The sequence below is a fragment of the Bradyrhizobium sp. ORS 285 genome, assembly GCF_900176205.1.
Lineage (GTDB): Bacteria > Pseudomonadota > Alphaproteobacteria > Rhizobiales > Xanthobacteraceae > Bradyrhizobium.
The window spans coordinates 4875436-4990092 of the sequence record NZ_LT859959.1; the positions used below are offsets into that span (position 1 = coordinate 4875436).

Consider the following 114657-nt stretch of genomic DNA (forward strand, 5'->3'; position numbering starts at 1 on the left):
ACGCAAGCTGCGCCCGCGCGCCTCGAGTTCCTTGTCGACCGTCGCATCGAAGCGGTCATGCTCGTGGCGCAGGCCGCAGAATGCACGCACCAGCGGCATGTTGGAGATCACGTCGACCATCTCGCCGTCGACCATTGCCGCCTTGTCAGCGAAATCGTCGTGCAACGGCTTGCCGGCGGCGGCGAGCCGGAACATCGCTGCCACCATCATGGCCGCAATCAGCAACAGCGCGATCGCCATCGGCCCGCTGACGGTGCCGATCAGGACAATCGCCGCGACCGTCGCGAGGCACGGTGGCAGCACGTTCCAGACGAACATGTTCTCGACCGTGAACACCGCATTCGACGTCGCAGTGATGCGGCTCGACAACATGCCGGGCAGACGGTCGCCGAAGTAGCTCGGCGAATGTCCGGTGAGATGACGGAAGATGTCACGGCGCAGATCACCGGTTACCCTCACAAAGGTGAAGCTCGCGATCCAGCTGGCGACGCGCCAGAGAACGTTGTCGGTCGCAATCAAGGCCATCAGCACAGCGAACGCAGCCCAGACGCTGCCATTCCCCCGCGGCCCTGCAGAAAGACTGTCGACGAGGAACTTCACGCCGTACTGAGTGCCCACCGAACAGGCAACTGCACCGACAACGGACAACAAGATGGTGAGATGGGCCGTAGGACGGTTGCGCAGATAGCGCATCACGAAGGGGAACGGCCGGTGCGCGTAGCCTGATAGCTGATCCATATTTGTCCCGTGCGACTGTTGGCGACACCCGGTGCGGCGAATGAACCGCAGAGAGTTTCTTCAGTTCCGCGCTGCAACAGCAATGACGCTCTGTTCATCCTGCATGGTCGCGACGCGAGCGATGGAAAGATGGGATGGCATCATTGAGACGAGAGGGAACACGTTCTGTCGAAGAAAGAGTGATCACCAGGCCGGAACTTCGCAGATGCGCACACGTTCCTGCTGCGGCAGTGCCGGTGCCATTGGGGGCTTCATCCATGATCACAAATAGGAGACGGTGAGATGCGCATTGCGCAGGTTGCTCCATTGACGGAGGCCGTGCCTCCGAAGCTCTACGGCGGCACTGAGCGGGTCGTTCATTGGTTGACCGAGGAGCTCGTTGCGCTCGGGCACGACGTCACGCTGTTCGCCAGCGGTGATTCGCGGACATCGGCAAAACTCTCGCCGACTTGGCCGAAGGCGCTGCGCCTCGACGGTTCGGTACGGGATCCGAACGCGCTTCACATGGTGATGCTGGAAGGCGTGCGGCAGAGATGCGATGAGGAGGAGTTCGACGTCCTCCACTTCCACCTCGACTACTATCCGTTCTCCCTGTTCCATCGCCAGCCCACGCCGTTTCTCACCACGCTACATGGCCGGCTCGATCTCCCCGAACACCAGCCGGTGTTCTCCGTCTTCAAGGATGTTCCGGTCGTCTCGATCTCCGATGCGCAGCGACGCCCGGTGCCGAACGCCAACTGGGTCCGCACCGTGCTGCACGGCCTGCCAGAGAAGCTGTTGATGCCGAAGCCGGTGACGCCGAGCTATCTGGCGGTGCTCGGACGCATCGCGCCGGAAAAGGGCGTGGACCGCGCGATCAAGATCGCGATGCGCTGTGGCATTCCGCTCAAGATCGCCGCCAAGGTCGACCGCGCCGACCAGGACTATTACGACCAGCTGATCTACCCGATGATCAACGGCAATGCGCTCGTCGAATATATCGGCGAGATCGGCGACCATGAGAAGCCGGAGTTCCTGTCCGGCGCGCTCGGCCTGCTGCTGCCGATCGACTGGCCCGAGCCGTTTGGGCTCGTGATGATCGAATCGATGGCCTGCGGCACGCCGGTCATCGCCTACAACCGGGGTTCGGTGCCCGAGGTGATCGAGGATGGCGTGACCGGCTTCATTGTCGAGGACGAGCTCAGCGCCGTGGCGGCCGTCAACCGCCTGCACGATCTGAGCCGCGCGCGTGTCCGCGAGCGTTTCGAGCAGCGCTTCACCGCGCGCCGGATGGCGCTCGATTATCTCGCCGCCTATCGCCGTCTGATAGACAAGGCCGAGCCGCGTATCCGGCTGGTCAGCAGCGCGGAGTAGACGACGTCGCGCCATCGCGAGGGCAGGACCGCTGCGGTGCGGCCCTCGCGTCCGGCCGCACCCGGCTGATGCCCGATAGCTACGCTGCGGACGCAGCCAAGAACAGCGTGTCCGTGCTCGCTCGCGCATGCCACGAACTCGGACGCTCCGCCTCTTCCCGTCCCTGCGCGTCCGCCAGCACGAAGCCGCCCCTGGCCGCCTTCGCCTGATACAGCGCCCGATCCGCGCGCGACAGCAGCACGTCGGCGCTGGACGTCTGGCCCTCTGACAACGCCGCGCCGACGCTGACGCCGATGACGACGTCATGGCCATCGATGTAATACGGCGCCGCGACGACGTCGACGATGCGCTGCGCCAAGGACCGCGCGGCGTCTCGAGAGAGCAGCGACGTGTCGACCAGGATGAATTCATCGCCTCCCATCCGGACGACCAGCCCGCCAGAACCGAGCAGCGACGTCAACCGTGAGGCGACCTGCTTCAGCAAGGCGTCGCCGACGGGATGACCGAACCGATCGTTGGCGGCCTTGAAGTGATCAAGATCGATGGCGTAGATCGCAACCATCGGACGGCTGCGGTCCGCGATCAGCGCAGGCAGATCCGATGCCAGCGCGGACCGGTTGTGGACCCCCGTCATCGGATCCATGCGGGACAGCCGCTCGTACTGTTCCTTGAGATGGATTTGTCCGATCGACGACCTGTAGCTCAGCCGCAGCAGCTCGAATCCGGTGACGATGAAGATGATCATCACGAGCGCGAGCCCGAGATGCGGCAGATCCTGTTGCATCAAGGCCACCGTGATCGCCGGAAGACCCAGCACGCACAAGGCAGCGACGGCCAGTTGGGGCAGCAGCGCCAGACGTGCAATGAGACTGGCGCCGAAACCGAAGCCGAAGCTGAAGGCCAAGGTCGAACAGGTGGGATCGCCGAGCTGAAGACTGCGCGCAGCCAGTAGGCCGAGCACGAGCGAGACGCTGAGGGTGGCGATCGCACACGGGCGCCGGAGCCGCAGGATCTCATCCTTGGTCAGAGGCTGCTCACCGGCCATCCGCCGCCGAAAGGACAGCACGCCTAGCATCCGCAGCATTGTCACGCTGACGCCGAGAACGCCCAACCCGCCGGTCACGGCATCACCCGTATGCCATGTGATGACCCCGCTTGCGATCGTGAGCGACACCCCCATCAGCACGAACGGCACCAGCGAGCTGTGCAGCGTCTTCACGAGCTCAACATGAACTGCGTCGGAAATTGACGCAGAGTCCGTCCCCATCCTCCATGACAACATGACGCGCTCCCCAAGAGATCACGCCCATGGTGCAACGCTTCCCGTAAAATTACCGCGCGACGGAACATTCAAACTTTAAGGAACTCGCCTCGCCCATGCAGAGACTCGGCCGCCCGTCTTGACGGATGATTAACTTCGTCGGGCCACTGCTTCGGTCGCCTAAAGCGCGATGAGATCAGGATAAGTCGTCATCGCGCTTTAGGTTGTTGTTTGCGCATGATCTTTTCGGAAAACCGCTGCGCACTTTTCCGGATCATGCTTTAGGACACACTGGCCCGCTTCGGCTCGACGATCTCGAACATCCGCGGAAACTCGTCCATCAGCGACATCAGCTCGGCCAGCCGCATCGGGTTGCCGACGAAGCTGATCTTTCCGCCCGCCACGGCTTCCGGGAACGTCGTCGCCTTGGCAATGATCTCGTCGAGCGTGGCGCGCGCCAAGGTGAAGCCGGCATCGGCCGTGGAGGCCTGCACGCCGACCGCATAGGTCAGCGCGCAATTCTGCAAGGTCAGCACGAAGCGCTCGCCGGTGTCGGTGAAGCTCCAATTCAGCACGATGTGCCTGCCTTCCGCCTTCGGCCCGTTCAGGCGGACGCCGAGCACGTCCCACAATTGCTCAGTGCGCAGCGCCGCCAGGGTCTCGCGCGGCATGCCTGGGCGCGGCGGCACCTCCGGCATGCCATGGCGCAGCTCCTGCGCGCCGAACAGATAGGCGTTGCGCCACGTCGCGCTCTCCGCGGCATAGCCGAGCTGCTCCAGCGTATCGGCCAGCAACGCGCGCGCCTCGGCATCGTCGGGCTCGGCAAACACGAGATGCCCGACGGCTTGCGCCACGAAGCGGAACTCGCCCTTGGCGAAATCCGCGCGCGCCCGCGCCAGCAGCGCATCGGCACCTCCCATGTATTCGACATATTTCCGGCCGGCCTCGACCGGCGGCAGCGGATCGAGATTGACCGGATTGGCGTCGTACCAGCCGAGATACTTCTGGTAGATCGCCTTCACATTATGCCGGATGTGGCCGTAATAGCCGCGCGCATGCCACGCGCTGTCGAGGCTCTTCGGCAGCGTGATCTGCTCGGCGATCTCGCTGGCGGTCAGGCCGTGGTTCATCAGCCGCAAGGTCTGGTCATGCGCGAATTTGTAGAGGTCGCGCTGCTCGCGGATCATCGCATCGACGCGGCTCGCGCCCCACACCGGCCAATGATGCTGGCCGCACATCACCTCGGCCTTGCCACCCCACAATTTGCAAGGCTTCGCCGAGATATTTCGACCAGGCGAGCGCGTCGCGCACGTCGGCGCCACGAAACGGCAGCAGATTGTGGAAATTGTGCGTGCAGTTCTCGGCGAGGTTCAACAGCCGGTAGCGCGGCAGGTAGAAGTGCATCTCCGCCGGCGCCTCGCTGTTCGGCGCCATCTGGAATTCGAAGCTCACGCCGTCGATCGTCCTGGTATCGCCGGTCGCCATGATCAGGTCGGTCGGTCGCAGCAGGGCAACGCCGCCGGCGGCCATGGTCTTGCCGAGACCGCAATCGACATGACCCTTCGGTCCCTTCGCGAGCAGCGGCCCGAACTGATATTGCGCCCGGCGCAGCATCGCTGGTCCCGCGATGATGTTCTCCGACACCGCGTGCTCGATGAACAGGTTCGGCGCGATCAGCGGCACGCGGCCGCCGGTCACGGCCTCCTCCTCCACCACGCCACGCGCGCCGCCCCAATGGTCGGTGTGGGTGTGCGTGAACATCACCGCTGTCACCGGCCTGGTGCCGCGGTGCTGATAGTAGAGGTCCAACGCGGCTCGCGCGCCCTCGATCGAGGTCAGCGTGTCCACGACGATGACGCCGGTGTCGCCCTCGATCAGGGTCATGTTGGCGATGTCGAGCCCACGCACCTGATAGACGCCGGGGACAACCTCGAACAGGCCATGATGCATGTTCAGCTTCGCCTGCCGCCACAGGCTGGGATTGACCGTCGGCGGCGCCTCCTCCGCATCGAGGAAGCCGTAGGGCGCGAGGCTCCAGACGGTGCGTCCTTGCGCATTCGTCACCTTGGCATCGCCGATGGTGCCGAGGAAGCCGCGCGCGGCATCGTCGAAATCGGCGGTGTCCCCGAACGGCAGCGTCTCCAGCATCGCCTGCTGAGCCGCAATCACCGCTGCGGTGGCGTCCTTGGGCTGCTTGTCGTCGCTGGCCGGCGCGTTCATGGCTCGAGTCCCCCCACAACGATGATTGTTCGGGCGATGCTAATGCGGGGAACCGTGAAGCGCAAATTGCGCTGAGCGGAACGGCGCTCAGAGCACGTCGTCGACGGCCTCATCGATCGCGGCATAGATGGTGTCGAGATCATCAGGCGTGACGCAGTAGGGCGGCATCACGTAGATCGTCTGACCGAGCGGCCGTAGCAGGACATTGCCGGAGCGGAAGGAAGCCTGCAGCTTCGGTCCGACCTCGGCCAGGTAGCCCGGCTCATCAGCGTGGAGATCGAGTGCCGTGATCGTGCCGCAGCGCCGCAGATCCGAGAAGCGCTCGTCGTAGCGGAAGCGCGCCAGGCAGCGCGCCTGCGCGTCCGCCACCCCGGCGATCCGCGCCCGCGTCTCCGGCTGTCGCCACAGTTCGAGATTTGCCGATGCTGCCGCGCAGGCGATCGGATTGGCCGTGTAGGAGCTGGAGTGGAAGAACGTGCGCGCGCGGTCGGTCGAACGATGCGCCTCGAAGATCGCATGATTGCACATCGTCACCGCGAGCGGCATCGCGCCTCCCGTCAGCCCCTTGGCATAGCAGGCTATGTCAGGCGTGATCTCCGCCTGCTCGCACGCGAACAAGGTGCCGGTGCGGCCCCAGCCCGTCATGACCTCGTCGGCGATGAACAGCACGCCGAACGCCTGGCAGATCCGGTGCATCTCGCGCAGCACCGTGGCCGGATACATCAGCATGCCGCCGGCGCCAAGCACCAACGGTTCGACGATGAAGGCCGCAGGATGATCCCGCCTGCAGATCTCCGCGAGTGCATCGAGGGTCGCTTGTTCCTGGCCCTCTGCCGGAAACGGCACGACGGCCACATCGAACAGCAACGGCTCGTAGGCCGCATTGAACACGCCGCGCGCGCCGACCGACATCGCACCGATCGTGTCGCCGTGGTAGGAGTGCTGCATCACCACGATGCGCGTGCGCGGCGCGCCGATGTTCTTGAAATATCCGAGCGCCATCTTCAGCGCGACCTCGACACTGGTGGCGCCGGAGTCGGAGAAGAACACATGCGCGAGGCCGGGCGGTGTGAGCTCGAGCAGCCCGGCGGCGACCTGCTCCGCCGGCTCATGCGTGTGGCCGGCGAAGATGACCTGGTCCAATCGTTCGGCCTGCGCCTGGATCGCCTGCACGATCGCCGGGTGGCAATGGCCATGCGTAACCACCCACCAGGAGGCGATGGCATCGATGATGCGGCGGCCATCCGGGGCGTAGAGATAGGCGCCTTCGCCGCGGACGATCGGGATCATCTCCGGCTGCAGCGCATGCTGCGTGAACGGGTGCCAGATCGGCGAGGTTGTTGTCTGCGTCATCGCTCGAAGTCCGACCGCCGAAACGCGGCTGCAAAAACCTGCTGCAACGACGACGCGGTCAGCGGCGCAAGCCACGGCAGGCGGCCGAAATGCTTCACCGCACCGAGACGGCAGATCGTCTGCTCATTGTCGGGATGAGCTTCGCCGATGAAGGCGATGCCGAGCACATCGATGCCGCGGCTGCGCAATGCCGACAGTGACAGCAGCGAGTGATTGATGGTGCCGAGACTGGTGCGCGCGCACAGCACGACCGGAAGACGCCAGCGCGCAAAGACGTCGAGATACAGCGTGTCGCCATCGAGCGGCACCATGAGGCCGCCGGCGCCTTCGATCACGATCGGCAGGTCGTCCGCGTCGGGCGGCTCCAGGCGGAGCGGATCGATGCTGACCCCTTCCAGCCGCGCGGCCAGATGCGGCGACGCCGGCTCGGCCAGACGATAGCGCTCGGGGATCACTCGGTCGTCGCCGAGCCCGGCGAGCTGCTGGACGCGGAGCGAGTCCGTTTCCTCGGCAAGGCCGGCCTGCACCGGCTTCCAATAGCGCGCGCCGAGCAGCCCCGCCAGGCCGGCGGAGAACACCGTCTTGCCGATGCCGGTATCCGTCCCCGTGACTACGATGCGCTGCGCCATCGCGGCTCTCCTTCGAGCTCGACCAGAGAATCGAGCAGCGCCGTGATCGCGGCCTCGTCGACGTTGGAGGTCAGCGACAGCCGCAGCCGCGCCGTGCCGGCCGGCACCGTCGGCGGCCGGATGCCGCGGACGTCGAAGCCGCGCTGCTGCAGGCTTTGCGCAAGCGCCATCGCGCGCGCATTGTCGCCGACAACATAGGGAATGATCTGCGACGACGACCAGGTCTCGCCGAAGCGCGCGACGATCTCGCGATGCGCGAAGGCCACGAGCTGCGCCAGCCGCTCCCGGCGCTCGGGCTCGTCGGTCAGGATCGCCAATGCCTCCGAGACGGCCACGGCCATCAGCGGCGACGGCGCCGTGGCAAAGATGAAGGGACGGCAGCGGTTGATCAGCGTGTCCCTCAGAACGCGATCAGCCGTGACCAGCGCGCCCGCCGCGCCGAGCGCCTTGCCGCAGGTGTGCACGACGACGACGTCGTCGCGGCCCTCGAACCGTGCGGCAAGCCCCCGCCCCTCCGGACCATGCACGCCGGTCGCATGCGCCTCGTCGATCAACATGAAGGCGTCGTGGCGTTCGGCCACCGCGATCAGATCGTCCAGCGGCGCCGTGTCGCCATCCATGCTGTAGAGGCTTTCGACAACGATCCATGGCCGACCGACACCGCCGTCCCTGCGCCACGCCAGAATCCTGTCCTCGGCGGCATCAGCATCGTTGTGCTTGAACTGACAGATCTCCGCGCGGCCGGCGCGCGCCCCCTCGTGCGTGCTGGCGTGCACGAACGCATCGAGCACGAGCAGATCGTCGCGCTGAGGCAGCGTGGTGAGCACAGCGAAGTTCGCGATATAGCCCGAGCCGAAGAACAGCGCGCTGTCGGCGCCGAAGAAGCGCGCGGCGTCCGCCTCCAGCCGTTCATGCTCCACGCAATTGCCGCGCAGCAGCCGCGAGCCGCCGGCGCCGACCGGCGTGCCCGCCTCCATCGCCGCGGCGATCGCGCGCTTGATGCGCGGGCACTGCGCGAGGCCGAGATAATCGTTGGAGGAGAAATCGAGACCGGATCGCGGACTGAGTTGTCGCAGCCTGTCGTCCGCTGTGAGAACCTGCAGCCCGTTTGCATAGATCGCCAATTTGTCGGAAGACATATTGTATCTCCATCGGTCAGCCGCACTCGCTCGGAGCCGGAGAACCATGCGGCCAAGGTCGGGGCCTCGCCCTTCGAGACGCCCGCCCGAAGGGCGGGCTCCTCAGGGTGAGGGGAAAGCGGTTCGGCGAAGCCGCCAAGCACCACGACAAATCAAGCGCCCGCCCCCGGTCCTCATGCACGCACTGCTCATCGTCCAGTTGCAGTTCCGATTGCGGAGCCCATCCCTCATGGTGAAGAGCGCCGCGCACGTGATCGAGCCGTCGGGACAGGTCGGAATGGCGGCGCGTCTCGAACCATGAGGCCCCAGCCCTACGACATCACGCAGTCACTGATTGATGCGCCGCTTCGCTTGCATCTTCTCTCTCACGCGCCGTCAACGACGACGTCATGCCGAGCCGCGCCAGCAGATCGGCGTCGCGCTCGGCTTGCGGATTGGCCGTGGTCAGCAGAACATCGCCGATGAAAATCGAATTGGCGCCTGCGAGCAGACACAGGCTCTGCAATTCGTCGCTCATGTACTGCCGTCCAGCGGACAGCCGCACCACGCTCCGAGGCATCATGATGCGCGCCACCGCGATCAGCCGCGCCAGCGCGATGCCGTCGGGCCGCTCCGCCGTGTCGTTGACCGGCACGCCCTTGACCTCGTTCCACATGTTGATCGGCACGCTGTCCGGATGCGCTTCGAGATTGGCCAGCAGCATCAGCATGCCGAGCCGATCGTCGACCTCCTCCCCCATGCCGATGATGCCGCCGCAACACGTCTTGATGCCGGCCTCGCGCACATGCGCCAGCGTGTCGATGCGATCCTGCAGGGTCCGCGTAGTGATGATGCGGTCGTAGAACTCGGGCGAAGTATCGACGTTGTGGTTGTAGTAGTCGAGCCCGGCGTCCTTGAGCCGCTTCGCCTGCGCCGGCGTCAGCATCCCCAGGGTGACGCAGGTCTCCATGCCCAGATCCTTCACGGCGCTGACCATGTCGCAGACCTGGTCGAGGTCGCGGTCCTTCGGACTACGCCAGGCCGCCGCCATGCAGAACCGCTCCGCGCCGGCCGCCTTGGCACGTTGCGCGGTCGCAATCACCAAATGGTGGTCCATGAGCTTGGTCGCCTTCAGGCCAGTGTCGTAATGCGCGCTCTGCGAGCAGTAGCCGCAATCCTCCGGACAGCCGCCGGTCTTGATGCTGAGCAGGCTCGCCGTCTCAAGCCGGGTCGGGTCGAAGTGCCGGCGATGCGTGGACTGGGCGAGAAACATCAGGTCCGGAAACGGCAGGCCATACAGCGCCTCGGCCTCGTCCCGCGTCCAGTCATGACGAACGGCGTCGCCCTGCTGGATTGGCTCCGACGACGAACTGCTGAGACCGGTCATGCTGACGCTCCACGATTATAGATTTTCATAGATATTATCTATGAAATTTCGTTCTTCTTGGACCGTAGGCCACCGCAGCTTCCCCCGCATCAGCTTTTTCGATAGATAATCTATCTCATGCAGGACGAGAACCTCACCACCGCGCATCGCATCGCCGACGCCATCACCGAACGCATCGTCAGCGGCGCCCTGCCCCCGGACGCGCCGCTGCGGCAGGACCACATCGCCCGCGAGTTCAACTCGAGCCACGTGCCGGTGCGCGAGGCGTTCCGGCAACTCGAGGCCATGCATCTGGTGGTCGCGATGCCCCGACGCGGTGTGCGGGTGGCGCCGCTCGATGCGAAATCGACCAAGGAGATCGTCGAGATGCGGGTGGCGCTCGAAGTGGTGGCCCTGCGGAACGCCGCGCCGCGCTACACGCAGGCGCATCTCGCCGCGATCGAGCTCGCGCTGATCGAGGGCGACAATGCCGAGACCATCCAGGAGTTCGAGACCGCCAACCGCGCCTTCCACCGCGCTTTGGTCATGCCTTGCGCGATGCCCCGCCTGCTCGCCAGCCTCGACGGACTACGCCTCGCCAATTCGCGCCTCGTCCTCACCATGGCCCGCACCGCCGGCTGGCGCCCGCGCAGCAACGGCGATCACAGGCTGATCCTGCAGGCGCTGCGCGAGCGGCAGATCGGGCATGCCTGCGAGCTGCTGACGCGGCACAACCAGACGATCGAGCGGCTGGCGCGGCCGGTCGGTGCGTAGCTCTGCACAGAGACTCTAACGGTCAGATGGACGGCGGGTGACGTCCGGCCTCATCTGCGACCGAGCGTGCTCATTTGCGCGGTCTAAGCGGCCGGCTACAGCCTCGATCTCGTTCGTCAGCAGCCCACCGGCATAGCCGGTTGGAAGGCCGGCGAGATCTTCAGCGGTGTCGAGCCCAGTTGAGAAGTCGCCACCGCGGTAAGGGCCGACGACAAAAACCACGCTTCCAACTGAAGCCATCCGTCCAAGGAAGCGATTGGGCCAGCCCCAGAGCCACGGCGCGACATTGATGGGCACAAAAACCGCCATGGACCCGCAGGCCTGCGGCGTCGCGCCGGTCCAGCCATATGCAATGTAGCGAAGAAGACATGCCTTCAGGGACCTTCGCGACGCCGTTTTGACTCCTGGAACCGCAGCATGCAGGGCAGCGATTGGTTTGTCGCCGCCATACGCCATCAGCAACGCCCTCCGCTCGGTTGTTAGGCCTCTTAGGACGGCCGCAAGCTTCTCTCCCTCTGCGGGATCGTCGCTCTTCACGTTGATGAGGAACGATTGTTTCGGAAACGTTCGAAGAACGTCATCAAGCGAGGGCATCGCCCCTATTCCGGTGCCCCGGAACGGAAATGTGGCTCCGCCGTCGGCGGTGTAGCCATAGCCGATATCGAGCGTCTTCAGATACGCCATCGATTGCTCGCGAGTCACGCCATGACCATTGGTGCGGCAGTCGAGCGTCCAGTCGTGGAAGACCGCAAATTGCGCGTCCGTCGTCGGATGTACATCGAACTCCACGACGTCCGCCCCTGCTTCGAAGCTCGCACGCATGGATGCGATCGTGTTCTCGAGATAGTGATGCTTCGGCGGCAGTATGCGGGATGCGGTGCAGGTCTGGTTCGTGAGGCCCTCGGTCTCAAACTGCTGCGCGATACCGCGATGCGCGAGAAGAACGGGCTTGCCGGGGAATGCCGGTGCAAGCAGGTTCGTGTTGTTGAAAAAGATGGTAGCGGCCAGCGCCACCACGACAAACAGTGTGTAACGCAAACCTCGCCGCACCCCTGTCGTCCTTTCGTGCACCAGCCGTATGAGCGACGGTCGGCTTTATCGTACATGCAATCGGTGAGAAGTTTGGAATGCAGCACTGGTCTTTGCTGGCGCGGGCGGACGCGAGTTGGATGAGTCCGGTTCGGGTCGAATGCGGACATGCCCAGAGCGGCTGCAAACGTCGGCTTTGGCTCATAGCCAGAGATACGCTAGGGACTGCACCACGATCACCCCCCGGGGCCGTCTTTCATGATGTACCCCATCAGGTCGTCGACGTTGTGCTCCAAATCCCGGATGATGTTCTTGACGACGTCGCCGATCGAGATCACGCCGACGACCTTGTCCGCGTTCAGCACCGGCAGATGGCGAAAGCCGCGCTGGGACATCATCGCCATGCAACTGTCCAGCCCGTGGTCCGGCCTGACCGTCACCGGGTTGGCCGTCATCACTTGGGCAACCGGCGTCTCCTTCGCGTCGAGCCCAGGCAGCAGCACCTTGATGGCGCAGTCGCCCTGGGTGATGATGCCGACCAGCGCACCGTCGTCGACGACCAGCACCGAGCGGACCCTGTTGTCGCGCATCTGGCGCAAGGCTTCGACGACCATGTCGCGGGAGCGAACATGGATCAAGGAGTTGCTCTTCTGGGCCAGAGCGTCTTTGACTGTGCTCATCGATCTCCTCGTGGGCTCCCTGTTTTGTCTGCCTTGTTGGTCGGCATGCAAGCCTAGCCCAAATAGGTTGCCGCGTCAGCACCGCCCAACGCCGCCGGCCCACCCTCACGCATAAGCCCATGCGCCCGCGACGGCTGGGGCTCTCGCCCGCGCCCGTGTACACGCTCGTCGCAGACGCGCGCACCAAAGGCCCCACAGGTCCCCATGTCCAACCGCCACCATGCCTCGAAGATTGTCGGCGACGACCCGGCCGATGGCCTGCCGGCCAGCCAGCGGCCCTGGGCGATCGCGGCGATCTTCACGGCGCTGTCGATGGCCTCGCTCGACGTCGCCATCGCCAACATCGCGCTGCCGTCGATCTCCAATGATCTGCACGTGTCCCCGGCCGAGGTGGTCTGGGTCGTCAACATCTATCAGATTGCGCTGGTCGCGACCTTGTTGCCGCTCGGCGCCCTCGGCGAGATCGTCGGCCACCAGCGCATCTATCTCGGCGGCCTCCTGCTGTTCACGCTGGCCTCGGTCGGCTGCGCGCTGGCGTGGTCGCTGCCGACATTGGTGATCGCCCGTGCGCTGCAGGGGCTCGGCGCGAGCGGCATCATGAGCGTCAACACGGCGCTGGTGCGCTACGTCTATCCCGGCAAGATGCTGGGGCGCGGCCTCGGCCACAACGCGCTGGTGGTCGGCATCTCCTTCACCTTCGGTCCCACGATCGCCTCGGCCATTCTCTCGCTCGGCTCCTGGCCGTGGCTGTTCGCAATCAACCTGCCGTTCGGCCTGATCGCGATCGCGATCGGCATGAAGATGCTGCCGAAGACGCCGCGCGCCGAGCACGCCTTCGACTTCCTCGGCGCCGGCCTCGCCGCTGTTTGCCTCGGCCTCTTCATCACCGGCATCGGCAGCGCCGCGCATGGCGCGACGCCTGCGATGGTGGTGGCGGAACTCGTTGGGGCGCTCGTGCTCGGCATCACCCTGACGCGACGCCAGGCCGATCATCCCGCGCCGATGCTGCCGATCGACCTATTCCGCCGCGGCGTGTTCGCGCTGTCGGCGGCCACGGCGGTGTGCTCCTTCTCGGTGCAGGGCCTCGGCTTCGTCTCGCTGCCGTTCTACTTCGAGGACGTTCTGCAGCGCTCGCAGGTCGAGACGGGCTTCTTCATGACCCCGTGGCCGCTCGCGGTGACGATCATGGCGCCGATTGCGGGCCGGCTGTCAGACCGCTTTCCCGCCGGCCTGCTCGGCGGCATCGGCCTCGTCATGCTCGGAACCGGCATGGCGCTGCTCGCGATGCTGCCGGAGAACCCGAGCATCCCGAACATCGTCTGGCGCATGCTGATCTGCGGCATCGGCTTCGGCTTCTTCCAGGCGCCGAACATGAAGGCCATCATGTCAAGCGCCCCGCCCCACCGCAGCGGCGGCGCCAGCGGCATCGTCGCCACGGCCCGTCTGACCGGCCAGACCACCGGTGCGGCGCTCGCCGCATTGTGCTTCAGCCTGGCCGGGCGCGACGGCGCAACGCTCGCCTTGGCGCTCGGCGCGGGCTTCGCGGCGCTCGGCAGCGTGATGAGTTTCCTGCGGCTGGCGGTGGCACCGCCCCGCGGCTGATGAGTTCAGGCGAACTACAACCCCGCCCCATCACAAATCTTCCGCGCCGCAAACGCATATTCTTGATTTGAAGGATGCAATCGTTCGCGCCACAGTGTCCCCCTCAGTTCAACGGGCGCGTTGAACGAAAGGGATCTGCGATGGCAAACCTCACGATTAACGGAAAATCCTATTCGCTCGATGTCGAGCCGGACACCCCGCTGCTGTGGGCGATCCGCGAGAATGCCGGACTGACCGGCACCAAATATGGCTGCGGCATTGCACAATGCGGCGCCTGCACGGTGCATCTCGACGGCACCGCCGTTCGCTCCTGCGGCGTCACCGTCTCGGAAGCCCAGGGCAAGCAGATCACCACCATCGAAGGCCTCGCGGCGGACAACGGCCTGCACAAGGTGCAGCAGGCCTGGCTCGAGAACGATGTTCCGCAATGCGGCTATTGCCAGAGCGGAATGATCATGGCCGTGGCCGCGCTGCTCAAGGACAATCCGAAGCCGAGCGACCAGGACATCAACGACGCCATCACCAACATCTGCCGCTGTGGAACCTTCGCGCAGGTGCGCGAGGCGATCCACGCCGCGGCGAACGCCTGAGGAGGCCGGCATGAACCAGCACGTGACGCCGCGCCTCAACCGCCGCTCCTTCGTCATCGGCACCGCCGCGATCGGCGGCGGCCTCGCGCTCGGCCTCGACCTTCCGTTCGGCGGCCCGCAGGTGGTGCGCGCCGCGGATGGCTCGCCGGAGGTCAATGCCTGGGTCGTGATCCGTCCCGACGACACTGTGGTGATCCGCATCGCGCGCTCCGAAATGGGTCAGGGCTCGCTGACCGGTCTCGCCCAGCTCGTCGCGGAAGAGCTCGCCTGCGACTGGAGCAAGGTGACGACCGAATATCCGACACCCGGCCAGAACGTCGCGCGCAAGCGGGTGTGGGGCGATTTCTCCACCGGCGGCAGCCGCGGCATCCGCTCGTCGCAGGACTATGTTCGCAAGGGCGGCGCGGCCGCGCGCATGATGCTGATCCAGGCCGCGGCCGATGAGTGGAAGGTGCCGGTCGCCGAATGCACGGCCGCCAACAGCGTCATCACCCACAAGGCGTCGGGCAAGACCACGACCTACGGCAAGGTCGCGGAAGCCGCGGCAAAGCTTTCACCGCCCGCCGACGTCAAGCTGAAGGATCCGAAGGACTGGACCCTGATCGGCAAGGGCGTGAAGCGCTTGGACACCGCCGACAAGGTCACCGGCGCGATGGTCTACGGCGCCGACCTCAAGCTGCCGAACATGCTCAACGCCGCGATCAAGGATTGCCCGGTCACCGGCGGCAAGCTCAAGAGCTATGACGAGGCCAAGATCGCCGCCATGAAGGGCGTCAAGAAGGTGGTCGCGGTCGACGGCACCGCGGTCGCCGTCGTGGCCGATACCTGGTGGCACGCGAAGACGGCGCTCGATGCGCTGCCGATCGTGTGGGACGAAGGCCCGAACGCGAAGGTCTCGTCGGAGTCGATCGGCAAATGGCTCGCCGAAGGCCTGGACTCCGGGCCGGCTTTCGTCGGCAACGAGAACGGTGACGCCAAGGCTGCGCTGGCGAGCGCGGTGAAGAAGGTCGAGGCTATCTACAACTATCCCTATCAGAACCACGCCACGATGGAGCCGATGAACGCCACCGCGCTCTATACGCCCGAGCGCTGCGAGGTGTGGTGCGGCACGCAGAACGGCGAGGCGGCGTTCGCCGCGGTGCTCGAAGCCTCAGGACTTCCCGCCGACAAATGCGAGGTGCACAAGCTGATCCTCGGCGGCGGTTTTGGCCGGCGCGGCCAGACGGACTACGTCCGCCAGGCCGTGCAGATCGCCAAGGCGATGCCGGGCACGCCGGTCAAGCTGCTGTGGTCGCGCGAGGAGGACATGACGCATGGCCGCTATCATCCGATCACGCAGTGCAAGCTGACCGGCGGCTTCGACGCCGACAACAATCTGACCGCGCTACATATGCGCATCTCCGGCCAGTCGATCCTGTTCAGCCTGCGTCCCGATGCGCTGGTCAACGGCAAGGATCCCGCGACCTTCCAGGGGCTCGCGCCCTCGGGCGAGGCGACGATCGGCTACTCCGTGCCGAACCTCTTGATCGAACATTCGATGCGCAACCCGCACATCAATCCGGGCTTCTGGCGCGGCGTCAACGTGAACCAGAACGCGATCTATCTCGAATGCTTCATGGACGAGCTCGCCAACGCCGTCGGCCAGGACCCGCTGGAGTTCCGCCGTAAGCTGATGGCCAAGAACCCGAAGCATCTCGCGGTGCTCAATGCGGTCGCCGAGAAGATCGGCTGGGGCACGCCGGCGCCGGAGGGCGTCTATCGCGGCCTTGCTCAGTTGCACGGCTATGGCAGCTATGTCGCCGGCGCGGCCGAGATCTCGGTGATCGACGGCACCAAAATCAAGGTCCATCGCATCGTCGCCTCGACCGATCCGGGCTATGTCGTCAACCCGGCGCAGGTCGAACGGCAGATCGCGGGCTCGTTCGTCTATGGCCTGTCGGCGCTGTTCTATGGCGGCTGCACCGTGAAGGACGGGCGCATCGAGCAGACTAATTTCGATACGTACAACTCGATGCGCATCGCCGAGATGCCGAAGGTGGAATCGATCATGATCCCGAGCGGCGGCTTCTGGGGCGGTGTCGGCGAGCCGACCATCGGTGTCGCCGCGCCAGCCGTGCTGAATGCGTTCTTTGCCGCCACCGGCAAACGCATCCGCTCGGTGCCGCTGCGCGACCAGAACATCACCTTCGCATGAGAGACACGGCGGCAGCCATTGGAACCAACGGCTGCCGCCGTGCTAGTCTGACGACATGACATTCACCCGGCCGCGCACGCGCAGAGAGGTCGGCGGCCTGATCGCGGCAAGTGCTGCCATGATCGCCGTGCCCGCCGTGCTGCGCGCGCAGACGGCCGCGCGCGTCGTCGTGATCGGCGGCGGTTTTGGTGGCGCCAGTTGCGCCCGCGCGCTGCGCAAGGCCGATGAGAGATTCGACGTCGTGCTGGTTGAAGCCAACAAGACCTTCACCTCCTGCCCTCAAAGCAGCGAGGTGATCGCCGGCTTGCGCGACATCGGCGCGCAGCAGTTCGGCTATGACAAGATCGCCGCCGAGGGCGTTCGCGTCGTGCTGCAGGCAGCCACTTTAATCGATGCGCCCGCGCACAAGGTGACGCTCGCCGACGGCACGACGCTGGACTATGACCGGCTCGTGCTCGCGCCGGGCATCGACATCGATTTCACCGCATTGCAGGGCTACGACGAGGCGGCCGCCACCGTCATGCCGCACGCCTACAAGGCCGGCGAGCAGACGGTGCTGTTGCGCCAGAAGATCGAGGCGATGCCCGACGGCGGCACGGTGGCGATCGCAGTCCCCGCCAATCCCTCGCGCTGCCCGCCCGCGCCGTACGAGCGCGCCAGCCTGATCGCGTATTATCTGAAGACGCGCAAGCCCAAGTCGAAGGTGCTGATCCTCGACGCCAAGGACAATTTCTCGCAGCAGAAGCTGTTCGAGAACGCGTGGCAGCAGCTCTATCCCGGCATGATCGAGCGCATTCCGCTGTCACAGGGCGGCCGCGTCACCGGCGTCGATGTCGCGACACATACGGTGATCACCGAGTTCGGCAACTACAATCCCGAGGTCGCCAACATCATCCCGCCGCAAAAAGCCGGCCGCATCGCACAGCTTGCCGGCGCGGTCGACCGCACCGGCTGGTGCCCGATCGACGCCGCGACGTTCGCCTCGAAGCTCGTGCCGGACGTCCATGTCATCGGCGACGCCTGCCTCGGCGGCGGCATTCCGAAATCGGCGGGCGCAGCGCAGGCGCAGGGCAAGGCCTGCGCGGCGGTGATCACGCGCGATCTCACCGGAGCAACATCCGAGCCGCCGCCGCTGACCGGCGTCTGCTACAGCCTCGTCGCGCCGGACTACGCGTTCTCGCTGTCGGGCGTCTATCAGCCGAAGGGCGATCTGTTCGCTGAAGTTGAAGGTGGCAAGACAAGCCCGGTGGATGCACCGCCGGCGACCCGCACGGCCGAGGCGGAGGCGGCGACGGCCTGGTTCAAGGCGCTGACCCATGATGCGTTCGGCTAGCTGCATCATCGCGGTGCTCATGACCACCCTGCCCGCGGCCGCCCTCGCGCAGGCGCTGACGCCCTACACGATCAGTGGCGACGGCATCGCGCAATCGCTCACCGGCCAGCCCGGCGATCCCGCGCGCGGCCGTGCGCTAGTGCTGGCGCGCAGCTCGACCTGCATCCTCTGCCACTCCGGCCCATTCCCGGAAGCGCGTTTCCAGGGCGACCTCGCCCCAAACCTCGCCGGCGCCGGCAGCCGCGCGACGATCCCGCAATTGCGGCTGCGGCTGGTCGATGCCTCCAGCATCAATCCGCAGACGATCATGCCGTCCTACTACCGCGTCGAGGGACTGACCCGCGTCGGTTCCGCCTGGCGCGACAAGCCGATCCTGTCGGCGGAACAGATCGAAGACATCGTCGCCTATCTCGCGACCCTGCGCGAGTAAGCCTATATGATCAGCATGTTCGACCCGCTTCACCTCTCGCGCCGCCACCTGCTGCAACTGGCAGGAACCGTCACTGCCACGAGCGCGCTCCCGCTGATCACCGTCCGCCCGGCGCAGGCGACGCCGGCGATGCTCGCCTCCGCCATACGCAATCTCGTCGGGGAAGCCTATGTGCAGGCCGGCAAGATCCGGCTCGACATTCCGCCATTGGTCGAGAACGGCAACACTGTGCCGATGACCGTGAGCGTCGATCACCCGATGACGCCCGACAACTACGTCAAGAGCATCCACGTCTTCAACGAGAAGAACCCGCAGCCCAACGTCGCGAACTTCCATCTCGCGCCGAGCGCCGGCCGCGCCCAGGTCACGACGCGCATCCGGCTCGCCGACACCCAGAAGGTCGTGGCGATCGCCAAGCTCTCCGACGGCACGTTCTGGTCGGCGAGCGTCGACGTCATCGTCACGCTCGCCGCCTGCACCGAGGAGATGCCGTGATGCCCGCCGCCCTCGTCAACGTCCCGCCCAAGGCCAAGAGCGGCGCTGTCATCGAGATCAAGACCTTGATGAGCCATGTCATGGAGCCGGGCTATCGCCACACCGCCGCCGGCGAGGTCGTGCCGCGCGACATCATCACGAGCTTCACCTGCAGGTTCAACGGCGCCGAGATTTTCCGCGTCGATCTGTATCCCACCATCGCCGCCAACCCGTTCCTGTCGTTCTTCACCACGGCCAGCGAGAGCGGCAAATTCCAGTTCGAATGGATCGGCGACAATGGTTTTGTCGCCACCGCGTCGGCAGCGATCACGGTCGAATGAGGCCGCGTGTTCTCCTCGCGGCGGCACTGCTCGGCATGGCGCTGCCCGTGCTGGCCGGCGAGATCACGCCTTCCGACCGCCGGTCCGGCTATGAGTTCATGTCGTCAGACAGCAAGGCGATGCAGGACGACGACACCGCCAATCCCGCGATGCTGTCGGTGCTCGACGGCGAGACGCTGTGGACGACGAAGACTGGCGCCGCCAACAAATCCTGCAGCGATTGCCATGGCGCCGTCGACGTCAGCAAGAAGGGCGTGGCCGCGCGTTATCCCGCCTTCAGCGCCGCCAGCGCCACACCGGTTGATCTCGGCCAACGTGTCAATCTCTGCCGCAGTCAGCACCAGGAGGCGGATGCCTTTGCGCCCGAGAGCCGCGAGCTGCTTGCGCTGACGGCGCTGCTCGCCAAGCAGTCGCGCGGCATGCCGATCACGGCCGGCGATGATCCGCGGCTGAAGCCCTTCGTCGCGCGAGGCCGCGAGTTGTTTGTCCAGCGCCAGGGCCAGCTCAATCTCGCCTGCGCCAATTGCCACGACGACAATTGGGACAAGCATCTCGCGGGCTCCGCGATCACGCAGGGACAGCCGACCGGCTACCCGATCTATCGCCTCGAGTGGCAAGCCATGGGCTCGCTGCAACGCCGCCTCCGCGGCTGCATGACCGGCGTCCGCGCGCAGGCGTTCGATTTCGACACGGCCGACATGATCGCGCTGGAGCTCTATCTGATGTCGCGCGCGCGGGGCATGCCGATGGACGCTCCGGCGGTGCGGCCGTGAGCGGTCAAACCTCACGCATGTGGATCACTCGTCATGCCCGGGCTTGACCCGGGCATCCACGTCTTTCTTTCCGGACAACGTGGATGGCCGGGTCAAGCCCGGCCATGACGGCCGAGAGACCTTCAGCCCCAAGACCTCACGCCTCCACTTTCCGTACCTTCCTCGCCAGCACCGCGATCGGATCGATCGCCGTCGCGGGGCCTTCCGAGGCCTGCTTCATCAGCGGATCGGCGGCGATGAAGTCGATGAAGGTGCGGACCTTGGCGGAGAGGTATTTGCGGCTCGGATAGACCGCCAGCAGCGGCGCCTTGATCGTCAGCAGTTCCGGCAGCACCGCCTCGAGCCGGCCGCTCGCGAGATCGTCGGCCATCAGCCAGCGCGGCAGCACCGCCATGCCGAGGCCTGCGACGGCGGCCTGGTGCAGCAGCGTCTCATTGCCGCTGATCAGCACGTCGCGGAAGCCGAGCGCGACCTCGCCGTCGGCGTCGGGGACCAGGATCGTGCTCACCGGATAATGCGCGTATTTCAGGAAGCCATGACCATCGAGATCGGCGAGCGTCGCCGGCCGCCCCGCGGCGGCCAGATAGGCCGGTGACGCCACGAGCTGCATCAGCACCGGAGGCAGCGGACGGGCGATCAGCCCGTCTCCCGGCGTCGCGGAAACGCGCAGCGCGAGATCAAAACCCTCCTCGACGAGATTGACGAGGCGGCCGCTGAGATCGAGATCGAGCACCACGTCCGGATGGCGCGCGTGATAGGCCGCGAGCATCCCGGCGAACAACGGATTAGCGAACCACACGGGCGCGCTGACCTTCAACGTGCCGCGCGGAATTACGGTGGCCTTGCTGACGACGGCCTCGGCCTCGTCGAGCTGATCGAGCATCGGTCGGACTTGGTCGAAATACACCTGCCCCGCCTCGGTCAGCCCGACGCGGCGGCTGGTACGGTTGAGCAGCCGCGTCGACAACCGCTGCTCCAGCTGCATGACGTGCTTGGACGCCATTGCCGGCGACAGGTTCAGGCGGTCGGCCGCCGCGGCGAAGCTCTTGAGCTCGGCGACTTGGCAGAATACCCGAATACTGGTCAGCGTATCCATCATCAACCTAGAGGAAATGATACTTCAACGATAAGCATAATGATCAAGTCGGACGAAATCATCAATGTCGGCTCAGGATTCAATCCCGGAGAGACCCCTGATGTCCGCGACGACGACCAACGATCTTCCGCTCCAGCCCTCTTTGGCCCTGCGCATCGGCCTGTGGACCGCCCAGGCCCTGCTCTTTGCCCTGTTCACTTTCGCCGGCGTGACAAAATTGTTCACGCCGATCCCGGAGCTGTCGCAGATGATGCCGTGGGCGGGCGAGTACTCGGTCGGCTTCGTCCGCAGCATCGGCCTGATCGATCTCGCCGGCGGCCTCGGCATCCTGCTGCCGTCGCTCACCCGCATCCTGCCGCGCCTCACCGTGCTGGCCGCGCTCGGCTGCACCACCTTGCAGGTGTTCGCCTTCGTCTTCCACATCTCGCGTGGTGAAGGCGCGGTGACGCCGCTGAACGTCCTGCTGCTGGCGCTGTCGGTGTTCGTGCTGTGGGGCCGCAACAGCAAGGCGCCGATCGCGCCGCGCGGCTGAGCCCCGTTTATTCGACGCTGGTTGATCCAGCGCCGGCGTCCCATCTCGCGCGTTCCAAGGAAGCAGCGATGAGCGACCCTGTCGCACCAGTCTCGCGCCGCGGCTTTCTGGCTGGCGCGACGGCCCTCGGCGCCCCAGCCCCCGCCGTGCCGGCCCTCGCCCAGCATCACGCCGGCATCGTCATCCTGATCGACCGCAACGATCCGCATGTGATGGGCCACGCCATCAGCTATTCGGGCAATCTCACGCGGCATTTCGCCAGCCTCGGACAGACACCCATCATCGAGGTCGTCGCCAACGGCACCGGCATCGATGTCTTCCGCGCCGACAAATCTCCGCTGCTGGAGCCGATCGCTGCGCTGCGCCAGATGTATCCGCATATCGGCTTCAGCATGTGCGCCTCGTCGAAGGCGATCGCCGAAAGCAAGGAGAACCTGACGATCCAGCTGATCGACGGCGCCAGGCTGGTGCCGTTCGGCATCGGCCGCGTCGTCGAGCTGCAGCGCAAGGGCTGGGCCTATATCCATGGCTAGCTCGGCGGCTTCAAGCGCGCTCACGCGCCGCGCAGCCCTCCTGGGAGCTGCGACCACCCTGCTCGGATCGTCACTGGCTCTCCGTGCCGCTGCCGATGATCCGAGCCCGCCGATGTTTCGCAGCGGCCGCAGCCAGTTCATCGTCGAGCGGCCGCGCAAACCACTGCCGCCGCTCAAGCTGCAGGAGCTGAACGGCAAGGACGTCACGCTCGCGCCCAAGCCGGGCCATGTCACGCTGGTCAATCTCTGGGCCACCTGGTGCGCGGCCTGCAAGACCGACCTGCCGACGCTCGCCGCGCTGGAGCGCACGTGGATGCCGGCGCTCGACGTCTGGACCATCTGTACCGATCGCCGCGACGTCAAGACGATCCGCCGCTATGCGGAGGCGATCGCGATGCCCCGCCTCTCCTTCGCCGACCCGCATGCGCAGGCGACCAACCCGGCCAATGCCGAGACCTCCATCTTCGCGACCCCGGCGATGCCCATCACCTATCTGATCGGGACCAGCGGCTTGATCGAAGGCTATGTCACGGGCGCTGCCGAATGGCTGTCAGAACCCTGCCAGGCTTTGCTGCGCTACTATCTCGATCTGCCGTAAGCATCAAAGCCGGCGGCAAGGCCGCCGGCTGCAGCTATCAGTCACGGGTTGAGCTACTCCGCCGGCGCCGCGTGCATGTCGGCGTGCGGCACGTAGCTCTCGGACATGCCGAGCCGGCCCAGTGCAAACAGGCCGGCCGCGACCACGACGTAGGCGGCGGCGACCGCGGGTGTGACGCCGACCCCGACCGCCTCACCATGCATGAAGCCGAAGAAGGTCATCACCGCCCCGGCCAGCGCGAACGCCGCCGCCTTGGTGAAGTCGCGCTCGATCACGAACACGCCGATGGCGCCGAGCACGAGGCCGGCGAGGATGGAGCCGCCGCCCATCACCTCAAGGCCGTGATACAGCACGCCCTGCTGCGGCAGCGCCGCGATCGCCGCCGTCTTCACCGCATCGACCTTGTCGGCCGCCAGCCCGCCGACGCTCTGCGCCGCGGTCACCGTGGACACCAGCATCGTGTCGATCTGCAGCTTGGCCCAGGCGGCGAGATGCGGGGTGAAGGCGAGCACGATCGCCGGCGCGTGCTTGACCGGCGTGGTCTGGAACGCCTGTGCGCCGATCAGCATGCCGATGTAGAGCTGGATCGGCGAGATCGCGACCACCGGCACCAGCGCCAGCAGCACCGAGATGATGCCGAGCCACGACAGCACGATCACCATCAGGCCGGTCGCCGCGGAATAGCCGATGCGGCCGCCCATCGCCTTCCAGCCGGGATGGCCGAAATAGACCGCATTGATGAACGGGTTGCCCATCATGCAGCCGATCAGGCTGACGACGCCGTCGGCGGTCAGCACCCGCGTAGTCGGATATTCGTCGCCAGCCGCTTCCGCACTCTCGACATTGTCCATGGCCTCGACGAGGTCGTAGATGCCGAACGGGATCGCGGTCACCAGGATGATGCCGAGATATTCGAAGCCGGAGAACACGGTGCCGAACGCCGGCAGCGGCACCGAGAAGCCGAAGCTTGCAAAGGCATCACCGACGCCCTTGACGCTGAGGCCGCCGAGCCCAAGGCCGAACAGGTTCGAGCCCCAGGCGATGATCATGCCGACGGCGATTGCGACGAGGCCGGCCGGCAAGCCCTTCGGATATTTCACGCCGCCGAACCAGCTCACGAGAATGATCGCGAAGCACACCAGCCCGATCTGCGGCGTCATGTACATCTCCAGCGCCGGCCGCATCGAGATGAAGGTGACGGAGACGCCGGCGAGCGTGCCGAGCAGCGCGGCGCGCGGCGTGATCTTGCGGATGTAGGGGGCGATGAAGCCGCCGATCATCAGGATGAAGCTCTGGAAGAACACCCAGACGAGGCCGGCCGACCAGCCCTTCAAAGGATCGCCAGTCTTCAAGGTGATCGGCAGCATGATCACGAAGGTGACGATGAACATGTGCGGCACGCTGACGCCCGACGGCAGCGCGCAGACGTCGGTCCGTCCGGTCTTCTGCGCCAGCCGATAGGCGAGGAACGCGTAGTAGAGAGTCGACAGGCACATCATCAGGCCGAGCGCCGGCAGGATGCGGCCGAACACCAGGCTGTCCGGCATCTTGAGCACGAAGCGCAACAGCCCGGTGAGGACGAGCATGTTGACGAGGATGTTGGTGCCGAAACCGAAGAACGCGTTCCAATCGCCGGGTGTCCAGAGCACCGGCTTGAAATCCGCCTTGACCGAGCTTGCCGTCCCGCTTCCGCTCATCGCCTTGCTCCCCTGTTTGCCGTCAGCGACTACATGATCGAACTCATCCGTCTCAGATCTCTCAGTCCGTCTTTCAGGCCATCTCTCAGGTCATGGCCTTCAGCACCGCGGCGGAGTCCGCGACCCAGCCGAAGATGCCGCCCTGCGCCTTGATCATTTTCAGGCCCATCTCGTGGAATTCCGGGAAGTAGGACGCGCAGCCGTCGGAGATGACGACACAGCGATAGCCGCGGTCATTGGCCTCACGCACGGTGGTGTTGACGCAGACCTCGGTGGTGACGCCGCACACCAACAGGTTCTCGATGCCGTGCTGCTTCAGCACGTCGCCCAGCTCGGTCGCGTAGAACGCGCCCTTCCCCGGCTTGTCGATCACGACCTCGCCGTCTGTAGGATAGAGCGCGGCAATGATGTCGTGCCCGGCCTCGCCGCGAATGAGGATGCGCCCCATCGGCCCGGGATCACCGATGCGGAGCGACGGCGCACCGCGCTCGACCTTGGCCGGCGGCGCGTCGGACAGATCCGGCTTGTGGCCTTCGCGGGTATGGATCACCAGCATGCCGGTCTTGCGCGCCGCCGCCAGCACATTGGCGATCGGCTGCACCGCGCGCGCAAGCTGCGAGACGTCATTGCCGAGCGTTTCGCCGAAGCCGCCAGGCTCCATGAAGTCGCGCTGCATGTCGATGATGACGAGCGCTGTCCTGGACAGGTCGAGCGCGATCGGCTCCGGTTCGGCGATGATCGTTGCGGTTGCCGATGCAGCTGGGTTCGCCATGTCGCCGCGTGCCTCCCCGCGAAAATGCGTCGCAGAAGACGAAGCAAGCGGTGTGCCATTGTGTACAATTGGGCTGAGGGCGACAGCGGTCGCGAAGCGCGAACTAATTCAACAGGTTGGTCAGATCACCGAAGTTGCCCGCTTGCTGAGCAGGCTCGTTCAACGGGAATCGCAGCCCATTTCATGAGCGTCCATTGCATGCAACGATCACCCCGCTGCAACTCGGTGCGGCAGCAAACCGACGGAGTTGGACCTCATCCCATGCCGGAGGTTGAACACCGATCGCGCCCCACAACAGGTGTCGTCCCGGGCTTGACCCGGGACCCATAACCACGGGCCGCAATTTGTCGCGCAGACGTCGACCAGATCGCTCTCACCACTCCCGCCGCGGCGTATGGGTCCCGGGTCAAGCCCGGGACGACAGCGGAGGACGAGGCGGGCATCTTTCGATAAAAATAATCGACTTGCTATTTTTCAGAATTAATGATTATCTCCCAACATCCCGCCTCAAGCAGAAGGGGCGTAGCGCGCGATCGTCACGACACGCGAGGCGGGGATGCGGTGGCCGCGAAAGATCGCAGCGTTCTCGGCAACGAGGGCGTGGACGAACGATCGCTCGCGGACGTGAAGTCGCAGCGTCCTGACACCCCGACGCTGGTGTCAAGCCGCGATGGCACTGACGTGCTGCGTGGTGATGGTGGCCAAGAAGCCCGGCGCACCAGGGAGACTGCGTATAAGCGTGAAGACCATCGCGCAGGGAATGCCGGCGTGTTCCGGCTTTGCCTGTGGTACCTGCCGCCTGCATTTTTTCCGCAGGCGGGCCATGGGTGAGGCCCTCACCCGGCATTCCCTGCGCCCTCTGCATCTTGCGAGGGACGAGTTGATCGCAAGCCTCGGGCGTGATGCGCCGCGAGATCGAGATGTCATGTCCGTGCTGTTTGAGACTGTGAAACCGGCCCCAAGCGACGCTGCCGTAGGGTGGGCAAAGGCGCGCCCCGGACCTGCGTTGCCGGCAAATCTCTATCCCGCGCCGTGCCCACCATGATGACCGAGCAAGCGGATGCACGGTGGGCACGGCGCGCGATGAACCGGAGCAAACAGCTCACAGCCCGGCGCGCCTTTGCCCACCCTACGGACTCTGACTGATAGTTCGCTCGCGATGCGGAGCGGTGAATGCGCCTCACCCCGAAATGTCGTCCCGGACAAGCCATGACGCGCGTCGGCGCGGCGGGGCGCCGATCCGGGACCCATACTCCGCAGCAGATGTGTTGGGCAAAAGGCCAACGATCAGCCTGCCTCAAACCTCTCCCTGGGGGTATGGGTCCCGGCTCAAGGCCGGGACGACGGCGGTGGTCGTGGTCACGGCTCAGCGTCCCGCGACGATCAAGACGCCTGCCTCGCCGGCTTGCGCTCCACCGGATGGATGTCGATGCCGCGCAATCTGCCTAGCCGCAGCACGTCCATCGCCACGGTGCGGCCGATGCGGTCGCGGTCGAGGACGCGGATCAGATCATCGACGCCGTTGATGTCGACGCCGTCGAGCTTGATCACGACATCGCCCGGCAGCAGCCCGGCGCGCGCCGCCGGGCCGTCCGGCTCGATCTGCATCAAGAGCGCGCCCATCTTGTTCTCGACGCCGGCGAGCAGCGCATGACGCCGCGGCACCGGCGCGGTCTGGCCGGAGACGCCGATATAGGCGCGGCGGACGTAGCCGTGGCGGATGATCTCCGACAGCACGAACTGCGCGGTGTTGCTGGCGACCGCAAAGCAGATGCCCTGCGCGCCCTGGATGATGGCGGTGTTGATGCCGATCACCTCGGCGGCCGACGACACCAGCGCGCCACCGGAATTGCCCGGGTTGAGCGCCGCATCGGTCTGGATGACGTCCTCGATCATCCGGCCCGAGACCGAGCGGATCGAGCGTCCCAGCGCCGAGACGACGCCGGCGGTGACGGTCGACTCGAAGCCGAGCGGGTTGCCGATCGCGACCACGAGCTGGCCGCGCCGCAGGCTCTTGGAATTGCCGAGCGCCGCGTAGCGCAGGTCGCGGGCGTGGTTGGCGCGCAGCAGCGCGAGATCGGTGTCGGGGTCGACGCCCAGCACCTGCGCGTCGGTGACGACGCCCTCGACATCACGCAGCCGGATGGCCTTGGAGCTGCCGACCACATGACTGTTGGTCAACACGAGCCCATCCGGCGAGATCACGATGCCGGAGCCGAGCCCGCCGCGCTCGGCGCGGGAGCCGGCTTTCGGTCCGGTCTCGACGCGCACGACGGCGGGGCCGACCCGCTCGGTGACGTCGATGACCGCATTGGAATAGGCGTCGAGCAGCGCCCGGTCATCGACCGGGACGGCAGACGGCGCTTGCGCCGGCGACAGAGCGTCGCCGGCGACATCGGAGGTGAAATCCAGCATGACGTAATTCCTTCGTAACGTCAGATGGGTAGCTGGCCCCTCCAACGCAAGACGGGGCGCCTGCCGCGAACCTGGCTGCCCTTGGCGAGACTCATGTTCAATGTGATAGGACTTCAATCGGGTATTTCATGATTGTGATTGCGAGAGAAAACATGCGGCTGCGAGACCGGCTGTTGTCATTATGTGCGGCGATGGTGATGGGGGCCGGAATGACTGGCGGTGCGCTGGCGGCGACCGCCACGGTGCGCAGCGGCGACACCATCCAGCTCGGCGACACCGTGTATCGGCTCGACGGCATCGATGCGCCGGAGGTGGACCAGCTCTGCATCGACGACCACGCCGATCCCTGGAGCTGCGGCGTCGAGGCACGCGAGCAGCTCACGAAGCTGATCGGCGGCCGCTCGGTGCGTTGTGAGGATCTCGGCCCGGACAAGCCGCTGAAGACCCGCAAGATCGGTCTCTGCGCCGTCGATGGCGACAAGCTCAGCCTGAACCAGCAGGTCGCGCGCGCCGGCTACGCCGTCGGCGTCGACCCAGCCATGAAGTATCGCGGCAAGGACGACATTGCCGCCGCCAAGGACGCCGCGCGCGGGCTGTGGAAGGGCTGCTTCATCGCTCCCGCCGAGTTCCGCGGTGACAAGAAGGATGGCACCCTGCTCGGCGCCGCCTGTCGCGCCGATCGTGATCGCGAGATCCGCGCGGTGCTGTTTCCGGAAACGCCGAGCGCGCCGCCAGGCTGCACCATCAAGGGCAAGTTCGCCGTGCGCGCCCGGGTCACCGGCAATATCGGCATCTATCACCTGCAGGGCTGCCCGAGCTATCCCGCGACCACCGAACCCGACCGCTGGTTCTGCTCCGAGGACGACGCAAGGGCGTCGGGTTTCCGCCGCGCGTTCAATTGCAGGGCGGGGAAGAAGTGAGCTGGCACTGAATCGTAGGGTGGGTAAAGCGGCGCCGCAGGCGTCGCGTGCCCACCATCTGTCCGAGCATGCCGGAGATGGTGGGCACGGCGCGGGTGAGTTCGGCGCAACACAACAGATGCTCTGGCGCGCCTTTGCCCACCCTACAGAACTAACGACAAGACTCCAAGTTGCCTCGTTCGGACGCTTCACTGCTGCATCTGCATCAGCTGATCCATCGGCATCATGTTGTGGTTCAGATTCGCCATGATCCACAGCGAGCCGCCGACGACGAGGAAGACGATGATCAGGCCGAAGGCCAGCGCCAGCACGTTGTTGGTGTTGTCGGGCCCGGTCGTGATGTGCAGGAAGAACACGAGATGCACGCCCATCTGCGCGATCGCCAGCACGATGATGGCGACGGGAATGGAGGGCTGCCAGACGAGATTCGTGCCCGCGATGAAGAACGACACCGCGGTGAGGAGGATCGCGAGACCGAGGCCGGCGAGATATAACAGAACGCGCGAGCGCAGGTCGCCGTGCTGCTGCTCACCGGGCGCGAGATCGCCGCGGTCGCCGAACTCCTGGCCGTGTACCTCCTGGGCATGATCGCTCATGTCGCACTCCCGAGCAGATAGACCACGGAGAACACCGCGACCCAGATGATGTCGAGCGCATGCCAGAACAGCGCGAAGCACAGGATCCGGCGCTCGATGTCGGCGCGGAATCCCTTCGCCACCACCTGGGCCATCATGGTCAGCAGCCAGAGAATGCCGGCCGCGACGTGCAGGCCGTGGCAGCCGACCAGGGTGAAGAACGCCGACAAGAAGGCGCTGCGGCTCGGCCCGTCGCCGCGGCCGACGAGATCGGCGAACTCACGGATCTCCATCAGCAGGAAGCCGGCGCCGAGCAGGCCGGTGATGGCCATCGCGATCTGGAACCATAGCGCGTTGTGGCGGTCGGCGGCGATGCTCGCCATGCCGCAGGTGAAGCTCGACAGCAGCAGGAGCGCGGTCTCGATCGCGACGTTGCGGATATCGAACAGCTCGGCCCCGCCGGGTCCGCCCGCCGTGCCGCCCGACAACACCGCGAAGCTCGCGAAGAAGCACGAGAACATCACGATGTCGGAGAGCAGGAAGATCCAGAACCCAAAGCCCGTCACGATCCGCTTCGGCGCCGGACCCGGATGCTCCGTGGCGCGCAGATGATGCGGATCGGCCAAGGCCGGCGATTGCTCGACCGTGGTCACCGACATCGGTCCACTCCGGCTGCAAACAGATCAATGGGCATGCGACGCTCCGCTCTCCTCGCGCGACTTGTTCTCGCTGACCTGCGGTCCCGGCGCGGGCGCGATGTGCTGCATGGCGATCTTGCCGAACAGCTCGGGATCACTGAGCCGGTACGTCTTCGGCGTCTTCTCGACGGACTGCGCGGCAAGCTCCTTGTAGCTCGCCTCGTCCAGCACCTGGTCGCTCTTGGCCGCGTTGGTCGCCCAATTGGAGAAGTCGGGCTGCGACACCACGTTGGTGTCGAACATCATGTCGGGAAAGCCGTCGCCGCTGAATTGCGAGGCAAGGCCCTTGTAGGTGCCGACATGATCGCCACGCAGGTTCAGTCGCGTCACCATGCCGTTCATGGTGTAGATCATGCCGCCGAGCTGCGGGATGAAGAACGCGGTCATCACGCTGCCGGACGTCAGCTCGAATTGCAGCGGCGCGCCGATCGGAACGGTGAGGCTGTTGACGGTGGCGATGCGCTGGTCGGGATAGATGAACAGCCATTTCCAGTCGAGCGACACCGCCTGGATGCGAATAGGAAGCCCCGTGCCTTCGACCGGCTTGGCGGGGTCGAGCTCATGCGAGCCGATCCAGGCGACGCCGCCGAGCAGTATCACGGTGAGCGCGGGGATCGACCACACGACGAGCTCGACCGCGCCGGAATAGGCGAAATCAGGCCGGTAGCGCGCGCGTGTGTTGGAGCTGCGGAACCAGTAGGCTGCGGCCAGCACCGCGATCGAGGTCGGAACGATGATCGCCAGCATGATGATCACGGAATCGATCAGGATCGTCTGCTGGGCGGCGGCGATCGGTCCCTTCGGATCGAAGATGTTCATGCGGTCTTCCGGCGTTCAACCCCGCACACAACCGAGATCGGATGCGGAGGTTCCTGCGCCGCAAAACACAGCTCAGCGGCTGACGCGCCAGATCGTGCCGTTGCCGTCCTCAGAGATCAAAAGGCTGCCGTCGCGCGCCACGGTGACGCCGACCGGCCGGCCCCAGACCTCGCGGTCGTTGACGACGAATCCGGTGACGAAGTCCTCGTATTCGCCGGTGGCCAAGCCGTCCTTCAACCTGACGCGGATGACCTTGTAGCCGGTCCGCTTGGAGCGGTTCCACGAGCCGTGCTCGGCGGCAAAGGCATCGCCGCGAACCTCCGGCGGGAACATGTTGGCGTCGTAGAACGTCAGGCCAAGCGAGGCCGAATGCGGCTGCAGCAGCACGTCGGGCACCGTGATCTTGCCTTTGAGATCGGCGCGCTCGCCGCGATGCCGCGGATCCTCGTTGTCGCCCATGTAGTACCAGGGCCAGCCGTAGAAGCCGCCCTCCTTCACCCGCGTGACGTAGTCCGGCACGAGATCGTCGCCGAGCCCGTCGCGCTCGTTGGTCGAGCACCACGGCGTGCCCGTCGCCGGTTGGATGGCGAGGCCGACGCAATTGCGGATGCCGCTCGCGAACAGCGCGCGGTTCTTGCCGTCGGGATCGAACGCCAGCACGCCGGCGCGATCGGTCTCGCCACCCCAGGCCGCACCGAGCGGATGCGCCTTGATCCAGGCGGTGAGGCCGCCCGCCGGCTCGCCCAAGGCTTCGCCGACATTGCCGGCCGAGCCGACGGACACCAGCATACGCTGGCCGTCCTTGGTGAACACGATGTCGCGAGTCGAGTGGCCATAGCCTCCGGGGAGATCGGGCACGACGACCTGCACCGGCCCGGAGGCCTTCAGGTCGCCGGCGCGATACGGAAAGCGCATGACGCGCTCGGTGCTCGCGACGTAGACCCATTGCGGATCGCTGCTTGGATAGAACGCGATGCCGAAGGGGTGGCCGAGCCGGTCGGCGAAGATCTCGCTCGTTGCGACGGTGCTGCCATCCTCGCTCGGCCGCAGCACGCGGACACGGCCCGCGCGGGTCTCGGCGACGAAGATGTCGCCATTCGGCGCGGTGCGGATGATGCGCGGCCCGCTCAGCCCTTCGGCGAACAGCGCGATCTTGAAGCCGTCGGGGACCTTGGGCACCGCCGACGCCGGCCGCTGCACCACGCGCGAGACATTGGCGGCGGACGCCGTCGCGCCGGGCTTCGGCAGGTCTTCGGGACGGATCAGTCTGATGGTGCCCGGCGTATCGCGCTGCCAGCTGCCGAATGCGTCCCTGCCCTTGAGCACGGCAGGCTCAGCCGCAGCAGCGGTAGCGGCCAGCGCACACAGGCCAGCTACGGCAGCAAATCTCGTTGGTCTCGTCATGCCATCCTCGCGCCAGCAGGCCTCAAGCGGCCGGCAGCCTACTCCGTTCCGGGCCCGGAGATCACGTGTCGCTTAGATGTGACGCCATCAAGACAGCGCGCCGAGCACGCCGCGCGTCGCCTGGTCGATTTCCTCGACATAGCGGCGGCGGGCGAAGGACTCGGTCAGGAAGCCGATCACCTTTCGGCTGTTCTCCGACTCCAGCACGGCAAGCTCCTCGGCCCCGGAATCGTCGAAGATCTTCATCGCCGTCTTGACGTTCATTTCGGGCAGCAGCGCGACCTCGAAATATTTGGCGAGCTCGACCACCTGGATCTCGTCGGCGATGGAGTCCAGCTCACCCGAGAACAGGTCGGGCAGCGAGACCAGTCCGCAATAATCGTCGCTGTTGTTGACCACCACCACGGCCTGCCGTGTGCCGAGCGCGAATTCGCGGCGGCAGGCGGCGATGCTGGTGGTGGTCGGCACCTTGGCGACGTCGGAGCGCATCAGCCGCTCGACGGTGAGGTTGCGCAGCCAGCCGACATCGTTGGCGCTGCGGATGGTCTCGCCGCGCAGATGCAGACGCCAGGTCGAAAACGAGTGCCCGAACAGCACGCGCACGCAGACCGAAGTCACGATGCAGGCGCCGAGCACGACGGCGGTGACGTCGACGCTGCGGGTCATCTCCAGCACCAGGAACGACATCGTCAGCGGCCCGCCGACGATGGCAACTCCCAGTGTCGCCATGCCCGTGAGCATCGCGACCAGCGGGTCGAGCGCCAGGCTCAGCCCGGCCATGGCGAGCAAGCCCGCGAACAGTTTGCCGAGCAGGCTGCCGATGAACAGCGAAGCGAAGAACAGACCGCCGCGGAAGCCGGAGGCGAGCGAGATCAGGCAGGCCGCGAGCTTCAGCACGATGATGGTGGCGATCATGCCGACCGCCATCTCGCGATGCAGGTCGAGCAGCATCGCACCGTGGCCGGCCGCCAGCACCTGCGGCGTCACGATCGCCATCGCGCCGACACAGACGCCACCGATCACCGGCCGCAGCCAGACCGGGATGCGGACGAACAGCCGCTCCACCGCCGGCGAGGCGCGCATCACCACGATGCCGATGAAGGCGACCAGCAGCGCCAGCACGAACAGCGCGATGTACTGCTCGAAGCCGACGGCACCGACTTTCTGGATCTCCAGCGAATACGGCGCGCCGGTGAGATATTGCGAGGTCAGCGCCCCCGCCAGCGAGGCAGCCAGGATCGGCGCCGCGCTGCCGACCGAGTAGACGCCTACGATCAGCTCGCAGGCATAGAATGCGCCCGTGATCGGCGCGCCGAAAGCGGCGGCGATAGCGGCGGCCGCGCCGCAGCCGACGATCAGCCGGAGGTCGTTGCGGCGGAGCGTGAGATATTGCCCGAGCAGCGAGGCGACGCCGGCGCCGATCTGGGTGTAGCCGGCCTCGAGGCCGACCGACGCGCCGGATCCGTTGGAGACCAGGGTCTGGCTGCTGACCACGATGCTGTCGCGCATCGACAGCCGCCCCCCGCGCAGCGCATTGGCTTCGACCGGGTCGACCGCCGCGGCAATCTTCCAGCGCCGGCGCAGCCATTCCATCAGGCCGAGGAAGAGGCCGCCACAGGCCGGAGCAATCAGCGCGACGACCGGGTTGACCCACGCGTTGGCACTGAGCCGGACGTCGATCGGGATGCCGTAGATGATCACATGCGCGAATTGCGCGATCAGGCTCATCACCGTCACGATCGCGCCGGTGCTGACACCGATCACAAGGGCCAGCGGTATCAGGTAGAATTCGTTGCTGCGCAGCAGCGCCCGCAGCCGCGTGACCACCCGGTTCGAAGCCTTGCGATCGATGATATGCGACAGCGTCGAGAGCACGAGAGCCATTTCTTCTACGAGGAGGCCTCTGCGTGGCAATAACCTGTCGCAATTTGCGGAACAAGCGCGAATTCCATTCCAGCCGAAACGTGGTTGACTGGTCCGGAAACTGGAACCGCAGCGGCCCGTTTCGACGCATCAACGGCGCAACGCGGCGAAAGTCGCAAGCCACCATCCGAAACGACGACGCCCGCTGCGGCAGGGCCGGAGCGGGCGTCGGTTCGGATCGAAGGATTTTGGGCCGCTCAGACCCGCTCGATGATGGTCGCCGGCGCCATGCCGCCGGCCGCGCACATCGTGACCAGGCCGCGCTTGAGGTCGCGCCGCTCGAGTTCATCGAGCAGCGTGCCAATCAGGATGGAACCGGTGGCGCCGATCGGATGTCCAAGCGCGATCGAGCCGCCGTTCACGTTGACCTTGGCGCGGTCGAGCTTGAGGTCGCGGATGTATTTCTCGGCGACGACCGCAAACGCCTCGTTGATCTCGAACAGGTCGATGTCGTCGATCGTGAGCCCGGCCTTGGCCAGCACCTTGCGGGTCGCCGGCACCGGCGCGTTCAGCATCAGGGTCGGGTCGTCACCCATATTCGCCATCGCTACCACGCGCGCGCGGGGCTTCAGGCCATGTGCCTTGGCGTAGGACGGCGAGGCCAGCAGGATCGCGGCCGCGCCGTCGACGACGCCGGAGGAATTGCCGGCGTGATGCATGAATTGGATATCAAGGCCCGGATAGCGCTGCAGGATCAGGTTGCGATAGGTCGTGCCCTTGTCGTCGAGCGCGTAGTCGGCGATCGCCGGGAATGCCGGCTTCAGACCGGCGAGGGCCTCCGCCGTGGTCTGCGGCCGCGGATATTCCTCGTGGTCCAGCGCGAGGCTGCCATCCTCGCGATGCACCGGCACCAGACTCTTCTTGAAGTGGCCGCCCGCGATCGCCGCCGCCGCGCGCTTCTGGCTCTCCAATCCCAACGCATCGACGTCGGCGCGGGTGATGCCTTCCATCGTGGCGATGGCATCGGCGCAGACGCCCTGGTGCGATTGCGGATGCAGCGCGCGCAGATGCAGGTTGCCGGCATCCATCATCAGCGGCCCCTCGCCGCGCCGACCGTCCATCGACATCATCTCACAGCCGCCGGCGACGACGAGATCCTCCTGCCCGGCCATGATCTGGGCGGCGGCAATGTTGACGCTGGTGATGCCGGAGCCGCAGAAGCGGTCGAGCGTGACGCCGGAGGCACGGATGTCGTAGCCGGCATCGAGCGCCGACATGCGGCCGAGATCGCCGCTCTGCGGTCCGCGCTGCGACGAGCAGCCCCAGATGATGTCATCGACATCAGCGGTGTTGATGCCGGTGCGCTCGGCCAAAGCGCGCAGCACGGTGGCGCCGAGGTGTTGCGGGTGCAGCCCCGCCAGCGCGCCCTTCCCGGCCTTGCCGATGCCGCGCGGGGTCCTGCAGGCGTCGATGATGAGCGCGTCGGCCATGATGTTTCCTCTCCTGATCAGCTGCAACCGGCGGTCCGGTCGTCCTTGTCCCGGTCGATAGCATTGCGCCGTCGCGCTCGACAACCGCGGCAACTGCGGATCAGGTTTGAATGCCGTGGGCTCAGGTGCTTGATGGCGAACGCTTTTTTTCGCGGCACGGAACCGGCCGCGCAAACCGCGGGGGTCTCGCTCCGACACGACTTCAACCCTGCTCGAGCAGCACCTGCGGCGAAGCAGGCAGCCCAGCTCCTCCCTCGCAAGCCACACGCCAGGACATCGCGATAAGCCGATGACCGCAGGAGACAATTTGCCTCTCGGTTCGGAGATGACGTCAAATGTGGGATGTCGGATGGCGGCCAGCGCGTTCCTTCTGCAACACGCCGTGAAATGATGGACAAATCACAAGCGCACTTTCCGCTGCATTTGACGCGATGACGCGAAGCTTCCATGAAGATGCGCCCCTCCCGCGCCTTCTGCCCCGACAGGACCTGACATGAGCAGTTCGACTTCGACCCTCGCCGCGCCCGCCGGCAGCGCCCGCCGCGCCTGGTGGAAAGAGCTGTGGGTTCAGGTCCTGATCGCGATGGCCGCGGGCATCCTGCTCGGCGCGGTCAAGCCGGATCTCGGCGCGCAGATGCAGCCAATGGGCGACGCCTTCATCAAGGCGATCCGGATGTTGATCGCGCCGATCATCTTCTGCACCGTCGTCAACGGCATCGCGCACATGGCCGACATGGCCAAGGTCGGGCGCGTCGCGATCAAGGCGCTGGTCTATTTCGAGGTGGTGACGACGCTGGCGCTGATCATCGGGCTCGCAGCCGTGAACCTGTTTCAGCCGGGCGTCGGCATGAACGTCGACCCGGCGACGATCAACTCCGCGACCATCGAGCCCTACGTCAAGCAGACCGCCGCGGTCGGCCTGGTGCCGTTCCTGCTCAACATCATCCCGCAGACCTTCGTCGGCGCCTTCGCCGAGGGCAACATACTCCAGGTTCTCTTCATCTCGGTCATGTGCGGCTTCGCCCTGATCTGGCTCGGCGACCGCGCCAAGGCGGTGACCGACGTGATCGAGGTCGCCGGCCAGATGATCTTCGGCGTCGTCCGGATCGTGATGTGGGCGGCGCCACTCGGCGCCTTCGGCGCGATCGCCTTCACCGTCGGCAAGTTCGGAATCGGCTCGCTCGCCAAGCTCGGCCTGCTGCTCGGCAGCTTCTATCTGACCTGCCTGATCTTCATCGCCGTCGTGCTCGGCCCAATCGCCGCCTTTGCCGGCTTCAGCCTGTGGAAGCTGATCCGCTACATCCGCGACGAGATCCTGGTCTGCATCGCCACCACCTCATCCGAGACCGTGCTGCCGCGCATGCTCGCCAAGCTGGAAGCGGCGGGCTGCGAGCGCAGCATCGTCGGCCTGGTCATTCCGACCGGCTACTCGTTCAATCTCGACGGCACCTGCCTCTACCTCGCCACCGCCGCGGTCTTCCTGGCGCAGGCCACCAACACCCATCTCGACATCGGCCATCAGATCGGTCTGCTGTTGATCCTGCTGGTGACCTCCAAAGGCGCGGCCGGCATCGCAGGCGCCGCCTTCGTCGTGCTCGCGGCGACGCTTGCTGCAACCGGCACCATTCCCGTCGCGAGCGTCGCGCTCGTGCTCGGCATCCATCGCCTGATGTCGCAGGGGCTGACGCCGACCAACCTGATCGGCAACGCGGTCGCGACCATCGTCATTGCACGCTGGGAAAATGGATTGGACGCGGCGCGCCTCAAGCAGGTGCTGGATGGCGACAAAGTGGCATCTGATGCAAATTGAAATCATCCGCATAGATACGAATTTGCTTTGGCTGCCATGACGCCGATCAAACGGCGCATGACCTAAAATTAATAGTTATCTCCTTCGTCCCGTCGCTTCGCTCAGCTAATGAAGCGGAACGGACGACTGATGGTCTGCGTGGTCGCGTCCGAAACGATCAGAAACGTTCACGGAGCGAGCGCCTGCGGACAACGGTCTCGCCACACCATCGGTGTGCATGACGATCACTCGGAGATGACGATGAACAAGCAGCTGCTGCTCAAACTCCACCGCTGGATCAGCCTGACCTTCGCGCTGCCTTTGCTCGTGATCATCGTCACCGGACTGATCCTGTCCTTCGAGCCGATGGCGCAGGTCGCAGCCGTGAAGCCCGGCAGCGTCGACCCGGCGCGCGTGGTCGCGCTCATCAAGCAATATGATCCGGACGGCAAGGCGCGCGGCATCTCGATTAATCCGACGGCGCAGCATCTGACCTTGCAGGGACGGCCCGGCACCGAGCTGGACATGACCACCGGCGCCGTCGCGGACAAGCCTGCGATGTCGGGCGTGTTTCAGTGGGCGCGCATGACGCATGAGCACCTGATCGGGATCGAGGGCCTCACGACGATCTCCACGATCGGGATGATCGTCATCATGATCATCGGCATCCTGATGGGGCTGCCGCGGCTGCGCAACACGCTGTCCGGCTGGCACAAGGGCGCCGCGTGGTTCACGCTGCCGCTGATCCTGCTGAGCCCGTTGACCGGCGTTCTGCTCGACCCCAGCAACAGCTTCTTCAGCGCGCCGGCGACGGCGGCCAAGCGCGTCTCCTTGACGGAGGCGGTCAGCATCGTCGCCAGGGATCATGATCTCGCGACCGTCAACATGATCGGTAGCCGCGGCGGGCGGATGATGGCACGGATCATCGAGGGCGACGAGTTGCGCGCCTATGCCGTGACGGCCGACGGCCTCTCCGCGCTGCCGCGCAACTGGGTGCGGCTGCTGCACGAGGGCAGCTGGTCGCTGATCGGCAGCGCCGCGAACGTGATGATCTCGGTGGTGCTGCTCGCCCTGCTCATCACCGGCGTGCTGATCTGGACGCAGCGCCGGCTGCGCCGGCCGAAGCGGATGCGCGAGATCAAGGTCGAACCGGCCGTCGCGACATCCTCTCCATCCTGACGTTCATCGCCGTCGCGAGGGCCGAGGTCGAAGGGCCGCCTTCAAAGCTGATTTTGAAGCGGCCTTCGATACAGGCTTGGAAGCCGCCCTTCGCCCTGCCTTCGGCCGCCCATAGGCCGCGATGAAAACCTTGATCCCGCCCTCGAGCTGAGCGCGGCATTCGGCCGGGCTCGGCGCCTGCATCGACAGCGCCCACGTCAAAGGCAGCCGCCCCTGGATCAGCGTGAGAAACTGCGTCGCGGCCAATCTGACATTGCCGATATCGAGCAATCCCTGCTTCTGCGCCGCGCGCAGGAACGCCGCGACCTCGGCATCGCAGCGGTCCGGTCCCGCCTTCATGAAGGCCTGCGCGACCGCCGGGTAGCGCGAGGCGCAGGCCATGATCAGCCGGTGCATCGCCAATCCGCGATCATCCAGAAACATCGATAGGAACCGGCGCGCAATGTCGCGCAGATCCCTTTCGAGCGTGATGATCTCACCAGTCTCGATCCACAGCGGCTCACGCCGCCGCCCACAATCGTCCTCGACCAGCGCCAGCAGCAGCGCATCCTTGTCGGCGAAATGCCCGTACAGCGTCGCCTTCGACACGCCGGCCAGCCGCGCGATCGCATCGACGCTGGTGTTGTCGAACCCGCCTTCGAGAAACAGCGTTCGCGCGCTGTCGAGAATTTGAGCATGCTTGAGCTCGCCGCGACCCGCGGGCGCGAGAGCCACTGAAGAGCCGGCTTGCGAAGAAGATGTGACCATGCCGCTTCCTAGCACCAACGTGACTTGACTCAAGCCTGACACGACAAGCATGGTCGCTCAACAAGAACGAAACGGTTTAGTTTTATGTCTGATCATGTCGGAATGTTTCCCGCCTCGCCGAGGCCGGTCCCGCGGCGCGGTGCGATCCCCGTTTCGCTTGGCGTCGTCAGTTGCAGCGTGCTGCTTGCGTCCTGCGCTGTCGGCCCCGATTTCATGTCGCCGGACGCGCCGGTCGCGACCGGATACGTCCGCGAGCAGCGGCTCGGTTCGACCGCGAGCGCCGTCACGCCGGGCGGCAACGCGCAGAGCTTCGCACCCGGGAGTGATCTGCCCGGCGTCTGGTGGGGGCTGTTTCACTCACGGCAGCTCAATGCTTTCGTCGAAGAGGCGATTCGCAATCATCCCGACATCGAGGCCGCACAGCTGGCGCTGCGCGCCGCGCGCGAGAACGCGCTGTCGCAGCAGGGCGCGCTGTTTCCGCAGGTGAGCGCCAGCGGCTCCGCCGAGCGCACGCAAGGCTCGAGCACGCAGCAGGGTCAATGGCCCGGCCAGACCTCGCTCTACACGCTCTATGGTGCCTCCGTCAGCGTCAGCTACGCGCTCGACCTGTGGGGCGGCACGCGGCGCCAGGTGGAGGCGCTGCAGGCGCAGGCGGACTATCAGGGCTTCAAGATGGAGGCGACCTATCTGGCGCTGACCGCCAATGTCGTGACCGCGGCGATCACCGACGCCTCGCTGCGCGACCAGATCGCGGCCACCGAGGAGATCATCAAGGCCGAGACTGATCAACTCAACCGCATCCAGCACCAGTTCGACGTCGGCGCGATCTCGAAATCCGATGTGCTGTCGCAGGAAGCCACGCTGGCGCAGGCCAAGGCGACCCTGGCCCCGCTGCAGAAGCAACTGGCGCAGCAGCGCAACCAGCTGATGGCCTATCTCGGCCGGCTGCCCAGTCAGGACCGCGGCGAGCATGTGACGCTGGCGGAGCTGAGGCTGCCGCGGAAGCTGCCCGTCTCCCTGCCCTCCTCGCTCGTCCGCCAGCGTCCCGACATCCGGCAGGCCGAGGCGACCTTGCACCAGGCGACAGCAACAGTCGGCGTCGGCATTGCCAATCTTCTCCCGCAGGTGACGCTGTCGGGCAGCTACGGCGCGAGCGGGCCGGAGCGATTGTTCTCGCCGACGACCCTGGTGTGGGAAGCGGCTTCCAGCGTCAGCCAGAAGCTGATCGACGGTGGCGCGCTGTATCACACCAAGGAGGCCGACGTTGCGACCTTCGAGCAGGATCTGTCGCTGTACAAGAGCACGGTCATCACCGCGTTCCAGAACGTCGCCGACTCGCTGCGCGCGATCCAATATGACGCCGAGGCACTGAAGGCGCAGGCGGCCGCTGAGAAAGCCACCGCCGACAGCCTCGCGATGGCGATCGAGCAGTTCAAGAGCGGCGCCGTGCCCTACGCCAACGTCATCACGGCGCAGCAATCCTATCTCAACGCGCGCGTCTCCCGCGTCAAATCGCAGGCCACCCGTTTCACCGACACCGCCGCGTTGTTCCAGGCGCTCGGCGGCGGCTGGTGGAATCGGCAGGACGAGACACCAGCGGCGCTGCCGCGCGCCAACCCCGGCTATTTCGCCGGCCCCAATCGGACCATCCAGGAAGCGATGTAATGAAGAAGCGCATGACGATCATGCTGGCCGCCATGGCCGTTCTGTTCGGCGGCCTCTACGGATTCCAGACGTTCAAGGGCATCATGATCGCCAAGGCGATCGGCGCCATGGCCAACCCGCCGCAGACGATCTCGACCACTGTCGCGGCGACCGCGCCGTGGCGCTCCAATCTCACCGCGGTCGGCTCGCTGCGCGCCGTCAACGGCGCGGACCTGGCGCTGCAGGCCTCCGGCATCGTGCAGAGCATCCAGTTCAATTCCGGCGATTCGGTCGAGGCCGGTCAGCCGCTGCTGCAGCTCGTCGCGACCGACGACGTCGCCAAGCTGCAGTCACTGCAGGCCACCGCCGAGAACGCCGCTATCGTCGTCAAGCGCGACGAGGAGCAGATCAAGTTCAACGCCGTGAGCCAGGCGACGCTCGACAGCGACCGCGCCAACCTGAAGAACGCGCAGGCGCTGGTTGCTCAACAGAAGGCCGTCGTCGAACAGAAGACCTTGAAGGCCCCGTTCGCCGGCCGGCTCGGCATCCGCGCCGTCGACCTCGGACAATATCTCAGCGCCGGCACCACCATCGTCACCCTGCAGAGCCTCGACCCGATCTTCGTCGACTTCTACCTGCCGCAGCAGTCGCTCGCCGATATCAGGATCGGCCAGGACGTCGGCATCTCAGTCGACGCCTTTCCGGGTGAGCGCTTCACCGGTCAGATCTCGGCCATCAATGCCAAGGTCGATTCCACCAGCCGCAACGTCCAGGTCCGCGCCACCCTGCACAATGAAAAAGCGCGCCTGCTGCCGGGCATGTTCGCCAAGGTCGAGATCGGAATTGGCCAGCCCGAGCAGCTCGTGACCCTGCCGCTGACGGCCGTCGTCAGCAATCCCTATGGCGACCTCGTCTATGTCGTCGACGATCTCAAGGACGGCCAGGGCAAGGCGCGGCAGATGTTCATCAAGAGCAAGCCGGCCAAGGGCGATCGCATCGCGATCACCGACGGTGTCAAGCCGGGCGAGACGGTGGTGATCGCCGGACAGATCAAGCTGCGCAATGGCAGCCCCGTGAAGATCGATAACTCGCACGTCCCGGTGGCCGAAGCCGCCCCGAACGTCGTCGATCAGTAACCGCGCAAGCCCACGCTCAGAGCCTCCCATGCGTTTTACAGACATCTTCATCCGCCGGCCGGTGCTGGCGCTCGTGGTCAGCGCGCTGATCCTCGTGCTCGGCCTGCGCTCGATGACGACGCTCGCGATCCTGCAATATCCGCGCACGCAGAACGCCATCGTGACGGTCAGCACGGCCTATGCCGGCGCCGATTCCGACATCATCGCGGGCTTCATCACGACGCCGCTGGAGAACGCGATCGCCCAGGCCAACGGCATCGACTACATGACCTCGACCAGCGTCACCGGCAGCAGCACCATCACCGTGAACCTGCGGCTCAACTATGACTCCGGCAAGGCGATGACCGAGATCAACGCCAAGGTGAATTCGGTGCTGAACCAGCTGCCGACCGGCACGCAGCAGCCGACCCTGACCTTGAAGGTCGGCCAGACCATCGACGCGATGTATATCGGCTTTGCCAGCGACGTTCTGGCGCCGAACCAGATCACGGACTATCTCACCCGCGTGGTGCAACCGAAGCTGCAGGCCGTCTCCGGCGTGCAGACCGCGGAATTGCTCGGCGCCAAGAAGTTCGCGCTGCGCGCCTGGCTCGATCCGGACAAGCTCGCCGCCTACGGCCTGACCGCGACGGACGTGTCGACCGCGCTGTCGGGCAACGACTACATCTCGGGTCTCGGCACCACCAAGGGCCGCCTGGTGCAGGTCGACCTCGCCGCCGCGACCAATCTGCATTCGCTGGAGCAGTACCGCAATCTCGTCGTCAAGCAGGTCAACGGCGCGATTATCCGCCTGCGCGACGTCGCCAACGTCACACTCGGCAACGATGATTACGACAGCGCGACCCGCTTCAACGGCAAGACGGCCGTCTATATCGGCATCCAGGCGGCGCCGACCGCCAACCTGCTCGACGTCATCAACGGCGTGAAGGCGGTGTTGCCGGACCTGCAGCGGCAACTGCCGAACGGGATCACCAGCGAGGTGCTCTACGACTCCACCGACTTCGTGAATTCCTCGATCGACGAGGTGGTCCATACGCTGGTCGAAGCCATCGCCATCGTCATCGTCGTGGTGTTCATGTTCCTAGGCTCATGGCGCTCGGTGCTGATCCCGGTGATCGCGATCCCGCTGTCGCTGATCGGCACCTTCGGCCTGATGCTGCTAATGGGCTTCTCGATCAATCTCCTGACCCTGCTGGCGCTGGTGCTCGCAATCGGCCTCGTCGTTGATGACGCCATCATCGTGGTCGAGGCGGTTCACCGGCTGATCGACGAGGGTGTTGCGCCGCTCGACGCGGCGATCCAGTCGGCACGCGCGCTGGCGAGCCCGATCATCGCCATGACCGTGGTGCTGATCGCCGTCTACGTGCCCGTCGGCTTCCAGGGCGGCCTCACCGGCGCGCTATTCACCGAATTCGCCTTCACGCTCGCCGGTGCGGTCACGGTGTCCGCCGTGATCGCGCTGACCTTGTCGCCGATGAACTGCGCCTGGCTGCTGCGCCGAACCGAGCGCGGCGCCACCACCTTGGAGGCACGGCTGGTCCGCACCATCGACCATGTGCTCGAACGTCTCGCCCACGCCTACCGCCGCGGGCTCGAAAGCGTCTTCACCACCAAGCCCGTCGTCGTCGTGTTCGCGCTGCTGCTGCTGGCGATGATCCCCTGGCTCTATGTCAGCTCGACCAGCGAGCTCGCCCCGGACGAGGACCAGGGCATCGTGCTGTCGCTGACCAATTCCGCGCCCTCGGCCACGCTCGAGCAGCGCGAATTCTACGGCCAGCAATTGTTCGGCCTGATCGCGCAGCGCCCCGAGACGCGCACCGTGTTCCAGATCGACACCCCGACGCAGGCGATCGGCGGCTGGGTGCTGAAACCCTGGGATCAGCGCAAGGCGACGACCAAGACGCTGCAGCCGGAATTCCAGCAGATGCTGAACGGCATCGCCGGCGCCCGCTCGGTCGCCTTCCAGCCCGCACCGCTGCCGGGCAGCAACGGCCTGCCGGTCCAGTTCGTCATCGGCACCACCGGAGCGTTCTCCGAGCTCAACGACGTCTCCCGCGAGTTCATGGCGAAGGCGCTGGCGAGCGGTAAGTTCATCTTCCTCGACACCGACCTGAAGATCGACAAGCCGCAGACCACGGTCGTGTTCGACCGCGACAAGGCCGCCGATCTCGGCCTGAAGATGAGCGATCTCGGCGGCGCGCTCGCGACCATGCTCGGCGGCAACTATCTCGATTATTTCAGCCTGGAGGGCCGGTCCTACAAGGTGATCCCGCAGGTCCGGCAGAACGATCGCCTGACCGATCATCAGCTGCTCGACTATTCGATCCGGAGCAGCGGCAACACGATGGTGCCGCTCTCAACCGTCGCCCGGCTCGAGCACAAGACCATCCCGGAATCGATCAACCACTTCCAGCAGATCAACGCCGCGACGATCTCGGGCGTGGCGATGCCGGGCGTGGCGATGGGCGATGCGCTCGCCAGCCTGAAGGAGCTCGCGACGTCGCTGCCCTCGGGCTACTCGATCGACTGTGGTGGCGCGTCGCGGCAGCTCGAGCAGGAATCCGGCGGCTTCGTCACCACCTTCGTATTCGCGCTGATCATCATCTTCCTGGCGCTCGCCGCCCTCTTCAACAGCTTCGTCGACCCGATCATCATCCTGGTGTCGGTGCCGATGTCGCTCGCCGGCGCCCTGATCTTCATCAGCCTCGGCATCGGCGGCGCCAGCATCAACATCTACACCCAGGTCGGCCTCGTCACCCTGATGGGCCTCGTCAGCAAGCACGGCATCCTGATGGTGGAGGTCGCCAATGAGCTGCGCGAGCACGGCAAGGACCGCACCGAGGCGATCATCGAGGCCGCCACGATCCGATTGCGGCCGATCCTGATGACGACCGCGGCGATGGTGCTCGGCGTGATCCCGCTGATCGCGGCCAGCGGCGCCGGCGCGGTGTCGCGCTTCAACATGGGTCTCGTGATCGCCACCGGGCTCGCCATCGGTACCCTGTTCACGCTGTTCGTGGTGCCCGTCGCCTATGCCCTGATCGCCCATCGCGGAACGGCGCATGAGGCAGCGGCCCATGGCGGAGACGCCCCGGCCGTGCCCTCGGAAGCGTAGCAGGATCAACGACTTGAATGGAGATTCGAAAATCAACATCGGCAGCGATTGACAAACGACACTTGTAAACGATATATCGTTCGTACGAAACGGAGATCATATCGTATGAGACATCATCATTGGACATCCGGTCCCTCCCGCTGGGATGAGGACCACCAGCCGCGCGGCTGGGGCCATCGCGAGCGTCACGGGCGTCACCAGGGGCATCACGGCTTCGACGAGTCCTCCGACGACATCCGCATGGGCGGACGCGGCGGCGGCTTCGGTCCGCGCGGACCAGGCCTGTTTGAACGTGGCCGCCGCGGCGGCCGTGAGGAATTCGGGCGTGGCGGCGGCGGCCGTGTCTTCGGTCCCGGTGACCTGCGCAGCCTGCTGCTGTGGTTGATCGGCGAGAAGCCGCGTCACGGCTATGAGCTGATCAAGGCCGTCGAGCAGCTGGTCGGCGGCGCCTACTCGCCGAGCCCGGGTTCGGTCTACCCGATCCTCAATCTGCTCGAGGACATGGGCCAGATCGAAGCGGCCGCGTCCGAAGGCGGCAAGAAGCTGTTCGCCATCACCGAGGCCGGCCGTGAGGCGCTGAAGCAGGACGAGGCCGCGATCGAGGGACTGCTCAGCCGGCTGCGCATCATGGCCCGCACCATGGGCGGCATGCATCCGCCGGAGCAAGTGCTGCAAACCGTTCAGACGTTGAAGATGGCGCTGAAGATGCATCGCCCCGGCTGGAGCGAAGCGGAAGGCAAGCGCGTCAGCGACATCCTGATGCGGGCGATCGCCGAGATCCAGGGCGACGACACGACGACCTGATGCTCGAACCGTCCGAAAGGAGCATCGAGCCAATGTTCGTCGAGTTCGACCCAGCGCTCGCGTAGTTCATGACGAAGTTGAAGTCGAGCGCCAAGGCGGAAGTGGCGCGGGCTTGAGGACGACACGTCTACGCACCTTCGTAGCTGCGCGCTGACGGTGCGCTCCCTCTCCCCGTTCTTCACGGGGAGAGGGTTGGGGCAGCCGCACGGGTGGTGACGGTCGAAGCAGGGCAACTGACACCAACGTCCCTCGACAGCTTCCGCGGTATGGGTCCCGGCGTTCGCCGGGACGACACCGATAATGTGGTAACGTCCGTGCCAAACCCATCCGTGATGCGGCGCGCGTTCCTAGCCAACAGCTGTCGTCCCGGCCTCGAGCCGGGACCCATACCGCGTGATGGTTGTTGTCGGAGCGGATGGGAGTCATCGCATCCCAATCAGGATGACGACAGCCCCTACGCCGGCTCCAGCACCATCAACCCCGTCGCCGTGTTCGAGATCGGGATGTGATAGTTCGCATGCTCCTTGCGGACCTTCTCCGGCAACGTCCCGCGCGCGACCATCCAGTTCAGCAGCTCGACGCCCTGCGTGCCCGACAGCTCGACCAGCTCCGTCGTCGAGTACTTCGTCGCCCAGGCGGGGTCGTCGACCATGCTGGCCATGAACTTCTCGTCGAAATCCTTGTTGATGAAGCCCGCACGCTCGCCGTCGAGCTGGTGCGACAGGCCGCCGGTGCCCATCACCACGACCCGCTCGTCCTTCGGCCAGGACTCGATCGCGCGCGCCAAGGCCTGGCCGAGCTTGTAGCAGCGCGCGGCCGAGGGCAGCGGCGCCTGCACGGTGTTGACAACCACGGGCACGACGCGCACCGGCCATTTCTGGTCCGGCCAGCACAGCGCCATCGGCAGCGTGAAGGCGTGATCGACCACCATCTCCTGGCAGGTGGTAAGGTCGAAATCCTCCTTCACCAGATGCTCGATCAGATGCCACGACAACTCGCTGTCGCCCTGGAACGGCGCGGTCTGCGGAATGCCCCAGCCCTCGTCGGCATTGCTGTAGCGATCACAGGCGCCGATCGCAAAGGTCGGCATCTTGTCGAGGAAGAAGTTGAGGCCGTGGTCGTTGTAGACGAGCACGACGACATCCGGCTTCACCTTGGCGAGCCATTCGCGCACATGCGGGAAGCCGTCGAAGAACGGCTTCCAATACGGATCCTGCTGCAGCCCCTTGGCGATCGCGCCGCCGATGGCCGGAACGTGCGAGGTGGTAATGCTGCCGACGATCTTTGCCATGATGATTACCCCCGTGCCGCGAGAAGCTTGGCCTTGAACTGCTCTTTGGTCAGTCCGGTCTGCTGCGCGCCGATGTCCTGCATGTCCAGCCCGAAGATGCCGGCGAATTTGGCGAGGTAATAGGCGTTGCCGCCGGCCTCGATCAGCGCGAGCACGTTGCGGTCCTTGATCGCGGCGCGCTGCTGCGCGTTGAGGCCGTATTTCGTGCAATAGCCGTCCTCGTCGGCGACGAAGGCCTTGCGGTTGGCGGCATCGTTAAACGAGTAGCACATCTTGTTGAGCGCATAGCCTTTGCGGGCCTGCTCACCATCGAAGATGGTGGTGCCGGGCACGGGCTGCCGGGCCGATGTGGCGGACATTGAAACCTCCCCTGAAAGCGTTCTGAGCGGCCAGTTTGATCTGGATCAAACGCGGGCCGTTCCATGCCGGTCAGTATCGCTGGAACACACGGCCGATAAAGGCCGCCCGCCCGATCTGATCCATGAGCCAATTCGATCATTTGGACCTCGACGGCCATCTGCTGCAGCTCTTGCTCGCGGTCATCGAGGAGGGCTCGGTGACGCGCGCCGCGCAGCGGCTCGGCGTCACGCAGTCGGCCGTCAGCCATCTGCTCGACAAGCTGCGCGCCATCACCGGCGACCCGCTGTTCGTAAAATCAGGCCGCGGAATCGTGCCGACGGCGCATGCGCAGTTGCTGGCGCTACGCGCCCGCGCGCTGCTCGACGATCTCCGGAGCTTCTCGCATGCCGCCGCGTTCGAACCGGCGAACATCTCCGCACAGGTGACGATCGCCGCCAACGACCTGCAGCGCGACCTGCTGCTGCCCACTCTGCTCCGCTACGCCCGCGCCCAGGCGCCGGGCCTCAGCCTGCGCGTGATCCCCTCGGGCGCGCCGACGCCGGAGATGCTGCGCGAGGAGCATTGTCAGCTGATCATCACGCCCCGCCCACCGGAGGGCAGCGACATCCTGCAGAAGCGCCTGTTCGAGGACAGCTACCGCGTGTTCTACGATGCCAGCCAGCGCGAGGCGCCGCGGACGCTTGAGGACTATCTCGCAAGCGACCACGTCACGGTCGTCTACGAGCCGCGCCGCCGGCTCGACATCGACGAGGTCATGGCCGAGCGCGGCATCGTCAGGCGCTTCGTCGCACAGGTGCCGGGCTTCGGCGGCATCGGCCCGTTCCTGCGCGGCAGCCGCATGATCGCGACGCTGCCGAGCCTGTTGCGCGCCTACATGCTCCGCGGTCTCGCGATCGCGCCCGTTCCGATCCCCTGCCCGGTCATGCCGATGTACATGGTCTGGCATCTGCGCCACCACGACGACCCGCTGCATCGCTGGCTGCGGCAGCAGCTCGAGATCGTGGTGGCGCCGAGCCTTGCCGCGGCCGCCGAGCACATGCCGGCGCTGGTGTAGTCGCGCCTCACGCGGGTGTATGACAGACCGCCTCGATATTGTTGCCGTCGGGATCGCGCACGAAGGCGCCGTAATAGTGCTCGTGATAATGCGGCCGCAATCCCGGCGCGCCGTTGTCACGCCCGCCGGCGGCGATCGCGGCCTGGTAGAACGCATCGACCATGGCGCGATCCTTGGCGTGGAATGCAACATGGGTCGAGGTCGCGGTGGTTCCGCCAGTGCCGATCCAGAAGTCCGGACGGCCGTCGCCGAAGCCGGCGTGATCACCATGACCGCCGGTCTGCGCGTCGGTGATCTCCATCATGAGGACATAGCCGAGCGGTGCAAGCGCCACGGTGTAGAACGCCTTGGCGCGGGCGAAGTCGGAGACGGGAAAGCCGACGTGATCGAGCATGATGATCCTCTCTTGTCCGGCGAGACGCGCATGACGAGCGCACACCGCGCTTCATGCACGTCCCACGATCACGTCGCAAGCGCGCTCGCGCCCGTCCTGGCGAGGATCCTCCGCGCGGTGTCGCGACCGCTCGCCAGCGCGGCCTCCACCGTTCCCATGTCGCGCCCCCGGTACAGCGCCTCACCGGAGATCAGCACCGGGCCGTCCCACTGCGACAGCGCGTCCTGCGCCTGATGCGAGGCAAGCGTCGCGTAGGAATAGGCGCCGCGCGCGAACGGATCCTTGCTCCAGTCGGTCACGTGACTTGCCACCAGCTGCGTCCTGAGAAGCGCCGCCGGCTTCTTGAAAATGCCCGCGAGCGCCGACACGCCGGCCTCGATCAGCGCGGTCTCGTCGCACGCAGCAAAGGCGCTGGTCGGCGGCCCGGCCAGCCAGCCGGTCAGCACGGCGTGCTCGGCCGGATGCTGCGTCCACCACACCGGCACCTTGGCCTCGGACAGCACGAACAGCATGTCGGAGAGATCGCGTTCGCTGTCCTCCAGCCACCAGCGGCGCTCGAAACGCAGCAGCAGCTTGATGACATTGCCGAAGCCGATGGCCTCGGCCGCGTCCAGCCGTGCACGCATGGCCGGCGGCAGCGCGATGGTCCGCAGCAGCGGCAGCGGCACGGTCAGAACGACGAGATCGCCGCGGGCGACATCACCGTCGGCACAGCGGACGACGACGCCGCCCTCGGAGCTTTCAACGGCGCTGACTGCGGCTTGAAACCGCATTGTCACGTCATACCGCCGGCACTCGGCGACGAGGAAGTCCAGGAGAGCCGCGTAGCCGCCGACGATGCGCGCCTGATCGCCGCGCTCACCGCCCATCCATTCGTCGCGCAGCGCGAACACGCTCGCACGACCCGGATCGGCGGCGTCATAGCCCTGCACCATCCCGAGCACGGAGCGGCGTAGCGCCGCGAACTCCTCACCTGCGAAATGACGGTCGAGCAGCTCGGTGACCGTGATGTCCTGATCGAGTTCTCGGGCCACGCGGTGGAGCAGGCGCATCTGCCGGTCGGCGGGATCGTCCTGGGAGAACGCGCCGTTCGTCACATGCCAACGCGCGCCGTCGACCGGCACCGATCGCAGTCCGGCCTCGGCCATCAGTGCATGGGTGACGGGCGCCTCGCCGTGAATGAATTCGGCGCCGGCGTCGGCGCGATAGCCAAATTCGCTCTCGGGGAGCGAATGGATCCGCCCGCCGCAGCGCTCGCGCGCCTCGAGCAGGGTCACCCTGCGTCCCGCGCGGGCAAGCTCGCGCGCGGCCATCAGACCGGCAGCCCCGGCCCCGACGATGATGATGTGCTTATGCGCCTTCTCAGCCATGGCTGGCCTGCGCCGGCAGATCAGCGCCGTTGATGAGCTTGTAGCGCAGCCACAGCGCGCCGCCCTCCAGCGCCGTCGTGCTCTCCAGCGTCATCGCCGTCAGCGGCGCGCGCTGGTCGGACTCGGCCTCAGAGGAATCGAACACCATCGGCGCGCCCTTCGCGCCATCGATGGCCGGGCACAGCACGAGGTTGAGCTCGTCGATCAGCCCTGCCCGCAGGAACGTGCCGTTGACGTGGCCGCCGCCCTCGAGCAGCAGGCGCTCCACGCCGAGCTCGCGCGAGAGGATGTCGAGCACGCGCGGCAGATCCAGCGTGGTCTCACCGGCGAAGATGTAGGACACGCCCTCGCTGCGCAGCCCTGCGAGATGAGCATCCGAGACGGCTTCCGTCAGCACGACGACGATCGGATCGCCGCCGATGTCGGCGCGCCCCCAGCAGATCTTGCCGTGGCCGTCCAGCACGACGCCATAGACCTTGGCATCGCGCCGGCAGATCCAATTCTCGCGCGGAAAGCGCTCGGTGGTCGTCGCAGGATACGCCTTGCCCTTGGCGAATTCCTGGCCGGTGACGCGGCCGATCAGCCAGGCATCGCCGCCGAGCTTGTCATGCACCTGCTCGAACAGGTCACCCGACCCCTTCGGGCGCCAGCGGCTCGGCCAGGTGCGGCCATCGACGCTGGAAGCCATCAGGCAGATCACGTCCGGTTTCATGCATCCTCCTTGGTGCCGCGGCGGGCTCCCCGAATATGGTTCCCCGGGCGCTGTCGTCAACGAAGCGGCCGCGGTTTCGTTCGAAAGGGGCCATGCCGGCGTTGCAAGGGTCTTCCAGGCGCGCCCACTGTTTACCTCAAATGTCCTGCGCTAGACTCCGGAGGAATGGAGCAGACCATGCAAAGCGCGCCGCGCCAGTCAATTGCTATGCGCGCACGCGGAATGGCGCTGGTGGCAGCGGCGCTGGCCGGGCTTGCGCTCTGCATCATCGGAATCTGGCGTCTCGAGGCGGTGCGCGCCGGCCTCACCATCACGCAAAGCCAGGTCGGCACGACTCCCATCACGACCTATCAGCGCCGCGGCGCGGCTCCCGCGCCGGTGGTGGTCATCGCCCATGGCTTTGCCGGCTCGCGCCAGTTCATGGAGGCCTATGCGCTGACGCTCGCGCAGGCGGGCTATCTTGCCGTCTCCTTCGACTTCGAGGGCCATGGCCGCAACCCGACGCCGATGTCCGGCGACGTGACGCGGATCGACGGCACGACGGGGAAGCTGATGAGCGAACTCGGCAGCGTCGTCGATGCGGTATTGTCCCTGCCCGGCTCCGATGGCCGCGTGGCGCTGCTCGGCCACTCCATGGCCTCCGACATCATCGTGCGCGAGGCGCTGGCCGATCCGCGCATTGCCGCGACGGTGGCGATCTCGATGTTCTCCGAAGCGGTCACCGCGACCGCCCCGCGCAACCTCCTGATCATCACAGGCGAGTGGGAGAGCGCGCTGCGCCGGGATGCCTTGCGCAACCTCAGGCTGGCTGACACTGCTGCCAATGAGGGCGACACGGTCGGCAATCCCGCCGCCATAGGCGCACGCCGCGCCGTGGTGGCGCCCGGGGTCGAGCATGTGAGCGTGCTGTATTCGACCACCGCGCTGCGCGAGGCGCGCGCCTGGCTCGATCAGGTGTTCGGCCGCAGCGGCAGCGGCGAGGTCGCGGCCACGGGCGGCGCCATTGCGCTGCTGCTCGCGGGCATCGTACTGCTGGCCTGGCCGCTCGCCGAGCTGCTGCCGAAAGGCGATACGCCGTTGCCCGCTTTGCCGCTGCGAACCCTGGCGATCGCAACCCTCGTGCCCGCTATGGTGACGCCGATCGCGCTGCGATTCGTCGACACGCGCTTCCTGCCGGTGCTGGTCGCGGACTATCTCGCCGTGCATCTGTTCGTCTACGGCGCGCTGTCGCTCGTGCTGCTGCGCCTGCAAGGTGTTCGTTTCGGCCGCATGGCCTGGCTCGCGGCCCTGGCGCTGGCAGCCTACGGCATTTTCGGCTTCGGCGGCGCGCTCGATCGTTACGTCGCATCCTTTATGCCGATCCCGGCGCGGCTGCCGATCATCGCGGCGATCGCCGTTGGCGCCGTGCCCGCCATGCTGGCCGACAGCCTCGCCAATCAGGGCGGCCACGCCGCGCTATGGCGCACGCTGTGGATCCGTACCGTCTTCCTGGCCTCGCTCGGCGGCGCCGTCGCGCTCGACCTCAGGCGGCTGTTCTTCCTGCTGATCATCATCCCGGTCATCGTGCTGTTCTTCATCGTATTCGGGCTGATCGGCGGCTGCGTCGGCCGGAGAACCTGCTCGCCGATGGCCGAAGGAATAGGCCTCGGCCTGATCCTGGCATGGTCGATCGGCGTGTCGTTTCCGATGTTCCTGCCGGGCTAAGACCCGCTGTGCGACAACGCAACGCCGTCAGATGAGAACAAGGACCAGTCGCCTTGGCGCGCCCGAGGACAGCGGCACCGTCTCGTCGTCGAGGGCGCAAGCATGTTGGTGCGCGGACACGCTGTCGCGCGTCTGGAGCGTCGCGGCGCGCCGGCGAAGGTAAAGCGCAACGCGCAGGTCGAGCCAGAGCCGGAGATGGAGAGCAAGCAGCATCAATTCGTTTGTCATCAAAAACGTCTCTCCTGAATAGCCGGCCGATCTGAGGTGGGCCTGGCCACCTGCAGTTCGGCGCGATTGAAATGGCGATCACTGACGCGGCTGTGACGGGCCCGCCGCGACACGACGGGCCCGTCGGCCGAACTAATTCAGACCATGTGCCGCCTTGATGATGTCAGCGGCAAGCTCGCCGATGACGACGCACGGCGCCATTGTGTTGCCGCTGGTGATCTCCGGCATGATCGAGGCATCGGCGATGCGCAGCCGGTCGATGCCATAGACCTTCAGCTTGCCATCCACGACCGACATCGAATCGTGCCCCATCTTGGCGGTGCATGACTGATGCCAGTACGTCACTGCGGAATTGCGCACGAAGTTTTCCATCGCAGCCGCGTCACGCTTGCCGGGAAGGGCTTCGCGCTTGACGAGCTTGTTGAAGGCCGGATCGCCGCCCAAGGCGCGGCACAGTTCGATGTTGGCGTAGGCCGCGGCAAGGTCATCCGGATGCGACAGCGTGTTGGCTTCGATCCGGATGGGATCGTCGGGACCCGGCCCCGACAGATGCAATGCGCCGCGGCTCTTCGGATGCGCGAGGCCTGCGAACATCGTCCAGCCATGCTCCGGAACATCCGGCCCCATGGTCTCGGCACTGACCACCGGAAACTCGACCTGGCAGTGGAACATGTCGGGCCGGGCCAGATCCGCATCGCTCTTCCAGTACAGCGTGGCTTCCGAGCCGCCGTGACCGACGTCCTGCGGCTCGCGATATTCGAACACGCAGGCGAACGCGATGTGATCCTGGTGATTGCGGCCGACGCCCGGCAGATGCTGGATCACCGGAATGCCGTGACGCCCAAGTTCATCCTCCGGACCGATGCCGGATTGCATCAGAACCTTCGGCGTGTTGACGGCGCCGAGCGAGAGCACGACTTCGCGCTCGGCCATGAACAGGCACCGCTGCGAGCCCCGCATCGCTTCCACGCCGACCACCGAGCGGCCGTCGAAGATCAGCCGCGTCACCATTGTCTCCGTTAGGACCGTGAGATTGGGCTGCGCGAGACGCGGGTGGACATAGGACCGGTAGATCGACGAACGGCGTCCGTCCTTGATGATCAGATCGTTGATGGCGGCGCCGCCGCGGCCCTCCATCATGGCGCCGTTAGGACTATCAAAAGCGGGCAGACCGAGGGATTGCGCGGCCTCGATCATCGTCTGCGCGATCGGCTGTGGATGAGCCGCAGGTGCCACATGCACAGGCCCGCCGGTGCCGCGGCGGCGCCGATCGGGAGTGCCCTGCCAGCTTTCGATGCGGCGATAGATCTCCAGCACGGACTCATAGCCCCACGCCGGATCCTGCGCCTCGGCCGCAAAACGCTCCCAGTCGTTGCGATGGCCGCGGGCCCACACCATCACGTTGATGCTCGACCCGCCGCCCAGCACCTTTCCCATGTTGAGCGGAATGGCCCGCCCATTCAGATGCGGATTGGGCTCGGCCTTGAAGTTCCAATCGCGCGCCGAGCCGAGATTCAGCGGCCACTGACCGGGGGTCATGACCTCAGGAACGTCATCGCTGCCGCCGGCATCGAGCAGCAGCACGCGCACGGCCGGATCTTCGGCCAGCCGCGCGGCCACCACCGACCCCGACGAGCCCGCGCCGCAGACGATGAAGTCGTATCGCCCTGAACTCGCGTCAGGGGTGGTCCTGGTGATCCGCTGCGGATCGTCTTCGCGGCTACCGGTCGCCATCATCTACTCTCCTCACGTTTAAAGGAATACGACACATCTTAAGCGTGTATCGGCGGCCCGACTTGACTGAAGATCGGTATCAAATTGCCGCGCCGCAGGATTGGAAATATCAAATCTATCAATTATAGCAATATAACTAAATATAATTGTTTTGTGATCGGGAGGACGCGATTGTGCTTGAACCGAACGGCCGATGCGGCGATCTAGCGGGGGCTTCATGCCGTTCAGCGGGGGCTGCAAACGTTGCGGCGAGCCGATACGGTGCGGTCCATGGATAAGGACGTCTTGACGACATCCGAGGCAGCGAAGCTGCTGGGGATTTCAGTGCGCACGGCGCAGTTGCTGATCGAGGGCGGCACGCTGACGTCGTGGAAAACGCCGGGCGGACACCGCCGCGTCTACCGAACCGAGGTCGAGGCGCTGATCGCCCGCACCAAGCCTGCCCCTGTGCTGGAATCCGCCCTCGTCATCGTGGTGTGCTCGCCGGACCGCCAGGCAGCCTACGAAGCGATGCTGGCGGCGATGCCGGAATGCACTGTCGCGATCCACCACGATGCGAACACCGCGGCTTTCGTCATCGGCTCACGGCTGCCGGCCGCGGTGATCGTCGATCTCGACGACGCCCCAGCCAATCGGCTGGCGTTCCTGAAGCACATCGACATGAACCCGGCGTTCGGCTCGATCGCCCTGTTCGCATCGGCAAATTCCGACGTGATCGCGAGCGGCGATCTCGCCGCCTTGCGGCGCGTCACCGTCACCTCACCAGACCGGCTGGCGACGGCGTTGCATGGCGTGTTGCAGGACAAGGTGGCGCCGCGCGACATCATGGTGGACGGCGCATCGTTTCCGCTCGCCTCCAACGAAGGCCGCCGCCTTGCGGCGCTGAAGCGCTCAGGGCTTGTCGACACCGCGCCGGAGGACGCCTTCGATCGCCTGACATGGCTTGCAAGCCGCAGCCTCAAGACGCCGGTCGCATTGTTGACGCTGCTCACCAATGACCGCCAATGGTTCAAGTCGCGCATCGGCCTGGACATGATCGAGACGCCGCGCAGCTGGTCGTTCTGCAACCACACCATTCTGCAGAAGGGTGTGTTCGCCGTGAGCGACCTGGCTCACAAGGCGCCGTTCGACACCAATCCCGCCGTCGCCGGTGCTCCGCATTTTCGCTTCTATGCCGGTGCGCCCGTCACCGATCCGGACGGCTTTGCCGTCGGCGCGCTGTGCGTCATCGACTACGAACCGCGCAAGCTCGACGCCGAGCAGGAAAAGACGCTGCTCGCGCTGGCCGCGTTGGCCTCGGACGAGCTCCGGCTGCGCGCCACAGACCGGCAATTGCGCTGGGCCTTGGACTCGCTCGAACGGCAGCACGAACGAACCTGACGGGAACCGCTTGCGTGCGGTTCGCGTCACGCCCCTCCTCCATGAGTCATGACTCGCGCACCCAGCGCGGCGGTCCATGATATAAAGCGCCCGGAGGGAGCATCCATGGTGAAACACCGCATCTACACGATGAGCTTCGCGAGCGTGTACCCGCTCTATGTCGCCAAGGGCGAGAAGAAGGGACGCAGCAAAGCGGAAGTCGATCAGATCATCTGCTGGCTGACGGGCTACGACCAGAAGCAGCTCGAAAGTCAGCTGCAAAAGCAGACCGATTTCGAGACCTTCTTCGCGCAGGCGCCTGCGATGAATCCGGCGCGCTCGCTGATCACCGGCGTGATCTGCGGTGTCCGCGTCGAGGAGATCGAGGAGCCCTTGATGCGGGAGATCCGCTATCTCGACAAGCTCGTCGATGAGCTGGCGCGGGGCAAGGCCATGCACAAGATCCTGCGCACATCCTGACCGCGCTCAGTCCTGCACTCAGTCCTGCTCCTGCCCCGGCGTCTGCCGCAGCATGAAATGACCGAACGCGGTCGCGTGTGGCTTGGTCGCGTCATCCTGCCAGGCGCGGGCTTCGAAGGCCACGACGCGGCGGCCCTGCTTGACGATCGAGGCCGACGCGAAACTGTCGAGCGCGCGGCCGGACCTCAGATAGTTGATGGTCAGCCCGATCGGCTTCGGTGGCGCGTCCACCCCGAGTTCGCGCATCACCGTGACGATTGCAGCGGTCTCAAGGAACGCGCCGGTCATGCCGCCATGAATCGCGGGCAGCACCGGATTGCCGACGATCTGCTGCGAGAACGGCATCACGAGCGTGCCGTCGTCGGCCACGCGAATGCCGAGGCAGCGCGCAAACGGACTGTTGGCAAACAGTCCCGTCATGTCATCAGGCGCTTCGAGCGGCGGCGGCGCCCCGGTGAAAGCCGGTCGATCGGTCAGCATGTTGGTGCGGTTGGCGGCGATCATGAAGCAGGCGGTCGCGGTCGCCACCGGCGCGCTCTCTTCCTCCTGATAGGCGGTCGCGCGCACGAAGGCGATCGAGCGCGTGACGCGGTAGCACACCGCATGCGCCTTGATGTCGAGGCCGGGCGTCGCCGGCTTCTGATAGTCGATGCGCAGGTCGAGCGTGGCGATCGCACTGCTGCCGTCGAGCGCGAGCTGCACCGCCATGCCGCAGCTTTCGTCGAGCATCGCGGTGACGACGCCGCCATGGATCACGCCGGTGTCGCTGTCGCCGACGAACACTTCGCGATAGGGCAAGGTCGACCATGCCTCGCCGGGCGCGAAGCGGTCCATCCTGAGACCGCTGATATGGCCGTACACCGAGCGGCGATGCCTGATCGCCTCGGCGAGCTGTTCGAATGCCTGTGATGCGGCTGATGTCGACGTGTCGGACATGGCTGGGATTTACCGCATGATCGCGGGAATCGCGAAACGAATTCAGCGATCCATGTGCGCAAGACGAACAGGTCCACGCTGGAGCACGATGCAACCGAAGCATCCCTCCAACGTCGCGCAACTTTCAGATGCATTCACCGTCTGCAGCATCGTCCCGGATCTATTTGTAGCTGGGGCCCCGCAAATCTACGTGCATGAAAAGTGAACCGAGCCGGGCGCGCTTAGAACATTGGCAACCTTAATAGGGTCATAATGGTCTCAATCAAATCCCGGAGACCTGTCGATGCGCAAACCCACCACGCCGGATGTCCCGCCGAAGAGCGGCACGGCTTCTCTACGAATTGCGATGAGCCTGGCGCTGGCGGCGAGCGCCGGCGTGATCTGGTGGAGCGGCGGCGGAGCCAACAGCTTCACCTTCGCCGGCAACGGATCGCCGTCGCTGGAGACGCGCGTTGCCGCACTGACATCGGAGCTCACTCAGCTGAAGGCGGAAACGGCGCGGTTGCGCGATCGCCAGAACGATACGTCCGGAGATCTGGTCCAGCTTCGCGCCAGCCTGACCAGCGCCGAGACCGGGCTGGCAACTCTGCGCACCGCAGCCGACGAGAGCGAGTCCCGCCGCCGCGACACCGCCGACAGGATCGAGCAGGACATCGCACTGCTGAAGCGGCAGGCGATCCGCCTCCGCACCGCGCAGGAGGATACCTCAGCCGAGCTGAGCAGCTTGCGCGTCGCCGCGGCAACCAGCGACATGGGCATCGAGCAGCTGCGCACCAGCACCAGCGAGATCCGCCAGCAGGTCGCCCGCATCGAGACGGCCCGCGAGGCCACCAGTTCGATTGCCCGCATGCACAAGCATCGCGCCCGCCGCGTTGCGCGCGCTGCGGAGACCGAGCCGCAGCAGGCTCAGCCGTTCATGATGCAGTGGCCGGGCGTAGTGCCGGCGGGCCGCAACTAAGCCAACTTGATCGAACGACCTGACCGCGCCTGCAGCGCGGTCAAAGATGGCCCCGCCTGCTACCACCAGCCCGGCTGCACCGGCCGGTAGTAGGTAGGAGGCGGACCGCGCCGCCGTGGCGCGGCCATCGGCTGACCATCCCAGCTACGCTGGAAGACATTTCCGAAGCCGTTATCATATTCTTCTTCGCCGCTGGCGATCACGTCGACATTGGTGGTCGGCCGGCGCGTGATGAAGCCGCCTTGCGGCTGGTTGCTCAGGACGGCGACGAACTCGGTGCGGTAGTTGGTCTCGCTCGACAGCGGCTCGTCCGAGACGATGATCGAGGAGCGCGGCACCGCCGTCGGCGCGATCCGGGCCAGCACATCCTTCGGAATGGTGATGCGGTCGAGCGCGTCCTTGGCGTCGTCGCCATCGTCGATCGTGACCGCGGTCCAGCGCAGGCCGGCGCCGTTCTGCGCCACCGCCGTGAACACGTGAGTGCCAATCGGCCGGTCGGGATCGCGAATCGTCACCGGCGACTCCAGCGACGTATCGAACACCTCGCCGCCGCCATCGCGCGCCGGCTTGTGCGTGTTGCGCCGGACGTAGAGCATCTGCGTCGAGCGGCTGATATAGACCGACACCGGCTCGGTCGCGAGCTTCGCCTCCTCGGCCGCCTTGGCGGTCTCGCTCTTCTTGACGGCGGCCGCCTTGGCCGCGTCCTTCGTCGTCGCGGCCGTCGCGAGCTTGGCGACGGAGTCCGACCTGGCCGCCTCGAGCTGCGTCGCCGCTTCAGTGGCCTTCGCCTCGGCCTTCTGCCGGGCGTCCTCGGCCTGCGCCTTGGCCTCATCGGTCTTGGCGGCGGCCAGCTTCTTGTCGGCAGATTTCAACTCGGCATCGCTGCGCGCCTTGGCCTGCTCCAGCCTGCGCAAGGACGCCTTCAGCGACTTCGCGTCGCGCTCGGCCGTGGCCGCGGCGGCCTTGGCCTCATCGGCGGCCTTGGCGGCGTCCTCCGCCTCGCGGCCGAGCGTGGTCGCGCGCGAGGGGGCTCCCGAGAGCGCCTCGGCATTCGGCACGAACAAGGCGGGATGCGAAAACTCCACCGGCGCGACGTCGCCCGGCGCGATGATCACCCGCATGCCGATATAGGTCCGGTCGAACAGCTTCTCGGCAAAGCCATAGGGCATCCGCACGCAGCCATGCGAGGCGGCATAGCCGGGCAGCGGCCCGCCATGCAACGCAACGCCGTTCCAGGTGATGCGCTGCATGTTCGGCATCCAGGCATCATCATACAGCGTCGAATGATGGTCCTTGTCCTTCTCCAGCACGGCGAACACGCCGGCGGGCGTCTCACGGCCGGAAACGCCGGTCGACACCGGCGCGCGCCAGATCCAGCCCTCCGAATCGTAGAACGTGACCTTCTGCGCCTTGATCGACACGATCGCCATGATCGGATCACCATGCGCCCGCGGCGCCGTCGCCTCGGTGGCCGGTGCGGGCCGCGCCTGCCGCGCATCGGCGCCCGAGCCCGGCAGAGCCCCTGCCGCCACGACCGCAAGGGCCATCAAGGCCACTCCCCGACGCCGTGTCGTTGCGATCGCCCGAGGTCCCGTGGATCGTGTCACCATGCCGTGTCCCGATTCATTGCTGTTCATCTGCACCTCACGCGATCGGCGCAGGACAATCTATAAGCTCGAACAAGTCTTGGGGTGAAGTGAGGCGACGTCTCACCAGCGCTGCAAGACCGCCGGGCCACGATTGTGTCGAATCCTGGAACACAGCATGACGCGCCGTCGTTTGGTGTCATGATTCGTCTTCCCCCGCCGCGACATCCATTCATGAAGCCGTTGCCGCGCCATTAACGCCGACCCGGCCGGAGAGGTCCGTCGTCGCGGGACGAGACTCGTTCATGTCAGACGCAGGCAGGGCGGTGTCGGGTTCAATCAACCTGTCCAGCCGCGCTCGCCGACCATCTCACTGCCGAACAGGTCCCGGCGCGGACACCTGGCATCGCCGCCCCTGCCAGGTCGTGCCGCCGAAGAAGAGCTGACCGGCGTCGCGGATCGTGGCGGTCACGTCAGCTTGAATCAGCTGCGCTGCACTCCCACTAGGTCTGTGATCGCCACCAGACAGCCCTTGGCCTGCCGGCACCCGATTGCAGACAGAGAGATGACGCCTTGCCCGACCCGCGGGACTTTCACATGCCGCAATCGTCCTACACGCGAGAGGATCTGCTCCGCTCCGGCGAAGGCGGCTATTTCGGCCCGGGCAACGCGCAACTGCCGGCCCCGCCGATGCTGATGATGGATCGTATCACCGAGCTCAGTCTCGACGGCGGACGCTACGGCAAGGGACGCATCACAGCCGAGCTGGACATCACGCCGAAGCTCTGGTTCTTCGATTGCCTCTTCCGCGGCGATCCTGTCATGCCGGGCTGCCTCGGCCTCGACGCGATGTGGCAGATGGTCGGCTACTGGCTCGGCTGGTCGGGCTCTCCCGGCAAGGGCCGCGCCACCGGCGTCGGTGAGGTGAGCTTCACGGGGCAGATCACGCCGGAGGTGACTTGCGTGCGCTATGAGGTCGACATGCGCCAGGTCAAGCGCGGCCGCCTCGTGCTCGGCATCGCCGACGGACGCGTGCTGGCGGACGGCGCCTGCGTCTATCAGGCCAAGAACATGAAGGTCGCACTGACGGCCGCATGAGCATTGATGCCGTCAACGCAGCTGCTTCTCGAAGAACAGATCCGGATAGGGATCGTCGTTGAAGCGCTCGATCTCGGTCCAGCCGGTCTTGCGATAGAGCTGCTGGGCCTCGCCGAGGGCGCTGTTGGTGTCGAGGCGCAAGGTCGTGATCGACAGCTTTCGCGCAGCATTCTCGGCCGCGTCCATCAGCCTGCGGCCGAGGCCGAGGCCGCGGGCGGCGGGAGCGACCCAGAGCCGCTTGATCTCAGCGCTTGTGCCGCCGTGGCCTTTCAGGCCGACGCAGCCGAGTGGAAGGCCGTCGGACAGCGCGACGAAGAAGGCGCCGCGCGGCGCGATCATGTCCGTGGCGTCGGGGTCGCGCGACAATGCGACGTCGTAGCCGCGCGCGAAGCGGCGGGACAGTTCGGCGTAATATTCGCGCAGACAATAGCGCGCCTGCTCGCCGCGGGGATCGACCTCGTCGATCCCGATGCGGTCGCGAGCGAGCGCTGCGGCGACCATGTCCATCGCGGCCAGCAATGCGTCCGGCTGGCTGTGGCGCGCGATCATCGCCTGTGCCTGCGCATTGGAGAGCGTCTCATAGGCCTCGAATTCGCGCCGGCCCGCAGCAGTGAGCCTGGCGATGCGGCGGCGCGCATCGTCGGGATGCGGCTTGGTCGTGACCAGCCCCTCCTCCTCGAGGCTGCGCAGGAACCGGCTCATCAGGCCGGAGTCGAGCGCGAGATAATCGCGCAACTCCGCCACGTCGCTGCGGCCATGGCCGATCGCGTTGAGCACGCGCGCCACGCCGAGCGGCCGGCCGCGCCCCAGGAACGAGGTGTCGAGCGCACCGACCTCGGAGGTGACGGCGCGATTGAAGCGGCGGACGCGGGCGATCGGATCAAGCATGATATCTGACTTAGGTCAGATATACTCCAAAGTCAACGCAGTGCGGATCGCAAACAAAAAGGGCGGCCCGGTCGCCGGCCGAAGCCGGACGCCGGACCGCCAGGTTTTCCCCGGGAGGAACTCAGATCAGTTGAGAAGCTTCGCGACGTTGTCCTTGGTCACGAGATCGAGGCCGGTGTAGATCACCTCAGGCACCTTCTCGCCCTTCTTGATCGCGAGCAGCGTGTCCATCGACTTCTCGCCCATCTCGAACGGACGCTGGCCGGTGAGCGCGTTGGAATAGCCGTCGCGCAGCAGCTCGAGCTGCATCTTCAAGGTATCGGCAACCACGAGCGTCAGCTTGCCGGCATCGATGTCCTTCTTGTTCTTGTTGACGAACGCCTTGTAGCCCTCGGGCGCGAACATCGGCCAGCCGCCGATCGGCACGATAGCGCCGAGATCCGGCGTTGCGGTGCGCAGATCGGCCATCTGCTGGACGGCGAGGGCCGGATCGTCGTTGCAGAAGGTCGGCGAACCCGCCACTTCCGTCCACTTCGAGCCCTTCAGCGCCTCGCGCACGCCGTCGACGCGCTCGGCGAGGTTCTTGGCGCCGGGACCGCCGGACACCACCGCGTACTTGCCGCCGTCAGGCCTGAGCTCACGCAGCTGCTTGCCGAGCGCGAGGCCGAAGTCCTTGTTGTTGGTGCCGATATAAGCGAGCCGCTTGGAGCCCGGCGCGTCCGCGTCGAAGGTGATGACGGGGATGCCGGCGGCGGTCGCCGCGTCGATCGACTTGGTCATCGCAGCGACGTCGGCGACCGAGATCGCGAGGCCGTCGACCTTCTGGGTGATGAAGTCCTGGATGATCTGCGCCTGGGTGGCCGGCTCGTGCTCGACCGGGCCCTTGTAGATGCACTCGACATTGCCGAGCTCCTTGGCGCGCTTCAGGCAGCCGTCGCGCGCCACGTCGAAGAACGGGTTGTTCATCGCCTTCGGCACGATGGCGAAACGGTACTTGGTCTCGGCCTGCGCCGGGCCCACCAGGATCGCGAGCGATGCGACCGCATATAGCAGCTTCTTCATGGCTTCCCTCCTCCATGTCTATCCGTGATGATTGTCTGTGCCGGGCGCGGATAGACCTGATCAGTCACATCCCGGCCAGTATTTCGCTACAACAGCCTTTGCTACAACAGCCTTGCGCGGATGCGATCGACCAGCACCGCGGCGATGATGATCACGCCGACCAAGGTCTGCTGCCAGTAGGAGTTGACCTGCGCCAGCACGAGGCCGTTACGGATGACCTCGAGCAGCACGCAGCCGACGATCGCGCCGAGCGGACCGCCGATGCCGCCGGCGAGATTGGCGCCGCCGATCACGGCGGCCGCGATCACGTTGAGCTCATAGGACGTCGCCATGTTGGCCGGCGCGGAGCCCAGCCAGCCGGAGATGATGATGCCTTGCAGGCCGGCGGCGAGCGCGCCGACCACATAGACCTCGATCTTGACGCGCGGCACCGAGACGCCGGTCAGCTCCGCCGCCTTCTCGTTGCCGCCGATCGCGAAGACGTGGCGGCCGAAGGTCGTGTGGTGCAGCACCAACGCCATCAAGAGCGCGAGCAGGATGAGATAGATGAACGGCGCGGGCACGCCATACACGTCGCCCTGCGTCAGCGCATAGAAATACTCGGCATCGGGGCCGCCCGGAAAGCTGCCCTTGCCGTTGGAGATGACATAGCCGAGGCCGCGCACGATCGACAGCATGCCGAGCGTCGTCACGAATGGCGATAGCCCGAGCAGCGCGACGCAGACGCCATTGATGAGGCCGACCACGAGAGACACCGCAAGGCCTGCCAGCACCGAGACGATCAGGATCAGCCCGGGCACGTTGGCGACCACCGTCTTGCCGTCGGCGGCGAGATGCACGAACAGCGACGACAGCGGCATGCCCGGAGTCGACAGCGAGGTCATCACCATCGAGGTGATCATCGCCGCGAAGCACATCAGCGATCCCACCGACAGGTCGATGCCGCCGGTGATGATGACGAAGGTGATGCCGAGCGTCGCGATCGCGATGAACGAGAAGTTTTTGGCGACGTTCTGCAGATTGCCCTCGGTCAGGAAGTATGGGCTGGCGAAGCTCATGATCACGATGAGCGCGACCAGCGCCAAGGTCACATAGGCGGTCTGCGACGCGAACACGCCGCGGTGCCACCATCTGATGGCACCGACATTGGTGAAAGTGACCTCGGGGCTCGCTGGGCTGGTCTCGGATGGAACGGACATCACGCCGCCTCCTTGGCGCCGGTGATCAGCGCGGTGACTTCCTCGGGGCTGGTCTCGGTGACCGGCTTGTCGGCTCGCTTCTCGCCACGCCGCATCACCACGACGCGATCGCAAACCGCGAAGATGTCGGGCATGCGGTGCGAGATCAGGATCACGGCGATGCCCTGCTCCTTCAGCCGATGGATGAGGCTCAGCACCTGCTCGACTTGGCGCACCGAGATCGCAGCCGTCGGCTCGTCCATCATCACGAGCTTCGCGTTGGACAGCCGCGTGCGCGCGATCGCCACCGCCTGGCGCTGGCCACCGGACATGTCCTTGACCAGATCATGCGGGCGCGTCTCCGAGCGCAGCTCGCGGAACAATTCCAGCGCGCGCGCCTCCATGCCCTTGTGGTCGAGCAGCTTGAGCGGACCGAAATTGCGCCTCATCTCGCGGCCGAGAAAGACGTTGGCCGCGGCGGTGAGATTGTTGGCGAGCGCGAGGTCCTGGTAGACGACCTCGATGCCGACGCTGCGCGAATCCATCGGGCGATGGAAATGCACCTCGCGGCCGTCGAAATGGATCGTGCCCTGGCTGGGCGGAAAATTGCCCGCGATGATGCGCACCAGGGTCGACTTGCCGGCGCCGTTGTCGCCCATCAGGCCGACCACCTCACCGGGCCTGATGGAGAGGTCGACGCCGTGCAGCGCGCGGATCGCGCCGAACTGCTTGCCGATGCCCTTGAGCTCGAGCACCGGCGCCGCCGCGGCCATGACACCCGTCGTGGCCCCGCTCACCGAAGCATTCACGTTGCTGTCGTCAGACATAACGGTTCACCACGCTTTCGAGATATTCCTGCCGGCCGGAACGCGGCTGCGGATCGAGGCCGGTGTTGACGGCGCGGTCGGCGAGCTCCGCGAGCGAGCGGCGGCCGGCGAGGATCGCCTGCCCCTCCTCGCCATCCCAGCCCGCATAGCGAGCCGCGAGCGGCGCGGTCAGCGCGCTGTCGGTGAGCATCTCGTCGGCGGCGATCAGCGCCCGCGCGCACGCATCCATCGAGCCGACATGGGCGTGCAGCAGATCGTCCGGATCGATCGACTGCCGGCGGATCTTGGCATCGAAGTTCAGCCCGCCGGTGGTGAAGCCGCCGCCCCTGAGAATGTCGTGGAACACCAGCGCCAGCTCCGGCACGTTCATCGCGAACTGGTCGGTGTCCCAGCCGAGCAGGTCGTCGCCGCGGTTGATGTCGAGCGATCCGAACACACCGAGCGCCTGCGCCAGCGCGATCTCGTGCTGGAACGAGTGGCCGGCCAGGATGGCGTGGTTCTGCTCGATGTTGAGCTTGACGTCGTCGAGCAGGTCGTAACGCTTGAGGAAGCCGTAGCAGGTGGCGACGTCGAAATCATACTGATGCTTGGTCGGCTCCTTCGGCTTCGGCTCGATCAGGAGCGGGCCCTTGAAGCCGATCTTGTGCTTGTGCTCGACCACCATCGAGACGAAGCGACCGAGCTGATCGAGCTCGCGCTTCATGTCGGTGTTGAGCAAGGTCTCGTAGCCCTCGCGGCCGCCCCACAGCACGTAGTTGGCGCCGCCGAGACGATGCGTCACCTCGAGCGCGGCGCGCACCTGGCCCGCCGCATAGGCGAAGACATCGGGATCGGGATTGGTCGCGGCGCCCGCCATGTAGCGGCGATGCGAGAACAGGTTGGCGGTGCCCCACAGCAGCCGCACCTTCGCCGTCTCCATCTTCTGCGCGAACAGGTCGCCGATGGCGTTGAGGTTGGCCACCGACTCCTTCAGCGTTGCGCCTTCCGGCGCGGCGTCGACGTCATGGAAGGTGAAGAACGGCACGTCGAGCAGCCGGAACAATTCGAACGCGACATCGGCCTTGGCGCGCGCCATCGCCAACGCATCGTCGCCATGCTGCCAGGGCCGCAGGAAGGTCTCGCCGCCGAACGGATCGGAGCCCGGCCAGCAGAACGAGTGCCAGTAGCAGACGGCGAAGCGCAGATGGTCTTCCATGCGCTTGCCCCTGATGACGCGGTCCTTGTCGTACCAGCGGAACGACAGCGGGCTGCGCGACTCCGGGCCGCCATAAGCAATGGTTGCGCCGGTCTGGAAGAAGGGAGCCTGGACGTTCACGGGGATTTCTCCTTGAGAGCAGGATAGAGCTTGCGCCACTGCGCATAGGCGCCGTCATAGGCGGCGCGCTGCGCGGCGCGCGGTTCGAAACTCTGCAGCCGCTGCGGCTTGCGGCAGACATCGGCGGGTGCTTCGCCGGTCGCGGCGAGACGACCGAGCCTGGAGGCGCCGATGGCGGCACCGACCTCGCCTTCCTCGACGCGGTGCACGGTGACGCCGAGGACGTCGGCCATGATCTGCGCCCACAACAACGAGCGTGAGCCGCCGCCGACGAGATCGAGTTCGGTAATCTCCTGCGCGCTCCGCCCGAGCGCCGCGAGCATGTCGCGCGACGCAAAGGCCACGCCTTCCAGCACCGCCTGCACGAGATCGTCGCGCGATGCAGCGCTGCGCAGACCGACCAGGGCCCCTGCCGCATGCGCATCATTGTGCGGCGTGCGCTCGCCGTCGAGATAAGGCAGGAACTGCACCGGGCTCGGGCGATCGACGCTGCTGCCGAGCGGCGCGAGCAGCGTGGCCTCAGGAGTTTCGAGGATGCGCGCCAGCCAGGACAGCGACGCGGCGGCCGACAACATCACACCCATCTGGTGCCAGAGACCGCCGAGCGCATGGCAGAACGCGTGCACGGCGGCTTCCGGCGCCGGCGCGAAACGATCGGTGACGCGGAACAGCACGCCCGACGTGCCGAGCGACAGGAAGGCATCACCCGGCGTGATCGCGCCGAGCCCGATCGCGCTCGCGGCATTGTCGCCGGCCCCGCCGGCGATCACGACATCCGCGCGCATGCTCCAGCGCTGCGCCAGCTCGCGCGACAGCATGGCGCTCGGCTCATTGCCTTCGACCAGCCGCGGCATGTGATCGAAACCGAGGCCCGTCGCGGCGAGCAGCTTTTCAGACCAGCGCCGCGCGCCGACATCGAGCCACAAGGTGCCGGCGGCATCCGACATGTCCTCGGCCATCTCGCCGGACAGCCGGTAGCGTACATAGGCCTTCGGCAGCAGCACCTTCGCCACGCGAGCGAAGATCTCCGGCTCGTGCTTCGCCACCCAGGCCAGCTTGGGCGCGGTGAAGCCCGGCATCGCAAGATTGCCGGCGATCGCGTGCAACTCGGGACAGCGCTGCTCGAGTTCGGCGCATTCGGCCTGCGAGCGACCGTCGTTCCACAGGATCGCAGGGCGCAGCGGCCGGCCGTCGCGGCCAAGCAGCGTCGCGCCGTGCATCTGGCCGGACAGGCCGATGCCGCGCACCGCCGATATCTGGCGCGGATGGGTGCGGGCGAGATCATCGACCGCGCCGATGACAGCCTCGACCCAGTGATCGGGATTCTGCTCGGACCACAACGGCTGCGGATGCGACAGCGACAGCGGACGGCCCGCGCTCGCGACCAGCGCGCCCGCCTCGTCCTCCAACACGGCCTTTACGCCGGATGTGCCGACATCCAGTCCGAGAAACACTGTCCACTCCTCCCACACGGGTCCCCGGTCATCGGCGCTCTGCGGCGCCTCGAAACCGGTGACCTATTCGTCGCTCCATGACTCGTCCGACCGCGCCAACCGCGGCCGCCGCGTCACGGCAGATTGTCCCGCATCACGATGTCGATGCGGATCGCTTCCTGTTCGCTCAAGATCGGCTCGCCGCGCGCCAGCGCCAACAGCACACGCACCGCAGAACGGGCCTCATGCCCTGGATTTTGCGAGATCGCCGCATGCATCACGCCCGACAGCAGCAGCTTGCGCGTCAGCGTGGTCACGTCGTGGCCGACGAACACGATGTCGCCAGCGCGCCCGGACTCGGTCAGCGCCTTCGCGACACCGGCAGTGCCGGCGCCGACATTGTAGAGCCCGACGATGTCGTGATGCTCGGCCAGCAACTTGCGCATGAGGTGTTCTGAGCGATCGTCCGCATCATGCCCCTCAGCCACCGGCAAAACCTCGAGTTGCCGAAACTCCGCCGCCAGGACCTGGCTGAAGCCGAAGATGCGCTCGGCATGGTCGCGCAGGCCCTGCGAGCCGGCCATGATGGCCACCCGTCCGGTCTTGCCGCCAGCGAAACGTCCGACCAGCGCGCCCGCGGTGCGGCCGGCCGCGATGTTGTCGATCCCGACATAATGATGTCGCCGCGACGACGGCACGTCCGAGACTAGGGTCACGACCTTGGCGCCGGCCTCGACGAGATCGTTGATCGCCGCGCGCACGCTCGGATGATCGAGCGCAACCACCGCGACGCCGTCGACCCTCCCGACCAGATCTTCGAGCTTGCCGGCCAGCACGGCAGGATCGAACACGTCGGTGGTGACGACATCCGCGGTCAGCCGACGCGCGGCCATCCAGTTGCCGAGCTCGCCGAGATGCGCCTGGATCTGCTGCATGAAGGGATTGACGCCGACCGGCATCACGAAGGCAAAGCGCCGCGACCGCGCGCGCGCCAGTTCGGAGGCCGCGGCATGCGGCTGGAACGCACTGCGCGCCATCGCGTCCTTGACGCGCCGCACCGTATCCGGGCGAACGCCCGGCCGGTTGTGCAGCACGCGGTCGACGGTAGCCAGGCTGACGCCGGCCTGCCGCGCGATATCCCGCAATGTCAGCGGTGCGTTCATGCTCCTCCCCTTCGGGTTGAGGAACTTAGCGCGATTTTTGAGGTACGCAACTCATTTTTGAGGCGCGGCGAAGATCGGCGAAGGATGCAGCAAGGAACGGCACGGCTGCGGAGCGCCCCTAATCGATGCGCTGGCCGCCGGAAATCCCAGAGATGCAGCACGGATTGGCGCGCGCCCGCGGCACGACCCGCTTCAGCCAGCACCGCGCCGGCGGCTGCTGCGGCCCATGCCAAAAGGTCGGTGCCTTGACATAGGTCCAGGCGCGACAGCGCGGCAGCTCGCGATTGCAGGTCTGGCGGCAGGATTGCGCGTCATCGAACGTATCGAAGCTGCGATAGTCGCCGCCGGGACGATCGATGCCGGTCGCAAAGAAGTCATTCGCCGCGACGGGCGCGACAAGTGCCGAGGCGAGCACGAACACCGCCGCGGCCATCAGGTGACGAAGATGCATGGCAGCCTCCTGTCAACTTCCGCGATTAAGTAGAGAGCAGCTCCCGCGTCTTGTCAAACTCGTCGCGCCCGTCGCCCCACGCTAACGACCGTCGTCCGGCGCGCCTGGCGCAGCATGGCCGGGCTCCGGAGGTGTATATCCACGAGAACCGGGGACACGGGTTCACCGCCGCCGCCGAGAACCGGCACTATGAGCTTCTGACCGAATTCTTCATGCACCATCTCGGCTAGCAGCGCGATGGTCCTGCAGGCCGGCGGGGCGGCTCAAACACGCCGTCGAGCCCAGAGCAGCCCCCTTGTGTGCAGCCATACCAGCGCGACTCGACGAAGACCGGCGCGCGACGCGGATTGTCGACGACAAACTCGCATCTGTCGAACACCGTCTCGACGATCATGCAGCTGTTGAACGTGCATGGCCCCTGCAGATTATCGAGCACGAACCGGCAATCCTCGAAGCGGCAGGCAATGACCTCACATTGGGTGAATGACGTGCCGCGAAACACGCAGCTCTTGAACGTCGTGTGCGCCAGCAAAGTCGTATTGAACAAGCCCCAGTACCAATCGATCCCGCGCAGCTCGCATCCCAGCAGCGCGCCGCCAATGGTCTGCCCCTCGATTTCGAGCCGAGCAAAATTGCACCAGCGGAATACGGCCTCGTCCCACGAGCGGCCGCGTGGCGGACCGGTTTCCCGTGTGAAAGTCTCGTGTTCGATGAGCATGCTGCGTCCTGCGGTGAGCCGGCAACGCTACACGAAAACGACTTCCGCGCACTTGTCGCTCCGCGCCGTCATGCGGCATGCTCGCGAGTCGCGGAAGTCTGAAGGAATGCTCCTTTATGCAGTTGCGAGTATCGCTGTCGTGCCGTGTGCATCAGAACCTCGAACGTATTCCTGCGACAAACCGACTTAGCCAGTGCCCGGGCGGTTGAGCCCGCATCTTGGCCGTCCACTGCGTGAGACACTGTTCGGCATAACGAAGTCCCGCGACAGTCCGCGCCAAGCAATCGCGTCCAGCATCGCTGTCCAGACCATGAGCGATGGCATCCGCAATACACGACGCCGCCATTGAGAGGCCACCGCCTATCTCATTCAAGGCTTGGACGTAGGCTCTCTGTCGGGCTTGGGATTTGTGTAGCGCGGGCCTCGCTTGCTCCGCGAGGGTTCGGAGAGCCTCCGTTCTCAAAGCGAGCCAGCCGAAGGCGGCGCACAGCCGCGTGAGGTGCTCCGGCGCGCTCCGAGGGTCGAAGCCCTTGATCGTTCCCATAAGCAGCGCCCTTCGGGCGATTAGCTCAGAAACTGCCATCGTCACGGCACGTGCGCCCGCTTCAGTCATCGTGTAGGTGCTTGTCGGCGGCGCCGCAGGCAGATCACCCGGGACCCGGCGTGTCCAGCCGACCTGCTCCATCCGCAACCACAGTTCATCATTGGGACTACCCACGCTCGTCATCATCGCGGCTCCGGGGCGCGCCGCCGCGGCTTCATTTACTGAGAGATCGCCAGGGGCAAGGCTCGACAGAAAAATGCAGAGCTGATGGGCATCGAAGACAGACGAGTTCGAGCTCTGGTTCACGCTTGCCGCCCAATTTGTTCTTCGGAGCTAGAAACTCTAGCGAACAGTCTTGAAGCAACGGTAAAGGAGGAAGTTCGGATGACGCCAGTTCCGTGAAGGGCAGATCCTTTCGCACGCCCCCAACCCGCCGACGACACGGGACGATCTCCGCCAATAATTTCTCATTTCCAGAAGATTCTTCTTTCGTTTTATCGGAAGATGTGTTTATATCCAGCCATCCCGCCTCAACGAGAGGGGCGTTGCGCGCGATCGTCACGACACGCGAGGCGGGGATGCGGTGCCGCGGGAGATCGCAGCATGCTCGGCAACGAGCGTGCAGACGAACGATCGCCTGCGGACGTGAAGTCGCAGCGGCCCGACACCCCGAAGCTGGTGTCATCCGCGCAATGCGCGTCAGCGCATTGTCGCGAGCGCGACGAGGCTTCGCCTCGCGCGGAGGTGGCCAACACGCCGGCGCACCAGGGCGACTGCGTATAAGCGTGAAGACACCGCGCAGGGAATGCCGGATGCTCGGCTGCACCTGTGGTACCTGCCGCCTGCACTTTTTCTCGCAGGCGGGCCATGGGTGAGGCCTTCACCCGGCATTCCCTGCGCCCTCTCATCTGCGAGGGACGAACTGATGGCAGGCCTCGGGCGTCAGACGCCGCGAGAACGCCACGCTGTGCCACCCGCTGTTTGAGCCGTGAATCCGCCAAACCCACCGCCGTCGTCCCGGACAAGGCCCGACGCCGATCCGGGACCCACACGCCGCAGCGGTCGTGATCAGCACAAATGCCAATCTCCAGCGTGCCTCAAACCGATCCCTGGGGTATGGATCCCGGCTCAAGGCCGGGACGACCGTGGTGTTTGTTGATGCGCGATCTCGTAGGGTGGGCAAAGCGGACGCCCGCAGGGCGGTCGCGTGCCCACCGTGCATCGGCACGCGCGGAGAGAATGGTGGGCACGGCGCGCGATCGAGCGGAGCAAACAACTCACGGCTCTGGCGCGCCTTTGCCCACCCTACGGACTGCGCAAGCCCTAGAACGGCAGCCCGACATAGTTCTCCGCCAGCGACCGCTGCGCGGCCTCCGACGAGAACAGATAGGCGAATTCGGTATCCTGCAGCTTGTCCTCATACGGCAGGCGATCGGGGAAGCGATGCAGCAGCGTCGTCATCCACCAGGAGAAGCGCTGCGCCTTCCAGATCCGCGCCAGCGCGCGCTGCGAGTAGCCGTCGATGCCGCGGTTGTCGCCCTTTTTGTAGTGATCGAGCAGGCCGTGATAGAGATAGTAGATGTCGGACGCGGCCGAGTTCAGCCCGCGCGCGCCGGTCGGCGGCACGATGTGAGCAGCGTCGCCGGCCAGGAACATCCGGCCGTAGCGCATCGGCTCGGCGACGAAGCTGCGCAGCGGCGCGATGCTCTTCTCGATCGACGGGCCGGTGATCAGCTTGGCGGCGACCTCCTCCGGCAGGCGGCGCTTCAGCTCCTCCCAGAACGCGTCGTCGCTCCAGCCCTCGACGGTGTCGGTCAGCGGCACCTGGATGTAATAGCGGCTCAGCACCTGCGAACGCAGCGAGCACAGCGCGAAGCCGCGCTCATGCTTGGCATAGATCAGTTCCGGCGACACCGGCTTGGTGCGCGAGAGCACGCCGAGCCAGCCGAACGGGTAGACTCGCTCGAACTCCTTGATCTTGTCGTGCGGGATCGACTTGCGGCTCACGCCATGGAAGCCGTCGGCGCCGACGATGTAGTCGCAGTCGACGCGGATGACCTCGTCGCCGGTGCGGTAGGTGACGTAGGGCGCGTCGGAATCGATGTCGTGCGGGGTCACGTCGAGCGCGTTGTGCACGACCTTGCCGCCGAGCTTGTCGCGGGCCTCGTAGAGGTCACGGGTCAGTTCGGTCTGGCCATAGACCATCACCGAATTGCCGCCGGAATATTTGTGCAGATCGACGCGGTCGAGCTTGCCGTCATGGGCGATGTAGAAGCCATGATGGATCTCGCCCTCGCGGTCCATGCGCTCGCCGCACTGCGCCTCGCGCATCAGCTTGGCAAAGCCGTGCTCGAGCACGCCGGCGCGGATGCGCGACAGCACATAGTCGCGGCTGGACTTTTCCAGGATGATCGTATCGATACCCTGCAGGTGCAGAAGCTGCGACAGCATCAGGCCCGAGGGGCCGCCGCCGATAATGCAGACTTGGACTTTCATGGGCCTCTTCTCCCGGATTCGCGACAACAGGTTTGTTGGCTTTGCTTGTCAGTCGCGGATTTTACCAAGGAACGCTCGGATGCACTTGGATGGACGCAGCATTCTCTTGCACTTTTCCGACATCACGGCAGGAGAAGGCGACGGTATCCTGCTCCCGCCGGATCAACCCCGGGCGTCGTCGGCCACGCCCATGGCGCGACGATAGTCGCGCGGGCTGGCGCCCGTGTGGCGCTTGAAGAAGCGGCAAAAATAGGCCGGGTCCTTGAAGCCGAGCTCGAAGGCCAGCTTCGACACCGGCGCTGCAATATAGGTCAGCCGCCGGCAGGCTTCGCGGGCGAGCCGCGCATGCACGATGTCGAGCGCAGACTGCCCGGTCTCCGCCCGCGTCAGCCGGTTCAGTCGCTCCGGCGTCATGCCGAGCTCGTCGGCATAGCGCGCGACCGACCAGTGATCGCGGTGATGCGTCTCGACCAGCACGATGAAGCGCGTGAACAGCGCGGCGTGTCCGCTGCCGCGCCGCGCGCCCTCCGACAGCCGCGCGCTCTGCTGCGCCAGCCGCCACACGATCGAGCGTCCCAGCCAATGCGGCACCGGCGAAGCGGCCGAGTCGGCGGCGGCGAACTCATCGGCGAGGTCAACGAACAGCGCGGCGATGCGGCCCGTCGCGACCGCCTGCGGATCGAGCTGCAGGATCTGCGCGGTTGCGAACAGGTCGCGCAGCGCCTCGCCGGTCGCCGGCACGTCGCCCTCGACCACGGCACGGGGATTGAAGGTGAGCACGAAGCCGTCGGTGTCGCGCGAGAAGCGGAAGGCATGCACGACCCCCGGCGGAATGATCACCGCCACCGGGCCGGTGCAGCGCTCGCGGCGTTCGTCCAAGGCGATGTCAGCGGGGCCCGACGCGACCCAGAGAATCTGGTGCAGGCCCAGGTGCGTGTGCGCCTCGATCTCCCAGCGATACAGCTTGCTGCGCACCTGGATCGGCTCGACATGCAGCATGTCCGGCTGCGCCGCGGAGGCCTCGCCATACAGTGCGAAGGCAGGAATCGACGGCTTGGTGCGAAAGCGTGGCATGCGGGGCAGCTAAGCCGGAATGTCGGAAAAGTACAAGTCTTGACGGGCGTTCGTGCCTCACGCCGCAGCAGCGGCGCAGTTAGGATCGTGAAAAGAACAACAACGACCACACTCAATGGAGAGGAGGCCCATGATGTTCACGTTCGACCCGTATTCGCCGGCGGTCGATGCCGACCCGTTCCCGTTCTACAAGACCTTGCGCGACGAGCACCCCTGCTTCTGGAGCCCGCAGGCCCAGGTCTGGATACTCTCGCGCTACGCCGACGTCGCGGCGGCCGGCACCAACTGGCAGACCTATTCCTCGGCCAAGGGCAATCTGATGACCGAGCTGCCGAACCGCGCCGGCGCCACGCTCGGCACCACCGATCCGCCGCGCCACGACCGGCTGCGCGGCCTCGTGCAGCACGCCTTCATGAAGCGCAACCTGGAGAGCCTGTCCGGCCCGATCCGCGACATCGCGCGGGACAGCGCCGAGGCGCTGCGCGGCCAGGAGCGCTTCGACTTCATCGAGGCGTTCTCGTCCAAGTTCACCGTGCGCGTGCTGTTCGCCGCGCTGGGCCTGCCGCTCGGCGACGAGCAGACGGTGCGCGACAAGGCTGTGCTGATGGTGCAGAGCGATCCGGTCAGCCGCGCCAAGGGCCCGCAGCACATCGCCGCCTACAATTGGATGCAGGACTATGCGGCATCCGTGATCGCCGAGCGTCGCGCCCGGCCGCAGAACGACTTGATCTCGCATTTCAGCATGGCCGAGATCGACGGTGACAAGCTCGACGAGCGCGAGGTGCTGCTGACGACGACGACCCTCATCATGGCCGGCATCGAGTCGCTCGGCGGCTTCATGAGCATGCTGGCCTACAATCTCGCCGACCACCCCGACGCCCGGCGCGCCGTGGTCGCCAATCCCGATCTGCTGGCTGACGCTGTGGAAGAGTCCCTGCGCTTCAACACCTCGGCCCAGCGCTTCCGCCGCTGCCTGCAAAAGGATCTGACGCTTCACGGCCAGACCATGCGCGAAGGCGACTTCGTCTGCCTCGCCTACGGCTCCGCCAACCGCGACGAGCGGCAGTTTCCCAATCCCGATGTCTACGACATCACCCGCAAGCCGCGCGGCCATCTCGGCTTCGGCGGCGGGGTCCATGCCTGTTTAGGCTCAGCGATCGCAAGGATGGCGATCAAGATCGCATTCGACGAATTCCACAAGGTCGTGCCCGAGTATCGCCGCACCCAGGAGCAACTGCCCTGGATGCCCTCCTCGACCTTCCGCAGCCCGCTGTATCTGGAGCTGACGGTGCATTGATCGGAAAGGACGGGTCATCCTCGAACTAACGACTATTTGGGAAGGTAAGTTACGCCCAGGCGCAAAAAGCCGTTTTCAGTGTGGGACAAATATCGCGCGGCAAAGGCAGTGCACCCTCTCCCCTTGTGGGAGAGGGTGGATCGCATGAGCGCAGCGAATGCGAGCCGGGTGAGGGGTCTCTCTCCGCGAGCTCCCGTGCCGAAAGAGACCCCTCACCCGCCTCCGATGCTTCGCATCTCCGGCACCCTCTCCCACAAGGGGAGAGGGTGCACCGACTCCGTGGCCACTACCCACGTTTCACGAAGGACGCATTGGTCCAACGCGACGAAAGGGAGAACGCAAACGAGCGATATGAGCAAGCCGTTATGCAGCTCAAACCAAAGCGCCGAGATCCGCGGCGTTGAAGCCCTTCAGCCCGGCCTTGTCGCCGGCCTTGATCTTCGCGACCCAATCCGCATCGCTGATCAGCGCGCGGCCGACGGCGATGAGGTCGAACTCGTCCTTTGCCATGCGCTCGAGCAGCGCATCGAGATCGGCCGAGCTCGACGGCTTGCCCGCGAAGGCCGAGAAGAACTCGTCGGACAGGCCGACCGAGCCGACGCTGATGGTCGCCGCGCCCGTGATCTTCTTCGCCCAGCCGGCGAAGTTGAGCCCCTTCTCGCCGTCGATCTCCGGGAATTCCGGCTCCCAGAAGCGGCGCTGCGAGCAGTGCAGGATGTCGACGCCGGCATCCACCAGCGGCTGCAGCCAGTCGCCCATCAGCGCGGGCGTCTCGGCGAGGCGCGTCGCGTAGTCCTGCTGCTTCCACTGGCTGACGCGCAGGATGATCGGGAAATCCGGACCGACCGCCTTGCGAATGGCGGCGACGATCTCGCCGGCGAAGCGCGAGCGCTCCTTGATGGTCGGGCCGCCATAGCGATCCTCACGCTTGTTGGTCCCGGACCAGAAGAATTCATCGACGAGATAGCCATGCGCGCCGTGGACCTCGACGGTATCGAAGCCCGTGCGCTTGGCATCGGCGGCAGCCTGCGCGAACGCGGCGACGGTGTCGGCGATGTCGTTCTCGGTCATCGTGTTGCCGCGCGGCTTGTCCGGCGCCACCAGGCCCGAGGGGCTCTCGACCGGCGCGTCCGGCTCCCAGCGGCTCATGCCCTTGGTCGAACCGGTGTGCCAGATCTGCGGCGCGATGCGGCCGCCGGCGGCGTGCACGGCGCTTGCCACCTTCTGCCAGCCGGCCAGCGCGGCCTCGCCGTGGAAGAACGGAATGTTGGGCTCGTTGCGCGAGGCCGGACGGTTGATCACCGTGCCCTCGGTGAGGATCAGCCCCACACCGCCTTCGGCGCGGCGGCGGTAATAGGCGGCGTTGGCTTCGCCGGGGATGCCGTTCGGCGCGGCGTTGCGCGTCATCGGCGCCATGACGATGCGGTTCTTCAGCTCCAGCGACTTCAGGCGAAACGGACGAAACAGCACGCCGGTATCGAGATCGGACATTCAGAAGGCTCCATTGCGTTCGGAACCGCTCCAGTATACTTCGGAAACCTGAAGTCAATGGGGCACCCGAAGTCGCTCAGGTATCCCGGAGGAAACCACCGTGACCGATACGTCGACGTCCGAGACCGCCCCGCTCCGCTGCAAACCGCAGCACTTCTCGTCGGAATGCCCGAGCCGGGTGCTGATCGACCAGATCGCCGACAAATGGTCGATGATGGTGCTCGCGGTGCTCGACGGCGGCCCGCTGCGCTTCAACGCGATCAAGAAGCAGCTCGAGGGCGTCACGCAGAAGGCACTGACGCAGTGCCTGCGCCGTCTCGAGCGCAACGGCCTGGTCGCGCGCGAGGTGATCGCGGACTCGCCGGTGGCGGTCCAGTACGAGATCACACCGCTCGGCCGCACCCTGCAGCCGCCATTCCGCGCGCTCTACGCCTGGACGATCGCCAAGATGCCCGAGGTCGAGCAGGCGCGTCAGGCGTTCGACCAACGCAGGACGCGCTGACCCGAGCGAGCAAGAGCCGATCTCGCCTGCGCCTGATAGCTCCCATCCTTGGCCGCAACCGAGGTCCACCTCTCCCGTTCGGGAGAGGTCGGATTGCATCGCCAGATGCAATCCGGGTGAGGGATGCCGGTCCATCGATAAGCACGAAGCCCCCTCACCCGGCGCTACGCGCCGACCTCTCCCCGGTGGGGAGAGGTGGACTGAGATCACCGCGCGCGCTCGGGAAACAACGACAACACGTGCGTGATGGGCGGCTACTGAAACGCGACCTCGGCGAAGCTGCGCAGCTTGCGCGAATGCAGCCGCTCGGACTCCTGCTGCTTCAGCAGCTCCAGCGCCTTCAGCCCGATCTGGAGATGCTGGCCGACGCGCTGCCGGTAGAAGTCGCTGGCCATGCCGGCGAGCTTGATCTCGCCATGCAGCGGCTTGTCGGACACGCACAGCAAGGTGCCGTAGGGCACCCGGAAGCGATAGCCGTTGGCGGCGATGGCGGCCGACTCCATGTCGAGCGCAACCGCGCGCGACTGCGACAGCCGGCGGATCACCGCCGGGCCGGAGATTTCCCAATTGCGGTTGTCGACGCTCGCGACCGTGCCGGTGCGCATCACCCGCTTCAGCTCGAAGCCGGAATAGCCGGTGACGGCTTCGACAGCCTCCTCAAGCGCGACCTGCACCTCGGCCAGCGCGGGGATCGGCACCCACGGCGGCAGCTCCTGGTCGAGCACATGGTCCTCGCGGACATAGCCATGCGCCAGCACGTAGTCGCCGAGCCGCTGCGTGTTGCGCAGACCGGCGCAATGGCCGACCATCAGCCAGGCATGCGGCCTCAGCACCGCGATGTGGTCGGTGACGTTGCGCGCGTTCGACGGGCCAGTGCCGATGTTGATCAGAGTGATGCCCTGGTGCCCGGGTTCGACCAGATGCAGCGCCGGCATCTGCGGCGTGCGCGCCGGCGCGGAGCCCGTGGTGCCGCCGCCGAGGCGCGCATTGCGCGTGATCACGTTGCCCGGTTCGACGAAGGCTTCCGCCGCGCCCTGCCCGGCCGCGAGCTGCTGCCGGCCCCAGTCGGCGAAGGCGTCGACATAGAACTGATAGTTCGTGAAGATCACGAAATTCTGGAAATGGTCGGGATCGGTCCCGGTGTAGTGATAGAGCCGGCGCAGCGAATAGTCGACGCGCGCCGCGCGAAACAGCGACAGCGGCTCGGGCATGCCCGGCTTCAGCTCCAGCGTGCCGTCGGCGATGGCATCGTCCATGGTCGCGAGGTCAGGCGCATCGAACACGTCGCGCAGCGAGCGCGTCACCAGCGGGCTCTCGTGATGCGGCAGCGCCGTCTCGATGTTGATGTCGCGGCGATAGGCGAAATGCACCGGGATCGGCTCGGCGGATTCGCCGATCTCGACGGGCACGCCGTGGTTCTCGATCAGCAAGCGGATCTGCTCGGAGAGATAGGAGCGGAACAGATCCGGCCGCGTGATGCTGGTCTCGTGCACGCCCGGCCCCGCGACAAAGCCATAGGCCAATCGCGAGTCGAGACGCGCATGGCTAGCCGTCGTCAGGCGCACGAAGGGATAAGTTGCGCGGATCCGCGTCGCCGGAACGACGCCGTTGGCATAGGCCTCGAAATGTCCGCGCAGGAACGCGGTGTTGCGCTCGTAGATTTCCTCGAGCCGGGCCACCGCGGCCGCGGCGTCGGTGAAGCTTTCGGTCGGGAACGCTTGCGGGGATTGGACGGTCAAGGCGGCCTCATCTTGCTGAAGCCGAAGGTTAAGCGAAGCGGCCGTTCCCGCGCAACGCTTGCCGGCGCCTTGTCCAAGCGCCGGAGGTTCCCTCCCCGCACACAACAGCGCGAGGAGGGAAAAACTTCAGCCCTTGGCCAGCTGCTCGTCGAGGTCGTGCAGCACCTGGTAGCAGGGCAGCACCTGGGCAACGCTGGCGTTAGGCTCGCGGCCCTCGCGGATCGCGGCGAAGAACTCGCGGTCCTGCAGCTCGATGCCGTTCATGGAAACGTCGACCTTGGAGACGTCGATCTTCTGTTCCTTGCCATCAACCAGATCGTCGTAACGGGCGATGTAGGTGCCGGTGTCGCCGATGTAGCGGAAGAAGGTGCCGAGCGGGCCGTCATTGTTGAACGACAGCGACAAGGTGCAGATCGCGCCATTGGCGGCCTTGAGCTGGATCGACATGTCCATCGCGATGCCGAGGGTCGGATGGATCGGCCCCTGGATCGCGTTGGCCCTCACGATCGGCGAGCCGGCTTGATACGCGAACAGGTCAACCGTATGCGCGGCGTGGTGCCACAGCAGGTGGTCAGTCCAGCTGCGCGGCTGTCCCAGCGCGTTCATGTTGGTGCGGCGGAAGAAGTAGGTCTGCACATCCATCTGCTGGATGTGGAACTCGCCGGCCTTGATCTTCTTGTGCACGAACTGGTGGCTGGGATTGAAGCGCCGCGTGTGGCCGCACATCGCGACCAGCTTGGTCTCCTTCTGCAACTCGACCACCTGCTGCGCGTCCTTCAAGGAGTCGGCGAGCGGAATCTCGACCTGCACGTGCTTGCCCGCCTTGAGGCAATCGATTGCCTGCGCCGCATGCATCTGCGTCGGCGTACAGAGAATGACCGCGTCGACCTCCGGCAGCTTGAGGCTGTCGGAAAGCTCGGTCGAGACGTGCTTGATGCCGTATTTGTCGGCGACTTCCTTGGTCTGGTCGAAGCGGCGGCCGACCAGCGACACCACCTCGACACCGTCGATGTTCTTGATGCCATCGAGATGCTTGATGCCGAAGGCGCCGGCGCCGGCGAGCGCGACCTTGATCGTGTTGGCCATTTAGTTGTTCTCCAGAATGACATGGCCGACAGCAGTGTTGCTGGCCGGCACATGGTAGAAGCGGTGACGCACGGTCGGCGCGTTGCCCTTCTTGGTCTCGTTGACGTCGCTCATGGCGCCGCGCGCGATCAGCCACATCACGAGCTCGATGCCCTCGCTGCCGGCCTCACGCACGTAGTCGATATGCGGCACCTTGGACAGCCCTTCCGGATCGTTGATCAGCTTGTCGAGAAAGGCGTTGTCCCATTCGCGATTGATCAGGCCGGCGCGCGGGCCTTGCAGCTGATGGCTCATGCCGCCGGTGCCCCAGATCTGCACGTTGAGCGGCTCGTCATAGCTCTCGATCGCCTTGCGGATCGCCTTGCCCAGCATGAAGCAGCGGCGGCCCGACGGCACCGGGTACTGCACGACGTTGACGGCGAACGGGATCACCGGACACGGCCAGGCATCGACCTGGCCGAAGATCAGGCTGAGCGGCACGGTGAGGCCGTGGTCGACGTCCATCTTGTTGACGATGGTGAGATCGAAATCGTCCTGGATCACCGACTGCGCGATATGCGCGGCGAGCTTCGGATGCCCGATTACCTTCGGCACGGGCCGCGGGCCCCAGCCCTCGTCGGCCGGCTGATACTCGGCCGCGGTGCCGATCGCGAACGTCGGAATCATGTCCAGGCTGAAGGCGGTCGCGTGGTCATTGAAGACCAGGAACACGACGTCGGGCTTCTGCTCCTTCTCCCACTGCTTGGCGAAGTCGTAGCCGGCGAACACCGGCTTCCAATAGTCCTCGCCGGTCTTGCCGAGGTCGAGAGCTGCGCCGATCGCGGGAACGTGCGAGGTAAAAACGCTTGCGGAGATCTTTGCCATTTACTTCTTCTCCCCGGTGTAGCGGTTGCCCTCGACCGAGCGGCCGCCCTTGATCATCATCTCGCGGTACTGCTCTTCGGTCATGCCGGTCATGCTGCCGGCCATCTGCTGAAAGCTCTTGCCGTCGGTCGCGCCGATCTTGGCAAGGAAGTAGATGTTGCCGCCGAGCGCGATGCAGCGGTTGAGGTCGCGGTCGAGCACGGCCTGCTTCTGCTCCTCGCTCATCGGCCATTCGTCGAGATAGGCGCGCTCATTGGCCTTGAAGCGGGCGCGGTTCTCCGCCTTCATCAAGGACATGCAGAACTGGTTGAGGTGATAGCCCATCCGCGACATGTCGGCGTCGAAGATGGTCGTACCGGGAACGTCGGTATAGGGTTTGTCGAGCGACATCGCTTCCCTCCTCTTAGGATTCTTCGGGCCAGTACAGCCGCATCGGATTGTCGACCAGGAGCTTCTTCTGCAGTTCCTCGGTGACGGCGATATGGGGAATGAAATCGACCAGCAGGCCGTCGTCCGGCATGTGGTCCTTCAGGTTCGGATGGGGCCAGTCGGTGCCCCACAGCACGCGATCCGGGAAGGTCTCGACGATGCGCTTGGCGAACGGCACCACGTCGCGATAGGCATTCTGCTCGCCGTTCAGCGCCGGCGGGCCCTTGACCGAGAGACGCTCGGGGCAGCTCACCTTGGACCAGACGTTCTGGTGCTCGCGCATGAACTTCACGAACAGCTCGAACTCCGGACCATCGACCGGCTTGGTCACATCGGGACGGCCCATATGGTCGACAACGACGGTGGTCGGCAGCGAGGTGAAGAAGTCCCACAGCTCCGGCAGGTCGACGGCCTCGAAGTAGATCACGACATGCCAGCCGAGCTTGTTGATGCGGTTGGCGATCTCGACGAGCTCGTCCTTCGGCGTGAAGTCGACCAGGCGCTTGACGAAGTTGAAGCGGACGCCGCGCACGCCGGCGTCGTGCATCGCCTTCAGCTCCTCATCCGTGACGCTGCGCTTGACGGTCGCGACGCCGCGGGCCTTGCCGTTGGAATGCACGAGCGCATCGACCATCGCGCGGTTGTCGGCGCCGTGGCAGGTCGCCTGCACCACGACGTTACGGGCGAATCCGAGATGGTCGCGCAGCGCGTAGAGCTGATGCTTCGAGGCGTCGCAGGGCGTGTACTTCCGCTCGGGCGCGAAAGGAAATTCGGCGCCGGGGCCGAACACGTGGCAATGCGCGTCGACGCCGCCGGCCGGCACCTTGAAACGCGGCTTCGACGGGCCGTCGTACCAGTCGAGCCATCCCGGGGTCTTCTGGAACTCCATGAGGTTCCCTACTCCTTGGACTTGATCTTGTTGAGAATGCGATCGGCCTCGGTGCGCCAGTCCGGGCTGCGCGCGAATTCCTTCGTACCGCGGGTGCCGAACAGGCCGTCATCGGCGAGATCGGCGACCCAGGCCTGGCGCTCGGCGGTGCCGTCCGCCGACCACGGCGTCAGCCCGATATCGCGCACGGTCTCGGCGACCTCCCTCACCTCCTCGGCGCGGCGGCGGCCATGCTCGATCACGCGCTGAAAGAAATAGGCGCCCTGCTTCTCCCAGTCGATGCCGGGAAAGGTCTCCTTCAGCGATGCAAGAACCGCATCCTCGACACCGTAGGCGCGCGCGGTGGTGAAGCTCTCGATCACCATCGCCTCGAGGCCCTTGATCATGATGCTGCGGCACATCTTGGTCGCCGAGGCCACGCCGAGCTTGTCGCTGGCGGGCTTGGCGGCAAAGCCGAGATCGTTGAGCAGCGGCGCCAGCTCGCGCGCGCCCGCGCCGCCGAGCAGCAGCGGCACCTTGATGCGATAGGGCGGGACCGAGGTCATGACCGCGCCTTCGACATAGCGCCCGCTGGCCCCATCGATCAGCGCGGCCGCGCGCTGCTTGGCGCCGGGAGAGGCCGAGTTGAAGTCGAGGAACCAGGCGCCCGGCTTGATCGTCGGCGCGCAGGCTTCCGCGACCGCCACGTCCTGGCTGGCGGTCACGGCGGAGACGATGAAGTCGGCCTGCGCCGCCAGCTCGGCATGCGAGGCCGTCAGTGTCACGCCGATGCTGTCGGCGTGCGCGCGCATCGCGTCACCACGGTTATCCGACAGCTTCACATCATAGGCAGAGACACGCACGCCGTCCTTGCGCAGATCCTCGGCGAGGATCTTGCCGACCTCGCCGTAGCCGATCAGCCCGACATGCCACTGGTTGGACGCAGCCGTCATCGCTCAGTCGATATACTTGAGCCCGGCCTTCGCCAGCGGCTCGCGCATCTTATACATGTCGAGGCCGAGCACGCCCGACGCCAGCTTCTCGCGCTTGTCGGCCTCGTTGGCCTCGCGCGCAGCGGCAGCATCAGCCGCCTGATGTGCAACAGCCGCCGGAACGACGACAATGCCGTCGACATCAGCGACGATCACGTCGCCGGGGTTCACGGCAGCACCCGCGCAGACGATCGGGATGTTGACCGAGCCCAATGTCGCCTTCACCGTGCCTCGGGCGCTGATGGCGCGCGAGAACACCGGAAACTGCATCTCGGTGAGATCGGCAACGTCACGCACGCCACCGTCGATGACGAGCCCCTGGGCCCCGCGGGCGCGAAAACTGGTCGCCAGGAGATCGCCGAAGAAACCGTCGGTGTTCTCGACCGTGCAGGCGGCGACGACGACGTCGCCGGGCTGGATCTGCTCGGCCGCGACATGCAGCATCCAGTTGTCGCCTGGCTGCAGCAGCACAGTGACCGCCGTGCCGCACATCTTCGCGGTCGGATAGATCGGCCTGATATAGCACTGCATCAGGCCGACGCGGCCCATCGCCTCGTGGATGGTGGCGACGCCGAACTTGGACAGCTTCTCCACCGCCGCCTTGTCGGCGCGGGTGATGTTTTTCTTGACGATGCCGAGATTGTTCATGGAGGTGCTCATGGCTCGCTTTAGATTACTTGCCCTTGGCCTTCAACGCGGCGTCGAGACGCGGGAACACGCGCCGGGCGTTGCCTTCGTAGATCTGGTGGCGCTGCTCGGGGGTCAGCTTGGCGGCCTCGATATAGCGCTTGGTGTCGTCGTAGTAGAAGCCGGTCTCCGGATCGATGCCGCGAACGGCGCCAATCATCTCGGAGGCGAACAGAATGTTGTCGATCGGGATCACGCCGGTCAAAAGGTCGATGCCCGGCTGGTGATACACGCAGGTGTCGAAGAAGATGTTGTTGAGCAAATGATCCTTCAACAGCGGCTTCTTCAGCTCCTGGGCGAGGCCGCGGAACCGGCCCCAATGATACGGCACCGCGCCGCCGCCATGCGGGATCAGGAACTTCAGGGTCGGGAAGTCCTTGAACAGGTCCGAGGTCAGGCACTGCATGAACGCGGTCGTGTCGGCATTGAGATAATGCGCGCCGGTCGTGTGGAAGCAGGCGTTGCAACTGGTCGAGACGTGGATCATCGCGGGGATGTCGAGTTCGACCATCTTCTCGTAGATCGGATACCAGTGCCGGTCCGACAGCGGCGGCGAGGTCCAGTGACCGCCCGACGGGTCCGGGTTCAGATTGATGCCGACGAAACCGTACTCCTTGATGCACTTCTCGAGCTCGGGAATGCACGTTTTCGGATCGACGCCCGGCGACTGCGGCAGCATCGCAACGCCGATGAAATTGTCCGGGAAGAGCTGGCTGACGCGGTAGCACAGCTCGTTGCAGATCGCAGCCCAGGTCGAGGACACCTGGAAGTCGCCGATGTGGTGGGCCATGAAGCTCGCGCGCGGCGAGAACACGGTGAGGTCGCTGCCGCGCTCCTTCATCTTCTTGAGCTGGTTGCTCTCGATGCTCTCGCGCAGCTCGTCGTCGCTGATCTTGAGTTCGGAGACCTTCGGCATCACGGACGGATCCTTGATGCCCGCGATCTGCCGGTTGCGCCACTCTTCCAGCGCCTTCGGAGCCGTCGTGTAATGGCCGTGCACGTCGATGATCACGTCAGTCTCTCCCTCAAGCTTTTCGTTCGTCCGGCGCCGCTCAATGCGCGACCACGGGGCTGCCGACATCCTTGCCGCTGGCGCGGCCGCCCGGTCCCACGGCCTGCTTTACCACAAGGGCGAGCGCCGCGATCAAGCCGGGAACTGCGATCACGGTGAAAATCTCGCTGAAGGTCAGGTGGCGCGCGGTCAGCTCTGCGACCAGGAACGACCCGGCGATACCGCCGAAGCGGCCGATGCCCATCATCCAGGCGACGCCGGTGGCGCGGCCCTGGGTCGGATAGAACGACGCCGCCAGCGCCGGCAGCGACGACTGCGCCGTGTTCATGACCACGCCGGCCACGAACACGATCACCACCAGGAAGCCCATGTTGCCGACCGCCTGCCCGATCAGGAAGATCGTCACCGCCGTCAGCGCATAGCCGATCGCGACAATGCGGTTGGCGTTGAAGCGGTCCATCAGAAAGCCGAAGAACACCGCGCCGACACCGCCGAGCGGGAACAGCGCCGAGATCAGGGTCGCGGTCTGCGGGTTGAGCCCGACATCCTTGAACAGGATCGGCATCCAGTTGATCAGCGAATAGAAGATCACCAGCCCCATGAAATAGGTGATCCACAGCATCAGCGAGCCGATGCGCAAGACCGGCGACAGCACCATGCCGATGCCGGTCGCATTGACGCGGCGGGTGGTCTCGGCGTGCTCCGGCTCCAGCATCACGAACTGGCCGACATCGGCAGCCCTCGCCGAGATCTTGCGCATCACCTTGCGCACGCGCTCGACGCTGGCTCCGCGCGACAGCAAATAGTGAACGGACTCCGGCAGGATGGCGATCAAGAGCACGGTCAGCACCAGCGGCGTCGCGCCGCCGAGCACCAGCACGCTGCGCCAACCCCATTGCGGGATCATCCACGCCGCGAGAAAGCCGCCGCAGGCCGCGCCCAACGGGAAGCCACAGAACATCAGGTTGGTCATGGTGGCGCGCAGCCGGCCCGGGCAGTACTCGCTGAGCAATGTCACAGCATTCGGCATAGCGGCACCGAGGCCGAGGCCGGTGACGAAGCGCAGCACGGTGAGCTCGGTCAGGTTGCTCGCGAACGCCGAGGCGAGACAGGCGACGCCGAAGATCAGCACCGAGCCGACCAGCACCAGCTTGCGGCCGAGACGGTCGGCCACGGGACCGGCGAGCAGCGCGCCAGCGGCAAGGCCAAACAGCGCCGCGCTCAGCACCGGCCCGAGCGCCGATTTCTCGATGCCCCACTCCTTGAGCAGCGACGGCGCGATGAAGCCGATCGCAGCGGTGTCGAAGCCGTCGAGCAGCACGATGATGAAGCCGAGCGCAAAGATCAGCCACTGGAAGGCGGAGAACGGGTGGTCGTCGAGAAAGGCCTGGACGTCGACACGGGCGGTCGTAGGCATCGCTTCTGCTTCCTTGGGGTGCTGTTCTTGCGCGTTGACCGAGGTCCACAGGGGCACATTCCTGGCGCGATCGTGTCCTGCAGCTTCGGCGGCTTGACAGGGTATGTGACCGAGCGGGACAGCGCGCGCCAGAACCCGACGATATCTATCAGCTATTCCGAAAGGGAATATGATAATGACGGAGCCATGCTGATTTTAGAATGGGTCTGGACAGCTCCGCCGTTGGCTTTTGCCAGTTAGACGCCGCGGGCTCCACCCTCCCCTGGAGGGGGAGGGTCGCTCGCGCGCGAAGCGGGCGAGCGGGGTGGGGTGAAGCCACGGCGGGACTGCCCGTGTGGCTCACCCCACCCCGTCTCACATTGCGCTGCGCTCCATGTGAGACGACCCTCCCCCTCAAGGGGAGGGTGGCACCGCCCGAGCTGACGTTATTCGCGATTCATCGCGGCAGCTTCTTGATCAGCGCTGTCGCCAGCTTCATCGTGTGCTGCGCCAGCGGCGTCGGGCGCTTGTGCGCCGAGGTGACGAAGCACAGCACGCTGGTCGGGGCCGGCTCGGTCAGCGGCCGGATGGCAAGCTCCCCCGCCCGCCCCGAGGCTGCAACGCCGCTCGGCGTCAGCACCGCATGCCCATACCCCGCACACACCAGATCGATGATCGAGGGCACGCTCGACACCTCCCAGGCGATGTCGAGCTTGATACCGGCCAGCGCCGCCTGCGTCTCCAGGAGCCGCCGCATCGCGTGCACGCGCTCCGGCATGATCAGGCTGTAGCGCGACAGTTCGGCCATCGGCAGCGGCGCGGTGACGCGGCGTTTGCCCTTCGGCGCGTGGCTGACCAGCGCGAGCGGCTCCTGCAGCACCGGCGTGATCTCGATGCCCGCCTGGGCGTCCGGATTGTAGACCATGCCGACGTCGATGCGACCCGAGGTGATCCACTCCACGACATGCGTCGAGAGGCCCTCGACCACCGCGAGACGCGCTGCCGGATACTCCTTCCGGAAGCGGTCGATCAGCGGCAGGGTCAATTGCCGCGCGATGCTCGGCGGCAGTCCGATGGTGACGCGGCCGACCGGCGCGTCACGGCTGGCGCCGAGATCCTCGCGCGCATGCGCCACCAGTTGCAGCACGCCGACGCTGTGATCGAGCAGCCGCTTGCCGGCCTCGGTGAGCTCGACGCCGCGGCCATTGCGCGCGAACAGCTGCTGCTTCAGCTCGGACTCCAGCGCGCGGACCTGCCGCGACAGCGCGGGTTGCGCGACGTCGAGCACGGAAGCAGCCTTGCTGAACGAGCCGAGCTCGGCGACCTGGACGAAATATTCGAGCTGCTTGAGGTTCATGAGTGCGAGGCTCGGACATCAAGCGTGAGTGGGCCGAGCCGCCTACTCCGCCCACCGCTGTCGTCCCTGCGAACGCAGGGACCCATACCGCGGAAGGCTGATTGTTGGAAAAGACTCTGCGTCATCTTTCTTTGTTCACAACGGGGGCCGGTGGTTATGGGTCCCTGCGTTCGCAGGGACGACAACGGAGGATGCGGCAGAAGCATGCCCAAACGCCCCATCAGCGCCGCATCCGGTTCAGCCGCGTAGGGTGGGCAAAGCGAAGCGTGCCCACCGTCGATCCGCAAATCCGAAAGCCGGTGGGCACGGCGCGTCGCGCCTTTGCCCACCCTACGATTCTCGGCTGCCGGTGGTCCCCCATCTCAATTCAACACATTCACCGAGAAATTCAGCACCGACGCAAACGCGACCCAGCAGGCATAGGGCACGAACAGCAGCGCGGCGATCCGGTCCTCGCGCCATTGCATCACGATGAAGGTCACGATCAGCACGAACATGCTGACGATGATCGCGAACGCGACCCACATCAGATGCGCGGTGAAGAACACCGGCGACCAGGCGAAGTTGAGCACCAGCTGGCCCCACCACACCTGCATCACGGCGCCGCTTTCCACCCGCTCATAGGTGCGCCAGCCGGCCACCGCGACCAGGATGTAGATCACCGTCCAGGCGATCGGAAACAGCCAGCCGGGCGGGGTGAACCAGGGCTTGTTCAGCGAGCCGTACCAGGCGCCGGGCATGTTGGAGGCGCCGATGATCCAGCCGCCTCCGACCACGAGGACCAGGAGGACGAGAAGATGCAGGATGGATCGGTTCATATTCCGCTCGGCGTGATTTTCGGGGGGCTGTCCGCCGGCGCCCGGCAGCCATGCGGCCGGAGCACCCACGCGCGCACTGGACAGGGCCGCCCTCTGCGCGTAGCCAGGACATAACACAATGCGAGGAAAAGTCAGGGTTTTCCCCTGGCGCCAACGTCCAGGGACCGGGAACGCCGATCAAGTCAGCGCCGGGGTCCTGATACCAGGAAACGGAGCACGCTCAGTGGCTGATTCCCCGGCCCCCTCTTCAGCCATCGCCTCGATCCAGGCCGTCGAAGCCGGCCTCGCCGCGCAGGGCTATATTGCCAGCCGCCAGATCGCGACCGCGGTCTACCTCTCGCAGGCGATCGACAAGCCGATCCTGGTCGAGGGGCCCGCCGGCGTCGGCAAGACCGAGCTTGCAAAAGCGATCGCCGCCTGGCGCGGCCTGAAGATGATCCGGCTGCAATGCTATGAAGGGCTCGACGAGGCCAAGGCGCTGTACGAGTGGAAATACGCCAAGCAGCTGCTCTACACCCAGATCCTCAAGGACAAGCTCGGCGAAGTCCTGGGCGGGGCGCAGACCCTGCATGCCGCGCTTGGCCAACTGCATGATTTCGGCGACGTGTTCTTCTCCAAGGAATTCGTCGAGCCGCGGCCACTGCTGCAGGCCCTGCTCGAGCCCGAGGGCTGCGTGCTGCTGATCGACGAGATCGACAAGTCCGACGCCGAGTTCGAATCGCTGCTGCTCGAAATCCTTTCCGACTTCCAGGTGACGATCCCCGAGCTCGGCAGCATCGCGGCCGCGAAGCCGCCGACCGTGATCCTGACCTCCAACTCCGAGCGCAATCTCGGCGACGCCTTGAAGCGGCGCTGCCTGCATCTGCATATCGGCTTCCCCGAGCAGAGGCTGGAGGAGCGCATCGTCGAGAGCCGGGTGCCCGGCATCTCGCAGACCCTGCGGCGGCAGCTCGTCGCCTTCATCCACGACATCCGCACGCTCGACCTCAAGAAGCAGCCGTCGGTCAGCGAGACCATCGACTGGGCGCGTGTGCTGGTGCTGCTGCAGGCGGCGGAGCTCGGCCATGAGATGGTGAAGGACACGTTGAACGTGCTCCTGAAATACGAGTCGGACATCGAGGTGGCGCTGCCGCAGGTGACGACCTTCGTCGCCAAGGCACAGCGCCAGAATATCTTCGGGTAGGCGCATGCAGGAGAACCTGCATCGGTTCTTCCGGGCCGCGCGCGGCGCCGGCGTGCATGTCTCGCCGGCCGAAAGCATCGACGCGATGCGCGCGGTGGCGAGCGTCGGTGTCGCCGATCGCAATGTGCTGCGCGACACGATGCTGCTGACGCTCGCCAAGAGTGAGGATGAGAAGAAGGCGCTCGGCGCCTGCTTCGATCTGTTCTTCGCCCATGTCGATCCGGCGCAGCCCGAGGCCGACGACTACGCGTCGCAGGACGGGGCCTCGGGCGAGGCGCAGGCTGCTCCGTCCTCGGCACAACAGAGCGATGCGGATTCGAGCGCCGAACTCGGCCCCCTCGCCCAGATGCTGCTGGCGCAGAACACCGCCGACATCTCGGCTGCGATCGCCAATGCCTCGAGCGCCGTCGGCCTGTCCGAGATCCGCTACTTCACCCAGCGCGGCCTGTTCTCCAGCCGCATGCTGGAAACGATGGGCATCCAGCGGCTGCGCGATGATCTGGACGCACTGACGGAGACCAACCCGGCACTGGCCGAGCGGCTGCAGGCCGGCCTCGACGGCCTGCGTGACACCGTGCGCGATGCGGTTGCGCAAGCGCTCGCGCTGTACGGCCGCGAGGAGACTGAGAACCTGCGCCACGAGATCCTGCGCAATGCGCAGCTGTCGCGGATCGAGCCGCGCCAGGTGGCGGCGATGCGCGCGCTGATCCGGCAGATCGCCCGCCGCCTGCGCGAGCGCTACAGCAAACCGCGCAAGCGCCAGCGCCGCGGCCATCTCGACGTCCGCCGCACGCTCCGCCGCAACGCCGCCTGGGGCAGCGTGCCCTTCCTCACCGCCTGGAAGCGGAAGCACCGCGACCGCCCGAAGATCGTGGCGCTATGCGATGTCTCCGGCTCGGTCGCCCGCGTCTCCGACTTCTTCCTGCTCCTGATCCACAGCCTGCACGATGTCGTCAGCGACGTCCGCTCCTTCGCCTTCTCCGGCCATCTGATTGAGGTCAGCGAAATCCTCGAGCAGAAGTCCGCCGAGGAGGCCATGGCCGAGATCATGCACAAGGTCGGCTTCGGCTCGTCCGACTACGGCTCCTCACTGGTCGATTTCGAGAAGCAGTTCATGGCCTCGGTGACGCCTCAGACCACCGTGATCGTGCTCGGCGATGCCCGCAGCAACAAGCTCGACCCGCGCGCGGATATTTTGAAAGCCATCTCCGAGCGCGCCAAGCGCGTCGTCTGGCTCAACCCGGAAGGCCGCGTCACCTGGGGCTGGGGCGACTCCGAAATGCCGCGCTACCAGACCTTCTGCAACGTCGTGCGCCCGTGTGCCACGGCGCAGCAGCTGGAGCGCGCGGTGAGCGATATCGTCTCGGCGTATCAGTAGGCCACTGCTCTCGCTACGCGTCATTGCGAGCGCAGCGAAGCAATCCAGATTGACGGAGTACAAATACTCGATTCTTACTCACGCCTCTTGCAGCGAGCGCCATGCTCGTGAATGCGCCCTCTCCCCTTGTGGGAGAGGGCATGTAGGACAGTTCTGCAAGCTCGGTTGGGTGAGGGGTCCTTTTTCCACGAGCACGACTCGCGGAGAGAACCCCTCACCCAACCGAGCGCTTGGACAGGCCGCACATGCCCTCTCCCACAAGGGGAGAGGGCGCTGTATCGCACAGCGCCGAAGTTTGTAGTCCGTAGGGTGGGCAAACACATCGGGCGGCGCAAGCCGCGCGATGGCGTGCCCACCGACGATGTTTCCGCGAAGGATTACAAACAACCACTTTTTACTGCTGCCTCTTGCAACAAGCGCGATGCTCGTGAATGCGCCCTCTCCCCTTGTGGGAGAGGGCATGTAGGACAGTTCTACAAGCTCGGTTGGGTGAGGGGTTTCTCACAACGACCACGACTCGCGGAGAGACCCCCTCACCCAACCGAGCGCTCGGACAGGCCGCACATGCCCTCTCCCACAAGGGGAGAGGGCGCTGTATCGCACAGCGCCGAAGTTTGTAGTCCGTAGGGTGGGCAAAGACATCGGGCGGCGCAAGCCGCGCGATGGCGTGCCCACCGACAGTCCAACCGCGCAGCACGGTGGGCACGGCGCGATCAAGCAGTTCCAACAAACAACCGCGATCCGGGCGCGCCTTTGCCCACCCTCATATGGGGTCTTGTGAGTCAAGGCTCTATGATAGGTTCGGGGCTGCTTTCGTTCGTATCCTTGAGGCGGACTGGTGGGTGGAGCAAAGCCGACGGCCGCGCGCTCTCCATATAGCGCTGTAGCGGACGGCGGCTTTGCGGTTGGCATGGCGATGCCGGCCTGGGTATCGGGGGTCTACGGTCGAGGACTGGCTTCGAAGATCCTGCAGCTTGTCCGCTGCATCACCTCATATCCGGTCGGATGATGACGGCATCCGAGCCCATGTTCCGCATGCTTGCGGCGAGAAGCCAAGAGGATGAGACCTATCTACAAGACGGCTGGTGGTACAGCCCTAGGGTGGCACGGTCATCATCCATCCTCGCAAGACCGCGGCGAGCCGCGGGCCTGATCGCAAATCCGCTTTAGGCCTTCATCAGCGCGTCCTCAGGCACCAGGCCGGTCTCGAGATAGCGCCACAGCGCCACGATGAGCTTGCGCGCCAGGGCCACGATTGCGATGCGCCTGGCACGCTTGCCGGCGTTGAGCGTGCGGGCCCTGAACCATCGGCTGAGCGCGCTGTCCGGCTGATGAAGGATCCAGAGCCAGGTCAGCTCGATCGCCTTCTGACGGACGTGCGGATTGCCCGCCTTGCTGATGCCCTGCTCGCGATCGATGCCGCCGCTCTTCCATGGGCTCGGCGTCAGGCCGCAATAGCTCGCGACCTCGCGCCGGTTGCGGAACTCCTTGTAGAACAGCTCGCCGGCCAGGGTGGTGGCAAACGCCGGTCCGACACCCTTGAGCCGCTGCAGCTGCTCCCGCCGCGTGGCCATTCTCGCGGGAACGGCAGAGGCCTGCGTCGTATCCTGGCTCTGCTCCAACGCCGCGAGCTGCTCTCGCACCAGCATCAGACGCGCGTGCTCGCGCTTGACCTCGGCCATGACATGGGGCGGCAGCGGCTGGTCCTGCCAGTCACGCTGTTGCTCCAGCCAGGTGAGCCAGTTGCGGCGGCGCGGGTTGCCGACCTGAAGCCCGGACAGCCGCAGCAGCGCCTTGATCCGGTTGGTATGGGCAGTCTGCTCGGTGACCAATCGGTCGCGCTCGCGGCTGATCCGCCGGGCGTCCTCCTGCTCGACTGTCGGCACCCGGCCGATCCGGACTACCCGCGGCTCTCCGCGCAAATGGGCCATCAGCGTCCGCAGCAGCAACTCGCCGTCGATCCGGTCGGTCTTCGCCCGCCGCGCCCGCTGCTCGACCGCGATGCTGGCCGGGTCGAACACCAGATTGTCGATCCCAGCCGCCACCAGCAGCCGGTGCAGCCAGAAGCCGTCATAGCCGGCCTCGTAGCAACTCGCCACGCGCGGCTCCGATCCGAGCTTCTGCGCCGCTCGGACCCGGATCTTGGCGATCAACGCTAGCAGGCCGGCGTGATCGCCGCCCTCCAGCTTGTAGCGCGACATGCGCCCCTGATCGGGACTGTGCACCGTGATCAGCCAGGTCTTCTGACTGAGTTCAATCGCAGCGAAAATTGTGCCAATGTTTGCCGCGGTGGGCGCGCCAAAAGTCAATATCTGCATCTGACTCTCCGAGGGTTCGAGTGTGGAAACCCAAACCTATCGGAAGGGCTCGCTCACCGCTCCCCCATGGAATCTACGCACCGTCCCCCGCGCTACCGTCCTCCCGCCGCCCGCTTCAACAACGCCGCGCGCTGCGGGTCCGTAAAACTCACGCCCGATTTCTTCTCCACCACCTTCACGGCCCATGACCGCATCGGGTCATCATCCACCCGCGCCGGCTCGCGCAGGATGGCGATGCCGATTTCCAGCATCTTGGCGTCGGCCTGATGCTCGATGCCGCCACCTGCGGTGCTCGTCACCACGAACACGCCGGCTGCGGCGCCGATGGCAGCCGCCAGCGCCGCCGTCACGAAGAGTTTCCAGTCCAAGTCTGCCCCCCTGCTCTCATCGCCATTGCGCGGCCACGTTCGAATAGGTTGTTGTCTACGCCATGACCATCCCGCGTCCGCCGTTCGGCAGTGCGGGCATCAGACGACCACAATTGTTCGACTAACGAAGCCGGATGCCTGCGAACTGTGACGTCGTGTGTGACTGCCCGTCGCGTTACCTTGTCGCAGCACGCTGGCCTTGTGCCGTCGGGCAAATCAGCACGATGCTTGCGCCCAACCTGCCTCGTCGAAGAGCAACTGTGCTTTTGAGGTAGGCCGGCGAACGGCCGGCCTCAAGGCTGGCGCGAGACGCGCCCCCGCCTTCGGCGGCTGAAGGCCTTGACCCCGTCCGCTCGCCGTCCTGTTGGCTTGGCATGCGCTCGGTCGTGAACCGAGCGCATGTGGCGCTCGATCAGTTCATCGCAACGCGCGGCTGCGTGGGATTCCATTTTTCGCCGCGGGCGATCATCGTGTTGAGGATGATGATCAGCTTGCGCATACAGGCGATGAGGGCAACTTTCGGCTCTTTGCCCTTGGCGATGAGGTGTTCATAGTAGGTCTTGAGCACCGGATTATGCTGCGTCGCTGCTCCGAGGCAGGGAAGGAACAGGCCGTTTCTCACCCAGCGCCGACCTCCCTTGATGTGGCGCTCGCCTCGGCGCTTGCCGCTGTCGTCGTCGTAAGGGGCAACACCGATCAGGGCAGCGGCGATCCTATCACTCACCTTGCCGAGCTCCGGCGCTCCTGCGATGAGGAGCGCGGAGGTCATGACCGCAAGCCCCGGCACACTTTCAATGATCTCGGCGCGCTCGGCAAATTCCGGCGTCGCCTTGACCCTGGCGAAGATCGCAGCCTCGAGCTTCGCAATCTGAGCCGCGAGCGTCTTCAACACCTGGGAATGGGCTTTCTGCGCCAATCCCGGCACAACATGCTCGGTCTGGTTCTGCAAACGGGTTTTCAGATCCATCAGATTCTTGCGCGCTTTCACCAGCCCCGCCAGTTCCTCGCGTGCAGCATCGTAGATCTGGCTCGGTGCCTCGTCGAACGTCTCGGCGAACCAGGCGATCATCTCTGCGTCTATCGTGTCGTTCTTCGCCAGTCGACCCGCCGACAAGGCGAAGCTGCGAACCCGTTTGGGATCGACGATCCGCACCTCTATCCCGGCCTCGCGCAGCGCCTTGGCCCATTCGCGCTCATAGCCGCCGCTGGCCTCCATGACGGCCTTGGTCACCTTGTGCTTGCGAAGCAAGGCCACCAACTGGCGATGCCCAAGCGAACTGCTCGGGAATGTCTGCCGTACTCCGAGTTTCCGAATGCAGCCGTCCACCTTGTCCTTGGCCACATCGATACCAGCGACACCATTTGCGATCTGTGTCATCATCCACTCCCTTCCTTGCCTTGTATGGGCTCGAAGCCCTTGCAACTGTTCGGGTTGAGGAAGATCACCGGAGCTGTCCCTCGCTCTGATACAGGCTCTGCCGCGTTTGGGGCGTAACGGGCTCAGATCCAGCGACGGGCGGTTTTGCGAGAACCGCCCGTTCGCACATTCTGGCAGATATCGCGTACACAAGGGGCGTAGCGCGCGATCGTCACGACACGCGAGGCGGGCCGCGGTGGACGTCGTGCATCATGCGCATTTCGCGCGGACGAGTGATGCGGGGCGTTCGGTGAAGTCGTGATGTCCTGACACCCCGAAGCTGGTGTCACGTTCGCGGCGATGCCCAGCGCGTCGCGTGGACAATGGTGGCCAACAAGCCCGGCGCACCAGGGAGACCACGTATAAGCCGACAAAACATCGCGCAGGGAAGGCCGGAATGTTCGGCCCACCTGTGGTTCCTGCCCCGTGCATTTTCTGTCGCACGGGGGCCGCGGGTGTGGTGGACACCCGGCCTTCCCTGCGCCCTCGATTTGAGGGCGTCATCGACCGACAGAGCTCGGACCGGACAGGTCGCGGGAACGCGATGTCATGCGCAGTTGATCTCAGACATGAGGGGAAGCGCATCGGACGCTGCCCGAGGAGGAACGGATGCCAGCGACGATGCTTAGCTCCGCAGCATCTGACGGAGGCTTCCATGATCGACAACGATCGCAACGATCCCACTCCCAGGCGCATCAGCACGTTGGCGCTCACGGGCGGCGGCGCGCTCGCCGTGCTGTTCCTCGCCCTCATCGCCTGGCCGTTGATCAGCAGCAATCCGATCGGCACGCCGACGGGCGGAGCCAATCCCTCGTCGGCATCGGACACCACAGTCGGCCGCACCATGCCGGCGCAACAGGCGGCGGAAAGCGCCGTCGGCAAGAACGACCCGGCTGGACAGGCCGATGCCACCGGTGGTCGCGAGCGCGCCATCGAGCAGAGCTCGCAGCCGCTGTCGCTGAGCGATCAGGCGCGCAACCAGGTCAAGGACGTCATCAGCAAGCAGAGGGCGCCGCCGGTGCAGCAGGCCCAGTTCGAGATGATGATCGGCAGCGCCGTTCCCGGACAGGTGCAGCTGCAGGACATCCCGCCGGAGATCACGCAGATCATGAACGGCTATTGGGGCGATCAGTATGTGCTGGTGCAGGACAAGCTCGTCATCGTCGACCAGCACACGCGCCGCGTCGTCGCGATCGTGCCCGGCGTCGCCTGACCCCGTCAGGCGATATCGGGCGCCTCAGTGATCGCAAACCGTCGCTCATGCGCGGAAATGGCGAGGTTCGCCATCCTGAGCCGGTTGGTCTGGCCACAATCGACCATCCGAGAGATCTCGGCCGCCAGGAACTGATAGGTCTCGAACTCGTCGCGGACGGCCCCGGTGCGCCAGAGAAAATCGAGCGCGATGTCGTAGGCCTCGGCGGCCGCGGGCTGTCGGAAGTCACTGAAGATCAAGCGTGCCATCGAGGAGAAGGCGCGGAGGCGAGTCTGGTTCCTATAGCGGGACATGATCTCACCACCTCCATGCCGGTCTGGGCCTCAGCGCGGCACCACCGCGGTGGCCTCGATTTCCACCCGCGCTGCCTTCTCCACCAGCCTGACAACCTGCACCAGCGCCATGGCCGGATAGTGGCTGCCGAAGATCTCGCGATAGATCCTGCCGAGCTCCTTCAGATTGCCGAGATATTCGTCCATGTCGACGACGTACCAGGTGAGCCGTACGAGATGCTCCGGACGCGCGTCGCCCACCGCCAGGATAGCGGCGATGTTCTGCAGCGCCTGCCGGACCTGCGCGATGAATCCGTCGGCCAGCTTCTCCTGCTCGTCCCAGCCGATCACACCGCCGGTGACGACGATGCGCCCCTCGGCGCTGATGCCGTTGGCATAGCCTTTCGGCATCGGCCAGCCGCTCGGCTGCAGCACGCGCAGGCTCGAATCGTCCTGCTTCACCACGGCGAGCGTGGGCGCTTTGGTCGTGCTCACGAACGTCTCTCCCTGTCTCTGCTACGCGGCCGGGCCCGAAGCGGCGGCCGCGGCCTGCGCGATCTGCCGCAAGGCGAACCGCTTCAGCTTGCCGGTCTCGGTCTTGGGCAGCTGCGTCACGAACTCGATCGCGCGCGGATATTTGTACGGCGCGATCTCGCGTTTGACATGTTCCTGCAGCTCAGTCACGAGCGCCGGCGTGCCCTCCGCTCCGGGTGCGAGCACGACATAGGCCTTCACGATCATGCCGCGGGCGTCGTCGGGAGCGCCGACCACGCCGCATTCGGCGACCGCCGGATGCGTCAGCAGCGCCGCCTCGACGTCGGTGCCGGCAATGTTGTAGCCCGACGACACGATCATATCGTCGGAGCGGGACTGGTACCAGAAGTAACCGTCCTCATCCATCACATAGGTGTCGCCGGTGACGTTCCAGCCGTTCTGGACATATTTGCGCTGGCGCTCGTCGGCGAGGTAGCGGCAACCTGTGGGACCGCGCACCGCGAGCCGGCCCATCGTGCCCGGAGGCACGTCGCGGCCTTCGTCGTCGACGATCTTCGCCTCGTAGCCCGGCACCGGCTTGCCGGTCGCGCCCGGACGGATCTCATCCTCGACGGCGCTGATGAAGATGTGCAGCATCTCGGTCGAGCCGATGCCGTCCATCAGCTTCAGCCCGGTCGCCTTCAGCCAGGCATCGAAGGTCGGCTTCGGCAGCGTCTCGCCGGCGGAAACGCATTTGCGCAGCGAGGAGATGTCGCGGCCTTCGAGCTTGCTCAGCATGGCGCGGTAGGCCGTCGGCGCCGTAAAACAGACCGTCGCCTTATAGCGCTCGATGGCCGACAACAGATCGTCCGGCGAGGTCTTCTCCAGCACGACATAGGACGCGCCGATATGCATCGGGAACAGCACGCCGCCGAAGCCGAAGGTGAAGGCGAGCGGCGCGGTGCCAATGAAACGGTCGTCCGGGCTGGCGCGCAACACGTTGCGGGCATAGCCGTCGCACACCGCGAGCATGTCGCGGTGGAAATGCATGGTGCCCTTAGGATCGCCGGTCGTGCCCGAGGTGAAGGCGATCAGACAGAGATCGTCGGAGGCGGTATCGATCGCAGTGAAGTCGGTGCTTGCGTCCGCAATCAGCGCTTCCAGCGCGTCGGGCTGCCCGTTGCCCCAATACACGACCTGCTTCAGCGCCGGCGCGACCGGGCGGGTCTTTTCCATCTCGTCGGCGAGCTTGCCGTCGCACAGCGCCAGCGCGATCTGCGCCTTCTGAATCGGATAGGACAACTCTTTTGCGCGCAGCAGCGGCATGGTCGCCACCACGATGCCGCCGGCCTTGATCGCCGCGAGATAGGTCGCGACCATCATCGGGTTGTTCGCCGAGCGCAGCAGCACGCGGCCGCCGGGAACGAGGCCGAGCTTGCCGACCAGCACGTTGGCGATCTTGTTCACCAGCGCCTGCAGCTCACGATAGGTGTAGCTGACCTCGGTGCTGATGATGCAGGGCGCATCGCCACGGCCTTCCGCAACCCAGCGGTCGAGGAAATGCGTCACGCAGTTCAGCCGCGGCGGATACTGGAATTCGGGACGGCTGAACACGAAGTCCGGCCAAAGCTCGCGCGGCGGCAGATTGTCCTGGGCGAAGGTGTCGACGTGGGCGCTATGCGCGCTCTCCGGCTGCTGAACCTTGGCGGCAGTGGCCATCACACGCTCCTGTCTCAAAGGGAAGGACGCCCGGCACGTTTCAGTCCTAAACATTTTAGACTTAAAACATTTGGGCGCAAGAGGCGAAGAGAGCCGAAGATTGTGCACTGCCCGCAAATTGTTTGAGCGTTTGCCGTATGCAGCGGCTGGCCTGCGGCGTCTTGTCAGGCCGGCCTCAGTCCTGGCGGCGCTGCACGGCCTTCTGTGCGGAGCCCTTGGTCTTGGCGAGCAGCCGCATCAGTTCGCGCACGTCCTTCTCGGTGAGATCACCGAAGATGTCGGCGATCCAGGTCTCGTGCTCGGTGGCCATCTTGCGGAATTCCGCACGGCCGAGCTTGGTCAGCCGTATCACCTGGACGCGGCGGTCGGTGTCGGAGGTGCGGCGATCGAGATGGCCGGATTCAACGAGGCGTTCGACCAGCCCGGTGACATTGCCGTTCGACACCATCATGCGCTTGGACACGTCGGACAGGGTCATGCCGTCGGGCGCCTTGTCGAGCTGCGCCATCAGGTCGAACCGCGGCAAGGTCACGTCGAAGCGCTCGCGCAGCCGGCCGCGGATCTCGCCCTCGATCAGGGTCGTGCAGGTGAGCAGGCGCAGCCACAGCCGCAGCTCCTCGGCATGGTCCTCGGGCAGCTCGACGGCCTTGGTCTCGGAATCAAGCGTCATGACGGAATCACTTGGGGATCACTTGAGAGGGGATCATTTGAAGCAAGTTCAGCCTCGTCGGCGCGGCTCATGAGTTTGACCTTCAGGACCACGCGGGAGCAAGGAAAAACGTACCGCCATTTGCGCCAGACGATCAGCAAGGCAATTCCTTTAACCTTCAAGCAATTGGCGCGCCGCTTGCATACGGCCGAAACTGCCCTTTCCGCAAGCAGCTCGCTTGCAGCTCGGGGCATCATCAGACTAGGCTTGGCTCCAAGCTGCGGTCTGACCCATCATTCGGTCAGGTGCCAAAAACAAAACCTGAATTTCCGCATCCCGGGGGAGTTGTCATGAAAGTGAGTTCGAAGCTGGCCGGTCTCGGCGTCGCGGCGTGCCTGCTGGCGCAGCCGGCGCTGGCCGCCGACAAGATCAAGATCGGCGTCATCGTCACCCTGTCCGGCCCCGCTGCCGCGCTCGGCGGACAGGTCCGCGACGGCTTCAATCTCGCCATCAAGGACCTCGGCGGCAAGATGGGCGGCAAGGACGTCGAGGTGGTCGTCGCCGACGACGAGCTGAAGCCGGACGCCGCGATCACCAAGGTCAAGGGCCTGCTCGAGCGCGACAAGGTCGACTTCGTCGTCGGCCCGATCTTCTCCAACATGCTGCAGGCGATCCACCGCCCGGTCACCGAGAACAAGACCTTCCTGGTGAGCCCGAATGCCGGTCCGTCCAGCTACGCCGGCAAGGAGTGCAACCCGTTCTTCTATGTGACCTCGTATCAGAACGACCAGGTGCACGCGGTGCTCGGCAAGGTCGCGCAGGACCGCGGCTACAAGAAGATGTATCTGCTGGTTCCGAACTACCAGGCCGGGCGCGACTCCGTCGCGGGCTTCAAGCTGGACTACAAGGGCGAGATCGTCGAGGAATCCTACGTTCCGCTCAACACGCTCGACTTCCAGCCGGAGCTGTCCAAGATCTCATCGCAGAAGCCGGACGCCGTGTTCACCTTCATGCCGGGCGGCATGGGCGTGAACCTGGTGAAGCAGTTCAAGCAGGCGGGTCTCGCCGACACCGTTCCGGTGCTCTCGGCGTTCACGGTCGACGAATCCACCCTGCCCGCGCAGCAGGACGCGGCCGTGGGTATGTTCGGCGGCGCCAACTGGGCGCCCAACTTCGACAACCCGCAGAGTAAGAAGTTCGTCGCTGGCTACGAGGCTGCCTACAACATCGTGCCCGGTACCTATGCGATGCAGGCCTACGACGCCGCGCTGCTGATCGACAGCGCCGTGAAGGCGGTGGGCGGTGACCTCGCGGACAAGGACAAGGTGGCCGCGGCGCTGAAGAAGGCCGATTTCGCCTCGCTGCGCGGCAACTTCAAGTTCAACACCAACGGCTATCCGATCCAGGACTTCTATCTGACCAAGGTCGCCAAGCGGCCCGACGGCAAGTTCCAGACCGAGATCGTGCAGAAGGTGTTCGAGAACTACGCCGACCGCTACGCCAAGGATTGCGCAGCCAAGTAACGACAGGGAGTGAAATCACCATGAGCCATCCGGAAATCGCCGGCATCACCCGGGCCAATGAGGGCATCCAGGGCATCTCCTGGAACATCCTCGGCCAGGTCTACGTGCCGAAGAGCCGCACCGAGCACAGCTTCTCCTGGCATGCGACGTTCCCGGTCGGCACCTTCGTGCCGCCGCACATCCATCCCGACCAGGACGAGTATCTCTACATCCTCGAAGGCCGGCTCGACTTCTTCCTCGACGGCGCCGAGGAATACGCCACCGCCGGCGACACGGTGCGGCTGCCGATGGGCAAGCCGCACGGCATCTTCAACAAGTCGCAGCAGACCGCGAAGACCTTGTTCTGGGTGTCACCGACGCGGCGCCTCTACGAGCTGTTCTGGGGGATCCACAACATGCGCGAGCAGAACCCCGACGACGTCGTGAAGCTCGCCGCCGAGCACAACATCCACTTCCTCCCGCCCCCTCCGGGGGCGTGAGGCGACTGAGCGCTTGAGTCACGAGCGTTCGCGCAGCAAACAGTGCACCCCCTCTCCCCGTCCTTCACGGGGAGAGGGCTGGGGTGAGGGGCAGCGGCACGGGCGGTGTACTTTCGAGCCGAGGTTAGGACGCCTGCCGCGTCACCATCCGCGCAGCGAACCCAGCCCGGCTCGCATAGCCCCGCACGATGCCTTCGCGAGCCTCGTAGTTCAGAATGGTGTTGATATCGCTGAACCCCTGCGGCGCAAGCTGCTCCACCGCATCGATCACCCCTTCCGGCCCGCCACGGCGGTTCGACGCCACGATCTCCGCGGTCATCGGCAGCCGCTTCTGCTCATAAGCCATCAGCGCTTGACGCGGATGCTCCGAGCGGGCCAGCGCATCGGCCAGCGCGCGTGCATCGAGGATCGCCTGCGAGGCCCCGTTGGAGCCGACCGGATACATCGGATGCGCGGCGTCTCCCAGCAAGGTGACGCGCCCGCTCGACCAGTACGGCAGCGGATCGCGGTCGCAGCAGGGATATTCCCAGAACTCCGGCGTCGCCCGCACCATCGCGGCGAAGTCGACCTGGGGAATGGAGAAGCCGTTGACATGCGGCATCAGCTCATCAGCCTTGCCGAGCCGCGACCAGTCCTCGCGCCGCGGCGGCGCGGTGTTGGCATCGCCGATGCGCACCAGCACGGCCCAGTTGGTGAGGCGCGTCGCGGGGCTCGAGCCCTCGGCGATCGGATAGATCACCGCCTTGGCGTTGAGGCCGCCGGCGATGATCATGGAACGCCCGGTCAGGAACACCGGCCAGTCCGTGGCGCCGCGCCACAGCATCAGGCCGTTCCAGCACGGCGCGCCCTCGTTCGGGAACAGCGTCTGCCGGACCTTGGAATGAATGCCGTCGGCGCCGATCAGCACGTCGCCGCGCGCGGTGTGAACATGGGAGCCACTGCGGTCGAAGAAATAGGCGGTGACGCCGCCCTCGTCCTGCGTGAAGGATCCGAGCCGGCAACCGGTGTGGACCTTCTCCGGCCCGAGCCGCTGCATCACCGCTTCATGGATCACGCTCTGCAGCCGGCCGCGGTGGATCGAGAACTGCGGCACATCATGGCCGGCGTCGACGCCGCGGGTCTCGTGCCAGACCTCCTGGCCGCGCCGGGTCAGATAGAACAGCTCGTAGGTGCGGATCGCGACCTCATCGAGCCGGTCGAGCAGCCCGAGCTGGGCAAGCTCGCGGATCGCATGCGGCAAGGTGTTGATCCCGACGCCGAGCTCGCGGATCGACTCCGCCTGCTCGAACACCTCGCAATCGATGCCGCGCGCCCGCAGCATCAGCGCCGTGGTCAATCCGCCGATACCGCCGCCAACGATGATCGCCTTCATCGTCCCCTACTCCACCTACATTGCACGCACCGGCCGGCAGCGTCGCACAGCGGCTTACTCCGCCGCAAGCGGCTTCGCAGCCTCGGCCTTCAGCTCCGCCCGCGTTTTCGGTTTAGCCTTAATCTTCAGCTCCTCGAAATCCTGCCGCTCCCGCACGCTGTTGCGGAAAATCTGCTCCTTGCCCGGCAGATATTGCGGCGGGCAGAACATGTCGGCGCCGTACCAGGCGGCCGCCTTCATGGTGAAGGCGGGATCGACGAGATGCGGACGACCGAGCGCGACGAGATCGGCGCGGCCGGCGGCGAGGATAGTATTGACCTGGTCGGCCGTGGTGATGTTGCCGACGCACATGGTCGCGACATGAGCCTCGTTGCGCACCTGGTCCGAGAACGGCGTCTGGAACATGCGGCCGTAGATCGGGCGGGCTTCCCGCACCGTCTGGCCGGTCGAGACGTCGACGAGGTCGACGCCCGCCTCGCCGAACGCACGCGCGATCTGCACCGCGTCGTCGCCGGTGACGCCGCCTTCGGCCCAGTCGGTCGCGGAGATGCGGACCGACATCGGCTTGTGCGCGGGCCACGCCGCGCGCATCGCGGTAAACACTTCGAGCGGGAAACGCAGCCGGTTCTCGAGCGAGCCGCCGTACTCGTCCGTCCGCTTGTTGGTCAGCGGCGAGATGAAGCTCGCGAGCAGATAACCATGGGCGCAATGCAGCTCGAGCATATCGAAGCCGCAGCGGTGACCGCGCTCCGCCGCCGCGACGAAGTCCGCCTTGATTGCATCCATCGACGCGCGATCGAGCTCGCGCGGCACCTGGCTGTCGGGGAAATACGGCAGCGGCGATGCCGACACGACATCCCATCCGCCCTGCTCCAGCGGACGGTCCATGCCGTCCCACATCAGCTTGGTCGCGCCCTTGCGCCCGGCATGCCCGAGCTGCAGCGCAAACTTCGCTTGCGAATTGGCGTGGACGAAATCGACGATGCGTTTCCACGCGGCCTCCTGCCCATCGTTCCAAAGACCGGCGCAGCCAGGCGTGATCCGCGCGTCGCGACTGACGCAGGTCATCTCGGTGAACAGCAGGCCGGCGCCGCCGATCGCGCGCGAGCCGTAATGCACCAGATGGAAATCTCCCGGCATGCCCTCCTCGGCCGAGTACATGCACATCGGCGACAACACCGCGCGATTGGCGAGCGTCATCTCTCGCAACTTGAGCGGCTGGAACATCGGCGCGACCGGTTTGTCGACGTCGACATCGAAGCCCTTTGCTCGGACCTGCCGGGCGAATGCCTTGTCGACCTCTGCCACGAAGTCCGGCGCGCGCAGCGTGAGATTGTCGTAGGTAATCGCCTTCGAGCGCGTCATCACGCCGAAGGCGAACTGCACCGGATCGAAATCCCAGAAGCGGTCGACATGCTCGAACCAGACCAGCGAGACGTCGGCGGCGTGCTGGGTCTTCTCGACCTCCTCGCGCCGGCCGTGCTCATAGAGATCGAGCGCCGCCGGAATGGTCGGCGCGCGCTGCATGGCGTCCGCCAGGGCGATCGCATCCTCCATCGCGAGCTTGGTGCCCGAGCCGATCGAGAAATGCGCGGTCGACTTGGCGTCACCGAGCAGCACCATGTTGTCCTTGACCCAGCGCTTGTTGCGGATCATCGGGAAATTGCGCCACATCGAGCGGTTGATCAGCAGCGGATGATCGCCGAGGAACCAGCCGAAGATCTCCTTCATGCGGTCGGCGGACTGCCGCTCGTCGAGACCGGTCAGGCCAGCCTTCTCGAAAGTCTCGGGATCGGTCTCGAAGATCCAGGTCGAATGCCCCGCCTCATACTGATAGGCGTGCGCGATGAACGGACCCCACTCCGTCTCCTGGAAGATGAAGGTAAAGGCGTCGAGCGGCTTGGTCGAGCCCATCCACGCGAACTTGTTGGCGCGCAGATCGACCTCGGGCTGAAAGTGGTCGACGTATTTCTGCCGGAAGCGGCTGTTGATGCCGTCCGACAGAATCATCAGATCGGCATCCGCAAACTGCCACTCGTCCTCGAGATCGACCTCGAACTGCAGGGTGACGCCGAGCTCTCTCGCGCGCTCCTGGAGAATGCGCAGCAAAGTACGACGCGAGCAGCCGCAGAAGCCATTGCCGCCGACTCGATGCACGGTGCCACGGAAGTGCACGGCGATATCGTCCCAGTAGGCGAACTCCTGGGTGATGCGCTGGTAGCTCGGCAGGTCGTGCTTTTCGAAATTGTCGAGCGTGGCGTCGGAGAACACCACGCCGAAGCCAAACGTGTCGTCGGCGCGGTTGCGTTCGTAGACCGCGATGTCGGCCTTGGGCCGCTGCTTCTTGAGCAATATCGCCGCATAGAGACCGGCAGGTCCGCCGCCGATGATCGCGATCTTCATGAGCGCCTCCACTGGAGAGCCGAGCCAATGGAAACTATTTTAGACCTAAAATATCTCCTGGCAAGCCCCTTCGGTTCCCGACGCGGCTCAATTGCCCTGGAAGACAGGCTTGGACTTCGCGGCAAAGGCCTCGAATGCGCGGTTGAAATCCTCGGTCGTCATGCACAAGGCCTGGGCAACTGCCTCCGCCTCGATCGCTTCTTCCACCGACATCGCCCATTCCATCGCCAGCATGCGCTTGGTCATGGTGTTGGCGAAGGTCGGACCATTCGCGATCTCGGTGGCCAGCGCCACGGCCTGCGTCAGCACGTCGTTCGGCGCAACGATCCGGCTGAAGAAGCCCCAGCGCTCGCCCTCGTCGGCGCTCATGAAGCGGCCGGTGTAGAGCAACTCGGACGCACGCGACTGGCCGATGATGCGCGGCAGGATCGCACAGGCGCCCATGTCGCAGCCGGCAAGACCGACCTTGTTGAACAGGAACGCGACCTTGGCGCCGGTCGCGGCGAGCCTGATGTCGGAAGCCATCGCAACGATCGCGCCGGCGCCGGCACAGATGCCCTCCACGGCCGCGACGATCGGCTGCGGACAGGCGCGCATCGCCTTGACGAGGTCGCCGGTCATCCGCGTGAACGCGGTCAGGCCTTTGGTGTCCATCTTCACCAGTGGCCCAATGATCTCGAACACGTCGCCACCGGACGAGAAATTTCCGCCCGCGCCGGTCACGACGATCGCCTTGACGTCGTCGTCGAACGCGCAGGCGCGGAAGAAGTCGGTCAGCTCGCGATAGCTCTCGAAGGTCAGCGGATTCTTGCGTTCCGGCCGATTGAGCGTCACCGTCGCGACGCGATCCTTGACCGTGAGCAGGAAATGGCTCGGCTTGTAGTCAGCCAGCGGCACGGTGACGGGATTGGCGGGTTTGGACATGGTGACTCCCTGTGCTCGGTTCTTGTGATTGGAAGACGCGGTTCAGACTTCGCCGCCGGCGACGGCGATCGCCTGCCCCGTGATGGCGCCGGCGCCTGTGCCGCACAGCCACAGCACGGTATCGGCGACCTCCTGCGGCTTGATCAGCCGCCCCTGCGGATTGTGCTTGGCCAGTTCGGCGACCGCCTGCTCGCGGCTGCGGCCGGTCTTTTTCATGATGTTGTCGACGCTGTCGGCGACGAGGTCCGTATCGGTGAATCCAGGGCACACGGCGTTGACAGTGACGCCTGTGGCGGCCAGCTCCAGGGCAAGCGATCGCGTGAGGCCGACGACCGCATGTTTTGCGGCCGTGTAGGCGCTGACATAGGGATAGCCCTTAAGGCCCGCGGTCGACCCGACCGCAACGATGCGGCCGTAAGGCTGTGCCTTCATCGCTGGCAACACGGCCTGCACCGCGTGCACCACGCCCATGAAGTTGACGTCCATCATGCGGCGGAACAGCGCGGCATCGGACTTCAGGAACGGCGCGGACTCCGCGCTGCCGGCGTTGGCGACGAGAATCGTGATCGGTTGCCGCTCGGCGGCAGCCGTCACCGCCGCAGTCAGCGCCGACTGATCGGCGACATCAGCAACGGCAGCGTGGTCGGCAGAGCCGGCCGCGATTGCCTCATCGAGCGTTGCGCGGCTACGCCCGACGATCGTCACGGTTGCGCCAGCAAGCTTCAGAGCGCGCGCGATTTCGCGTCCGATCCCGCGTCCGCCGCCCGTGACCATCGCATGCGCTGCTGCAGGCAGTCCGGACATGCGCGCGTCTCCTTATTTCTTGCCATACGATCGCAGCTTGCAGATTATTTTAAACTTCAAATTTTTGCAACAACACGGCCGAAGCGGCTTGACACTCTTGTTGACGCGGCTAGCGTTCGAAGGCCCTGGAGCAAGCAGCGTTGCGCCTCGGGCTGATCTCGGAGGTCTGCGTGTCCCCGTCGCAAATCCTGACCACGAAGGACGGCCGCTTCGGCTACGAGGCAGCGGGAGCGCCTGATCGGCAAACTCTGGTGTTCCTGCACGGCATCGGCGGCGCGGCGCGCGCCTGGCGCGGTCAGCTTGCGCATTTCGGCGAGCGCTTCCATGCGGTGGCTTGGGACATGCCGGGCTACGGGCAATCCGCCAGACTCGAGACGGCAAGCATCACCACTCTCGCCGGGGCGCTTCAGGACTTCCTGATCCAGATCAACGCCCGCAATCCGATCCTGGTCGGCCACTCGATCGGCGGCATGATCGTCCAGGAATGGCTGATGACTCATGCGCAGGCTGCGAGCGCTGTGGTGCTGGCGCAGACCAGCCCGGCGTTCGGCAAGGCCGATGGCGACTGGCAGAAAGCCTTCATCGAGGCGCGCCTCGGGCCGCTCGATCGCGGCGCGACGATGGCATCGCTGGCTCCGGACCTCGTGAAGGAATTGGTCGGCGACGACCCCGACCCGCAGGGCCTCGAACTCGCGACCTCCTGCATGGCGGGCGTGCCCGAGGCGAGCTATCGCGCCAGCATGCTGGCGCTGCTCGGCTTCGACCGGCGGCAGGCCCTGAAGGAGATCAAGGTGCCGACGCTGGTGCTGTCGGGATCGAAGGATCGCAACGCACCGGCGCCGATGATGGAGAAGATGGCGGGCTTCATTCCCGGCGCTCAATACGTCGAGCTCGAAGGCGCGGGTCATCTCGTCAATCTCGAACGTCCCGGCGAATTCAACGCTGCGCTCGACTCCTTTCTGAAATCATACGCCACGACGACTGCGGAGGCACGATGACCATCCAGGTCCAGAAGACGGCAACGGCATCCGGTGAGGCGCTCGATGCGCCGATGTTCGATCCGGCTGCGTATCGGCTGACGCCTGAGCAGGCCGACATCATCACTCGCGCACGACAGCTCGGCCAGAGCGTGCTGGCCGGGCGCGCCGCCATCTGGGACCGCGAGGCGACGTTCCCGACCGAGAACTACAAGGACCTGCATCGCGCCGGCCTGCTCGGCATCTCCGTTCCCAAGGCGCTCGGCGGGCTCGGCGCCGGCTACCAGACCTACGCGCTGACGGCCGCGGAGATCGGCCGCTATTGCGGCGCGACCGCGCTGACCTGGAACATGCACGTCTGCTCGACCCTGTGGTCGGGTCCGCTCGCCGATGATCTCGACATGGACGACGACGTCCGCGCCGAGCACCAGCGGCGGCGCGCGATCCACTACAAGCGCATCGTCGAGGACGGCGCGATCTACTCGCAGCCGTTCTCGGAAGGCGGCGCGGCCGCGGCGGGTGGCGTTGCGTTTGGTACCGAGGCGAAGCCGGTCAAGGGCGGCTGGCTGGTCAGCGGCAAGAAGATCTTCGCCTCGCTGTCCGGACACGCTGACTACTACGGCGTGCTGTGCACCGAGATCAGCGAGGGCGAGAAGGCGTCGCGGCGCAACACGCTTTATCTCGCGATCCCGGCCAAAGCTGAGGGCGTCTCGGTGGTCGGCGACTGGGATCCCCTGGGCATGCGCGGCACCGTTTCGCGCACGCTGATCTTCAAGGACGTGTTCGTCGACGAGGATGCGGCGCTGATGCCGCGGGGCGTCTACTTCCAGGCGGCGATGCGCTGGCCGCACATGTTCATGACCTTGTCGCCGACCTATATGGGCCTGGCGCAGGCCGCCTATGACTTCACGGTGAAATATCTGCGCGGCGAGGTGCCGGGCATGCCGCCGGTCAAGCGGCGGATGTATCCGACCAAGCAGATCGCGGTGGCGCAGATGCAGATCAAGCTGGAGCAGATCAAAGGCATCTGGTTCCAGGCGGTGACCGAGGCGCGCGCCAATCCGACCAAGGAACAGGTACTGCGCGCCTACGCCGCGCAATACTCGGTGATGGAAGGCGCCAACGAGCTCGCGGCGCTCGCCATCCGCACCTGTGGCGGACAGTCGATGCTGAAGACCCTGCCGCTGGAGCGCATCTATCGCGACAGCCGCTGCGGCTCGCTGATGCTGCCGTGGACCGCCGAGCTTTGTCTGGATCGCATCGGCCGCGAGGCGCTGTATGAGCCCGGCGAGACGGACGAGTAGAGCGTGGACCTCTGCAGCCTGATCGAGCGCAACGCCGCGTTCACGCCGGACAAGCCGGCGATCCGTTTCGAAGGCGCGACGCTGACCTATGCCGACTTCAGCGCGCGTATCGCGTCGATGGCACGGGCGCTGAAGTCCGAATACGGTGTCGGGCGCGGCGACCGCGTCGCGATCCTCAGCCTGAACCGGCCGGACTATCTGGTCCTGCTGTACGCCTGCGCCCGGCTCGGCGCGATCCTGGTGCCGCTGAACTGGCGGCTGGCGGTGGCCGAGCAGGTCTTCATCCTGTCGGATGCCGCCGCCAAGGTGCTGGTGCTCGAGCAGGCGTTTGCGCCGGTGCTGCCAGCGCTTGCGGAGCAGCACCCCGAGACGATGCCGGTCGGCGTCGACTTTACGCCGGCCAACGGGCTGGCGATCGACGAACTGATCGCCCGCGGTCACGGCGATGATCGCAATCCGCACATCGATCTCTCCTGCCCGCTGCTGATCGTCTACACCTCGGGCACCACGGGCCGGCCGAAGGGCGCCGTGCTGCGCCAGGAGGCGCTGCTGTGGAACGGGGTGATGAGCCAGCATATGCATGGCCTCACCTCGGACGATCATGTGCTGACAGTGCTTCCGCTGTTCCATGTCGGCGGCCTCAACATCCAGACCACGCCGGCGCTGCATCACGGCGCCACGGTCACCTTGCATGCGCGCTTCACGCCGGACACGACGCTCGCGGCGATCGTCCACGAGCGGCCGACATTGACCGTGCTGGTGCCGGCAACCATCCAGGCCATCACTGAGCACCCCGGCTGGGCCGACACTGACCTGTCTTCGCTCAAGGCCGTCTCCACCGGCTCGAGCATCGTGCCGCCGGCGCTGATCGATCGCATCACCGCGCGTGGCGTGCCGGTGCTGCAGGTCTATGGCTCGACCGAGACCTGCCCGATCGCCGTCTACACGCGGCTCGGCGGCGATCTCTCGCGCGAGGGCTCGACGGGACTGCCCGGGCTGTGCTGCGAGGCGAAGATCATCGACCGCGATGGCGACGAGCTCCCGGCCGGCAAGGCCGGCGAGATCGCGGTGCGCGGGCCCAATGTGTTCTTCGAATATTGGGGCAATGCCAAAGCCACGCAGCAGGCGATTCACGATGGCTGGTACCGCACCGGCGACATCGCGCAGCGCGACGCCGACGGGTACTTCTTCGTGCTCGAGCGAAAAAACAACATGATCATCTCGGGCGGCGAGAACGTCTATCCCGCCGAGATCGAGCGCGTGCTCGGCGAGCATCCCGACGTCGTCGATTGCGGCGTGATCGGCCGGCCCGATCCGCGCTGGGACGAGGTGCCGGTCGCGTTCGTCGTCAAGCGCAAGGATTGCGCGCTCGATGCGGAGACCTTGCGCGCGCATCTGCAATCGCAGCTCGCGCGCTACAAGGTGCCGCGCGATATTGTCTTCGTCGACGATCTGCCGCGCACCGCGCTCGGCAAGGTGCAGCACCATCTGCTGCGCCAGAGGCCAGATGATCGATAAGGAGATCCGCTTGTGAAGATAGCAGTGCTCGGCGGCGGCAACGGCTCGTTCGCGGCGGCGGGTGATTTCGCGCTGGCAGGCCACGAGGTCCGGTTCTGGCGCCGTGATGTGGAAGCTGTGGCGCAGCACAGAGCGGCGGGCTCGACCATCACCGTCAAGGACGTCAACGGCCGGCACGAGGCAAAGCTCGCGCTGGTGACGACCGATATCGGCGAGGCGGTCAGCGGCGCCGAGCTGATCCTTTGTCCGGCGCCGGCCTTTGCGCAAGCCGACATCGCTAAACAGCTCGCGCGACATCTCACCGATAGCCAGGTCGTGTTCCTGCCGCCCGCGACGTTCGGCACGATGATTTTCGCCGCCGCCGCGCGCGACGCCGGCAACACGGCTCGCGTCAGCTACGCCGAGACCGGCACCCTGCCCTGGCTGACGCGCAAGCACGGGCCGTTCGAGGTCGCGATCACGATTCGCGCCAAGCGCCTGCCGGTCGGCGTCTTCCCGTTGAACACCGCCGAGCATGCGCTCGCCGTGATCGGCAAGGCGTTCCCCGGCGTGATCGAGCCGTGCGGCGATGCGCTGTCCGGCGCGCTGATGAATGCCGGTTGCATCATCCATCCGCCGCTGATCGTGATGAATGCCGGGCCGATCGAGCATTTCGAGCGCTGGGACATCCACAAGGAAGGCACGCAGCCCGCGATCCGCCGGGTGACCGATGCGCTGGACGCGGAACGGATCGCGGTGCGCGAGGCGCTCGGCTATGGCGCGCCGCATTTCCCGCTGGCGCATCACTACGCGAGGGAAGGCGAGATCTGGATGTATGGCCGCGGCTCGCATGACCGGCTCACCGACTCCGGCGATTGGCGCGAGCAGTTGGTGCTGACGCAGCATCGCTACATGCGCGAGGATCTTCGGCTCGGACTCTCATTCCTGATCTCCGCGGCGGAGCTGACCGGCACCGCGACGCCGCTGGCTCGCGCTTTCCTCGCCATCGGCGGCGCGATCTGTGGTGAGGATTTCATGGCGACGGGGCGCACGCTCACGAGCCTCGGTCTCGGCGGTCTCGATCGATCCGCCTTGCAGACGCTGCTGCGCAATGGGTTCGCGGCATGAGCGCGCGCGGACACATCACCTGTCTCGGCGCCGGCCGCATGGGCCGCGGCATCGCCGTGGCCTTCGCCTATGCCGGTCATCCCGTCACGATGATCGACATCAAGCCGCGCACCGCCGAGGAGTTCGCCAAGCTCGAGCGCGACGCGCGCGGCGAGATCAGCGCGACGTTCGCGACATTGGCGCGCCTCGGGATGCTGCAAGCGACCGATGTCGACAGGCTGATGGGCAAGATCGCCGTCGCACCGGCGGCGGCGAGCCACGATGTGCTGGCGCAGACCACGCTGGTGTTCGAGGGCCTGCCGGAGATCGTCGATCTCAAGCGCGAGGTGCTCGGTGCGGTCTCGCGCGCCGTCGGCGCTGACGTCATCATCGCGTCGACGACGTCCACCATCCTGGTCGATGATCTTTCCGGAGCGATCGAGAAGCCCGAGCGCTTTCTCAATGCGCATTGGCTCAATCCCGCCTATCTGATCCCGCTGGTCGAGATCTCGCCGGGCAAGGCCACCGATCCCGATGTCACGGCGCGGCTGAAGGCGCTGCTCGAAGGCATCGGCAAGGTGCCGGTGGTGTGCGCGGCGACGCCGGGCTTCATCGTGCCGCGCATCCAGGCGCTGGCGATGAACGAGGCCGCGCGCATGGTCGGCGAAGGCGTCGCCAGCGCCGAGGAGATCGACAAGGCGATCCGCTACGGCTTCGGCTTCCGCTACGCTGTGCTCGGCCTGCTCGAATTCATCGACTGGGGCGGCGGCGACATCCTGTACTACGCCAGCCGCTATCTCGAAGGCGCGCTGGGCAGCGACCGCTACCGCGCGCCTGACGTGATCGAGCGCAACATGGCGGAGGGGCGCATTGGCTTGCGGACAGGGGCGGGGTTTCTCGATTATTCCGGGATGGATGTGAGCGCCTATCGCGAGCAGCGGCTTGGGGCGCTGGTGGAGATGCTCAGGCATTTCAAGCTGGCCCGGCCGCCGGTGGTGGATTGAGGGCGGCAGGGGCCGTGGAAACGTAGGGTGGGCAAAGGCGCGTGGCACGCTGCACATTGTAAGCTGAGCTCTCTCGCGCCGTGCCCACCGTCTCGCTTCCGCTTGCCTGGATAGATGGTGGGCACGCAACCGCCCTGCGGGCGGCTGCTTTGCCCACCCTACGGCAGCAGCGCCCGGAGCTATCGACCGATGTTAGCGGCGACTGCAACAACAAACTCCGCCGTCGTCCCGGCCTAGTGCGCAATTGCGCACGCGGCGCCGGGATCCATACCCCCAGGAACCTGTTTGAGGCAGGCTGGTCATTGGCATTGTGCCCATCACCTCTGCTGCGGAGTATGGGTCCCGGATCGGCGCCATGCCGCGCTGGCGCGCGTCATGGCTTGTCCGGGACGACAGTTGTGGGTGCGGCAAATTCACGCTTCAAACAGCTACGACATCGCGGACGTGTCATTGCGATCTCGCAGCGCGTTGCGCCCGAGTTGTGCGATCAGTTCGTCCCTCGCAAACATGCAGAGGGCGCAGGGAATGCCGGGTGACAGCCTCACCCATGGCCCGCCTGCGGAAAAAAATGCAGGCGGCAGGTACCACAGGCAAAGCCGGAACACGCCGGCATTCCCTGCGCGATGGGCTTACGGCTGCTTCGCGATCTCCCCGGTGCGCCGGGCTTGTTGGCCACCGTCGTTCACGTGATGCGTCAGCACCAGCACGAACTTGACCTCAGCGTCGGGAGGCCAGGACCACGCGACTTGACCGTCCGCGAGCGATTGTTCGTCCGCGCCCTCGTTGCCGAAAACGCTGCGACCTCTCGCGGCCACCGCTCCCCGCCTCGCGTGTCGTGACGATCGCGCGCTACGCCCCTTCTGCTTGAGGCGGGATGGGGAGAGAGAACCATATATTCCGAAAAATGGCAAGTGATTTATTTTTTTCGGAATATGCCTCGAGGCTGCGGATCGTCATCGACTCTCTTCGCCGTTTGAGGCGACCTGCCTCCGCGACCACGGTGCACTCCCCTCCCCCTTGCGGGGAGGGGAGCAGACTGTCCCCAGGGCGAGTGCTTGCGACCCACCGGGGAAATTAGCCGAACACGTCCTGCAGCACGCCGGCCTTGATCACGGCGACCCCATCCAGCTCGATCGTCGTCCCCATCATCGGCAGGTCGAAATGGCCGGCGGTGTAGCGGCCGGCGAATTCGTTGGCGCCGGTGGAGAACAGGAAGTTGCCGGGGACGGCGCGCAGT

Annotated in this window: 103 protein-coding genes and 1 pseudogene (2 of these 104 cut by a window edge); 40 read left to right on the forward strand and 64 right to left on the reverse strand. The window is 65.7% G+C overall.

Going from position 1 to position 114657, the window contains the following annotated elements:
* Window positions 1–738, reverse strand: partial view of an ABC transporter ATP-binding protein gene (locus tag BRAD285_RS21965; protein ID WP_035646371.1) — the 5' end (the start) only. It extends 1026 nt beyond the left edge of the window; 738 of the gene's 1764 nt are visible here — the first part of the coding sequence; the start codon lies at window positions 736–738; its stop codon lies beyond the left edge, outside the window.
* Window positions 739–1020: 282 nt separating this feature from the next.
* On the opposite strand from BRAD285_RS21965, the gene BRAD285_RS21970 reads away from it, so the two are divergent.
* Window positions 1021–2091 carry a glycosyltransferase family 4 protein gene (locus BRAD285_RS21970; protein WP_006611955.1) on the forward strand — a complete coding sequence of 357 codons (1071 nt, stop codon included), beginning with the start codon at window positions 1021–1023 and terminating at the stop codon, window positions 2089–2091.
* A gap of 79 nt (window positions 2092–2170) precedes the next feature.
* On the opposite strand, the gene BRAD285_RS21975 is transcribed toward BRAD285_RS21970, so the two are convergent.
* The 6 genes and pseudogenes from BRAD285_RS21975 to bioB form a co-directional block, all read right to left on the reverse strand.
* A complete protein-coding gene (locus tag BRAD285_RS21975; protein ID WP_244422191.1) occupies window positions 2171–3310 on the reverse strand; it encodes a GGDEF domain-containing protein in 1140 nt (379 codons plus the stop codon).
* Window positions 3311–3633: 323 nt separating this feature from the next.
* Window positions 3634–5500: pseudogene (locus BRAD285_RS21980) on the reverse strand (alkyl/aryl-sulfatase).
* 159 nt (window positions 5501–5659) lie between these two features.
* Window positions 5660–6925: an adenosylmethionine--8-amino-7-oxononanoate transaminase gene (locus BRAD285_RS21985; RefSeq protein ID WP_006611959.1), complete on the reverse strand. Its 1266-nt coding sequence runs from the start codon at window positions 6923–6925 to the stop codon at window positions 5660–5662.
* Window positions 6922–7554 (reverse strand): dethiobiotin synthase, encoded by a 633-nt coding sequence (gene bioD, locus BRAD285_RS21990; protein WP_006611960.1) that lies wholly within the window; start codon window positions 7552–7554, stop codon window positions 6922–6924. The genes BRAD285_RS21985 and bioD overlap by 4 nt, the downstream gene beginning before the upstream one ends.
* The gene (locus tag BRAD285_RS21995; RefSeq protein ID WP_006611961.1) at window positions 7536–8693 is read right to left on the reverse strand and encodes an 8-amino-7-oxononanoate synthase; all 1158 of its coding nucleotides are present in this window, start codon (window positions 8691–8693) and stop codon (window positions 7536–7538) included. The genes bioD and BRAD285_RS21995 overlap by 19 nt, the downstream gene beginning before the upstream one ends.
* A gap of 319 nt (window positions 8694–9012) precedes the next feature.
* Window positions 9013–10059 (reverse strand): biotin synthase BioB, encoded by a 1047-nt coding sequence (bioB, locus tag BRAD285_RS22000; RefSeq protein WP_006611962.1) that lies wholly within the window; start codon window positions 10057–10059, stop codon window positions 9013–9015.
* 117 nt (window positions 10060–10176) lie between these two features.
* Between bioB and BRAD285_RS22005 the strand changes: the two genes are divergently transcribed.
* On the forward strand, window positions 10177–10812 hold the full coding sequence (locus tag BRAD285_RS22005; protein ID WP_006611963.1) for a GntR family transcriptional regulator: 636 nt from the start codon (window positions 10177–10179) through the stop codon (window positions 10810–10812).
* A gap of 15 nt (window positions 10813–10827) precedes the next feature.
* Here BRAD285_RS22005 and BRAD285_RS22010 read toward each other — a convergent pair whose 3' ends face one another.
* Window positions 10828–11862, reverse strand: coding sequence for a glycerophosphodiester phosphodiesterase family protein (locus BRAD285_RS22010; protein ID WP_050886842.1), 1035 nt, complete (start codon window positions 11860–11862; stop codon window positions 10828–10830).
* Window positions 11863–12077: 215 nt separating this feature from the next.
* Window positions 12078–12455, reverse strand: a complete 378-nt coding sequence (locus BRAD285_RS22015; protein WP_006611965.1) for a CBS domain-containing protein — start codon at window positions 12453–12455, stop codon at window positions 12078–12080.
* Between the two features lie 270 nt (window positions 12456–12725).
* On the opposite strand from BRAD285_RS22015, the gene BRAD285_RS22020 reads away from it, so the two are divergent.
* The 8 genes from BRAD285_RS22020 (at window position 12726) to soxA (ending at window position 20258) form a co-directional block, all read left to right on the forward strand.
* Window positions 12726–14123 carry an MFS transporter gene (locus BRAD285_RS22020; RefSeq protein WP_006611966.1) on the forward strand — a complete coding sequence of 466 codons (1398 nt, stop codon included), beginning with the start codon at window positions 12726–12728 and terminating at the stop codon, window positions 14121–14123.
* 140 nt (window positions 14124–14263) lie between these two features.
* Window positions 14264–14713 (forward strand): (2Fe-2S)-binding protein, encoded by a 450-nt coding sequence (locus tag BRAD285_RS22025; protein ID WP_006611967.1) that lies wholly within the window; start codon window positions 14264–14266, stop codon window positions 14711–14713.
* 10 nt (window positions 14714–14723) lie between these two features.
* Complete coding sequence (locus BRAD285_RS22030; protein ID WP_006611968.1) at window positions 14724–16907, forward strand: molybdopterin cofactor-binding domain-containing protein; 2184 nt, start codon at window positions 14724–14726, stop codon at window positions 16905–16907.
* A gap of 55 nt (window positions 16908–16962) precedes the next feature.
* Window positions 16963–18240 (forward strand): NAD(P)/FAD-dependent oxidoreductase, encoded by a 1278-nt coding sequence (locus tag BRAD285_RS22035; RefSeq protein WP_006611969.1) that lies wholly within the window; start codon window positions 16963–16965, stop codon window positions 18238–18240.
* The gene (gene soxX, locus BRAD285_RS22040) at window positions 18224–18670 is read left to right on the forward strand and encodes a sulfur oxidation c-type cytochrome SoxX (RefSeq protein WP_006611970.1); all 447 of its coding nucleotides are present in this window, start codon (window positions 18224–18226) and stop codon (window positions 18668–18670) included. Before BRAD285_RS22035 ends, soxX begins: the two co-directional genes overlap by 17 nt.
* A 6-nt stretch (window positions 18671–18676) precedes the next feature.
* On the forward strand, window positions 18677–19165 hold the full coding sequence (locus tag BRAD285_RS22045) for a SoxY-related AACIE arm protein (RefSeq protein WP_006611971.1): 489 nt from the start codon (window positions 18677–18679) through the stop codon (window positions 19163–19165).
* Window positions 19165–19485 carry a thiosulfate oxidation carrier complex protein SoxZ gene (soxZ, locus tag BRAD285_RS22050; protein ID WP_035646373.1) on the forward strand — a complete coding sequence of 107 codons (321 nt, stop codon included), beginning with the start codon at window positions 19165–19167 and terminating at the stop codon, window positions 19483–19485. Before BRAD285_RS22045 ends, soxZ begins: the two co-directional genes overlap by 1 nt.
* Window positions 19482–20258, forward strand: a complete 777-nt coding sequence (gene soxA, locus BRAD285_RS22055; protein WP_006611973.1) for a sulfur oxidation c-type cytochrome SoxA — start codon at window positions 19482–19484, stop codon at window positions 20256–20258. The genes soxZ and soxA overlap by 4 nt, the downstream gene beginning before the upstream one ends.
* Before the next feature lie 136 nt (window positions 20259–20394).
* On the opposite strand, the gene BRAD285_RS22060 is transcribed toward soxA, so the two are convergent.
* Window positions 20395–21354, reverse strand: coding sequence for a LysR family transcriptional regulator (locus BRAD285_RS22060; protein ID WP_035646416.1), 960 nt, complete (start codon window positions 21352–21354; stop codon window positions 20395–20397).
* 100 nt (window positions 21355–21454) lie between these two features.
* On the opposite strand from BRAD285_RS22060, the gene BRAD285_RS22065 reads away from it, so the two are divergent.
* The 3 genes from BRAD285_RS22065 to BRAD285_RS22075 all read left to right on the forward strand — a co-directional run bounded on the left by BRAD285_RS22065 (window position 21455) and on the right by BRAD285_RS22075 (window position 23017).
* The gene (locus BRAD285_RS22065; protein ID WP_035646375.1) at window positions 21455–21886 is read left to right on the forward strand and encodes a DoxX family protein; all 432 of its coding nucleotides are present in this window, start codon (window positions 21455–21457) and stop codon (window positions 21884–21886) included.
* A 68-nt stretch (window positions 21887–21954) separates the two neighbouring features.
* Window positions 21955–22419, forward strand: a complete 465-nt coding sequence (locus tag BRAD285_RS22070; protein ID WP_006611976.1) for a hypothetical protein — start codon at window positions 21955–21957, stop codon at window positions 22417–22419.
* A 112-nt stretch (window positions 22420–22531) separates the two neighbouring features.
* Window positions 22532–23017 carry a TlpA disulfide reductase family protein gene (locus tag BRAD285_RS22075; RefSeq protein ID WP_006611977.1) on the forward strand — a complete coding sequence of 162 codons (486 nt, stop codon included), beginning with the start codon at window positions 22532–22534 and terminating at the stop codon, window positions 23015–23017.
* 53 nt (window positions 23018–23070) lie between these two features.
* On the opposite strand, the gene BRAD285_RS22080 is transcribed toward BRAD285_RS22075, so the two are convergent.
* Together BRAD285_RS22080 and BRAD285_RS22085 are read right to left on the reverse strand one after the other, a co-directional pair.
* Entirely contained in the window at window positions 23071–24714 is a 1644-nt protein-coding gene (locus tag BRAD285_RS22080; RefSeq protein WP_006611978.1) for a hypothetical protein, read from the reverse strand.
* 85 nt (window positions 24715–24799) lie between these two features.
* Window positions 24800–25486: a cysteine hydrolase family protein gene (locus BRAD285_RS22085; RefSeq protein ID WP_006611979.1), complete on the reverse strand. Its 687-nt coding sequence runs from the start codon at window positions 25484–25486 to the stop codon at window positions 24800–24802.
* A gap of 561 nt (window positions 25487–26047) precedes the next feature.
* Between BRAD285_RS22085 and BRAD285_RS35855 the strand changes: the two genes are divergently transcribed.
* Window positions 26048–26317, forward strand: a complete 270-nt coding sequence (locus BRAD285_RS35855) for a hypothetical protein (protein ID WP_172889719.1) — start codon at window positions 26048–26050, stop codon at window positions 26315–26317.
* A gap of 552 nt (window positions 26318–26869) precedes the next feature.
* Here the strand turns inward: BRAD285_RS35855 and BRAD285_RS22095 are convergent.
* Window positions 26870–27901: a S1C family serine protease gene (locus tag BRAD285_RS22095; protein WP_006611981.1), complete on the reverse strand. Its 1032-nt coding sequence runs from the start codon at window positions 27899–27901 to the stop codon at window positions 26870–26872.
* Window positions 27902–28053: 152 nt separating this feature from the next.
* Between BRAD285_RS22095 and BRAD285_RS22100 the strand changes: the two genes are divergently transcribed.
* Entirely contained in the window at window positions 28054–28821 is a 768-nt protein-coding gene (locus BRAD285_RS22100) for a thermonuclease family protein (protein ID WP_371507214.1), read from the forward strand.
* A gap of 188 nt (window positions 28822–29009) precedes the next feature.
* Here BRAD285_RS22100 and cyoD read toward each other — a convergent pair whose 3' ends face one another.
* From cyoD to BRAD285_RS22130, 6 genes are all read right to left on the reverse strand, one after another.
* Window positions 29010–29417 carry a cytochrome o ubiquinol oxidase subunit IV gene (cyoD, locus tag BRAD285_RS22105; protein WP_006611983.1) on the reverse strand — a complete coding sequence of 136 codons (408 nt, stop codon included), beginning with the start codon at window positions 29415–29417 and terminating at the stop codon, window positions 29010–29012.
* On the reverse strand, window positions 29414–30055 hold the full coding sequence (cyoC, locus tag BRAD285_RS22110) for a cytochrome o ubiquinol oxidase subunit III (RefSeq protein ID WP_006611984.1): 642 nt from the start codon (window positions 30053–30055) through the stop codon (window positions 29414–29416). The genes cyoD and cyoC overlap by 4 nt, the downstream gene beginning before the upstream one ends.
* A 24-nt stretch (window positions 30056–30079) precedes the next feature.
* The gene (locus BRAD285_RS22115; RefSeq protein ID WP_006611985.1) at window positions 30080–30913 is read right to left on the reverse strand and encodes a COX aromatic rich motif-containing protein; all 834 of its coding nucleotides are present in this window, start codon (window positions 30911–30913) and stop codon (window positions 30080–30082) included.
* Window positions 30914–30985: 72 nt separating this feature from the next.
* Window positions 30986–32317: a sorbosone dehydrogenase family protein gene (locus BRAD285_RS22120; RefSeq protein WP_006611986.1), complete on the reverse strand. Its 1332-nt coding sequence runs from the start codon at window positions 32315–32317 to the stop codon at window positions 30986–30988.
* 87 nt (window positions 32318–32404) lie between these two features.
* A complete protein-coding gene (locus BRAD285_RS22125; RefSeq protein WP_371507215.1) occupies window positions 32405–34201 on the reverse strand; it encodes a chloride channel protein in 1797 nt (598 codons plus the stop codon).
* Between the two features lie 236 nt (window positions 34202–34437).
* On the reverse strand, window positions 34438–35670 hold the full coding sequence (locus tag BRAD285_RS22130) for an acetyl-CoA C-acetyltransferase (RefSeq protein WP_006611988.1): 1233 nt from the start codon (window positions 35668–35670) through the stop codon (window positions 34438–34440).
* 493 nt (window positions 35671–36163) lie between these two features.
* Here BRAD285_RS22130 and dctA point away from each other — a divergent pair, with 493 nt between their 5' ends.
* Both dctA and BRAD285_RS22140 read left to right on the forward strand, forming a co-directional pair.
* Window positions 36164–37480, forward strand: a complete 1317-nt coding sequence (dctA, locus tag BRAD285_RS22135) for a C4-dicarboxylate transporter DctA (protein ID WP_006611989.1) — start codon at window positions 36164–36166, stop codon at window positions 37478–37480.
* Between the two features lie 240 nt (window positions 37481–37720).
* Window positions 37721–38638: a PepSY-associated TM helix domain-containing protein gene (locus BRAD285_RS22140; protein WP_006611990.1), complete on the forward strand. Its 918-nt coding sequence runs from the start codon at window positions 37721–37723 to the stop codon at window positions 38636–38638.
* Window positions 38639–38641: 3 nt separating this feature from the next.
* On the opposite strand, the gene BRAD285_RS22145 is transcribed toward BRAD285_RS22140, so the two are convergent.
* Window positions 38642–39385 carry a TetR/AcrR family transcriptional regulator gene (locus BRAD285_RS22145; protein ID WP_050886844.1) on the reverse strand — a complete coding sequence of 248 codons (744 nt, stop codon included), beginning with the start codon at window positions 39383–39385 and terminating at the stop codon, window positions 38642–38644.
* A gap of 84 nt (window positions 39386–39469) precedes the next feature.
* On the opposite strand from BRAD285_RS22145, the gene BRAD285_RS22150 reads away from it, so the two are divergent.
* From BRAD285_RS22150 to BRAD285_RS22165, 4 genes are all read left to right on the forward strand, one after another.
* The gene (locus BRAD285_RS22150) at window positions 39470–41050 is read left to right on the forward strand and encodes an efflux transporter outer membrane subunit (RefSeq protein WP_006611992.1); all 1581 of its coding nucleotides are present in this window, start codon (window positions 39470–39472) and stop codon (window positions 41048–41050) included.
* Window positions 41050–42165: an efflux RND transporter periplasmic adaptor subunit gene (locus tag BRAD285_RS22155; protein ID WP_006611993.1), complete on the forward strand. Its 1116-nt coding sequence runs from the start codon at window positions 41050–41052 to the stop codon at window positions 42163–42165. Before BRAD285_RS22150 ends, BRAD285_RS22155 begins: the two co-directional genes overlap by 1 nt.
* Before the next feature lie 28 nt (window positions 42166–42193).
* Entirely contained in the window at window positions 42194–45280 is a 3087-nt protein-coding gene (locus BRAD285_RS22160) for an efflux RND transporter permease subunit (RefSeq protein ID WP_006611994.1), read from the forward strand.
* Window positions 45281–45385: 105 nt separating this feature from the next.
* The gene (locus BRAD285_RS22165) at window positions 45386–46084 is read left to right on the forward strand and encodes a PadR family transcriptional regulator (RefSeq protein WP_006611995.1); all 699 of its coding nucleotides are present in this window, start codon (window positions 45386–45388) and stop codon (window positions 46082–46084) included.
* Between the two features lie 454 nt (window positions 46085–46538).
* Here the strand turns inward: BRAD285_RS22165 and BRAD285_RS22170 are convergent, their stop codons facing one another.
* Together BRAD285_RS22170 and BRAD285_RS22175 are read right to left on the reverse strand one after the other, a co-directional pair.
* A complete protein-coding gene (locus BRAD285_RS22170; RefSeq protein WP_006611996.1) occupies window positions 46539–47375 on the reverse strand; it encodes a class III extradiol dioxygenase family protein in 837 nt (278 codons plus the stop codon).
* A 5-nt stretch (window positions 47376–47380) separates the two neighbouring features.
* Window positions 47381–47734 (reverse strand): protocatechuate 4,5-dioxygenase subunit alpha, encoded by a 354-nt coding sequence (locus BRAD285_RS22175; RefSeq protein ID WP_006611997.1) that lies wholly within the window; start codon window positions 47732–47734, stop codon window positions 47381–47383.
* A gap of 122 nt (window positions 47735–47856) precedes the next feature.
* Between BRAD285_RS22175 and BRAD285_RS22180 the strand changes: the two genes are divergently transcribed.
* Window positions 47857–48789, forward strand: a complete 933-nt coding sequence (locus BRAD285_RS22180) for a LysR family transcriptional regulator (RefSeq protein WP_006611998.1) — start codon at window positions 47857–47859, stop codon at window positions 48787–48789.
* Window positions 48790–48796: 7 nt separating this feature from the next.
* Here BRAD285_RS22180 and BRAD285_RS22185 read toward each other — a convergent pair whose 3' ends face one another.
* The 3 genes from BRAD285_RS22185 to BRAD285_RS22195 all read right to left on the reverse strand — a co-directional run bounded on the left by BRAD285_RS22185 (window position 48797) and on the right by BRAD285_RS22195 (window position 51265).
* Window positions 48797–49183, reverse strand: a complete 387-nt coding sequence (locus BRAD285_RS22185) for a VOC family protein (protein WP_006611999.1) — start codon at window positions 49181–49183, stop codon at window positions 48797–48799.
* Window positions 49184–49251: 68 nt separating this feature from the next.
* Entirely contained in the window at window positions 49252–50553 is a 1302-nt protein-coding gene (locus BRAD285_RS22190) for an NAD(P)/FAD-dependent oxidoreductase (protein WP_006612000.1), read from the reverse strand.
* Window positions 50546–51265 (reverse strand): dihydrofolate reductase family protein, encoded by a 720-nt coding sequence (locus BRAD285_RS22195; protein ID WP_006612001.1) that lies wholly within the window; start codon window positions 51263–51265, stop codon window positions 50546–50548. The genes BRAD285_RS22190 and BRAD285_RS22195 overlap by 8 nt, the downstream gene beginning before the upstream one ends.
* Window positions 51266–51442: 177 nt before the next feature.
* On the opposite strand from BRAD285_RS22195, the gene BRAD285_RS22200 reads away from it, so the two are divergent.
* Window positions 51443–52969: an alpha/beta hydrolase gene (locus tag BRAD285_RS22200; RefSeq protein ID WP_006612002.1), complete on the forward strand. Its 1527-nt coding sequence runs from the start codon at window positions 51443–51445 to the stop codon at window positions 52967–52969.
* 27 nt (window positions 52970–52996) lie between these two features.
* Here BRAD285_RS22200 and BRAD285_RS22205 read toward each other — a convergent pair whose 3' ends face one another.
* The gene (locus BRAD285_RS22205) at window positions 52997–53197 is read right to left on the reverse strand and encodes a hypothetical protein (protein WP_035646382.1); all 201 of its coding nucleotides are present in this window, start codon (window positions 53195–53197) and stop codon (window positions 52997–52999) included.
* 132 nt (window positions 53198–53329) lie between these two features.
* The gene (locus BRAD285_RS22210; protein WP_006612003.1) at window positions 53330–54931 is read right to left on the reverse strand and encodes a GMC family oxidoreductase; all 1602 of its coding nucleotides are present in this window, start codon (window positions 54929–54931) and stop codon (window positions 53330–53332) included.
* 270 nt (window positions 54932–55201) lie between these two features.
* On the opposite strand from BRAD285_RS22210, the gene BRAD285_RS22215 reads away from it, so the two are divergent.
* Entirely contained in the window at window positions 55202–56311 is a 1110-nt protein-coding gene (locus BRAD285_RS22215; RefSeq protein ID WP_006612004.1) for an excisionase family DNA-binding protein, read from the forward strand.
* A 105-nt stretch (window positions 56312–56416) separates the two neighbouring features.
* A complete protein-coding gene (locus tag BRAD285_RS22220; protein ID WP_006612005.1) occupies window positions 56417–56770 on the forward strand; it encodes a DUF2200 domain-containing protein in 354 nt (117 codons plus the stop codon).
* Window positions 56771–56788: 18 nt separating this feature from the next.
* Here the strand turns inward: BRAD285_RS22220 and BRAD285_RS22225 are convergent, their stop codons facing one another.
* The gene (locus tag BRAD285_RS22225) at window positions 56789–57706 is read right to left on the reverse strand and encodes a PaaI family thioesterase (RefSeq protein WP_006612006.1); all 918 of its coding nucleotides are present in this window, start codon (window positions 57704–57706) and stop codon (window positions 56789–56791) included.
* 283 nt (window positions 57707–57989) lie between these two features.
* On the opposite strand from BRAD285_RS22225, the gene BRAD285_RS22230 reads away from it, so the two are divergent.
* Window positions 57990–58664 carry a hypothetical protein gene (locus BRAD285_RS22230; RefSeq protein WP_006612007.1) on the forward strand — a complete coding sequence of 225 codons (675 nt, stop codon included), beginning with the start codon at window positions 57990–57992 and terminating at the stop codon, window positions 58662–58664.
* 59 nt (window positions 58665–58723) lie between these two features.
* Here BRAD285_RS22230 and BRAD285_RS22235 read toward each other — a convergent pair whose 3' ends face one another.
* Complete coding sequence (locus tag BRAD285_RS22235; protein ID WP_035646422.1) at window positions 58724–60274, reverse strand: L,D-transpeptidase; 1551 nt, start codon at window positions 60272–60274, stop codon at window positions 58724–58726.
* A gap of 549 nt (window positions 60275–60823) precedes the next feature.
* On the opposite strand from BRAD285_RS22235, the gene fabA reads away from it, so the two are divergent.
* Window positions 60824–61348, forward strand: a complete 525-nt coding sequence (gene fabA / locus BRAD285_RS22240; protein WP_006612009.1) for a bifunctional 3-hydroxydecanoyl-ACP dehydratase/trans-2-decenoyl-ACP isomerase — start codon at window positions 60824–60826, stop codon at window positions 61346–61348.
* 12 nt (window positions 61349–61360) lie between these two features.
* Here the strand turns inward: fabA and BRAD285_RS22245 are convergent, their stop codons facing one another.
* From BRAD285_RS22245 to BRAD285_RS22305, 11 genes are all read right to left on the reverse strand, one after another.
* Window positions 61361–62236, reverse strand: a complete 876-nt coding sequence (locus tag BRAD285_RS22245; RefSeq protein ID WP_006612010.1) for a bifunctional helix-turn-helix transcriptional regulator/GNAT family N-acetyltransferase — start codon at window positions 62234–62236, stop codon at window positions 61361–61363.
* 126 nt (window positions 62237–62362) lie between these two features.
* Window positions 62363–63298 (reverse strand): sugar-binding protein, encoded by a 936-nt coding sequence (locus tag BRAD285_RS22250; RefSeq protein WP_006612011.1) that lies wholly within the window; start codon window positions 63296–63298, stop codon window positions 62363–62365.
* A 101-nt stretch (window positions 63299–63399) separates the two neighbouring features.
* The gene (locus BRAD285_RS22255) at window positions 63400–64497 is read right to left on the reverse strand and encodes an ABC transporter permease (RefSeq protein WP_006612012.1); all 1098 of its coding nucleotides are present in this window, start codon (window positions 64495–64497) and stop codon (window positions 63400–63402) included.
* On the reverse strand, window positions 64497–65249 hold the full coding sequence (locus BRAD285_RS22260) for an ATP-binding cassette domain-containing protein (RefSeq protein ID WP_006612013.1): 753 nt from the start codon (window positions 65247–65249) through the stop codon (window positions 64497–64499). The genes BRAD285_RS22255 and BRAD285_RS22260 overlap by 1 nt, the downstream gene beginning before the upstream one ends.
* Window positions 65250–65295: 46 nt before the next feature.
* Window positions 65296–66618 carry a xylose isomerase gene (gene xylA, locus BRAD285_RS22265; RefSeq protein ID WP_035646385.1) on the reverse strand — a complete coding sequence of 441 codons (1323 nt, stop codon included), beginning with the start codon at window positions 66616–66618 and terminating at the stop codon, window positions 65296–65298.
* On the reverse strand, window positions 66615–68072 hold the full coding sequence (gene xylB / locus BRAD285_RS22270) for a xylulokinase (protein ID WP_006612015.1): 1458 nt from the start codon (window positions 68070–68072) through the stop codon (window positions 66615–66617). Before xylB ends, xylA begins: the two co-directional genes overlap by 4 nt.
* A gap of 113 nt (window positions 68073–68185) precedes the next feature.
* Complete coding sequence (locus BRAD285_RS22275) at window positions 68186–69214, reverse strand: LacI family DNA-binding transcriptional regulator (protein ID WP_006612016.1); 1029 nt, start codon at window positions 69212–69214, stop codon at window positions 68186–68188.
* A 118-nt stretch (window positions 69215–69332) separates the two neighbouring features.
* Window positions 69333–69665, reverse strand: coding sequence for a PAN domain-containing protein (locus BRAD285_RS22280; RefSeq protein ID WP_006612017.1), 333 nt, complete (start codon window positions 69663–69665; stop codon window positions 69333–69335).
* 226 nt (window positions 69666–69891) lie between these two features.
* Window positions 69892–70383 (reverse strand): pentapeptide repeat-containing protein, encoded by a 492-nt coding sequence (locus tag BRAD285_RS22285; protein ID WP_006612018.1) that lies wholly within the window; start codon window positions 70381–70383, stop codon window positions 69892–69894.
* 1867 nt (window positions 70384–72250) lie between these two features.
* Window positions 72251–73423, reverse strand: a complete 1173-nt coding sequence (pobA, locus tag BRAD285_RS22300; RefSeq protein ID WP_035646392.1) for a 4-hydroxybenzoate 3-monooxygenase — start codon at window positions 73421–73423, stop codon at window positions 72251–72253.
* A 162-nt stretch (window positions 73424–73585) separates the two neighbouring features.
* A complete protein-coding gene (locus BRAD285_RS22305) occupies window positions 73586–74497 on the reverse strand; it encodes a helix-turn-helix domain-containing protein (RefSeq protein WP_006612021.1) in 912 nt (303 codons plus the stop codon).
* 133 nt (window positions 74498–74630) lie between these two features.
* On the opposite strand from BRAD285_RS22305, the gene BRAD285_RS22310 reads away from it, so the two are divergent.
* Window positions 74631–75794 (forward strand): cytochrome P450, encoded by a 1164-nt coding sequence (locus tag BRAD285_RS22310; protein WP_006612022.1) that lies wholly within the window; start codon window positions 74631–74633, stop codon window positions 75792–75794.
* Window positions 75795–76166: 372 nt separating this feature from the next.
* Here BRAD285_RS22310 and BRAD285_RS22315 read toward each other — a convergent pair whose 3' ends face one another.
* Window positions 76167–77285, reverse strand: a complete 1119-nt coding sequence (locus BRAD285_RS22315; RefSeq protein WP_006611292.1) for an NADH:flavin oxidoreductase — start codon at window positions 77283–77285, stop codon at window positions 76167–76169.
* A gap of 178 nt (window positions 77286–77463) precedes the next feature.
* Between BRAD285_RS22315 and BRAD285_RS22320 the strand changes: the two genes are divergently transcribed.
* Entirely contained in the window at window positions 77464–77787 is a 324-nt protein-coding gene (locus BRAD285_RS22320) for a helix-turn-helix domain-containing protein (RefSeq protein WP_035645862.1), read from the forward strand.
* A gap of 254 nt (window positions 77788–78041) precedes the next feature.
* Here the strand turns inward: BRAD285_RS22320 and BRAD285_RS22325 are convergent, their stop codons facing one another.
* The 11 genes from BRAD285_RS22325 to BRAD285_RS22375 all read right to left on the reverse strand — a co-directional run bounded on the left by BRAD285_RS22325 (window position 78042) and on the right by BRAD285_RS22375 (window position 88993).
* Complete coding sequence (locus BRAD285_RS22325) at window positions 78042–79526, reverse strand: AMP nucleosidase (protein ID WP_006609595.1); 1485 nt, start codon at window positions 79524–79526, stop codon at window positions 78042–78044.
* 126 nt (window positions 79527–79652) lie between these two features.
* Window positions 79653–80612, reverse strand: coding sequence for a Gfo/Idh/MocA family oxidoreductase (locus BRAD285_RS22330; RefSeq protein ID WP_006609596.1), 960 nt, complete (start codon window positions 80610–80612; stop codon window positions 79653–79655).
* Window positions 80613–81476: a class III extradiol dioxygenase subunit beta gene (locus BRAD285_RS22335; protein ID WP_006609597.1), complete on the reverse strand. Its 864-nt coding sequence runs from the start codon at window positions 81474–81476 to the stop codon at window positions 80613–80615.
* On the reverse strand, window positions 81477–81866 hold the full coding sequence (gene ligA, locus BRAD285_RS22340) for a protocatechuate 4,5-dioxygenase subunit alpha (protein ID WP_006609598.1): 390 nt from the start codon (window positions 81864–81866) through the stop codon (window positions 81477–81479). It abuts the gene before it with no gap.
* Between the two features lie 13 nt (window positions 81867–81879).
* On the reverse strand, window positions 81880–82794 hold the full coding sequence (locus BRAD285_RS22345; RefSeq protein ID WP_006609599.1) for an amidohydrolase family protein: 915 nt from the start codon (window positions 82792–82794) through the stop codon (window positions 81880–81882).
* A gap of 8 nt (window positions 82795–82802) precedes the next feature.
* Window positions 82803–83726, reverse strand: a complete 924-nt coding sequence (locus tag BRAD285_RS22350) for an NAD(P)-dependent oxidoreductase (protein ID WP_006609600.1) — start codon at window positions 83724–83726, stop codon at window positions 82803–82805.
* Between the two features lie 3 nt (window positions 83727–83729).
* On the reverse strand, window positions 83730–84425 hold the full coding sequence (gene ligK / locus BRAD285_RS22355) for a 4-carboxy-4-hydroxy-2-oxoadipate aldolase/oxaloacetate decarboxylase (RefSeq protein WP_006609601.1): 696 nt from the start codon (window positions 84423–84425) through the stop codon (window positions 83730–83732).
* 13 nt (window positions 84426–84438) lie between these two features.
* Window positions 84439–85464, reverse strand: coding sequence for an amidohydrolase family protein (locus BRAD285_RS22360; RefSeq protein WP_006609602.1), 1026 nt, complete (start codon window positions 85462–85464; stop codon window positions 84439–84441).
* 40 nt (window positions 85465–85504) lie between these two features.
* Window positions 85505–86881, reverse strand: coding sequence for an MFS transporter (locus BRAD285_RS22365; protein ID WP_006609603.1), 1377 nt, complete (start codon window positions 86879–86881; stop codon window positions 85505–85507).
* A gap of 436 nt (window positions 86882–87317) precedes the next feature.
* Window positions 87318–88217 (reverse strand): LysR substrate-binding domain-containing protein, encoded by a 900-nt coding sequence (locus BRAD285_RS22370; RefSeq protein WP_006615365.1) that lies wholly within the window; start codon window positions 88215–88217, stop codon window positions 87318–87320.
* A gap of 362 nt (window positions 88218–88579) precedes the next feature.
* Complete coding sequence (locus BRAD285_RS22375) at window positions 88580–88993, reverse strand: TspO/MBR family protein (protein ID WP_006615366.1); 414 nt, start codon at window positions 88991–88993, stop codon at window positions 88580–88582.
* Window positions 88994–89258: 265 nt separating this feature from the next.
* Here BRAD285_RS22375 and BRAD285_RS22380 point away from each other — a divergent pair, with 265 nt between their 5' ends.
* Window positions 89259–90218: a MoxR family ATPase gene (locus BRAD285_RS22380; RefSeq protein WP_006615367.1), complete on the forward strand. Its 960-nt coding sequence runs from the start codon at window positions 89259–89261 to the stop codon at window positions 90216–90218.
* Window positions 90219–90222: 4 nt separating this feature from the next.
* Complete coding sequence (locus tag BRAD285_RS22385; protein ID WP_006615368.1) at window positions 90223–91596, forward strand: VWA domain-containing protein; 1374 nt, start codon at window positions 90223–90225, stop codon at window positions 91594–91596.
* 1166 nt (window positions 91597–92762) lie between these two features.
* Here BRAD285_RS22385 and BRAD285_RS22390 read toward each other — a convergent pair.
* The 3 genes from BRAD285_RS22390 to BRAD285_RS22400 all read right to left on the reverse strand — a co-directional run bounded on the left by BRAD285_RS22390 (window position 92763) and on the right by BRAD285_RS22400 (window position 95660).
* The gene (locus BRAD285_RS22390; protein ID WP_087877664.1) at window positions 92763–93914 is read right to left on the reverse strand and encodes an IS110 family transposase; all 1152 of its coding nucleotides are present in this window, start codon (window positions 93912–93914) and stop codon (window positions 92763–92765) included.
* A 92-nt stretch (window positions 93915–94006) separates the two neighbouring features.
* Window positions 94007–94282, reverse strand: a complete 276-nt coding sequence (locus tag BRAD285_RS22395) for a hypothetical protein (RefSeq protein WP_006611702.1) — start codon at window positions 94280–94282, stop codon at window positions 94007–94009.
* A 412-nt stretch (window positions 94283–94694) separates the two neighbouring features.
* Window positions 94695–95660: an IS110 family transposase gene (locus BRAD285_RS22400; RefSeq protein WP_087877731.1), complete on the reverse strand. Its 966-nt coding sequence runs from the start codon at window positions 95658–95660 to the stop codon at window positions 94695–94697.
* Between the two features lie 694 nt (window positions 95661–96354).
* Here BRAD285_RS22400 and BRAD285_RS22405 point away from each other — a divergent pair.
* Window positions 96355–96912, forward strand: coding sequence for a DUF1236 domain-containing protein (locus BRAD285_RS22405; protein WP_006612941.1), 558 nt, complete (start codon window positions 96355–96357; stop codon window positions 96910–96912).
* A gap of 5 nt (window positions 96913–96917) precedes the next feature.
* Here BRAD285_RS22405 and BRAD285_RS22410 read toward each other — a convergent pair whose 3' ends face one another.
* From BRAD285_RS22410 to BRAD285_RS22425, 4 genes are all read right to left on the reverse strand, one after another.
* Entirely contained in the window at window positions 96918–97151 is a 234-nt protein-coding gene (locus tag BRAD285_RS22410) for a hypothetical protein (protein ID WP_006612942.1), read from the reverse strand.
* 84 nt (window positions 97152–97235) lie between these two features.
* Window positions 97236–97679: a RidA family protein gene (locus BRAD285_RS22415; protein ID WP_006612943.1), complete on the reverse strand. Its 444-nt coding sequence runs from the start codon at window positions 97677–97679 to the stop codon at window positions 97236–97238.
* 21 nt (window positions 97680–97700) lie between these two features.
* Complete coding sequence (locus tag BRAD285_RS22420; RefSeq protein WP_006612944.1) at window positions 97701–99377, reverse strand: benzoate-CoA ligase family protein; 1677 nt, start codon at window positions 99375–99377, stop codon at window positions 97701–97703.
* 175 nt (window positions 99378–99552) lie between these two features.
* Entirely contained in the window at window positions 99553–100047 is a 495-nt protein-coding gene (locus BRAD285_RS22425) for a MarR family winged helix-turn-helix transcriptional regulator (RefSeq protein WP_006612945.1), read from the reverse strand.
* 69 nt (window positions 100048–100116) lie between these two features.
* On the opposite strand from BRAD285_RS22425, the gene BRAD285_RS35475 reads away from it, so the two are divergent.
* The 3 genes from BRAD285_RS35475 to BRAD285_RS22435 are packed head-to-tail and all read left to right on the forward strand — an operon-like array spanning window position 100117 to window position 102028.
* Window positions 100117–100380 (forward strand): hypothetical protein, encoded by a 264-nt coding sequence (locus tag BRAD285_RS35475; protein WP_139020647.1) that lies wholly within the window; start codon window positions 100117–100119, stop codon window positions 100378–100380.
* Window positions 100377–101549, forward strand: a complete 1173-nt coding sequence (locus BRAD285_RS22430; RefSeq protein WP_006612946.1) for an ABC transporter substrate-binding protein — start codon at window positions 100377–100379, stop codon at window positions 101547–101549. The genes BRAD285_RS35475 and BRAD285_RS22430 overlap by 4 nt, the downstream gene beginning before the upstream one ends.
* Before the next feature lie 20 nt (window positions 101550–101569).
* A complete protein-coding gene (locus BRAD285_RS22435; protein WP_006612947.1) occupies window positions 101570–102028 on the forward strand; it encodes a cupin domain-containing protein in 459 nt (152 codons plus the stop codon).
* Between the two features lie 124 nt (window positions 102029–102152).
* On the opposite strand, the gene BRAD285_RS22440 is transcribed toward BRAD285_RS22435, so the two are convergent.
* The 4 genes from BRAD285_RS22440 to BRAD285_RS22455 all read right to left on the reverse strand — a co-directional run bounded on the left by BRAD285_RS22440 (window position 102153) and on the right by BRAD285_RS22455 (window position 107531).
* The gene (locus tag BRAD285_RS22440; RefSeq protein WP_006612948.1) at window positions 102153–103400 is read right to left on the reverse strand and encodes a flavin-dependent oxidoreductase; all 1248 of its coding nucleotides are present in this window, start codon (window positions 103398–103400) and stop codon (window positions 102153–102155) included.
* A gap of 54 nt (window positions 103401–103454) precedes the next feature.
* Window positions 103455–105803, reverse strand: a complete 2349-nt coding sequence (locus BRAD285_RS22445) for a bifunctional salicylyl-CoA 5-hydroxylase/oxidoreductase (RefSeq protein ID WP_035647082.1) — start codon at window positions 105801–105803, stop codon at window positions 103455–103457.
* 87 nt (window positions 105804–105890) lie between these two features.
* Window positions 105891–106727, reverse strand: coding sequence for an enoyl-CoA hydratase family protein (locus BRAD285_RS22450; RefSeq protein WP_006612950.1), 837 nt, complete (start codon window positions 106725–106727; stop codon window positions 105891–105893).
* A gap of 42 nt (window positions 106728–106769) precedes the next feature.
* Window positions 106770–107531 carry an SDR family NAD(P)-dependent oxidoreductase gene (locus BRAD285_RS22455; protein ID WP_006612951.1) on the reverse strand — a complete coding sequence of 254 codons (762 nt, stop codon included), beginning with the start codon at window positions 107529–107531 and terminating at the stop codon, window positions 106770–106772.
* Between the two features lie 170 nt (window positions 107532–107701).
* Between BRAD285_RS22455 and BRAD285_RS22460 the strand changes: the two genes are divergently transcribed.
* Genes BRAD285_RS22460 through BRAD285_RS22480 form a run of 5 tightly spaced genes read left to right on the forward strand, consistent with a single transcriptional unit; the run spans window position 107702 to window position 113420 of the window.
* Window positions 107702–108529, forward strand: a complete 828-nt coding sequence (locus BRAD285_RS22460) for an alpha/beta fold hydrolase (protein ID WP_035647084.1) — start codon at window positions 107702–107704, stop codon at window positions 108527–108529.
* Window positions 108526–109812 carry an acyl-CoA dehydrogenase family protein gene (locus BRAD285_RS22465; RefSeq protein WP_006612953.1) on the forward strand — a complete coding sequence of 429 codons (1287 nt, stop codon included), beginning with the start codon at window positions 108526–108528 and terminating at the stop codon, window positions 109810–109812. The genes BRAD285_RS22460 and BRAD285_RS22465 overlap by 4 nt, the downstream gene beginning before the upstream one ends.
* A gap of 3 nt (window positions 109813–109815) precedes the next feature.
* Window positions 109816–111330, forward strand: coding sequence for a class I adenylate-forming enzyme family protein (locus BRAD285_RS22470; RefSeq protein ID WP_006612954.1), 1515 nt, complete (start codon window positions 109816–109818; stop codon window positions 111328–111330).
* 12 nt (window positions 111331–111342) lie between these two features.
* On the forward strand, window positions 111343–112437 hold the full coding sequence (locus tag BRAD285_RS22475) for an NAD/NADP-dependent octopine/nopaline dehydrogenase family protein (RefSeq protein ID WP_006612955.1): 1095 nt from the start codon (window positions 111343–111345) through the stop codon (window positions 112435–112437).
* Entirely contained in the window at window positions 112434–113420 is a 987-nt protein-coding gene (locus BRAD285_RS22480) for a 3-hydroxybutyryl-CoA dehydrogenase (protein ID WP_006612956.1), read from the forward strand. Before BRAD285_RS22475 ends, BRAD285_RS22480 begins: the two co-directional genes overlap by 4 nt.
* 1074 nt (window positions 113421–114494) lie before the next feature.
* On the opposite strand, the gene BRAD285_RS22490 is transcribed toward BRAD285_RS22480, so the two are convergent.
* A protein-coding gene (locus BRAD285_RS22490; protein ID WP_006614890.1) for a hypothetical protein crosses the window boundary here: on the reverse strand, window positions 114495–114657 show its 3' portion. It continues 884 nt past the right edge of the window; the window shows 163 of its 1047 coding nt (coding positions 885–1047); its start codon lies beyond the right edge, outside the window — the gene reads right to left on this strand; it ends in the stop codon at window positions 114495–114497.

Excerpts from the sequence above, each read along its gene's own strand:
- bioD (WP_006611960.1), bottom strand. The coding sequence starts at position 7,554 with ATGGCGCAGCGCATCGTAGTCACGGGGACGGATACCGGCATCGGCAAG.
- BRAD285_RS22255 (WP_006612012.1), bottom strand. The coding sequence starts at position 64,497 with ATGTCCGTTCCATCCGAGACCAGCCCAGCGAGCCCCGAGGTCACTTTC.
- BRAD285_RS22445 (WP_035647082.1), bottom strand. The coding sequence starts at position 105,803 with ATGAAGATCGCGATCATCGGCGGCGGACCTGCCGGTCTCTATGCGGCG.
- BRAD285_RS22165 (WP_006611995.1), top strand. The coding sequence starts at position 45,386 with ATGAGACATCATCATTGGACATCCGGTCCCTCCCGCTGGGATGAGGAC.
- BRAD285_RS22425 (WP_006612945.1), bottom strand. The coding sequence starts at position 100,047 with ATGACGCTTGATTCCGAGACCAAGGCCGTCGAGCTGCCCGAGGACCAT.
- BRAD285_RS22230 (WP_006612007.1), top strand. The coding sequence starts at position 57,990 with ATGCGCAAACCCACCACGCCGGATGTCCCGCCGAAGAGCGGCACGGCT.
- BRAD285_RS22385 (WP_006615368.1), top strand. The coding sequence starts at position 90,223 with ATGCAGGAGAACCTGCATCGGTTCTTCCGGGCCGCGCGCGGCGCCGGC.
- soxA (WP_006611973.1), top strand. The coding sequence starts at position 19,482 with ATGAGGCCGCGTGTTCTCCTCGCGGCGGCACTGCTCGGCATGGCGCTG.
- BRAD285_RS22020 (WP_006611966.1), top strand. The coding sequence starts at position 12,726 with ATGTCCAACCGCCACCATGCCTCGAAGATTGTCGGCGACGACCCGGCC.
- BRAD285_RS22185 (WP_006611999.1), bottom strand. The coding sequence starts at position 49,183 with ATGCTCGATCACGTCGGCTTTCCCGTCTCCGACTTCGCCCGCGCCAAG.
- BRAD285_RS22435 (WP_006612947.1), top strand. The coding sequence starts at position 101,570 with ATGAGCCATCCGGAAATCGCCGGCATCACCCGGGCCAATGAGGGCATC.
- BRAD285_RS22390 (WP_087877664.1), bottom strand. The coding sequence starts at position 93,914 with ATGCAGATATTGACTTTTGGCGCGCCCACCGCGGCAAACATTGGCACA.
- dctA (WP_006611989.1), top strand. The coding sequence starts at position 36,164 with ATGAGCAGTTCGACTTCGACCCTCGCCGCGCCCGCCGGCAGCGCCCGC.
- soxZ (WP_035646373.1), top strand. The coding sequence starts at position 19,165 with ATGCCCGCCGCCCTCGTCAACGTCCCGCCCAAGGCCAAGAGCGGCGCT.
- BRAD285_RS22365 (WP_006609603.1), bottom strand. The coding sequence starts at position 86,881 with ATGCCTACGACCGCCCGTGTCGACGTCCAGGCCTTTCTCGACGACCAC.
- BRAD285_RS22140 (WP_006611990.1), top strand. The coding sequence starts at position 37,721 with ATGAACAAGCAGCTGCTGCTCAAACTCCACCGCTGGATCAGCCTGACC.
- BRAD285_RS22430 (WP_006612946.1), top strand. The coding sequence starts at position 100,377 with ATGAAAGTGAGTTCGAAGCTGGCCGGTCTCGGCGTCGCGGCGTGCCTG.
- BRAD285_RS22275 (WP_006612016.1), bottom strand. The coding sequence starts at position 69,214 with ATGAACGCACCGCTGACATTGCGGGATATCGCGCGGCAGGCCGGCGTC.
- BRAD285_RS35475 (WP_139020647.1), top strand. The coding sequence starts at position 100,117 with ATGAGTTTGACCTTCAGGACCACGCGGGAGCAAGGAAAAACGTACCGC.
- pobA (WP_035646392.1), bottom strand. The coding sequence starts at position 73,423 with ATGAAAGTCCAAGTCTGCATTATCGGCGGCGGCCCCTCGGGCCTGATG.
- BRAD285_RS22345 (WP_006609599.1), bottom strand. The coding sequence starts at position 82,794 with ATGGAGTTCCAGAAGACCCCGGGATGGCTCGACTGGTACGACGGCCCG.
- BRAD285_RS22125 (WP_371507215.1), bottom strand. The coding sequence starts at position 34,201 with ATGGCTCTCGTGCTCTCGACGCTGTCGCATATCATCGATCGCAAGGCT.
- BRAD285_RS22245 (WP_006612010.1), bottom strand. The coding sequence starts at position 62,236 with ATGCTTGATCCGATCGCCCGCGTCCGCCGCTTCAATCGCGCCGTCACC.
- BRAD285_RS22225 (WP_006612006.1), bottom strand. The coding sequence starts at position 57,706 with ATGTCCGACACGTCGACATCAGCCGCATCACAGGCATTCGAACAGCTC.
- BRAD285_RS22015 (WP_006611965.1), bottom strand. The coding sequence starts at position 12,455 with ATGGTCGTCGAAGCCTTGCGCCAGATGCGCGACAACAGGGTCCGCTCG.
- BRAD285_RS22370 (WP_006615365.1), bottom strand. The coding sequence starts at position 88,217 with ATGAACCTCAAGCAGCTCGAATATTTCGTCCAGGTCGCCGAGCTCGGC.
- BRAD285_RS21995 (WP_006611961.1), bottom strand. The coding sequence starts at position 8,693 with ATGTCTTCCGACAAATTGGCGATCTATGCAAACGGGCTGCAGGTTCTC.
- BRAD285_RS21985 (WP_006611959.1), bottom strand. The coding sequence starts at position 6,925 with ATGACGCAGACAACAACCTCGCCGATCTGGCACCCGTTCACGCAGCAT.
- BRAD285_RS22235 (WP_035646422.1), bottom strand. The coding sequence starts at position 60,274 with ATGGTGACACGATCCACGGGACCTCGGGCGATCGCAACGACACGGCGT.
- BRAD285_RS22335 (WP_006609597.1), bottom strand. The coding sequence starts at position 81,476 with ATGGCAAAGATCTCCGCAAGCGTTTTTACCTCGCACGTTCCCGCGATC.
- BRAD285_RS22400 (WP_087877731.1), bottom strand. The coding sequence starts at position 95,660 with ATGACACAGATCGCAAATGGTGTCGCTGGTATCGATGTGGCCAAGGAC.
- BRAD285_RS22130 (WP_006611988.1), bottom strand. The coding sequence starts at position 35,670 with ATGGCCGACGCGCTCATCATCGACGCCTGCAGGACCCCGCGCGGCATC.
- BRAD285_RS22420 (WP_006612944.1), bottom strand. The coding sequence starts at position 99,377 with ATGGCCACTGCCGCCAAGGTTCAGCAGCCGGAGAGCGCGCATAGCGCC.
- BRAD285_RS22005 (WP_006611963.1), top strand. The coding sequence starts at position 10,177 with ATGCAGGACGAGAACCTCACCACCGCGCATCGCATCGCCGACGCCATC.
- BRAD285_RS22480 (WP_006612956.1), top strand. The coding sequence starts at position 112,434 with ATGAGCGCGCGCGGACACATCACCTGTCTCGGCGCCGGCCGCATGGGC.
- BRAD285_RS22330 (WP_006609596.1), bottom strand. The coding sequence starts at position 80,612 with ATGGCCAACACGATCAAGGTCGCGCTCGCCGGCGCCGGCGCCTTCGGC.
- BRAD285_RS22100 (WP_371507214.1), top strand. The coding sequence starts at position 28,054 with ATGCGGCTGCGAGACCGGCTGTTGTCATTATGTGCGGCGATGGTGATG.
- cyoD (WP_006611983.1), bottom strand. The coding sequence starts at position 29,417 with ATGAGCGATCATGCCCAGGAGGTACACGGCCAGGAGTTCGGCGACCGC.
- BRAD285_RS22350 (WP_006609600.1), bottom strand. The coding sequence starts at position 83,726 with ATGACGGCTGCGTCCAACCAGTGGCATGTCGGGCTGATCGGCTACGGC.
- BRAD285_RS22250 (WP_006612011.1), bottom strand. The coding sequence starts at position 63,298 with ATGAAGAAGCTGCTATATGCGGTCGCATCGCTCGCGATCCTGGTGGGC.
- ligA (WP_006609598.1), bottom strand. The coding sequence starts at position 81,866 with ATGTCGCTCGACAAACCCTATACCGACGTTCCCGGTACGACCATCTTC.
- BRAD285_RS22080 (WP_006611978.1), bottom strand. The coding sequence starts at position 24,714 with ATGAGCGGAAGCGGGACGGCAAGCTCGGTCAAGGCGGATTTCAAGCCG.
- BRAD285_RS22455 (WP_006612951.1), bottom strand. The coding sequence starts at position 107,531 with ATGTCCGGACTGCCTGCAGCAGCGCATGCGATGGTCACGGGCGGCGGA.
- BRAD285_RS22195 (WP_006612001.1), bottom strand. The coding sequence starts at position 51,265 with ATGAAACCGGACGTGATCTGCCTGATGGCTTCCAGCGTCGATGGCCGC.
- BRAD285_RS22180 (WP_006611998.1), top strand. The coding sequence starts at position 47,857 with ATGAGCCAATTCGATCATTTGGACCTCGACGGCCATCTGCTGCAGCTC.
- BRAD285_RS22210 (WP_006612003.1), bottom strand. The coding sequence starts at position 54,931 with ATGGCGACCGGTAGCCGCGAAGACGATCCGCAGCGGATCACCAGGACC.
- BRAD285_RS22465 (WP_006612953.1), top strand. The coding sequence starts at position 108,526 with ATGACCATCCAGGTCCAGAAGACGGCAACGGCATCCGGTGAGGCGCTC.
- BRAD285_RS22405 (WP_006612941.1), top strand. The coding sequence starts at position 96,355 with ATGATCGACAACGATCGCAACGATCCCACTCCCAGGCGCATCAGCACG.
- BRAD285_RS22115 (WP_006611985.1), bottom strand. The coding sequence starts at position 30,913 with ATGAACATCTTCGATCCGAAGGGACCGATCGCCGCCGCCCAGCAGACG.
- BRAD285_RS22155 (WP_006611993.1), top strand. The coding sequence starts at position 41,050 with ATGAAGAAGCGCATGACGATCATGCTGGCCGCCATGGCCGTTCTGTTC.
- bioB (WP_006611962.1), bottom strand. The coding sequence starts at position 10,059 with ATGACCGGTCTCAGCAGTTCGTCGTCGGAGCCAATCCAGCAGGGCGAC.
- BRAD285_RS22025 (WP_006611967.1), top strand. The coding sequence starts at position 14,264 with ATGGCAAACCTCACGATTAACGGAAAATCCTATTCGCTCGATGTCGAG.
- soxX (WP_006611970.1), top strand. The coding sequence starts at position 18,224 with ATGATGCGTTCGGCTAGCTGCATCATCGCGGTGCTCATGACCACCCTG.
- BRAD285_RS22060 (WP_035646416.1), bottom strand. The coding sequence starts at position 21,354 with ATGGATACGCTGACCAGTATTCGGGTATTCTGCCAAGTCGCCGAGCTC.
- BRAD285_RS22145 (WP_050886844.1), bottom strand. The coding sequence starts at position 39,385 with ATGGTCACATCTTCTTCGCAAGCCGGCTCTTCAGTGGCTCTCGCGCCC.
- BRAD285_RS22160 (WP_006611994.1), top strand. The coding sequence starts at position 42,194 with ATGCGTTTTACAGACATCTTCATCCGCCGGCCGGTGCTGGCGCTCGTG.
- BRAD285_RS22190 (WP_006612000.1), bottom strand. The coding sequence starts at position 50,553 with ATGGCTGAGAAGGCGCATAAGCACATCATCATCGTCGGGGCCGGGGCT.
- BRAD285_RS22440 (WP_006612948.1), bottom strand. The coding sequence starts at position 103,400 with ATGAAGGCGATCATCGTTGGCGGCGGTATCGGCGGATTGACCACGGCG.
- BRAD285_RS22260 (WP_006612013.1), bottom strand. The coding sequence starts at position 65,249 with ATGGCCGCGGCGGCGCCGGTGCTCGAGCTCAAGGGCATCGGCAAGCAG.
- BRAD285_RS21970 (WP_006611955.1), top strand. The coding sequence starts at position 1,021 with ATGCGCATTGCGCAGGTTGCTCCATTGACGGAGGCCGTGCCTCCGAAG.
- BRAD285_RS22150 (WP_006611992.1), top strand. The coding sequence starts at position 39,470 with ATGTCTGATCATGTCGGAATGTTTCCCGCCTCGCCGAGGCCGGTCCCG.
- BRAD285_RS22035 (WP_006611969.1), top strand. The coding sequence starts at position 16,963 with ATGACATTCACCCGGCCGCGCACGCGCAGAGAGGTCGGCGGCCTGATC.
- BRAD285_RS22215 (WP_006612004.1), top strand. The coding sequence starts at position 55,202 with ATGGATAAGGACGTCTTGACGACATCCGAGGCAGCGAAGCTGCTGGGG.
- BRAD285_RS22285 (WP_006612018.1), bottom strand. The coding sequence starts at position 70,383 with ATGCTCATCGAACACGAGACTTTCACACGGGAAACCGGTCCGCCACGC.
- cyoC (WP_006611984.1), bottom strand. The coding sequence starts at position 30,055 with ATGTCGGTGACCACGGTCGAGCAATCGCCGGCCTTGGCCGATCCGCAT.
- BRAD285_RS22280 (WP_006612017.1), bottom strand. The coding sequence starts at position 69,665 with ATGCATCTTCGTCACCTGATGGCCGCGGCGGTGTTCGTGCTCGCCTCG.
- BRAD285_RS22200 (WP_006612002.1), top strand. The coding sequence starts at position 51,443 with ATGCAAAGCGCGCCGCGCCAGTCAATTGCTATGCGCGCACGCGGAATG.
- BRAD285_RS22220 (WP_006612005.1), top strand. The coding sequence starts at position 56,417 with ATGGTGAAACACCGCATCTACACGATGAGCTTCGCGAGCGTGTACCCG.
- BRAD285_RS22120 (WP_006611986.1), bottom strand. The coding sequence starts at position 32,317 with ATGACGAGACCAACGAGATTTGCTGCCGTAGCTGGCCTGTGTGCGCTG.
- BRAD285_RS22075 (WP_006611977.1), top strand. The coding sequence starts at position 22,532 with ATGTTTCGCAGCGGCCGCAGCCAGTTCATCGTCGAGCGGCCGCGCAAA.
- BRAD285_RS22170 (WP_006611996.1), bottom strand. The coding sequence starts at position 47,375 with ATGGCAAAGATCGTCGGCAGCATTACCACCTCGCACGTTCCGGCCATC.
- BRAD285_RS22070 (WP_006611976.1), top strand. The coding sequence starts at position 21,955 with ATGAGCGACCCTGTCGCACCAGTCTCGCGCCGCGGCTTTCTGGCTGGC.
- BRAD285_RS22045 (WP_006611971.1), top strand. The coding sequence starts at position 18,677 with ATGATCAGCATGTTCGACCCGCTTCACCTCTCGCGCCGCCACCTGCTG.
- BRAD285_RS22310 (WP_006612022.1), top strand. The coding sequence starts at position 74,631 with ATGTTCACGTTCGACCCGTATTCGCCGGCGGTCGATGCCGACCCGTTC.
- BRAD285_RS22450 (WP_006612950.1), bottom strand. The coding sequence starts at position 106,727 with ATGTCCAAACCCGCCAATCCCGTCACCGTGCCGCTGGCTGACTACAAG.
- BRAD285_RS22205 (WP_035646382.1), bottom strand. The coding sequence starts at position 53,197 with ATGACAAACGAATTGATGCTGCTTGCTCTCCATCTCCGGCTCTGGCTC.
- BRAD285_RS22305 (WP_006612021.1), bottom strand. The coding sequence starts at position 74,497 with ATGCCACGCTTTCGCACCAAGCCGTCGATTCCTGCCTTCGCACTGTAT.
- BRAD285_RS22085 (WP_006611979.1), bottom strand. The coding sequence starts at position 25,486 with ATGGCGAACCCAGCTGCATCGGCAACCGCAACGATCATCGCCGAACCG.
- BRAD285_RS22175 (WP_006611997.1), bottom strand. The coding sequence starts at position 47,734 with ATGTCCGCCACATCGGCCCGGCAGCCCGTGCCCGGCACCACCATCTTC.
- BRAD285_RS22095 (WP_006611981.1), bottom strand. The coding sequence starts at position 27,901 with ATGCTGGATTTCACCTCCGATGTCGCCGGCGACGCTCTGTCGCCGGCG.
- ligK (WP_006609601.1), bottom strand. The coding sequence starts at position 84,425 with ATGAGCACCTCCATGAACAATCTCGGCATCGTCAAGAAAAACATCACC.
- BRAD285_RS22315 (WP_006611292.1), bottom strand. The coding sequence starts at position 77,285 with ATGTCCGATCTCGATACCGGCGTGCTGTTTCGTCCGTTTCGCCTGAAG.
- BRAD285_RS22065 (WP_035646375.1), top strand. The coding sequence starts at position 21,455 with ATGTCCGCGACGACGACCAACGATCTTCCGCTCCAGCCCTCTTTGGCC.
- BRAD285_RS22030 (WP_006611968.1), top strand. The coding sequence starts at position 14,724 with ATGAACCAGCACGTGACGCCGCGCCTCAACCGCCGCTCCTTCGTCATC.